We start from the raw sequence: 115,343 nt of genomic DNA, 5'->3' as shown, positions 1-115,343 counted from the left end.
CGTCAGGATCATCTTTTACGCCAGATGCATCATTTGCGGTGATAGGAAAACCTCCCAGAAGCCCAATATGAATAACTGTACCCCACAATCATTCAAAGTATAATATATAAGCATGCAATATATAAGAGTGCCGAACCATTCGAATCAAGACATCAAAAACAGGAAGCTAAAACTCATCTACTTCTCAAGCCGACCTCATTATCGATATCTTCTGCGATCTTTTCCAGCTCATCGAATATCCTTTCAGAATCTTTTCTCATCTCGCAGACCGCGGCTTTAAGGCTTCCACCACGAAGATACAGCATCTTTTTTCTTCGATATACAAGACCAGAACCTATAAGATTGCGAAGGTGATGATTCACCCGGGATAAATTAATACCCAGAGAGCGTGCAAGCATTTCAGACGTAACTCCTTCATCATGAGACAGATTTGAAAGCAGGTCCATGACTATCTTTTTGGAAATATTCTCGACATCCCTGCCAGAGGAAAGCCCAAAGCTATCGCAAAACCAGTGAATATCTTTCTCGAGATCTTTTTCCACAGGTTTTTCAATATTGATAAGAATGATCTGATGAGCCATCAATTATACTTTGATGTTCAAAGCATATATACCTTATTGTTTTTGTGGATATGATTTCCATAAAATTAATATGAATGATATAATATCGAGATTAATCCCCATATTATGCAAAACGCTTAAATAGTAGAACAGACAATTTGAAGTGTTGAATCATGCAGTTCACAAAAATACCCGATTGTGACCTGGAAATACAATTATGCCATCAAGTAAGCAAGGGGAGTATGCTTCAAGATGCAATTGGGTCATTGTTGAGTACGCGCATGTAATCCATATATTGATCACATGAAGTAGAACAAACCATTACATGACCATAACATAAGGAGGTTCAAATGGATCTAAACCGTTTTACACAGAAAGCACAGGAAGCTGTCCAGAAATCATTCACCATTTCTGCAAGGTACTATAACCAGCAGACAGATTGTGAACATCTGTTCCTTGCATTAATGGAACAGGATAGCGGCCTTGTACCTACACTTCTCAACAATATGGGCACGGACACACAAACGATCGTCCAAAAGCTAGAGGAGCATTTGTCCGGATTGCCACAGGTATCAGGCCCGGGAAGTGAGCAGGCGTACGTAAGCCAGTCATATAACAGGGTACTCGATACTGCTGACAAGGAAGCCCGCTCCATGAACGATGAATATGTCAGCGTTGAACACCTGCTCATAGCATTACTAAAAGAAAAAGGAAGTCCCAGCTATCGCATACTTGGAGAAGCGGGGATCACACTTGAAGCCACTTTACAGGCAATAAAAGAACTAAGGGGGAATCGACGCATTACAAGTGAAAATCCCGAAGACACCATGGAACCGCTCAAGAAATACGGAATTGACTTTACCGAACTTGCTGCACAGGGAAAGCTTGACCCTGTGATCGGAAGGGACCAGGAGATCAGACACACCATAGAGATCCTTTCCAGGCGCAGGAAGAACAACCCCGTCCTTATCGGAGAAGCCGGAGTCGGAAAGACCGCAATTGTAGAAGGACTTGCATTGCGTATCGCAAAACGAGATGTTCCCGATGCCATGAAAGATAAGAAGATAATCGCACTTGACATGGGTTCACTGATCGCAGGAGCAAAGTTTCGGGGAGAGTTCGAGGAACGTCTCAAGGCAGTCCTAAAGGAAGTTGCGGAATCCGAAGGACAGATCATCCTCTTTATCGATGAACTCCACACCATTGTGGGTGCGGGTGCCACAGAGGGCGCCATGGATGCAGGGAATCTGCTAAAACCCATGCTTGCAAGAGGGGAACTACACTGTATTGGTGCTACGACCCTTGATGAGTATCGCAAGTACATTGAAAAGGATGCGGCTCTTGAGAGGCGATTCCTGCCTGTACTGGTGGACCAGCCGGATGTAGAGAACACCATCTCCATCCTGAGAGGACTGAAAGAGAGATATGAGGTCCACCACGGAGTGAGGCTAAAGGATACAGCACTCGTGGCAGCAGCGGTTCTCAGCGACCGATACATCTCGGACAGGTTCCTGCCGGACAAGGCCATCGATCTTGTGGATGAAGCAGCTGCAAAGGTCAGGACATCCATAGACAGCAAGCCACCGGAGCTTGACGAAGCCGACAGAAAGATCCTGCAACTGGAGATCGAGCGGGAAGCACTTAAGAAAGAGAAGGATGCGGTTTCAAAGGAGAGGCTGGCAGACCTTGAGAAAGAGCTGGCAGATATCCGTGCCGAGTCCGATGCAATGCGTGCAAAATGGCAGGGTGAAAAGGATATCATCGCAAACCTGAGCTCTTTGAAACAGCAAATAGAAGAGATCAAGATCCAGCTTGAGCTGGCAGAGAACAGCGGTGACTTTGAACAGGCATCAAAGCTGAAATACGGTACACTGGCACCTCTTGAGCACCAGTATAATGAGGAGGAAGCAAAGCTTCAGGAGCAGCAGGAGGAGATGCTTCTCAAAGAAGAGGTTGGCGAAGAGGAGATTGCACAGGTGGTCAGCCAGTGGACAAACATCCCGATCACGAAGCTCATGGAAGGAGAACGTGAGAAGCTTATCCACCTGGAAGACAAGCTCCATGAGAGATTGGTCGGACAGGATGAAACAGTAAAAGCTGTCTCCGACGCTGTCATCCGTGCCTATGCCGGCATCAAGGACCCCAAGAGACCAATAGGAAGTTTCATTTTCCTCGGACCTACCGGTGTGGGTAAGACAGAACTCGCCAAAGCACTGGCAACTGAGCTCTTCGATGATGAGAACAACATGATCCGCATCGACATGTCCGAATACATGGAAAAGCACACCGTATCAAGGCTGATCGGTGCGCCGCCGGGCTACATAGGCCATGAGGAAGGAGGGCAGCTTACCGAAGCAGTACGCAGGAGACCATATTCCGTGGTCCTGTTCGATGAGATCGAAAAGGCCCACCATGATGTGTTCAATGTTATGCTCCAGATACTTGATGACGGACGCCTGACAGATTCACACGGAAGGACTGTAAACTTCAAGAACACGTTGATCATCATGACATCGAACATCTGCGTGGACTACGCCATCTCAAAGCTCGAGAAGGGGGAAGACTACGCCAGCATGCAGGAGATGGCACAGAACGAGCTGACCAAACACTTCAGACCGGAGTTCATCAACCGTATCGATGAACTTGCAATCTTCAGGCCGCTGACAAAGGACCAGATTGTGCAGATAGTGGACATCAAGGTTGCAGACCTTGTCCACAGGCTCAAGGAGAAGAGGATCAGCCTTGAGCTCACCGATGCTGCAAAGCATTATCTTGGAGATGCAGGATACAGCGAGTCTTTCGGAGCACGACCACTTAAACGTGTCATTCAGAACGAGGTCGAGACAGCAGTTGCAAAACTGATCGTTGAAGGTAAAGCTCCCGAAGGCTGCACGATCGTTGTGGATGCGAACGAACGTGGCATAACTGTTGAAGTGGCCAGTCAGGCTGAAGAATAAGACATTAAAAGGGGGGCTTAAAGCCCCTACCCCTATTTTAGATTCCTACTCAAGCCCCATTAGTCCTCATAATACTTTCTTGGAACCCTCATAATAGGAGACTCAAGATAAAGTAATAGAAGCAGGAACATTGCTGTTGAGAATATTGGAAGATATGCAGGCAATACAATGTAAGATGCTATGGGTAAAATGAATACGATAGCTACAAAAGCCATTGCTTTTGGCCCCCTCAACTTAGGATAAGGATACTCACTTACCATAAGCAAAGAGAGCAACAGCATAATTGCGATAACTCCGTAGAAATGGACGTACCTGTCTGCCATGAGCAGATAGGAAGCGATCACTACAGCAGCTGCGGTTATAGGCAGGCCTTCAAAATCAGGGATGGTTTTCTGTTTTGTGTTGAACCTTGCAAGTCGTATAATTCCACAGAACAGATAGAAGCATGCCCCAATGGCCATTAGGTAAGGATGAGAATAACCATAGATAAAATATAAGGCAGCTGCAGGTGCAACACCAAAGGAGATAGCATCTGCAAGGGAATCCAGATACTCACCGATAGCACTGTTAGGCATCCGACGTGCCAGAAAACCATCCATGCCATCAGCAATAGCTGCGAAAAGGATGAGTATGAAAGCAAGGTCAGCATGCCCGGAGCATGCACTGAAGATCGCCATCATACCAAAAAGGGCATTCCCAAGTGTCATAAGATCCGGGACCCGGAGGGTTTTGAACATCATTGTTTTTCCCTCTTGAATCCTTTTTCTTTTGCGATCATGGTTTCCCCTGCATGCACACGGTCACCGACCTTGCACGATATCTCAAAATCAGATGGAATGGTCACATCGACCCGGGAACCAAAGCGTATCATTCCGATCTTTTGTCCACTGGCCACCTTGTCCCCCACCTTCAAATATGACACTATCCTACGAACCAGAACTCCAGCTATCTGAGTAACTTCCACATCCCCGTGGCTGCTTTCAATAACTGTGATCGTACGCTCGTTCCTTTCAGAATCCTTATTGAACGCTGGTATATGCCCGCCTTTTATATGAGTTATGCCCCGGATGGTTCCGGAGATAGGGGCACGGTTTACATGAACATTATGAACGTTCATGAATACGCAGACCTTGCCATTGCTGATATCTATTACTTTACCATCAGCAGCAGAGAACAGACAATGGTCACATATCTTTGTTGTCCTTTCAGGGTCCCTGAAGAACCATACTATAAAGAGAAAGAGAGCAAGACCAAGATATGACAGGTAACGAAGTAATTCAAGACCTGTAAAATTGGATGCTATTGTGCTCGCCAGAGCTAACAGGCCCACAACAGCGACCCATGAAGTCGAATCTTTAGCTAACATTTCTGAAGTCCTTAGCTTTTCCGCAATATGTCCCTGATCTGCCGGGTTGTCATTTGCCACAACCCATCGATCATGTCAAGAAGTTCAGGCAATATTCGCATCACAACATAAGCGATCACAAAGAGTGCAATGGCTGAACCGATCTTTGCGACCACATGATGGGCGATCTCAAAACTTTCAGCTCCGAACCACTGGTCCCCATAAGCCACTATCACAAAGGCATCCCTGACGATGTTCAACATATATATTACGGGCACAGATACCATGAAAGCTGACATGAGCCTTTTGAAAGGCGCATTGATGGAGATAATCAGTCCTGTGAACAGGGCAATACTTTCGATGGCAGTACAGGCAAGTATGATCTGTACGGTGTAACCATTATAGGTAATCATGTGCCATGTAGACTCCACATTGTAACCCAGAAGTCCAAGCAAACCAGCTGTAGCATTGGTCACATTGGATATGATCCACTGATTCAGGGAAAGAATGTTCGCGAAAGGGAAGTAGAACAATGAGCCTATTGCCGTTGCGCTCGTAACCATCAGAATGATATTGGTATCCTGAGAAAGTCCTGATTCTGAAGGTCCCTTGTACTCACGTATCATACTATGTGCCATGAAAAGGCAGAAGGCAGCAATTGCCAGGGTAAGAACTACATTGAAATAGTCACTAATCTCAATATAATGTAACGGCTGGTATGCCCAATGGAGAGAAAAGAATATCCACCCTACACCACCTGTGAGGAACTTTATTCCCCTTGTTGCAGGTATGATCGAGGATAATATCATCAGGGCAACTGCAATCCATAGTACGTTTTCTATCATTATCAAACACCTTTATCACAGGTATCATATATAGTATCTTGCTAAATGTATTAAGGTTTTGTTCAAATGACAGTTCCCACCACCCCTCTGCTCACAGTTGATGCCGTAATCATCTTAAATGGTAAGATTATACTGATAAAAAGAAAGAATCCCCCTTTCAAAAACGGATTTGCACTACCGGGTGGTTTCGTGGAGATAGGCGAGACGACCGAATCTGCGGCAATTAGGGAAGCATATGAAGAGACCGGACTATCTATCGATCTTGTCAAATTGATAGGAGTGTATTCAGAGCCTTCGCGAGATCCAAGAGGACATACTGTATCAGTATGTTACCTTGCGATAGGCCACGGCGAACCAAAAGCCGCCACTGACGCAGCTGAAGTAGCCTCATTCGACATAAAGGAGCTACCGGATATAGCTTTTGACCACCGAAAAATGATTGACGACGCAGGAGATGATATTAATGGAATTCTGTCCAAAATGTAAGAGCATGATGTTCCCTATCGAAGGGTCATTAAAATGTAAAAAATGTGGGTACGAAAAAGATAAAGAAACAAACCCTGAACTGGTATCAAGATCAAACCGTGAAGAAAGAGAGGTCACAGTACTTGAAGGCGATATTGATGAAGGACTCCCCACAACTACAGCAAGATGCCCAGAATGTGAAAACAACGTCGCATACTGGTGGCTAAGACAGCTAAGATCTGCGGATGAATCTGAGACCAGGTTCTTCAAGTGTACCAAATGCAGCTTCACATGGCGTGAATACGACTGAAGACATATGTGCGAAGAACAGTGAAAGCATATATACTGTAAATGATATAAAGAAGTTGAAATCGAAACTATTTGGCGGAGAAACAACATGTTCAAGGCGACAATTGATGCATATCTTCTAAAAGATTCAGTCGAAACATTATCTGTACTCGTAGATGAAGCAAGATTCAGGATATCACCGGAAGGAATCGCGGTTCGGGCAGTAGATCCTGCAAACGTTGCAATGGTCAGTTTTGACCTGGCAACTGATGCATTTGATGATTTCAGTGCAGATGACTGCGAATTGGGATTGGACCTGTCAAGAGTAAGTGATATACTTGCAGTTGCAGACAGGGATGACAAGGTTCAGATGGAACTTGATGAAGATACAAAGAAACTGAAGATCCAGATCGGAGGTTTCTCATACACCCTCTCATTACTTGACCCGTCAACCATTCGTGCAGAGCCAAGGATCCCACAGCTCGAGCTTCCAGCAGAGATCGTCCTCAACGGCAAGGACCTCCAGAAGGCTGTCAAAGCTGCAGAGAAGATAAGTGACCACATGTTACTTGGCGTTGAAGGAGAAAATTTCTTCATGGAAGCTGAAGGCGATACTGACCGTGTGAAACTCACAATGTCACGCGACCAGCTGATTGACATCAAAGCAAATGACACACGTTCACTGTTCTCATTGGACTACCTGTCAGACATAATCAAACCCGCTTCAAAATCCAATGAAGTTACACTACACCTTGGAAAGGACTTCCCGATAAAGATCAATTTCTCCATTGCTAATGGAGCCGGCACTATCGGATATCTCCTGGCACCAAGGATCGAATCTGACTAAAATGGACAGCAGAGATCTCGCCTTATATCCTTTTGTATCCGAGGCATCCGAGTATGTCGGTGGCCTCGGTTTTTCACCAGAGAAACTCTTATCCTCCCGCGCACTTGACTCTGCCCGCATGAGGGGAAAGGAACGTGTTATACAATCGCTTACAGGTGAGATCGAAAAACCGTCACCTTCAGCTTCGGAAGAGGGAAAGATCCTCACCGAACTTTTGTCATACCCTTTTGCAAGGATACTGGTATCCTGTATCGATGACCAGTTCCTGATAAGAAAATATGCACTTGCCGAAGCAAAAGCTGCATACAGGCTTCTTAAGACGCAGCAACCGGAGTTCCTACAGGAACTTGGCATTGATTTCCATATCAATGCAGAGACCTACGAGAATGTGGAGTCCCATGATATCCTTTTTGACCTTCATTTTACAGATTACATCAAACTTGCAACTACCTTAAAGGACCTGAACTGGAAACTGGTCAACAGGAAAATGAAAGCAGGCCATGTCAGGATCAGCAAGGAAGAATTTGCCCGCCTGCTGCAGGAAGCCATACGTTCACGCATACAGAATGCCCTTCCACTTTCAATTCCTGAGGAGATCAGCAAGGCATGCACCCCATACCTTGCAGATATCAACGAAACCCTTGAGGAGAAAAAATCCGACTTTGGAGTTGGGGAGTTCCAGAAAGTGGAAAGTGAACTGTTCCCCCCATGTATCGTGCAGGCTATTGCAAATGTCAGGGCAGGAGTGAATCTTGCCCATTCAATGAGATTTGCAATGACATCGTTCCTGTTGAACATCGGAATGACCGTGGACGAGGTCGTAGCCATGTTCAATGTATCTCCTGACTTTGACGAGGAGAAAACAAGATACCAGATCCAGCATATTGCCGGCTCATCAGGAACATCTTACAAACCACCATCCTGCAATACAATGCGCACGTACGGTAACTGCTATAATCCGGATGAGATCTGCAAGAACACAAAGCATCCTTTAAACTATTACAGCAGAAGGATGTGGCTCAAGAACAAAATGGAAAAAGAAAGAGAAAAGAAGGCTTGAAGGCCCTCCTTTTAAACTTCGACCAGTCACTATTAGTTTTCAGTTACTACTGGCATCAGACTCTATTGGCCTTCAGTTCCCAGTGAATATCAGATCATATTGAGTATCAGATTCTACCTACACCAGCAATAACTTCTGTTTTCCCATTACTTTATTTTCGACCATATTTGCGGCACTGTTCCACAAAACTGTCCACAGGGAAAGAACCCGGATGTGCGTGCATATAACTTGCCAGAGAATTGTGCTCTGTGATACCATCCTTGCCATTCATGATACCTTTTCCACGTGACATTTCATAGATAAGCCTTGAATCACTGTCACATTCTGTGAGAGAGTAGTGGAACTCATGTCCCCTGACAGGTCCGTTTATGAACTTACCCTTTGCAACACCTTCAGTGTATCCCAGTGCCTGAAGTCTCTTTGTAAGGATAGTCTCTGCAGGGAAAAGGTCTGCCATCTTGTAAACAACGTCCTCGATCTCATAGGAACTGCAAAGGTATTGTAGTCCTCCGCATTCACCGTAGATAGGCATGCCGTCTGCTGAGAAGTCTTTGAGCTTTTTGGTCGTCCTTGATTTTTCAAGCTCAGCAATGTTAAGCTCAGGATATCCACCACCAAAGTACATACCATCCACTTCAGGAATGTCGCCATCAAGCGGACTGAAGAACTCTATCTTTGCACCACATTTACGGAACATGTCGAACATTTCTTCATAATAGAAACAGAATGCATCATCACGGGCAACACCAATTGTGACCTCAGACATATTACCAACACATCGGTCATCTTCTACCTCAGGCTTCTTTGGCTCGGAAGCAAGGGAGAGGATCTCATCGATATCAACATTCTCCTCAATGAACTCTGCAAGCTTACCAACATCATAGTCCTGTTCAGAAGCCATGTGCAGGCCAAGATGCCTTGAAGGTACCTTTATATCGTTGTTCCTTGGAACAGTTCCCACAACAGGAATGTCGGGAAGAACATCTTTGATCATCTGGGCATGTCGGGGGCTACCCACCCTGTTAAGGATAACACCGGCAATGTTCACATCTTTGTCGAACTCGGTGAATCCTTTGACTATGGCAGCTGCACTTCTTGACATGCCGTGCACATTCACTACCAGAATAACAGGGATACCAAGAGACTTGGCAACATGGGCTGAGCTGGCGATCTCCGTTGAATTCATACCATCGTAAAGACCCATTACGCCTTCGATGACAGAGATATCAGCATCCTTGTAGCTGTTATCAACAGTTCTGCGAACACCATCAACACCCATCATGAATGTATCAAGATTTCTTGAAGATCTGCCGCATATAGCAGTGTGATGAGTAGGATCTATGTAATCAGGACCAACCTTGTAGGGCTGTACTTTCATATTCCTTTTCGTAAGGGCGGCCATAACACCCATTGCCACGGTGGTTTTGCCTACACCGCTATGTGTTCCTGCAATTAGGACCGATCGTTTCATGTCACTAATTGAGTTGGTTTTATATATATCCATTACTATTCCTGTTCATAACATAATCCATTCTAGTGTATACGAACATGAAAACTTCAAATGATCTTCTTACAGACAAGTTCGGACGAACGGTCAAAAGTCTTCGGATATCACTTACCAACCGCTGTAACCTTGACTGCATCTATTGCCACAGTGAAGGAGATGAAGGCAGCAGAAATGAGATGACGGTTGGAATGATCTCAGACATAGTGACAACTGCAGCAAAGTTCGGCGTCAATAAGGTCAAGTTCTCAGGTGGTGAACCTCTTGTCAGGAAAGATTTCGAGGAGATACTCAGAGCATTGCCGGAACTAAAGGACGTTTCAGTAACAACCAACGGCGTTCTCCTGAAAGACCGGGCATACGCTCTTAAAGAAGCAGGCCTGGACCGCGTCAATGTAAGTCTTGACACCCTTGATCCGGAAAAATATGCCTACATCACACATGGAAAACCGGAAAACCTGAATGATGTCCTCGAAGGGATAAATGCAGCCATAGATGCTGGCCTTACCCCCGTGAAGATCAACATGGTCCTCCTCAAGGGCATAAATGAGAATGAGATAGATGAGATGCTGGATTTCGTTCGAACTCACAAGGGAGACCTCGTGTTGCAAATTATACAGGTCATGGACTTCAGGGAAGGTGCACAATACAACCTCGATGCTGAAGAGATCGAGAAAGATCTTGAAAGGCGTGCAGATACCACAAGGATGCGCAAAATGCATCACCGTAAAAGCTATATTATCGACGGGGCAGAAGTTGAGTTCGTACGACCTATTGACAATGCAGAATTCTGTGCTAATTGCAACAGGCTCAGGATAACTGCGGATGGTAAGCTAAAACCCTGCCTTCTTGTCAATGATAATCTTATAGACTTCTCAAATGCTGATCCCGAAGACCTTCCAGAGCTCCTGAGAGCATCCATCGAACGTAGAATTCCTTTTTACAGGGACTCTAAAGAAAGAAGGATCATTGAGAAAAAAACAATCATTGGAGATCAATAAAATGGAAGTAGAACTTACAGTAGACGGTAATGATATCGAGATCAACCATTTCGTACAGAAGATACTTGGAGCAATGGCAAGTTCTTCTGTGGAGACCCTTCACGGTGTCGATGAGAACTGGAAAAACCTCACCATAAAAATTAAAAAATAAATATAATTATTTTCATCTGGCCATAGGTATCAAAACATCAGACCAGATGTTCTATATCCGAGAAATTGATCGGAGATGTAGCATCCAGCGAGATCGGTGTCACGGATATATGACCGTTCTCAATGGCGTTGACGTCAGTTCCCTCTTCTGCTTCATGGATCAGGTCACCTGTGATCCAGTAATATGACGTCCCCCGGGGATCATGCCGCTCTTCCACATCAGTGTCGAAGAACTTACGTGCAAGCCTTGTAATTTCCACTTCACAATCATCTTCTGCAAAATGTGGGATGTTGATGTTCAAAAGGTCCACATTCTCAGGAAGACCATCCTTCAACACTTTTTTTGCCACCCTGTTTACAAACTTCACTCCCACATCGAAGTCATGCTGGAAATCCCTGAGATCATCGAACTTAAGGCATTCTTCCTTTACCTGGATGGAAGCGGCAATGGCAGGAACACCATAACTTGCCCCTTCGAGTGCAGCACCAATGGTGCCGGATGTTGTGATAGTATCAGTACTTATGTTCTCCCCGATATTGAAGCCTGAAAGGATAAGATCAGGCAATTCCTTCATGATAGTAAATATTCCAAGTATTACAGAATCCGTAGGAGTACCACCTACTGCATTTACTTCTATGCCATCTATGATTGTACGATTAATGCGCAGTGGTTCAAATATGGATATAGAACGCCCCACACCACTTTGCTGCATAGCAGGTGCTGAAACGGTAACATCACCCAGATCGGAGACACTTCTATAGGCTGCCCTGATACCGGCAGCGTAGACACCGTCATCATTGGTGAGAAGTATTCGTGTTGACATTGTTGCTTTCTTTGTTCTCTGTAGTATTATAGTTAATGGAACAAAAAGATAAAAAGAAAAAGGAGTTGTGGAATGCGAACTTCAGAAAATAGACATGGACCAATGACAATAGAAAGGCCTTATTCAAAGAAAGGAATTAAATTGGTAACTGTTCAGATCCTACTTCTGACCTTACCTTGTTGTAGGTAACATTAAAGCGGTCACCAATGGATCCTGCAAACTGTCCACCATTGACCTCAAGTTCCATATCAGGTACAGATTCACCCATCTCAGGATCATCAAGTATCGGGTCACAAAGATATATCTGCAGATCCCCGGATTTATCCAGGAAAACGGATGGGCGAACACCTGTAGCATCATATTCTTCTATTGCGCCTCTAAAGACCAGTGACATATATTTGACTGCCTGCATTGTGATCATCTTTTCCTAACGTACAATACATAGTTTCTATGGACATGCATATATCCAGCATGTCCATGATTTTTGCAGAAATGAAGAAAATATGGACACATCGGAAAAAACAAAATTAAAAATACGTCTAATAAAAGGACCAAACGACACAATGTATCATTAAGAAACAAAGGAGTGAAGCAGGTAGTGACACATGATTGTGCTCAAAATGAGATATTTATTTAAACTATTGAACGATACGTGGTAGAACACATTATACGTACTACATATATTGCATACAGCATGATTACAAAATAACACTTACAGTTGGAATCATTATGCTTGAAGATGAATATCAAATCGATTTTTTCTCTGATAACGGATTTATCAGAAAACAGTGTCCTAAATGTGGAAAATACTTCTGGACACGAGACCAGGACAGGTCAACATGCGGAGATGCACCATGCGACCCTTATTCATTCATAGGCAATCCCGTATTCAAGAAAAAGATGGAACTTGCCGACATGCGGGAGTTCTACCTTAAATTTTTTGAGGAACAGGATCACACCCGTATTGACAGATACCCGGTCATTGCCAGATGGAGAGACGACATTTACCTGACAATTGCATCAATTGCCGACTTCCAGCCATTTGTAACATCCGGACAGGTACCACCACCGGCAAACCCACTCACAATTTCCCAGCCATGCATCAGGCTTTCTGACCTCGATGCTGTGGGAAGAAGTGGCAGGCACCTTACCACTTTTGAAATGATGGCACACCATGCCTTCAACAATCAGAAGAAAGAGATATACTGGAAAGACCACACCCTTGAACTGTGTGATGGGCTTCTCAACTCTCTTGGTGCAGACCCAATGGCCGTCACATACAAAGAAGAACCATGGGCAGGCGGTGGAAATGCAGGACCGTGTGTGGAGACACTTATCGGCGGACTTGAGGTTGCAACTCTTGTGTTTATGGACCTGAAGCAGGACAAAAAGGGAGACATAAACATCAAGGGAGACCAGTATTCCAAGATGGATAATTACATCGTGGATACCGGATATGGCCTTGAGAGGTTCGTGTGGGCATCAAAGGGTTCACCTACCATCTATGATGCAGTCTTCCCCGGCATTGTGAACGAGCTAATGGGACTTGCAGGTATCGAGCATGAGCTTGAGAATGAAGAGTACACCAATATCCTTTCACAGAATGCACGCCTGGCAGGGCTCATGGATGTCAGTGAAAAAGCAAACCTGTTCGAATTGAGGAAACAGGTCGCATCCAGCATCGGAACTACCGTGGAAAAACTCAGCTCCATAATGGAACCTGTGGAAAGCGTCTACGCAATCACAGATCACACAAGATGCCTCACATTCATGCTCGGTGACGGTGGCATACCATCAAATGTCAAGGCAGGATACCTTGCAAGACTTGTTATACGCAGAACACTCAGGATGATGAAAGACCTTGACATCAAGATCCCCATCTCTGAGATCGTGCAGATGCATATCGACAACCTGCCGGAATATCCTGAATTCCAGGAGAACTTCGATGTCATAGAGGATATTCTGATCCACGAGGAACGCAAGTTCGCGGACACACTTGACCGTGGCAGGAGAATGATGGAGAAGTCTGCAAAGCACTATAAAAAGAGTGGAGAAAAGATCCCTCTTGAGACCATAATCGACATGTATGACAGTCAGGGAATCCCACCAGAGATCTCAAAGTCTGTTGCATCAGAGGTCGGCGTGGAGGTAGACCTTCCGGACAATTTCTATTCACTGGTAGCAGATAAGCACAGCAAGTCCGAAGAGAAAGAAGAAAAGGTCATTCCTTTTGCAGACAGGATCGCAAAGTTGCCAAAGACAAAGCGCCTGTTCTATGACGAGCCCAACAGGATGGAGTTCGAAGGTGTTGTCCTTGACATATTTGAGAAGCATATCGTACTTGATAATACTCTACTCTACCCGGAGGGTGGCGGACAGCCAGCTGATCACGGAACATTGACCGTTGAGGATGTTGTACTTAATGTGGTGGACACCCAGATATACAACGGAGTGGTGGTCCATACCATTGATAATATCGAGGATGAACTGCACATAAGGAAAGGCGACCTTGTGGTCGGCAGGGTTGATGAAGAACGCCGTATGGCACATGCAAGACATCACACTGCGACCCACATAATCAATGATGCTGCAAGGGATGTCCTTGGAAGCCATATCTGGCAGGCAGGTGCCCAGAAGTTCAGGGACAGGGCGCGCCTTGACCTTTCACACTACAAACGTATCACACAGGAAGAGCTGGACCAGATCGAGCTGATCGCAAACCGCACCGTCATGGAGAACAAACGTGTGCTTAGTGACTGGATGGACAGGACAGAGGCAGAACAGAAATACGGATTCCGCCTTTACCAGGGTGGCGTACCCCCAGGAAAGATGATACGCGTCATGAAGGTAGGCAATGACATCGAGGCATGTGCAGGTACCCACTGTACGAACACAGGACTTGTGGGCCCAATCAAGATACTGAAGACAGAACGCATACAGGACGGTGTCGAACGTCTGGAATATGCTGCGGGAGAAGCTGCTATCAAAGCAATGCAGGATCTCGAAACACTTGTGCGCGATTCATCCGAAACACTGCGCGTATCAGCAGAACAACTGCCATCTACCATCGAGAGGTTCTTTGATGAATGGAAGGACCTCAAGAAAGAGAACACAAAGCTCAAAGATGAGCTTGCTCATGTAAGGGTAAGCCAGCTGATCACAGACGCTGAGACCATCAACGGCATCAGGGTGATCGCAAAGGCGGTCACGCATGCAGATAGTGATGAACTCACAAAAACAGCCGGTGAACTGACACAGGAGAATGATGTCGTTGCTGTGCTGATAAGCGAGATGGACGGTGTTAAGATCGTGGCAGCAGCTGGCGATGAAGCTGTTAAGAACGGCGTCAACGTTGGCTTGATCGTCAAAGAGATGTCCGCAATTGTCGGCGGCGGTGGCGGAGGACGTCCTAACATGGCCCGCGGTGGAGGAACTGACCCATCAAACATGACCGGCGCTCTGGATCGCGGCATTGAGCTGTTAAAAGAACAGCTCGAATGACCGGGAATTGAACTTAAACAAAAAGGAGTTCTTTTGCGGCACTGCCAAAAAAGAGCACCTTTTAATAATGTTCAAGCACTGATCAGAACTTACTATTTGAAGCAGATCTTCTGCTATTCTTTACTTTTTTACTCTTTTTTTACATTCGTTATCCTAAAACCTGATAATTATGCCATGTGATCAGAAAATACAGGTATGACCACATTAAAAAATACCATTTGATTTGAAAAGATTAATATTAGAAAAAAAACAATAGAATGTACTGAAATTGTGAGGGTAAGATGTCTGCAGAAGAAACTGATGAGATCATGGGCACGCTTTGTAAGGAACTAACCACAAAGAATGCATTATTGTTAGCACCGATCAATGTGTTCAGTGAAAGGATGATCTATCATTACACGCATTCTGCAATGAAGTTTGATCCTTCGCGCAACATTGTATGGCTTTGCCTTAAGACCTCCAGGAAACATGTTCTTGAAAAATTTGAAGAATACGGTCTTGAAGTCGATGAGTTTATGGAAAGAATGTGGTTCATTGATACAGAGGGGCCTGGCAAGAACGACCCTAATACATTTTATTGCAATTCTGTGACAGATTACATAAAGATCGGTTCACATACATCAAAGATATTTGGTCAAAAGCCCGGATCTATCCTCGTCCTTGACGACCTTACAGTACTTTCCAAGGACAACCTGCAGATAGTAGAGAATTTTATTAAATTCCTTGAACGAAATGTTCGTGAAAATCAGGGCAGTATCATCTCCATGCTTGGAAAAGGCGCCCTTCCGGCTGAGACCGAAGGCCTGATGCGATCTTTCTTTGAAGTGATCATTGATATTACGGAACAGGGTAAATTGCATACAGACATCGGAATGAACATTCTTGATGCCCGCTATACCATCGTTGATGGAAAGATCGACCTGAGCTACAGTCAGAAAAAGATGCAAAAGGAAAGACTGAAGATCCTCGTCGTGGACGACGAACCAGATATTCCTGAACTGATCAGACTCTCACTTGCCACAGAACCCTACGATTTCCTGATAGCATATAGCGGAGAAGAAGCTGTAAAGAAAGCCATCGAGGAAGTTCCCGACCTGATCCTGCTGGATATCATGATGCCGGACATGGATGGATATGAGGTCGTAGAGAAACTCAAGCAGAACAGCGATGCTCAGGATATTGCAGTCATAATGGTCTCTGCAAAGACAGAGGTAGAGGACAAGCTCAAAGGTATGCAGCTTGGAATCGATGACTACATCTCAAAACCATTTGATAAAAGGGAGATCAATGCCCGTATCAAGATGGTCATGAAAAGGTTTGGCTGGGAACCAAAAGAAACAGATTCCAACTAAAACCTTCTTTTTTTATTATTTAGCTTTTTTATACGAACTCATACAGAGTTTTACCATAGTTCCAACCAGATATTTTAAATAATCTAAAACCTCTCAATCTAACAAAATATGCGATAACTGTTTGAAAATCATCGGAGTGTTTTAATGGCGATTCCTAAAGAATACGATTCTAATGAAATTGAAGTAAAATGGCAGGACACCTGGGATATGTCTATGTATCATTTTGACTGGAAGGATGAAAGCCGTCCACAGTACATAATAGATACACCACCACCATACCCTACAGGAAATTTCCACATCGGGAATTCACTCAACTGGTGTTACATCGATTTCGTTGCACGATATAAGAGAATGCAGGGATTCAATGTAATGTTCCCACAGGGTTGGGACTGTCACGGCCTACCTACCGAAGTAAAGGTAGAGGAGATCCACGGCATTACCAAGAACCAGATACCACGTACTGAGTTCAGAAAACTATGCGAGGAGATGACAGTCGGCAACATCGAGAAGATGCGCGCCACAATGCTTCGCCTCGGATTCTCCACTGACTGGAGCAATGAGTTCATCACAATGGACCCTGACTACTATGTCAAAACCCAGAGATCCTTTGTCAAGATGAAGGAAATGGGACGCTTATACCAATCAGAGCACCCTGTGAACTGGTGTCCAAGATGTGAAACAGCTATTGCTTTTGCTGAAGTCGAATACGATGCAAGGGACACAAAACTGAACTTCCTGCACTTCGACAAACTGGAGATAGCAACCACAAGACCTGAACTGCTTGCAGCATGTGTTGCAGTTGCCATCAATCCTGATGACGAAAGATACAATGAGAATATCGGACAGACCGTGAAAGTACCATTGTTCGGCCACGATGTAAAGGTCATCGGGGACAAGGATGTAGATCCGGCATTTGGTACAGGTGTTGTCATGATCTGTACCTTTGGTGACAAGCAGGATGTCAGATGGTGGGTAGAGCATGACCTTCCACTGAGGAAAGCCATTGACAAGAACGGTCTCATAACAGAGATCGCAGGCAAGTATGCAGGTATGACAATTCCTGAATGCAAGGCAGCGATCATTGAAGACCTCAAAAAGGAAGGATACCTCTATGACCAGAAAACACTCGACCAGAATGTCGGTATGTGCTGGAGATGCAAGACCCCTATTGAGATCCTTTCCGAGCGCCAGTGGTTCGTAAAGATCGACAATGAGGATATACTCAAAACCGCCGATGAGATCGAGTGGCTGCCTGAGTATATGAAGGTCAGGCTCCTGAACTGGACAGGGACCATGGAATGGGACTGGTGTATCTCACGCCAGAGGATATTTGCAACACCAATACCTGTCTGGTACTGTAAGAAATGTGGAGAGGTCATGGTGGCAGAAGAAGAATGGTTACCAATGGACCCTACACAGGAACAGCCACCTGTAGCATGTAAATGTGGTTCCACTGACTTCGAAGCAGAAGAAGATGTACTTGACACCTGGATGGACTCTTCCCTCACAGCCCTGCACGTAGCAGGCTGGTTAAGCGACAAGGAGATGAGAAACCCAACACAGCTGCGTCCACAGGGACACGACATCATACGCACATGGGCATTCTACAGCATCCTGCGCTCAAAGGCACTGACAGGCGAGAGACCCTGGGATTCCATACTTGTCAACGGAATGGTACTTGGAGAAGATGGTCACAAGATGAGCAAGTCACTTGGAAACATCATCTCACCGGAAGAAGTAATTGCAAAGTACAGTGCTGATTCATTCAGGCAATGGGCTGCCGTGGGTGGTTCCACCGGATCAGATGTAATGTTCAGGTGGAAGGATGTCGTATCAGCATCACGATTCTTTACAAAGATGTGGAGCATCTACCGGTTCTCTATGTCACACCTTGAGGAGAACCTTTCCGACATCGTGAACACTAAACCTGAAGACCTTGCGATCATTGACAAATGGCTTCTGAGCAACCTCAACAAGCTTATCGTGTCAGTAACCGAAAGTCTTGATGCATATCAGTTCGATGAGGCTTACAAGTCCATCAGGGGATTTGCATGGGAGATCCTTGCAGACAACTATATTGAGCTTGTCAAATCCAGACTATACGGAGATGACGAAAATGCCCGTAAAGCTGCACAATACACGCTTTACCAGGCTATCGATGCTCTCTCACGCATGCTTGCACCTTTCGCACCATTCTTTGCTGAAGAGATGTACTCAAGGATTGGAGAAGGAAGCGTACACGCACAGGCCTGGCCGGAAGTTGATGAGTCACTCATCAGTGAATCCATAGAGAAGGACGGAGAGCTCATCAAGGAGATTGCAAGCAATGTCAGAAGGTACAAGTCCGAGTCAGGCATGGCACTAAATGCCCCTCTTGAGAAAATAGAGGTATACGGCACACTTGGAGACGCCTCCGACCTCATAGGCGTGACGAACTCAACCGTAGAGATCATCGAAGGCGAACCTGACTTTGAGCATGTTCCTGTGAACATCAAGCCGAACATGGGAATCATTGGTCCAAAATTCAGGAAGCAGGCAGGAGCAATCATCAAGACCCTCACATCAATGGATCCTGTGGAAGTTGCCGATATCGCTTCAAAGGGCAACATCAACATAACAGTTGATGGTGAGGACATTGAACTTGAGCCTGAAAGTGTTGTAATTGAGAAAGAGGTAATCTCTGCCGGCAGGGCTGTGGATGTTCTTGATGTCAATGGTACTGTCGTAGTGATAGTCCGCTGACCAAAACAGTTATTTTTGCCCCCGCTCTAGTTTTATATAACTAAAAGCGGGGGTTTTTTATGGTTAATAAAGAGTACAACAGGATATTGATAGCTACCGACGGTTCTGAGAATGCAGAGAAAGCTGCAAGGTCAGGAGTGAAGATAGCAGCTTTGAGCGGTGCTAAGGTACTTGCACTTTATGTTGTTGAGATGGAGACCGCAGGCGTTACTCCTGAAGCCGTCCACAGGGACTACGTCGCATCAATGAAAATGGCGGTCACCGAACACATGACCAGGGAACAGTGGCATGAATTTGCCCGGGTGGCAGATGAGATGTGGAAGACCGAAAGGCACAAGCACCTCGAAGAGAAAGGCAATGCTGTTACATCCTATGTAGAAGACCTTTGCAAAGAGCTTGGCGCAGAGTTCGAACCACGCGTAGAGGAGGGACATCCTGCAAACGTTATTCTTGATGTTGCAGAGAAAGAGAACGTGGACCTTTTGGTCATCGGGACACTTGGAAAGACCGCGGACGGCAGGTTCAGGCTTGGAAGTGTTGCGGAAAAGGTGATAAGGAATTCACCGACAGAACTTCTGGTCGTCAGGTAAAGGATCAAGTGATCTTTGAGATAAATATGACCTTAGATAGGATCATAGATACAAGGTCAGATTAAGATAAAAATATCAAAAAGGAAGAAGGAGACGTTAAGCCTCCAGAACTGCAAGACGGTCTGCGATTTCCAGGGCGATACTTGCAACTTCTATTGCATCCCTTCCCAGAACACGGACCATTGGTTCTTTTCCCATACCGCCCGCATCAGAGATAATGGCGGGAACCCTGCCATAGGAATCGATTGCATAGGTCACACCCCAATCCATGGTATGGGTGTGTTCCGGCTCTTCTGCACGACTAAAAGAGGACATTGTAAGTCCCATATCCTCACAGACAGCAAGCACGTTCCCTGAATAACTTATGTTGACCGATGCACGGATCTCCGGATCGAACTCCATTGCTGCAAGAACTATCCTTGCAACATGGCTGCTTGCACCAAAGCTGACACAACCCACCACCTTTGGCCTGCCCTGAAGCCTGACGATCCTGCCATTGACAGCAGCAACATCAGATACCTTCCTTGCGTGCGGCAGGGCCATTGCTATGTTACAACCCACTTCTGCGACAAGCCTGGAGAAATTGGGACTGTCCTCAAGCATCCTAACTGCTTTTTCGGTATTATTTAGCACATTATCCTTTGTTGCCATCATCTGAAGATAGCCCATCTGATTCACAGGTGATACACCCTTACCGATATTTTTGCTCAGAAGGATGCTGTATTCAACGAATTCCTTTGCAGCTATGGCAGCATCTACAATAGAGTAGCCTCTTGCGAGATAAGCCGTAAGTGCTGAGGAGTAAGTGCATCCTGAGCCATGGGTACCACCTTCAATGAACCTTCCGGGCACCTCTGCAAAAAGATCACTTTCAGATTCGTAGACCAGGTCCACTGCATCAGAATGCCCTCCTGTGATCACTACATTATTTACCCCGAGAGCAGCGATGGCCTTTGCCGCTTCTTTTGCATCCTCACGTGAATTTATGGTGATGCCGGAAAGGACCTGTGCCTCACCGATGTTGGGAGTTATGGCATAGCTAAGGGGCAGCAGATCTTCTTTCAGGACGGAAACGGCATCTTCCTTCAGAAGATCCCCGCCAGCCTCTGCGGCCATTACAGGGTCCACGATGATATGAAGACCATATTCTTTCACACTTTTTGCCACTGACCTGACAATGTCAGCGGATGAGAGCATGCCTGACTTTGCCCACCTGACGTCCATATCAGTGCATACAGCTTCGATCTGATCAGATACCACTGAAGGAGGAAGATCATATGCACCCTTCACGCCTGTGGTGTTCTGTGACGTTACTGAGGTTATGGCACATGTCCCGTGCACATTAAGTGACCCAAATGTCTTGATGTCGGCCTCTATACCTGCCCCACCACCGGAATCAGACCCGGCGATGGTCAATACTACGGGAGTTACATCCATCTCATCCATGTTCTTACCTTCCATTATCATGAAGTTCATGATTGAACTTGTTAAATAAAAACCAAGTGGTTACATCGGAACGATCTGCTAAGATCATTAAAGAAATATCCCAACATAGACCGATCTTCGACAGGTTTATATAGAGTATTTGCAACAATGGAGATTCTAATCAAGAACTAAATCAAGAACTAAAACCTTTATTAAGTTCGGAAATAACATAGCTTATCAAAATCATATAATGCATTAGGGGCGATTAATAATGGGAAACAGACCTCTGGATATATTGAACGATGCTTTGAACACATCTGTCATTGTCAGGCTAAAAGGCACAAGAGAATTTAGAGGTGTACTTCAGGGATATGACGTACACATGAACCTTGTACTTGAAGAGGCAGAAGAATTAAGTGACGGCGAAGTAGTACGCAAGATCGGTGGCGTTGTTATCAGAGGAGATAACGTTGTCTACGTGTCTCCGTAACCTATAAGAATAATAGGTGCATCAGGGATAAACCCACCAATATAATTACAGCTAACAACAGTTGAGATATACTGGAACATATTACATTATAGTACATTATAGATTTACAAAAGGTGATTAAGAGATGTCAAAAGGTACTCCATCAATGGGTAAGAGGCAAAAACGCACACATGCTAAATGCAGACGCTGTGGAAGCGTTTCACTCAACATCCATACAAAACAGTGCACATCATGCGGTTTCGGAAAAACATCACGCATGAGAAGCTACCAGTGGCAGAGAAAGTGCAAATACTAAAAAGGACTTATTCTCGATCGGAGCATAAATGAAAGAAGAATGCGGCGTTGTCGGGGTGTTGATGCATGACGCTGATGCACAGACGAAACCCGCTTCACTTCAGATATACTATGCTCTCTATGCCTTACAGCATAGAGGACAGGAATCTACCGGAATTACGGTCAAATGCGGAAAGACCGTCAAGTCCATTAAAGGCATGGGTCTTGTCCCGGAAGTTTATGCCAAAGAGGATCTTCTGAAACTCAAAGGTAACATTGGTGTCGGCCATGTCCGATACTCAACTACCGGCGACTCAAAGATCGAGAACTGTCAGCCATTAATGGTCAATTACAAGAGTGGTAACGTTGCCATTGCACACAACGGCAATCTTGTGAACGGCCATGAACTTCGGGATGAACTTGAATCCGAAGGTCGAATCTTTATTACTAATTCTGATACAGAGGTCATAGCACACCTTCTTGTTAAGGAACTGCTAAAACATGATCCTGTGCAATCTATCAAAGCAGTGATGTCAAGACTTAAGGGATCATACTCCCTTGCCCTGATGATCGACGACAGGCTATTTGCTGCCCGTGACCCCCTGGGATTCAAACCATTATGCATAGGGGAGATAAGCGGCGGATATGTTGTTGCATCAGAGAGTGTGGCTATTGACACGCTCAACGGCAAACTTACAAGGGATGTAAAACCCGGCGAAGTTGTAGAGATCACAGACAATGGCTTTGAAAGCCACCAGATGTTCAACGAAAAGAACGCTGCACATTGTGTTTTTGAGTATATATATTTTGCAAGACCTGATTCCATTATTGACGGACAGCTTGTTTACAAGGTTCGTGAAAAGATCGGAAGGGAACTTGCACGCGAGCATCCTGTAGAAGCCGACATGGTATCCCCCGTACCCGACTCAGGAATCACATCCGCCATCGGATATTCCGAAGAGTCCGGCATCGACTATCGGGAAGGCCTGATGAAGAACCGATATATCGGACGCACATTCATCCTGCCCGGACAGGCAATGCGGGAAACAGCAGTACGTCTTAAGATGAACACTATTTCCGAGAACCTCAAGGACAGAAAGGTAATTCTTATCGATGACAGCATCGTACGTGGAACTACCTCACGCCGCATCATTGAAATGGTACGCAACGCCGGTGCAAAAGAGATACATGCAAGGATCGGAAGTCCTGCGATCATTGCCCCATGCTACCTTGGAATTGATATGGCCTCAAGGGACGAGCTTATAGCTGCAAAAAAACCAGTTGAAATGGTCAAAGATGCTATAATCGCAGATTCACTTGGATACCTGAGCATCGACGGTCTTGTCAAGGCGATCGGTATTGACAGGAGTGAACTCTGCCTTGGATGCCTCACTGAAATTTACCCGGTAGAGATCCCCGGTGAAAAGTGCCACCGCAAGCAACTCAAACTTAATGAATTCAAGAACGAGAATTAATCCATATTCTCTCTTTTTTGTACATATACAGTTGTAAGAGTCTCTATTCTTATCCAGAGGTATCCCATTATAATACCAAGAACAGCACCAGCCATCACATCTGATGGATAATGGACCCCTGCAAACACACGGCTAATAGCCATAATTAGAGCACCAGTCCACAAAAGGAAACTGTACCTCCCTGCCATTGAGTGCAGAAACATTGCTGCTGCAAATGCCATGCCTGAGTGAATACTTGGCATTGAATATCCTGATGCTTCTACAACAAACCGTACGTCCTCAGGCCTTGGGACCGTTAGCCAGGATTTTAGAACAGTAGCAGTAATCCACACAGATAATATCACCAGACCAAAATACACTGCTTTTCTCTTTGAGCCGGAAAGGTAAAGATATGATCCTATTAGTATCCACAAAGTACCTTCACCCATAGCAGAAAGGAACACCATAAGAGGATCCAGTGCCGGATATGAGTTCAGCATCTGAACTATCTGGACCTCCAGGGATGAGAACGACATAAATAATTGTAGGAACTGTATAGGATAAACATTTTTGCAATAGAGGTTCCCAAGCATGTCCAATGGTAAAAAATGGCATTTCTGGATCGACAGAGGCGGTACGTTCACTGATGTTGTCGCCATGAGACCGGATGGAAGGATCATTACACAAAAATTGCTCTCAGAAGACCCGGAGCACTATGAAGATGCAGCCATACAGGGCATACGCCGAACACTCGGGCTATCAAAGGATGATGAACTTCCCACAGAGAAGATAGAGTGCATCAAGATGGGAACCACCGTAGGAACGAATGCACTTCTAGAAAGGAAAGGCGAACCATCTGCACTTGTGATAACCAAAGGCTTCAGGGATGCACTGCGGATCGGTTACCAGAACCGTCCGGAGATCTTCGCACTGGACATCAAACTGCCTGAAGTTCTCTATGAGCAGGTGATCGAAGTGGAAGAAAGGTTCAATTCCGTAGGTGAAGAACTGATCGTGCCTGATGAAGAAAAGATCAGAAGGGATCTCGAAGTCGTCTATACTAACGGGATACGTTCGCTTGCAGTTGTGCTCATGCACTCATACAGATACCCTGACCATGAACTGACCATTGAGAGAATTGCAAAGGAAATCGGTTTTAACAGCATCTCCCTTTCCCACAACGTCAGTCCACTGATAAAGATCGTGGGTCGCGGGGAGACCACCATGGTCGATACTTACCTCTCGCCCGTCCTGCAGCGATATGTGGACAGGATACTTTCGGTCCTGCAGGCAGAGGGGAATAATACAAAATTGCTGTTCATGCAGTCCAATGGCGGACTGACCGATGCAATGTCCTTTAGGGGGAAGGACAGTATCCTTTCGGGACCTGCAGGAGGGATAGTTGGGGCTGCCAGAGTCTCGGAGATGGCAGGATTTGAAAAGATCATCGGTTTCGACATGGGAGGGACATCCACCGATGTTGCACATTACAAAGGAGAATATGAGCGTTCCTTTGAGAACGAGGTCGCGGGAATACACCTCTATTCACCAATGATGAACATCCATACAGTTGCAGCCGGAGGAGGTTCTATCCTGCATTTTGAGGAAGGAAGATATCAGGTTGGTCCTGATTCTGCAGGCTCCGATCCCGGGCCTTCCTGTTACAGACGCGGAGGTCCGCTGACAGTTACAGACTGCAATGTGATGCTATCCAGGATTCACCCCGAGTTCTTCCCCAATGTTTTCGGGGAATCCGGAAAAATGCAAATGGATGCTGATGTGGTACGCTCTCATTTTTCCGAACTGGCATCGAAAATATCTGCAGACACAGGAGAGAAGACAACACCTGAACAGGTTGCCGAAGGTTTCCTGACCGTTGCCGTGGAGAACATGGCAAATGCGATCAAGAAGATCTCAACGCAGAGGGGCTATGACCTGAAGGATTACACATTGTGCTGTTTCGGCGGTGCAGGTGCCCAGCATGCATGTCTTGTTGCAGATTCCCTAGGGATGTCACGTGTTTTCATACATCCCCATGCCGGAGTATTATCAGCGTATGGAATGGGGCTTGCAGACCAGAGGATAATCCTTGAGAGATCCGTGGAGGAAGAGCTTACTGATAAAGCGATCAATGAAATTCGAAAATTGTTCGAAGAACTGGAGAACAATGGCTCTGCTGAAATGAAAGAACAGGGAGTTCCGGAAGAAAATATTATCCTCGAACGTAAGGTCCATGTGAAATATGGGGGCACTGACACATCCCTTGAGATCGGCTTTGGAAAGATCGAAACGATCGTAGAAAACTTCCTTGAAACTCACAAAGATCAGTTCGGTTTTGTGATGGAAGACCGCAACCTTGTAATTTCCAGCATTTCACTGGAGATCATTGGACTAAATGAGATCCCGGAAGAGAACATCATTAACGAAGTAGCAGAAGGCGAATGTTCCCATGAAACAACCGTTGAGATGTACGCATACGGAGAATACCACCAGACACCGGTATTCATAAGAAAATGCCTGAAACCCGGGCATGTGGTGAAAGGGGCTGCACTCATTATTGAAGATACGACCACCATTGTTGTGGAGCCTTCATGGAAAGCAAAGATCACGCCGCAGGACCACATTGTACTAACTCGCACAAAACCACCGGCAGAACACGTTGCTATTGGCACTGATGCTGACCCTGTAATGCTAGAAGTTTTCAACAACCGCTTCATGTCCATTGCCGAGCAGATGGGGTACCGTTTACAAAAAACCGCACATTCGGTCAATATAAAGGAACGTCTGGACTTTTCCTGTGCTGTTTTCGACAACAAAGGAAACCTTATAGCAAACGCCCCCCACATCCCGGTTCACCTGGGATCAATGGAGGGATCGGTCAAGGCAATGATCCGATCCACTAAAGGAAAAATGGAAGCAGGTAATGCCTACATGCTCAATTCCCCATATGCCGGAGGCACCCATCTTCCGGATATTACTGCGATCTCACCTGTTTTTTGCGGAACAGAAGAAGTAAAATTCTATCTGGCATCCCGTGGCCATCATGCGGACATAGGAGGGTTGACACCCGGGTCCATGCCACCAAAGAGCAGGAAAATATACGAAGAGGGGATCCTGATAGAGAATTTCAAACTGATGGACAAGGGAGCATTCCAGGAAGCAGAGACCCTGAAACTATTGATATCGAACGACCACCCATCACGCAATCCTCAACAGAATATCGCAGACCTCAAAGCCCAGGTGGCTGCCAATGAGAAAGGGATACAACAGCTTGAGAAAATGGTGGAAAAATATTCACTCGAAACTGTCAGTTCCTATATGCAGCATGTACAGGACAATGCCGAAGAAGCTGTCAGAAAGGTGATTGAAGTACTGCATGACGGCAGTTTTACCTACACACTTGATGACGGCAGCCAGATATGTGCCAATATTACCATCGACCATGAGAAACGCTCTGCATGCATCGATCTTACCGGCACCTCGCCACAGCAGGAGAGTAACTTCAATGCACCTGCCTCAATTTGCAGGGCTGCTGTGCTCTATGTTTTCCGCACCCTCGTAAAAGAGAACATCCCGCTGAACGCAGGATGCATGAAACCACTTAAGATCATCATACCACAGGAGTGCCTTTTGAATCCATCATATCCTGCTGCAGTGGTGGCAGGAAATGTCGAGACCTCACAGTACATTGTCGATTCCCTCTATGCTTCATTAGGAGTAATGGCAGCATCACAGGGGACAATGAACAATTTCACCTTCGGTAACCACGAATACCAGTATTATGAGACCATCTGCGGAGGTTCGGGAGCAGGAGATGGCTTTAACGGGACCGATGCTGTGCAGACACATATGACCAACTCCCGAATTACCGACCCGGAAGTACTTGAACTGCGTTTCCCTGTACTACTTGAGGAGTTCTCCATAAGGGAAGGAAGCGGAGGAAAAGGTCGATACAATGGGGGCAACGGCGTGGTCCGCAAGGTACGCTTCCTTGAAAAAATGAAAGCAGCAATCCTTTCTTCACACAGGAAATACCCCCCTTTTGGGATGAGCGGTGCGGATGGAGGCAAATGCGGCAGGAACATGGTAATCAGAAAGAGCGGAGAATGCGAGGAGATCGAAGGGACTGCTCAGATCGATATGTATGAGGACGATGTCTTTGTGGTGGAGACACCTGGCGGCGGCGGGTTCGGGAAGGCTGAATGAGGAGTAAGCTGTCAGGTTGTTGGGAAAAGAAAAATAATTGAATTAAGCAAGCCTGTTTATGTTGGTGAGAGGGATGATACTGATCTGCTGAGGAAGAAGAATATTGACATGCCTTATACTGAATGGAAGAAAATAGGATTTTCTAGGAGTACATTGCACTACATGAAACAGAATGCTAAAGCTGATAATCCATTACCTTGAATGCTCATGTGAGGGAGAGGCTGGAAGAATGGAATCAATTAATATAAGGAATTAAGAATCGATTCCCGGTAGATATGTTTTCTGTTTAAAACATAAAAAAGATTTAAAAAAATGGGGAATTAATGTTCCATTCCAGATATACGAAATGAGAATTTATTCCTCCACAGAGGGCGTTTCTATCTCAACTATGTCGGCATCCATAGCATTTTTCCTGACAGACTCAATACCGTTCATGCAACCTGCTTTGGTCGAATATCCCTGACCGGTTGCTATAATCTCTCCATTCTTTGCTTTGAGCCTGAACCTGTATTTCCCACTCTTGTCAGTAAATATCTCAAACTTTGACATATTCTCACCTTCTCTGCAAAATTATTTGCTTACACTGTGTTAACAGCAGCAAAACTAATTTTCCACTTCCATTAAATTCTTGTGCGGTGATGACTTAAATACTTTTTGTGTGGAAATTTTGGGAAAAAAACATAGTTACTTTTTAGATGTTCGAATAACGATTGTGCAATTAATTAACACCACCCCGTACAAAAAAATCAAGTTACCTATATCCCCACATTATTGTGCGAAGGGCACGATTCGAACTAAGGGATAATTTAAAAAAATATATGGATGGTATTTATACAACTTGCCTATCCACCACTTGCTACAAGAGATGAAAACTCCGAACTCCCTAAGCCAATATTAGAAAAACTCCGCCAGTGTTTTCTGTCCCCTGCTTTCCTGGAGATTCCCCACGCGCACACCAATACGCCTGATATTAAGCGTACTGCTATCCAGCAGTTCACGCATGATCTGGTAGGATGCCTCCCTGAGCATTGATTTATCTGCAACAGGATGATTTAGAGTGTGGCTTTTGGTGACGGTCTTGAAGTTCGAATAAATAACAGTTACTGTAACAGATCTGAAAGATACACTTCGTGTCTGTACCTTTCCGAACACATCGTCCACAAGATCGTCAAGAAGGGATAACACAAGATCGCTCTTGCGAGTATCATGTGTCAGCGAGGCCATCCTGCCGATCTGGTCAGAAGCAGTTTTCTCTTTCACCGGACTTTCATCAACACCAGATGCAGCCATTTTAAGCCAGGTCCCCCGGGTCTTTCCGAAAGCTCCGATCAGCTCCTGCACATCCCATCCTGCAAGATCCTTCACGGTCTCAATGCCCATTTCAGCCAGTTTATCTTCTGTGACATTTCCTATACCCCAGAGCTTTGATACAGGCATATCCATCAGGAAACCCTCAACATCTTCAGGCCGAATCAGAGTGACACCATCCGGTTTCTGCCGGGAGGAGGCCATCTTGGCAATGATCTTGTTAGGTCCGATGCCTACCGAACATGTAAGATCCTCCAGCTTTTTTACATCCGCTTTGATCTGTGTTGCGATCTCCTCTGCCACATCGAAATCACCACCTGACCTCTGAGTGATCTCTATGAAAGCCTCATCGATACTTATCTTCTCAAAAAGCTCGCCATCACCATCTGCATATGACCTCAGTATTTCCATTATACGGCCCGATACTTCAGTATAGAACTCTTTTCGGACCGGCAGGTAGACAGCATCCGGGTTTATGGATTTTGCAAGCCTGCATGGCATGGCAGAATGAATGCCAGCTTCCCTTGCAATATAGTTACAGGTGCTGACAGCCCCTCCCTCTTCACCCCTGTTGGAATACATGCAGACAACAACTGCCTTGTCCCTGATGGAAGGATCCTCGCGCTCTTCGATGGCAGCGTAGAAGTAGTCCATATCGACATGAAGGATAACTCGTGACATTGTAAAGAGCTAGTATGTATGAAGTTGGTTTTAAGGATTTGGCAAGTGAGGTGAAAGTAAAGAGAAAAGGAACCTCTACCCCATAGATGAGAACTTCCATGAACTTGAAGTGCTCATGGAAACTCTCCTGAATTTTCATATTTAGGTCATCAGCGAATTGTTGCCAAACAGCATTAAGTCGTTACTGAACTATCACACTTGCATTCTTATCGAATGGATTCGTCCTCATTGCAAGTGAGAACAGGAACGGATAATTGACTTTCTGATACTGCATGTACTCCAGCCACTCACGTGCTAATAAACTGTAAACCCTTTTGATGTCACCTGAAAGATGCATCTTGTCAGAATCCGGAAGAGATGAAAGGTCTTCCCTGTAATCCAATTCCTCTGTCATGTGGAATACAGCCCTGAGGAGCTCGGTGAAGGGGTCATGCTCGAACATTATCGGGTTCTGTAATAGAGATGCCATGTACGCTCTTTTGCTGACCAGCAACGAAGAGAATGAGAACAGATCGATCTTTCTCGCATCGACATTGTAATCATAATTCTTAAGGAAGACGTCAAGATTTGAGAAGTCGCTTTCAGACCATAGATCCTTTATGACAAAATTCTCCCTAACCTTGTCAAGATCCGGATCAGCATCAGAAATAACTGTAAGAAGGTTGGTACCAACCTCACTGAAAAAGCTTCCAATTATCATGTTCAGTTTTTCCACCTGGTGTTTTTTCTCGATACGCTCAAGGAAGTGGTGGATGATCAAAGAGGCAATCAGAACTTCCATTGGTACAAAGGCTATCCTACCTACAAGATAGATCGAGATATGGTGCATATCATGAAATATTAGGTAATGTATCAGGTGGAGGATAGCCGATACCAGAACAAGGCCAAATCCAAACATTAAATATTTTGAACGGATATTCATCTTAATTACTCCCAACAATATTTTTATTCGATCCTTGAAGGACACAGATCTGCAACAACACAAATTCCACACTTCGGCTTTTTTGCATCGCATACCCGACGTCCGTGAAGGATAAGTGTCATTGAAAGATCATCCCATTCAGCCTGATCTCCAAGTTTCATAAGATCCTGTTCGATCTTCTTCGGGTCAGTATTCTCAGTAAGTCCAAGCTTGCCGGAGACCCTTTTCACATGGGTGTCCACGGCAATGCCTTCAACTTTGCCAAACCCCCTCGCAAGAACGATGTTGGCAGTCTTCCTTGCAACTCCGGGGAGAGAGGTCAGGTCTTCCATGCTATCCGGAACCTTGCCTTCAAAATCAGAGATTATCAACTGTGATGACCTTTTGATGTTCTTAGATTTTGCCCGATAGAACCCGGTGGAATATATCTCCTTTTCAAGATCATTGATATCAGCTGCAGCAAGAGACCCTGCGTCAGGATACTTGCTGAAAAGCTCAGCTGTAACCCTGTTCACCTGCGCATCTGTGCACTGTGCTGAAAGGATAGTCGCGATCAGGAGCTCGAATTCGTTGGTGTAATCCAGCTCAGGTTGCGGATCAGGATATTCATTTTTAAGTATAGACCATATCTGGTCGAAGTTCTCTGTATTGTCCATTGTGATCCTCACAGCTATTTTGTTAGCACAATACAAAACGTTTTCCTGAAATGAAATGAATTGAATTGGATCAAGAGTTGAGCTAATAAGTGACTCAACAATTGAATTAAGGAAAGTATCCTGCAACAGACATACAGAAAGAACCATTGAAATAAATATACTTTAAGAGCCTATAGAGAATAATATGGATTTTCTGAACCTGTTCAGTGCCGAAACTGATATTCTCAGTATTCTCAGGAACATCGATAGCTTTGTCTGGGGACCACCATTGCTGCTCTTCCTTGTGGGAACAGGAGTATACCTCACGCTTAGCCTCGGTTTCATACAGGTCTTCAGGTTACCTCTGGCATTGCGTTATGTGATAAGCCCAGAGCCTTCAGACAACGATAATGCTGGAGATATTTCCAGCTTCGCAGCCCTGACAACGGCCCTTGCAGCTACAATTGGAACAGGGAACATCGTGGGTGTTGCCACTGCCATCAAGGCAGGAGGACCTGGCGCTCTTTTCTGGATGTGGCTGGCGGCGTTCTTCGGAATGGCAACAAAATATGCCGAATGCATGCTTGCAGTGAAGTACAGGACCGTCGATGAGAATGGACAGATGGCAGGCGGACCCATGCACTACATAACTAACGGCCTTTCGGACAAGTTCTATAGCAGACCACTTGCAGTCTTCTTCGCCTTTTGTGGCATTGGTGTCGCATTCTTCGGGATAGGTATCTTCCCACAGGTCAATGCGATCGCTGATTCAGCAGCTATAACACTCAATGTCCCCCCATTCTACACTGCAGTTGTAATTACTGTACTTGTGGCCATGGTAACGATCGGTGGTATCCGAAGCATATCGAAGGTCGCACAGGTAGTAGTTCCATTCATGGCAATAGCCTATGTCCTGGGATGTCTGCTCATAATAGCCACAAATGCCAGCGCACTACCTTCAACGATTTCACTGATCATTAATTCCGCTTTCACACCGACAGCTGCAGCAGGTGGCTTCCTCGGTTCCACCATGATCCTCGCGGTCCAGATGGGAATCGCAAGAGGAGTGTTCTCCAATGAGTCGGGACTTGGAAGTGCACCAATAGCAGCAGCAGCAGCCCGGATAAAGGAGCCTGCCAAACAGGGCCTCATTTCCATGACAGGGACATTCTTCGACACAATAATCCTCTGTACAATGACGGGGATCGTCCTTGTAATGACAGGATCCTGGACAAGTGAATACGAAGGTGCTTACATGACCAGCTATGCATTTTCCACAGGTCTTGAAAGCATCGGGATCTACATTGTCGGAATAGGACTGATGTTCTTTGCATTTACGACCATACTTGGCTGGAACTACTACGGAGAAAGATGTGTGGAATTCCTTGTGGGTGTCCGGGGTATCATGCCCTACAGGATCATCTACATCGCACTTGTAGGAGGCGGAGTCTACCTTACACTTGATACCATCTGGATCCTTGCAGACATCGTCAACGGACTTATGGTGATCCCGAACCTGATAGCTATCCTGGCATTACGCAAGATAATATCTCATGAGACCAGAAAATACTTTGATGGGCTTAAAGAGGAAAAAGACAGCTATTGAGCTAAATGTCTGAATTGGAGACAATTCGGGCAGGAAAAACAGGAAAGTAACAGGTATACAAGACCAGGAACGATAAAAAATAAAATAGAATAAAATAAAAAGAAATGAGATTCGGGTTTACTGTAACCCGAATTTCTCAATGTTCTTGTCAGCGAGCGCCTGGATCTGTTTAATGAAATCGTCTCCGCCTTCCTTTGTGAAAAGGTGCTTGAAACGGCGCTGCATCTTGAGATAATCTTCGACTGGTTTTGGATTCTTGACCTTCTTGACCTTGGTGATCTCACCATCTTCCATTTCATATAGTGGCCAGAGACATGTCTCTACTGCCATCTTTGCGACCTCTACGGTCTTGGAAGTATCGAATCCCCATCCTGTTGTACATGGCGAATGTGCATGCACGTAGGTAGGACCTTCTACATCGACTGCTGTCTTGACCTTCCTGATCATATCCTTTGGATATCCGATGGAAGTTGTAGCAACGTATGGTGAACCATGTGCAGCCATGATAGCAGGCATGTTCTTCTTTGGACGGATGTTACCGAAAGATACTGTACCGGATGGACTGGTTGTGGTAGATGCAGCAAATGGTGTTGCACCACTTCTCTGCACACCGGTGTTCATGTATGCTTCGTTGTCGATACAGACGAATGTGAAATCGTGTCCACGCTCGAATGCACCGGATACGGAGCGCATACCGATATCAAGGGTTGCACCGTCACCGCCCATTGCAATGATCTTTGTATTTCCCATCTCGCCCTTTGCCTTGAGAGCAGCTTCAATTCCTGATGCGACTGCTGCGTTGTTCTCAAAAAGGGAGTGGATAAATGGAACATCCCATGAAGATTCAGGATATGGAGTGGTCATAACTTCAAGACATCCGGTAGGACTTACAACAATACAGTCCTCGCCGGCAGCCATGAGTGTGAACTTTGCAGCCATTGCATCACAGCAACCTGCGCATCCCCTGTGTCCTGGTGCTAAAAGTGATTTCATAACAACTCCTCCTTCAGGTCAGTAAACTGACTTTCGACACTGATACCTGAATCGATTACTTTCTTTGCCTCATCGATGATGTTCTCGATGGTCTCTACAGGAATGTCACGACCTCCATGACCGATCATGAAGCCGATCACAGGAACATCGATCTTTGTGTTGTACAGGCTCGCCTTGGTCTCTGTGAAGAGTGCTCCTTCGTTAAGACCGATAGAAATGTTCTTGTCAAGTGCAACAACGACCTTTGCATCCTTGATGACGTTCTTGATAGCCTCTACAGGGAACGGACGGAAGGACCTTACCTTCAAAAGACCGACCTTGACGCCATTTGCCCGGAGCTTGTCAACGACATCCTTGATGGTACCTACAATTGAACCCATTGCCATGAGGATGATATCTGCATCATCTGTCTCATACGTGTCAATAAGACCACCGTAGTACCTTCCAAAGAGGTCATAGAACTCGTCTGCAGCATCTTCGATCGTTTTCAATGCCTTGTTCATTGCCTGCTGCTGCAGGAATCTGAACTCAGTGTAAGAGTTTGGATCTGCGAATGCACCGAAGGTCTTTGGGTTCTTCGGGTCGAGCTTGAACTCAGGCTCGAATGGTGGCAGGTATTCTGCTACAAGGTCATCGTCAAGAAGTACAACAGGTTCGTAGACGTGGGACAGGATGAAACCGTCCATACAGGTCATTACCGGAAGCAGGACATCAGGGTCCTCAGCGATCTTGAATGCCTGTGCAGTCATATCGGAAACTTCCTGTGTATCTTCTGCATAGAGCTGGATCCAGCCGGTGTCTCTCTGGGAGATGGAATCCTGCTGGTCATTCCAGATGTTAATTGGTGCACTGACTGCCCTGTTAGCAACGGTCATTACAACAGGTAATCTCATACCTGAAACGTTGAAAAGGACCTCATGCATGAGTTCAAGACCCTGGGAAGTTGTTGCAGAGTAGCTTCTTGCGCCTGCTGCGGATGAACCGACCAATGCGGAAAGAGCAGAGAACTCTGATTCTACCATGATGTATTCACAGTTTGGGATTTCACCGTCAGCCATGAACTGTGAAAGATCTTCCACAATATGTGTCTGAGGGGTGATAGGATATGCTGAGATAACATTTGGTCTGCAGGATTTTACAGCGCTTGCAACTGCATATGAACCCTCGACGACGACCATGTCCTTCTTGTCTTTCTCAAAATCACGCTTCATTATTTCTCCTCCAGAACCATTTCAATAGCGTCCTTTGGACATTCGTTAGCACAAATACCGCATCCTTTACAGAAGTCATAGTTGAACTCAAAGAAACCATCGTCCCTTGGATCGATCGAAGCGTCCGGACATAAGAGTTCACAGAGCTTGCATTTAATGCATTTGTCATAATCATAGACAGGTTTGAATGTTCTCCATCCTCCGGTCTTGTTAACAAGAGTGGAACCTGGAGCACAGACTCCTCCTGGTGGGATTGTCATAATTTAAGCCTCCATCATCATATCGTAGGCTTTCTGGATAGCCTCTGCGTTCTTCTCACCGACCTTGCCGGGGAAGCGCTCCATAACAGCTTCCTTGATGGATGCAGGGTCGATAAGACCGGATGCACCTGCGAAAGCACCTAAGAGAACAGTGTTCACAATAGGCCTTCCAATAATATCAAGGGCGATCTTTGTAGCGTTGACCGTCATGATCTTAGCATTGGTGTCAAGGTCGAAGTGTTCCGGATCAAAATCACTGTTAATAAGAATGATTCCGTCGTCCTTTGCACCACTTGCGATACTGACTACTTCGAGGAGTGTTGGGTCCTGGACAATAACATAGTCCGGCTCGTATACCTGAGCCCTGAGTCTGATAGGATCATCACTAATCCTTGTAAATGCCTGAACCGGTGCACCACGGCGTTCCACACCAAAAGCCGGGAATGCCTGGCTGAACTTACCATCAGCAAAAGCTGCAACAGCCAGCAGCTCGGCAGCAGTGACAGAACCCTGTCCGCCTCTACCGTGTATTCTTATTTCTTTCATGTGTATTCTCCGTAAGACAATAAGTTATAATTATTCGATAATGAACAGCTACCACATTCGTTTTGGATAAGGTCCAATAGTATTCGGAATGTATCGCCAAAAGGCATGAACCTTTAGGCCGTAGTTGTTTTTCACACACATTGACTGCCAAAAATATATATCGCAGTCTAAATGCAATGTTTAATTGTGTACAATCCTAATTACTATTTAGTCTTTCGGTAAATCGATGAAAAAAATCAACCCGAAAATAGAAGAATATGTTTAAAAAACGACATCATGAGGCAGTCATGATATTTAATGCTCATATGTACAAAATGTTATTCAGAATCATTCCCGCACATATTGCGAATGCATTCCACAAGAGAAACATGGGAAACGGCATTACCCATCTCCATACGCATACGCCTGCTATCTTTTAAGCCCCTTGTGAACCACTGTGAATGTGCCTTCATGTTCACATGTGATATCAGGTCAAACTTTTCCAGCAATTCAATGTATTCAAGCAGATCATCCCTGCGTTGTCCACAGCAAGTTCCAATGACCTCACCGTCCTCAAGGTAACGGGATATTCGATAGAAAACATGAGGATCCCCCATAGCTGCCCTCCCGACCATCAACCCGTCACATCCGGTATATTCCAGAATACGTTTTGCAGACTCGCCATCTTTTACATCACCATTGGCAATAACCGGAATTGAGAGTTCCTCTTTGATACGCTTTGCATAACTATGGTCTGCAAACCCCTGATAGCCCTGTTCCCTTGTACGTCCATGGACAGTGATCGCACAGACACCAGCCTTTTCCAGCCGGGTAGCAATATCAAGAGTTTCATCCACGCTTTCAAGAATACGTATCTTTGCAGTTACCGGCGTGTTCACGTTCTCACAAAGATCACTGAAGATCTCACTCACAATTTCAGGTGAGCGAAGTAGTGCGGAACCACACCCGGCACTTGTGATGGTAGGTGATGGACATCCCAGGTTAATGTCAATTACCACCGGCTCGAACATTTCCTCAATAGCAAGTGCTGCAGAGGTTATCGTTTCCGGACAGTGACCAAATAACTGCACTCCAAAAGGACGCTCTTCCTCACAGGTCATCCCCCGAAGGAAAGACTTCTCATTACCATGTACAACTGCATCTGAACTTATCATTTCAGTAAATGTCAGGGACGCGCCATATCTTTTGCACATCAGCCTGAAGGCCAGATTCGTCACATCCGCCATAGGTGCAAGCAAAAGGTTACCAGTAAGATCCACGCCGCCCAGTCTCATATTAAGCTCAACTCACACAAAGACATACTGATATATAAAATCAAAACCTTGATAATCCCGTTCACCATACCTATAATATACACTAATTAATGTAATGAACATTATAATTCCAATATATTATTACTTTAAACCACAACAGGGTCACAAAATATGAAGATCATAGCTTTTGTAGGAATGCCGGCAGCAGGCAAATCCGTAGCATCAGATGTTGTAAAGGAAGAAAATATCGATGTTGTAAACATGGGAGATGTTATACGCGACGAGGTCAAAGCAAGAGGGCTCGACCCCACAGATGCCAACACCGGCGGCGTGGCAAATGACCTGCGAGACAAGGAAGGCATGGATGCTGTTGCAAAGCGTTGTGTTCCAAAGATAGAGGCTTTAGGAAAAGACCTTGTCGTTGTGGATGGTGTACGCGGAATAGCAGAGGTCACATTTTTCAAGGAGCATTTCGGAGACGATTTTACACTGGTCTTCATCGATGCACCTCTGGAAACACGCTTTGAGAGGGTCACGAACCGTGGCAGAAGCGATGATATGACCGATATCGAAGCATTGAAGATAAGAGATGAACGGGAACTTGGATGGGGACTTGCAGAAGCCATCAAAGTGGCAGACATAACTGTCGATAACACCGACACCATCGATGCATTCAGGAATACTATCAATGAAATACTGGAGAACGCATGATCGAAGTAAAGATAAGAACTGCCGTCAATCCCACAGAAGATAAGGAACTTGTGGAGAAGGCAGTCATGAACATGTTCCCGCTTATAGAGATAGAAACAGTAACTACCGACGAAGGTGATTTCATCGAAGGTACCGGTGATATCGAGAGCCTCAGGAACATCCATGACCTGTTCAGGAGAGAACTTATCATTGATACTGCCCGCACCAGACTGGAAGCAGGCAGTTACAGGAATCCGACAAGAAGCAGATTCCTCATTAACAAGCAGGTAGCAACAATAGGTAAATTGAATTTAGCTACCCAGGATGAAACCCTCGGATCCATACACGTTGATATAACGACAGATACCGCGGAAGAGATGGAAATCCTCATCGAGTGGTTAGCACCACCAACAGAGGAAGGAATCCCACTCTTTGAACCTGAAATGCCAAAGCTATAAAACCCCCGGAAGTGAGACAGCATGGACGTCAGCAGATTAAGTTTCTCATCAAATGCAGTCCTCGAGGAACCCTTCCCATGGGTCTATGAACTTGAGGACATAGGTTTTACAGGCTGGGAGATGGTACAGGAAGGTACCCAGTGTCTTAGCGAAGAAAATCTGCCAAAGATCAGGGAAGTACTTGAGACCACAAATCTTGTGCTTACCATGCACATGCCATTCTCAGACATGAACCTGGCAGGCCTCAATCGAGGCATACACAGAGAAGTGCTCAGGCAAATGAAGAACTACATCTCCCTGGCATCCGGACTTGTGGAAGTTGCAGTCGTGCACCCGGGATACCTTTCACCATACGGAAAGAAGGTACCTGAACGTGCATGGGATACGAACGTCCGTTCAATCCAGGAACTATGTGATACTGCTGAAGAATATGGCATCTCCATTGCTGTGGAAAATATGCCCGATTTCCCGATGATATTTGGAAGAGAACCTGATGAAATATTAAGGATACTGGACGATGTTGACCGTGACAACGTCGCAATGACCCTGGACGTGGGACATGCGAACACAACAGGACACCTCGAGGGATTCCTTGAAAAATGCAGGGACAGAATATTGCATGTACACCTTCATGACAACATGGGCAAGAGGGATGAGCATCTCCCCGCAGGCAGGGGTTCTGTCAACTGGGAAGCTGTGAAAAAAGGATTATCCGATTACAAGGGCAGGCTCGTCACCGAGATGAGCAGCCTGGAAGAAGGAAGAGAAAGTCTGAATTTCCTAAAAGGGCTTTGAGACTGGGCCTTTTTCTTGTTTTTTAAATCTCTATTTTCGATCCCCGCTTAGTTCGGCCTAGATGAGTTCGCTTTAAAAAGCCATCAGAGACTTTCCTGATCCAACCTTCCGTGCCTCCGATCAATATTGTCCATCATGTCAAGCATCTTGCGGATGGCGGTTCTTATAGCATCGGACTGACTGACAAACTTCTTATCATTACCCACATGTGCGTTCAGGTCGTCAAGAAGTTCCTGTGGAATATCAACACTTACTTTTGGCATTGTTCTCACCTAAAGATGGAAATTAGTATGCAACACTATACAGTGGCATAGGTTATCAATATGATATGTAAGACATCATAAGCATTACAGTAGTTAATTATTCAATAATTATTCCGAAAAAAGATATGAATTGAAAGCGGGCCGGAAGGGATTTGAACCCTCGGCCGATGGATTAAGAGTCCATCGCTCTGCCTGACTAAGCTACCGGCCCAATTCTATTGAAGCTGGCTCTCATAGGTATTTTCATGATATATAGGTTTCGGAAGAAAGAGGATATCAAAACCCCCGGACCTGCAACATATTTGGTCACTTATACCTTTTACACAGATAAACAAGTATCAGGAATACAAGAAGCTGAGATCCCATGAGAAACTTTTGTAAACCAGATATCAACAGCGATATGGAACAGTAAATGATCACATTGACAGTAGAAGTATAGATTTAAAGATAGATTGAAAAGTAGAATGAAATATAGAATTAGATCTCATAAAAGCGGGCCGGAAGGGATTTGAACCCTCGGCCGATGGATTAAGAGTCCATCGCTCTGCCTGACTAAGCTACCGGCCCAACGCATATGTGAGTAGTTGCTCCCATACGTATTAGCCCTATATATACGTATCGCAAGAGAGGGAATCTACTCCCTCAAATGCTTTTTTCAGACATGCTTTACAACACACTTTGAAAGCCCTATGACCTCTACAACATCGCTGTTGTCAGGACTTTGAATTATCATTTGTCCTTTCTTGAGATATGGAATACGCTTTTCATACTCTTTTTTGACCTTCATTGCACTAATTGCGGCATCGTTGGAAAGGTTCAGGATCACACGACTGTTGACCTGCTTGAACACTGTTTCATCTATATCCTGAGGGTCCTGCGTGATAAGGAACAGACCCAGGCCTTCCTTACGGCCCTGGCGGGCTGCATCCGCGAACTTGGAGATGATGCGCTTAGAGTGTTCTCCTGCACCCTTTGCAAGATACCTGTGTGCTTCATCCAGCACAAGGATGATCGGCGTTTCCTTGACCAGTGCATCACCGGACGTGTTCAACTTGTTGTCCACAACGATGGTCATGAGAGTAAGTGTGATAAGATCCCGTATCCTGGTGTTCGAGATGTACTCAGTAGGGAACACGCAGATCTGCCCTGCTTTGAAGATATCAGCAAGCATTTCGGTTATAGGTGTTGCAGGCTGGTCGAAGACCCTTCTGAAAGCCTGATTCCTGACCTTCCTTACAATTCCATCATAGGATGCTTCGTGGATCTTGCCGTTATCAACATAAGTGCCCCTCACGCCTGCGTCATCGATGTGCTCCATAAAGCCGTTGTACGTATGTTTTCCAGGTCTTTTGAAGTAGTCCTCAAGCAGAAGTTCAAGGGCTATACCCTGAAGCTCAGTAAGTCCTGCTGCAGCGATCAGCCAGGAGTTGCTCCTGACCATCTCGAAAGGTATTGTAAATTCAGCCTGTTCGGCACGTGACCTGCCATTGTAGTTTTGCCCATCCACATTTGCCACAAAGGTCTTTGTGGAAGGGACACCACCAAACTTCACGCTCTCTGAGTTCATATCATGTTCATCAGAAGAAACAAGATCAGGATTATCCTCCAGAAGCTGGGAATACTCATCCTGAGGATCCATTATCACCAGACACGGGTTCTTGTTCTTTTTTACACCATCCCCGTTGTCACGCACCTGATATCTGTTACCCTCGCTCATGAACTGGCGCAGGATGTTCTTTGTGAGGAAGGTCTTACCGGTACCGGTACTACCACAGACCAGCATATGCCTGAATATTAACGGGTCGCCCATGGAATAATCATTCCTCAAATAGTAAGGCACGGTCGGTGGTGATGCATGTGTCCGCACTAGTTCACCACCTACACTCAGATGACCAAGGAAGATACCTTCGCGAGGGATGTTAAGCCCGGTCTGGATCTTCAGTTTTTCAGTTACCGGTAATATAGGTGTGTTGGGTCTTGGGATACGGTCTGCCATACGACGCACAAGGGAGGATTCGTCCCCGGGTACATGCTCATACAGGATACAGATCGGATCAAGGTAGGCAAGGAACTTGTAATCCAGCTCTGCTGTGGTGTTGCTCCTGAGCATCCTGCGTGAATGTATCTCGGTAGCATCATCCACTTCGAACTGCTGCTGGTACTGGAGCTTCCATATACGTGCAAAGAGGTGTTCGTTCTCATAAGGTACTATCACATATGTGCCCAGGCGTACCTGTGACCTGTGATCCGTAGTTATGTAGCCTGCGATCCTCGATCCGGATTCGGTGACCTCAAGAGGATCAAACCCTGTCGTTATGATACCAAAGGCGTTGTCCGCATCACCGGTATTCAGATCGAACGAAGCCCCAACATCATACTCCTCGAATTCAGGGGCTTTTGCAGTAGCCCTGTTTTCCGAAATTAGCTTCGTAGCATCTTCATCACTAAGATCACTTTCTGAAGCATAGGCCAATAAGTCTGTATCATTGATCATCTATTGATTCACCCCATCTCACATCATTGTAAATAGTATCGATCTTCTGTCCTTTGAACATGCCTTTGATCAGCTTTTTTTCCGAGATCCTTATCTTCGCAAGGGAATCTGCCTTTGAAAGCGTCATAGGGATGCCGTTCACAGCAATATCGTGCAGAACTTTCCTGGTGATCTGGTCCCGCATCTGCTCATCCTTTGTTATCCCATAAGGAGATTCTATCTTGAAAAGAACATCAATGGAAGGAACAAAGATCATGAAAAATGTGATGGCATAGTCCTCTTTGGGAAACTCATGCTTAAGGTCCATATCCAGCACAAGGGAAGTGCTGTCCATCATATTCTCATAGAACTGATTGGGTTGCAGGAACCAGTTGGTATAGGTTATCCATCTGCTACCTTTTCCTTCGTCCTTTCCCGGAGAGAGCACATTCTTGAAGAACTGCGAGTCCCTCAGCCAGGGAAGATCGCCCATAGAATATTTTTTCCGGAGAGTTATCATTGTCTGCATGTCCTCCGGGTTCTTCACAAAGCCGATAAGAGGCCTTCTGTTAGCAATGTGATGGTCCATGATATCCACATAGTTCTGCAGGATACGTTTCGCATTGTCGTCATCCCTTATCTGCACTTCATCGGATTCCACAACCATCCAGTACATCAACTGTTTTGGATAAATAGGACCATCCATTATGAAAAAGCCATCTTCATCGAATTTTTCCATGAGCCATAGTATGTGTTCTGATTCTGACAGGTACAGTGCAATGTTGTGAACCATCCGGTCAACCCTTTTCTTGAGCAGTCCGGGCCTTATCTTTACAATAGATGCGCGACCTTCATTTTCATCAAAGTACTCCCAATCCCCTGTGTCAAGAACCATGCCTGTACCGGGAGAATATGTTGACATGACCATGGTCCATTTTGAATGAAGATCGATATCTGTAGGTGTTGAAGCAATACTACAATGACAAAGGTCCACATACAACCCACTGTTGAACGATATCGGATTGGTACTACCACTATCACAGGAATAGGTCTTCTCAAAGGGGTCTTTTGCAAGAGACATCTGATCGATGTCAACTTTTGCACGGAAAAGTTTACCGAGTGCCTTGAGGACGACCTTACCTTCAAATTCCAGCTCACTGAGAAGTTCAAAAAGCTCAGGTGCCTTTTCCGGATCATCGTCCTCCGATAAACTATCGATACGGGATACCATACTGGAAATGGCTTTAATGTGAACCGGCTCAAGGGTCATGTGAAACAAATGTACAGGAACATAGATATATCTGTTTATTTTTTATATTCAATTGCTCAATTTGTTGGCTTGAAACAACCAGTCTTCACACATCATAAGTTCCGTAAACTTTAACTATAAACATTACATCTAAAGGAAACCTATAACATTGTATTTATCAGGTCACAAATATCCACATTTGTGCCAATTACAAATATAATAGATATCAGAGGCCATCGGGGCCTTAAAATTAATATTAACATAAAATCATAACGAGGATTGATAATGGGTAAAACAGGCAGCATTGAATGGGTAAAGGTCAAAGGAAGAAAGGGAAGGGTCATCAAAGTGCAGAAAGCTTTTGGAGCTAAGGCACACCCAGGACCTGCACAGAGATTCACCTCAGGCGGCGCAAAGAGGCGTTTCCTTAAGAGATCACCAAAAGCTATTGTAAGCTAAGTATCTCTTTTTCAGGACTGAAAGATCAGTCCTTTATTAAGATTGGTCTCTTTGAAAGAGACCGACTATCTTTTTTTGAATTGAATGAACCATCGGCATGTTAACCGGATAGCTGATGCTTTTACAGCAAATAGTTTAGTCGTAAGCAGTTAACAAGCATACTCAGTGATAACTGGAAATTAGGTCAGGAAAAACCAGTTATCAGTAAACTATATATAGAACTACAAACATGTAAAAACGACCTGAGACACAGGTAGTTACATTGATCTATGTTTAATATAGGAGGTTAAAATATATGGCAGGACAGATGTCAGGACAGCCTATCTTCATTTTAAGAGAAGGTAGCCAGAGAACTAGAGGCAGGGATGCCCAGAGCAACAACATCATGGCAGCAAAGGCAGTTGCTGAAGCAGTAAGAACAACCCTTGGTCCAAAAGGTATGGACAAGATGCTTGTAGACTCCCTTGGAGATGTAGTTATCACAAACGATGGTGCAACCATCCTCAAAGAGATGGACATTGAGCACCCAGCTGCAAAGATGATCGTCGAAGTCGCAAAGACACAGGACGATGAAGTTGGAGATGGTACAACATCTGCAGCTGTCGTTGCAGGCGAACTCCTCAAGAAAGCAGAAGAGATGATCGAGCAGGACGTCCACCCAACCATAATCGCAGCAGGTTACAGGATGGCCTCCAAAAAAGCAGGAGAGATCCTCAAGACACTTTCAAAGCATGTCACATGCGACAACAAGGAAATGCTTACCAAGATCTCTGACACCGCAATGACCGGTAAAGGCGCAGAAGCATCAAAGGAAGTACTTTCCAAGATCGCTGTAGACGCGATCACAAGCATCGTCGACCAGGACGGCGGAAACAAGGTCGAGATCGAGAACGTAAAGATCGAGAAGAAGGTCGGCGGACGTATCGACGACTCCGAGCTCATCGAAGGTATGATCCTTGATAAGGAAAGAGTACACGCTAACATGCCAAAGAAGGTAGAAGGCGCAAAGATCGCACTCCTCAACACTGCTATCGAACTTAAGGAAACAGAAGTCGATGCAGAGATCTCCATCACATCCCCTGACCAGCTCCAGTCATTCCTCGACCAGGAAGAAGCAATGCTCAGAAACCTTGTGAACAGCATTACCGAAAGTGGTGCAAATGTCGTATTCTGTCAGAAGGGTATCGATGACATGGCACAGCACTTCCTTGCAAAGGCAGGTCTCTTTGCAGTCAGGCGTGTCAAGAAGAGCGACATGGAAAAACTTGTCCGCTCCACAGGTGCAAAACTTGTCACCAACATCGAAGAGATGAACGCAGACGATCTTGGACAGGCAGAACTTGTCGAAGAGAGAAAGATCGGTGGCGACAACATGGTATTCATTACCGGCTGTGTCAATCCAAAGTCCGTGTCAATCCTCCTCCGTGGCGGTACAGAGCACGTGATCGACAACATCGAGAGAGCACTCGAAGATGCACTCCGCGTAGTCGCTGTTGCAATCGAAGATGAAGAGCTCGTCGCTGGTGGCGGAGCACCTGAAGTAGAGGTTGCACTCAGACTCAACGAGTACGCAGCAACACTCAGCGGTAGGGAACAGCTCGCAGTCAAGGCATTCGCAGAAGCACTCGAGATCGTCCCAAGGACACTTGCAGAGAACGCAGGACTTGACCCAATAGACATGCTTGTTGAACTGCGCTCACACCACGAGAAAGGCATAAAGACCGCTGGTCTTAACGTCTACACCGGCACTGTCATCGACATGTGGGAGAACGGCGTTGTTGAGCCTCTCAGGGTAAAGACCCAGGCGATCAACTCAGCAGCTGAAGCATCAGTCATGATCCTCAGGATCGACGACATCATTGCATCAACCAGAGCACCACCAATGCCAGAAGGCGGTATGGGCGGTATGGGTGGCGGAATGCCTCCAATGATGTAAATTCAAAAAATACTAAACATAAGGGCGCATTTTGCGCCCAACAATTCTTTTTATAAATACAAATTCTCACTTACTATTTCTCATAAAATAATTACCCATATTTTTTGGAGAGCAAAAGCTACACAGCCCTGGCCATCAACAAAATATCAGATAAGTTATTGACCGACCTCTAATTCGATGCCGATCGGACAGTGGTCAGAACCCATAACATCCGGCAGTATGTAAGCTGAAGTTATCCGATTTTTCAGGCTCTCGCTTGCAAAGAAGTAATCTATTCGCCAGCCAACATTACGGTCCCTTGCACGCGTCTTCTGGTCCCACCAGCTGTATTGTCCTGCCTCCTGATTGAACATCCGGAAAGTGTCAACATAGCCCCGGTCCAGGAAAATATCGATCCATGCCCTCTCCTGAGGAAGGAAACCTGATGACTTCTCATTCTGTTTGGGTCGTGCAAGATCGATCTCTTTGTGAGCGGTGTTCACATCACCACATACAATAACATTCCTGCCTTCATCCTTGAATCCGTCTGCACGTTCCATAAATGCATCATAGAAGTCCATCTTGTACTGGAGCCTTTCATCAGAGGCCTTCCCATTAGGGAAATATATGTTAAAAAGAACGAAATCCTCAAATTCTGCGATCAAAGTCCTGCCTTCCACATCAAAGCGCTTCTCACCGAGACCATATTCAACATTTACCGGAGGAAGTTTCGTATAGACCGCAACACCACTGTAACCTTTGCGTTCTGCCGAAAAGAAATGAGGAATGTAGCCATCAATATGTCGCAGATTCGTAGGAAGCTGCCTTTCTTGTGCTTTGATCTCCTGAAGACAGAGTATATCAGGTTGAGATTCAGCCACCCATTCCAGAAAACCTTTCTTCACCATGGACCTTAAACCATTCACATTCCATGACATAATATTGATAGAACCCATTTTAATCATCCTCATTTTCAGGCGATGCCCGAGAAGGTCTTGCCAGCATGACCTCGGTGGATTTGATGATTGCAAACAGCTCATCCCCTTCCTTTACATCGAGTCTGTCAACAGCCTCTGCCGTTACAATGGATGTAAGAATTGCAGGATCCACTTCGATCTTCACCTTAGAGACAATGTCACCTTTCTCAACTTCGACCACCCTTCCGATCAATTTATTGCGGGCAGACAGTTTGAAGGCAATGTTCTCCCATGAGGTGTCATCACCAACCGTTTCATCAATGTATGTACGACTTGCCTCGTATTCATCGATCAGTTGTTTACCATACTCAGTCAGGAAAGTACCCTGGCCCTTTCCACCCCTGACAGTGTAAACGACCTCCTGGTCCCCCCGTTCATTCATTTTCTTCAGGATAAGCCAGGCATGTTTGTAAGACATCCCGAGTTTTTTACATGCTTTACTTAAAGAACGTTCCTCATCAATGGCTTTGAGCAAATTAACCTTGCCAGCACCGATTATATGCTTCCCATCTTCTGTAAGCCATACTTTAGTTCTTGTCTCCAACGTCCTACCCCCTTCATTCAAGGCACTTGAGAATATCTTCCGGCTGGTATCTTGGTTTCACGATACGCGTACGACCACGAGTACCTTTGCCGGAAAAATCAGTGCTAACATAGCGTGCATCATTGAGCTTGTTGACCATATCATAGAAACGAGTGTATCCAAGACCGGTCTGTTCATGGAAAAGCTTGTAGAGCTCACCGGTCTGGCATTCCCTTTGCTTTGCGATAAGCTCGAGAAGTGTTCGCTCATCGGGTGTAAGGGACATAATACTCCTTCCAAGATGCAATAAACGGGAATTTTCATACGCACTTTCCACATCTTCAATAGATATTGTCCTGCTGGCTCGCCTTTCGGCATTCAGGCCCGAACGTTTCAGAAGATCTATGCCCACCCGGAGGTCACCGGTCATATCAACGTATCCCACAATAGCATCCTTTACTTCATCCGATACGACATTAGGGAAGAATGCAAGATCGATCCTTCTGCCAAGGATATCCTGAAGCTCATCATACGCATACCTTGGGAAAGCGACCTCTTCCGGCAGGAACACCGAGTTCACCTTCGGGTCGAACTGGTAAAGCTTTCCGGTATCACTCACGATAGCGATCACACCAACCTTTGCTCCCGGGAACTGTTCGTGGGCCCTGAGCATGGAATACATGACATCGTCAGCATTTCCTTCATGATAAAGATAATTGATATCATCAAGGCAGACAACCAGCGTCTTCTCATTTTCTACAAGGAAGTTCATTACCTTTTCAAAAAGTTTCCTGAATGCAACTCCTGATGCAGGAGGAGATACTTTGAAAAGCGCCTTGTAGACCCTCGCAATAACAGCAAACTTCGTGGAGTCCATCTGGCAGTTCACTTTTACGAAAACCACATTTTCCGAGTGTTTTTTCATCTCCCCGAAAACCTTCATGACCGTCGTTGTCTTTCCGGTACCCGGTGGTCCACTAAGAAGGCTGTTGATAGGACGCATTCCCCGAAGAGCAGGGCGCAAACTGTACATAAGGGATTGCATCTGTGTTTCACGGTGCGAGAAATGATCAGGAAGATGGTCCAGTTCAAGAACACTACCATCCCTGAAAATGGTCTCGTCCCACATCAGCATATCCTTATCCATATACAGCATCTCCTCAATAAATTCTAATACAATAATTGTGAAAATACATAATAGCCTTTTGCTTATGGAACCTCCATTGTTATTTTTTAAAAAAAAGTGGAGCGGGATATGCAATTAAAAAAACGTTTTTAAACACATGGGAATAAATATAAAAGCATTGTGGGAATTGCTTATATATAAGCTAACATATGAGGAGATACGATGTTATGACATGCAGAGGAAGACCAAAAAGCCCCAGAAGGGTCAAATGCAACCCGGAAGGATTCTATTTTAAGCCACGTGGAGTTGCACTTTCGGAGCTTGAGGTAGTCTCCGTTGCAGTGGAAGAGCTGGAAGCATTAAGGCTTGTGGATTACGAAGGACTCCAGCAGCAGGAAGCAGCAACACAGATGGGGATCTCAAGGCGTGCATTCTGGGAAGATCTTAAGAGTGCAAGAAAGAAGATAGCCTTTGCATTGACCACAGGAAAGGCAATAGAGATCAAGGGCGGAAACTATGTCAGCATCACAGACCAGAACGAAGAGAACTGAACTCTGGTAACTCAAAAATAATCACAGGAGATTTAAAATGGCATCCAATATTCAATCACCGGAAAGTCTGCTTAACGCAAAGCCAGAAGAACCAAAGCTCGTAACCAATCTTAGAGGTATAAAGAAGAAGATAATGGTCATGAGCGGAAAAGGCGGCGTGGGAAAAAGCACAGTCTCCGCCAACCTTGCTGCCACACTTGCTGACCGCGGATACAAGGTAGGTCTTCTTGACAGCGACATACACGGACCCACAATCCCGACCATGTTCGGAGTTGAAGGTCAGAAACCAACTGTAGGAGAAAAAGGCATTGTTCCTGTAAAGGTCAGCGATAACCTGAAGGTCATGTCCGTAGGACTTCTCCTCGATAGCGATGATTCCCCGGTGATCTGGAGAGGACCTGCTAAGATGAGTGCCATCAAACAATTCCTCGAAGAGGTTGACTGGGGCGTGCTGGACTATCTTATCATCGACCTGCCTCCCGGAACAGGAGACGAACCGCTGAGCATTGCACAGCTCATTGGAAACCTCGATGGTGCTGTCGTTGTCACAACGCCACAGGACGTTGCACTTACAAGTGTCAGGAAGTCACTCAACTTCGCAAACATGATCGAAGTTCCTGTTATTGGAATGGTCGAGAACATGAGCGGTATAATCTGCCCACACTGCGATGAGATAATACACGTATTCGGATCAGGCGGAGTATCAAAGGCAGCAGAGGACTTCGGGGTGAATGTGCTTGGAACATTACCTATCGAAACAGAAGTTGCAGCCACAAGTGACAGTGGAAAGGTCCATGAAGATATCAAAGGCGATTCCGAATGGTATAAGACCTTCAATAAGATCGTTGACGCTGTCGAAGAGTTCGTAAAATAATCACCTCAAGAGGACATTGGCAAGAGATGGTGAAACAACCGTCCCCGATGTCCCCTCACCCTTTTTTATACATTGAACCCACTGCCCGGGCACTATGTTTGATAGCTGGCCTAACTTTTGTTCAGTCCTTCTAAATAGATATTTAAATCTTGACTTCCAAATATTTAGCTATGAGTGGGAGTGGAGATAAAGATGAGATCGATCGTCTTGATTTTAAAAGTACCAATGAACTAATCGATGATGTCCTGTATGACAAGAACTGGCTGATAAGAGAAAATGCCAACACACGACTTAGTCCTTCTGTCATTGACATGCACATTTCATCTCAGCTCAAGAAAATATACGCACTTGAAAAGCTATACTCTAAGGATGTTGCCAATGCACACATTAAGGGTACCATACACATACACGACCTGAGCGATCCATTCAAGCCTTACTGCAATGGTATTGATGGCAGGATATTCCTCATGGACGGACTGAAATTCCCGGACTCCAGAAGTGCTCCTGCAAAACAATTCAATGCAGCCATGTTCCATGCGATGTCATTCATGCTGCATTCCCAGCAGTTCTTCGCAGGAGCCCAGGCTATTGATATGTTCAACTGGCTACTTGCACCGCATCTTCACTATTCGGATATCGATGAAGAGGAACTTCTCCAGATAGTACAGGGATTCATGTTCCAGATGAACCAGTCCAACCGTATCGGTGCACAGAGTGCATTCACAAACATCGGACTTCGTATCAATTGCCCTTCGTCACTTGCAAATGAACCTGCGGTCTATGATGGTAAGTTCATTGACAGGACATACTCGGAATTTGAAGAAGAGGCACGCGCTATCTACAGCGCATTTATGGAGATCGCAGCAAATGGTGATGCTGACGGACTTCCATTCACATTCCCGCTGATCACTACAGCCATAACAAAAGACCTTGACCTTGAAGACCCCTTATGGAAAAAAACGATGTATGCCACGTCTTCCACAGGCGCTCCATATTTCCTGAACCTGACCACAGATTATCTTGAAGAGAACACTGTACAGGCCATGTGCTGCCGCCTTCTTGCAAGACATTCCGGAGGAGTGTGGACAGCTGGCGGAATGGGAAGTGGTTCCAACAAGATAGTAACTGTGAACCTGCCAGGAGTTGCACTTGATTCAGACAGGACAAAAAGAGCAGATGGGATGGAGAGGATCGTAAATGTAGATAGGTTCTTTGAACGGCTGGATGAAGTTCTGGAAATAACAAGGAAAGCTCTGCTCGAAGGACAGGAGATAGTCAGAAGGTCATTATATGAATGGAAGATACTACCCTGGCTTTTGCAAAGAACTGAAAATGACCTCCCTTATTTCGATCCTGATTCGCGGCATCTGACCTTTGGAGTGGTCGGACTTAATGAATGCCTGCTGAACATCACAGGAGAAGGTCTGATAGAGCAACATGAGATGGGAATGAAGATAATTCGCCACATGCTTGCAAAGATAGAGACATACTCAAGGGAAGACGGAATTGAATACACGTTCGAACAGACCCCTGCAGAGAGCACCGCACACAGGCTTGCTATGCTTGACAGGTCCTCCTTCGATGAAAAAGCACACATGCAGGGAAGCAGTCATGATGCATATTACACAAATTCCACACATGTACCTTACAGCTCAAAGATATCCCTGGCAGAGAAGATAAAGATAGAATCAGAGTTCCACCCATATTTTACCGGAGGAACTATCAGCCATATCTGGATGGGAGAAAGTTTTCCCGACCCAGAAGGAATGAGCGAACTGATAAAGAAGCTCTCCGAAACGAAACTTGCATACTTCTGCTTCTCGCCTGACTTCTCTGTCTGTGAGAACAGGCATGTTTCCCGCGGAATGAACCTTGTATGTCCCATTTGCAATAAACCTGCAATAGATCATGTATCAAGGGTTACAGGTTATTTCGGACACGTGAAACAATGGAACCCGGGAAAACAGAAAGAGTACGAAGAACGGCATCGATACAACCTTCATGGTAAAAACACTAAATAATGATGTCAACGTCATCTATCGCATGGAAGATGCAATAGACAGAGCATTTACATGGATATACAAGCAGAATCCATCCAGTGCAAAGGAACTATCACGCCTTGTAACTGCATGTGAACTCTGGAATGTTGAAAATGACTATTCTTCCCGGCTGATGCAACTCAGGAGCGGAACCAACTGGAACGATTCAGTAAGGGAAACAGCAAGAGCCTGTTCCGCGCTTGCATCATCAGACCCCGGATCACCAGACATTGATCTTGAAGATAGCTCACAATGGCTTACCTCCAGAAAGGAAAGCAACAGCTCGTGGGAAAATGATGTTTACGATACCACTTACGCATTAATGGCCCTGGCAGACATGGGCATCCACGACCCAGATGGCTGCAGGTGGCTTGTGGAGAACTATAACGAGAAATGGGAACACGTGGGAACGACATCACTTATCATTACTGCCCTGATCGAACAGGATCATCTGATTGAAGAAGACCTTTTTGCCGATTTCATCAACGAGCATGCAGAATGGATACTATCAGAGAGGAACGAAGACGGTGGCTGGAAGTTCATCTCCACAAGCAATCTCGTGATCCAGGCATTATCGACCGCGGGGTATAAAGAAGAGCTTGAAGCGTCTAAAAAGTGGCTCCTATCCAGACAGAATGCTAACGGATCATGGGGGAAAAGTGAAGGAGACGTTACAGCAACTGCACTTTCACTTATCACATTAGGATCTTTAAAGAATGATAGAATATATTAACAAAAAGACAGATTAATAAAGCAGCTGATAGGACATATATTGCAGGACAGGACCGATCCGCCTTTAAGATCATGGATGTGGAACATAAAATGGATAAATTTGTCAAATACCACGCAGATACAAATACTTACATTATTCGCAGGAAAGCATTTTTCGAAGATAGTGTCAGGCTCGATGGGAATGTGATCATCGGTTCAGGCGCGAACTTCTGGAAAGACCTCGAGGTAAGTGGTTCACTTGAACTTGGCAAGGCATCCCTTGTCAAAGGAAATATCAAAGCATCTGATGCCCTGATAAGCACACGCTGCGAGATAGGAGGAAATGTTGATGTTGCACACAACCTTACAATGCTTGACAATGTAAAGGTCACTGGTCATGCAATATGTGGCAATGAGATGTCCATACGACCGGGATGTGAGATCACTTTTGCAAAAGCAGATACCGCCCTTGAACTCATCGGAAAAGTAGACATTAAAGAAATAGAATCCGGAACAAAGCTTATTGTTCGTTCCGACATGTAAAATGGAAAGCTCACATTCTTTGCATCAGTCACGTCTTTCTTCTGCCAGCATCCTGAGAAGCTGGTGACGCAATTCATTTGCTTCAGAACTTGTCCTGTCACGAGGTCGTGGTAGATCCACATTTATGACCTTTTTGATCTTGCCCGGCCTTGCAGTCATAACAACGATCTTGTCTGCAAGGAATACAGCCTCATCCACACTGTGAGTAACAAACACAATAGTGATCTGATTTTTGGCCCATACATCGAGAAGTTCGTTCTGCAAGGTATTCCTGGTCTGTGCATCCAGTGCACCAAACGGCTCGTCCATAAGAAGTACCTTGGGCTCATTTGCAAGAGCACGTGCAATTGCAACTCTTTGACGCATTCCACCTGAGAGTTCATATGGATAGCTGTTCCTGAACTGCTCAAGACCAACGAGTTTCAGGTATTTTTCCGCCCTCTCAAGAGACTCACCTTTGCTCATCCCCTGCATCTGCGGACCGAATGTTATGTTCTGGATAACCGTACTCCAGGGGAACAATGAATACTCCTGAAATACCATACCTCTCTTGGAATCAGGAACTGTGATCTTTTCACCGTCAAGGGTTATCTCACCGGAATCCGGGAACTCAAGCCCGGCAATGGTCCTCAGAAGTGTTGTCTTTCCACAACCGGAAGGTCCGATGAAACAAACGAATTCTTTGTCCTTGATCTCAAGGTTCACATTATCAAGTGCAAGTGTATCTTCACTATTTTCCTTTTCAAATGCCAGTGAAACATCGGATACTTTTACTTCACCCATTATACCACGACCCCTTCACGCCATTTAAGCAGACGCCCATCCACATACCACCTGAACATCCTGTCGATCAGAAGACCCAGGAAACCGAGGATCAACATGTAAACAAGTACAAAGTCCATCTGGTGCAGGTAATAGTGCCACCATATCTTGTAACCAAGACCACTGCTGCTCACTCCGAACATTTCCGCAGCTACAAGACACATCCATCCAACTCCCATCGCTATGCGAATACCAGCCGCAATTGAAGGCAACGCTGATGGGAAAGCGACATGGCGGATAAGAGATCCGCTTTTCATGCAACCAAGGACTTTTGCAGCTTCCACATAGACCTTTGGAACGCTTTTGAAACCATCAAAAGTATTGATGATAATCGGGAAAACAGCGCCTACAAATACTACAAATCCTGCGGAAATGTGTGTAAGCCCGAACCATATGATAGCAAAAGGTATCCATGCAAGAGGTGGAATAGGCCTTATAATTTCAATGATGGGGTCTAAAGCACGATTTACAGTCTTGAACCAGCCCATTGAGATACCTATGGGTATCCCTATGACCAAAGCTGAAACAATACCAATTCCGAAATGCAACAGACTTATAGCAAGGTCAGTGAACAATGCTCCGCTTTCTATAGTCTTAAAAAAAGCAAATAGAACATCAGTAAAGCTCGGAAGCTTGAATGGATTAGCAACAATATAGTCAGCCACCAGTTGCCACACAATGATAGTAATAGCAAGAGAAAGTAGTTCTATACCCCTGCCTGAAATTCTTTTTGTGCTGTCTTTACTCATGTTGCCTCCGGATGACTGAGGGAATTAACCCTCAGATCCGGCAATATATATTTTGTTCATTAATGTATGTTTCTATTTAGTCTTCAGACACAGCTTCATAGAAGCTCACATCAAACATGTCTTCTGCTGTAAGCTCTGCATTAATGAATCCAAGTTCATACTGTATGTTTGCATATTCAACTGTTGAATCAACAAGCGGACGTGGATCTGCAGACCATACGCCATCCCACTCCTCAAGGGATTCAAGGACTATCTCCTGATCAGCGGTAAGCTTGGTACCATATGTTTCTGCAGCTTCTTCAAGATTTGCAGAATCATATTCTACAGCCTTAATGTGTGTCATGACTATCTGTTCGACCATTTCAGGGTTGTTCCTGATAAGGTCACCACTTACAACCAGTACACAGCATGGGTGATCCGGCATGATCTCACCTGATGCAACGACAGAGCGACCATTTCCTTCTGCTTCAATGAAAGTTGGAGAAGGATGTGGAAGGAATACACCATCTACCTGGCCTGCTGCAATAGCTGCTTTAGCAGGTCCCGGTCCCATAGCCTTTATTTCAAGATCATTAACAGGATCAAGGCCATTCTCAATAAGCCAGTTCCTCAAGAGTGTATCCTGAATGGTTCCTGGCGGAAATGTCGCAATGGTCAATCCTTTGAGATCTTCAGGACTTTCATAAGGAAACTCAGGTCTAAGTACAAGATCGGAACCCTGTGTGTTGACTGCTGCAACGATCTTGGCATCCAGACCGGTAGCAAGTGCAGAGATAACAGGAGCTGCGCCCACGTAAGCAACATCAAGCTCACCTGCGAGCATTGCCTGCATCTCAGGAGCACCGGTTGGGAACTCGAACTCGTTCACTTCCTCAACACCAAATGGTGCAAGGTCTTCAGCCCACCAGCCTTTCTCCATAGCGGTCATGTGGGAGATCTGGTGTGTACTTGGCTGATAGCCAATATTGATCTCTGTGATCGCGGCATCTTCTTCAGGTGCAGAAGTACACCCGGAGAGGAATACAGCTGCAACCAGCATAATAGAAATGAATGCAATTGTTGTGATTTTCAAATAAAAACCTCCTGACGAATTATGATATTAATCTTAGTAACATTGTATTTCGTCTAAATGTTCTATTTATATCTTACCACATATGCCCTCATTATGTCCTAAAAGTATTAATACGAAGTGAAATATATCCTTTATGGAAATTGGATTGTAGCGGAGGAGTGAATATTAGCGTTGCGAATAAAGTGATTGATGCTGCTTTTGAATCGGATGAGGCTTTTCAGAACACGCTTTTGAAAGTCATAAAAGAAGACCTTGAACTCACAGCAATAGAGTTCTCAGAATATGCAAATATTCCCCCAAGCACGCTTTATAAGCTGATGTCAGGAAACAGGGAACCGAACATGAGGACACTTCGCCAGATAGTGAAGACTATCCGAACGATAGAAGGTTCCGAAAAAGGAGATTTCATTGCAGTCATAGCTGCACGTCCTGTTCTGGACACCATAAATGAAACAAAGAGAAAGATCTCCGGCAACCTTTGTACGATCAGAGAATACTCCGCCACATCAATGGAAGAAGCCATCATTGCTGCCGTGCGTGCCGAAAGGGAAGGTGCTAAAGCACTTGTGTGTGCACCTATCGTCAGCACAACTGTTGAAAAGATAATTCGCATACCTGTTGCAACCATCATGCCAAAGAACAGTCTTATAGAGGCTATCGAAACAGTAGCACGTAAGATCGAATGAGTGATCTTACACTATTTCTTATTTTATTTAAAGATCATTGGTTTTGACCATTCGACCAGCCATAGGTCTCCAAATATAGAATAAATCAGCATAGACATAATAAAAATAAAGTAAAAAAGAAAAGAGATGCTGACAGCCATATCCTGCCAGCAGCTTATCGGACCAGTTGGTCCAAATTAAATTATTCCTTACCTCTTGAAAGCAGGTTGGATATCTTCTCAGAAAGTGCAGCCATTGCCTCACTTGCCTTTGGACCTGCAGTCTCAACTGTCCAGCCACCTGCTGTGAAGAGATATGCTGCACCACCAAGGACTGCTACCGCCAAACCACCAAGCAGGTAAACTATTGTACCCACACCTTCAACTACTTCGAGGGTTGCAGTCATTCCTCCAACCTTCACAAGATAGCTGCCAGGTTCTCCGGCAGTGTAATCGAAAGTCACTTCTGTGGATTCATTGATACCAAGAGTGATCTCCTGGAAATCTGTCACATTATCGTTGACATTCAATTCAAGTGAGTAACTGCCTTCAGCATTACCATTGTTCACAGCATTCAATGTGATCTCCACGTCCTTGCCGGACTTGACCTCAATTGGATCAAGTACAAGATCACTGAATTCGAACTTTGCCTGCATTTCCTTAACCTCGATGTTCAGTTCGGCATCCAGGAAACCGGACTTTTCAGCAACGATTTTGTGCATACCAGGCTCAGTAATAACATCTGTTACAATACCATCACTACCAGTCTGCCCGATGGTCTTACCATCAAGGGAAATTCTGACATCCTCCATTGGATCTCCACCAATAGCTTTCACGATGGTGAATGTTACAAGGTTACCTCCATAGATGACCTCAGGAGTGACTTCAATGCTCATCTTCCTGCTCAGGTCGTCAGGTGATATTACCTCGACTTCAGCAGTTCCGGTAGCATAGCCATCTTTCTCAGCAGTTATATCGTAGGTGCCATCAGAAACGAACTCATATTCCACTATACCTTCATCATCGGTGGTACCAAGGATAAGGCTTCCTGCTTTGACGGTTGCATCACTGACAAGAGAACCACGTGATGTTACAGTTATGACTAACTCATCGCCTTCTACAGCAACTTCAGGATCAACCTCAACATCAAGAGCCTCATCCGGTTCAACGGTTACCTCGACGAATGGGTAGTAGCGAAGAGTATTGGAGTCTGCAACCTTGAACTGGATATCACCCATGATCTCGACCTCATCACCATCAGAAAGCGTGATTTCATCTTCGTTTTCCATTTCAATGATATCATCCTCAATGTTAGAAACTTCCATTTCACCAAAGTCATCACCCTCTTCGATCTCAAGATAATCTTCGGAGATCTGGAAGATACCTTCGACAAAGACAGCTGTTGACTCACGGCCACTGAAGATCTCATCGAAATTGATGACAATTATAGGCACATCTTCGGCATCACCCATATCTTTGTCATAAATGTAAGGAGTTCCGGAAGACAGAATGTCCTCATCTACCTCATCGCCATCCTGTGACAGCTTGACATAGACTCTGTCACCATTTATATCGACTTCAATAATTTCCAGTGCATATCCCTCTTCCAGAATTAAAGAGGAACCACCATAAACAGACTTCTTGTCATCGTCATCGATCAGGACCTTGGAAAGCATACCTTCTTCCATCAGGCTAACTTCATCGAAACCAGATTCAAAGGCATCATCAGGATAACCGGCAAAATATTTCTCTGCCATGAAACCAATGACCTCATATTCACCCCATGAACCATATTCAAATGAAACATTGTCCGGTCTTGTTGTATAGGTCAGGTTGCCTTCCTCAATATCGTTTCCGTTAAGACCAAGCACTTCAAGTGATTCGGTACCTATACCTTCATCGATATTGTAGTAGAAGCCTTCAAAGTTCAGAGGGGTCCATTTGAAAACATCATCCACTACAACAGTACCTCTGAGTTCATAGGTTCCGGGTTCAGACATGTCCACAAATGGTGCAAATCTCAAAGTGCCACTATCAGCGACAATGAACTTCAATTTGCCCATGATATCAACAATGTCACCTTTGTCAAGAGAAATGTCCCTATCATTCTCCATTGTGATAGAATTAGGTCCAATGTCATCTATTGTCATGTCTCCAAAGTCATCGCCTTCATCGATCTCCAGATAATCATCGGAGATTTGGAAAATACCTTTAATAATTATAGCTGTAGATTCCCTCCCACTGAAGATCTCATCGAAGTAAACAGCAATTATAGGTACATTATCAACATCATCAAGATCTTTATCATATACGTATGTGGAACCTGAAGAAAGAATATCTTCATCGATCTCATCGCCATCCTTTGATAACTTGACATAGACACGATCACCGTTTATGTCGACCTCAACAATATTCAGAACATACCCTTCTTCAAGGACAAGGCCTGCACCCGAATAAACAGTATCCTTGTCATCAGTATCTATCAGGACCTTTGAAAGCATACCTTCTTCCATCAGGTTAACTTCATCAAACCCAGGTCCAAAGGCATTGTCAGGATAACCGGCAAAGTACTTCTCTGCCATGAAACCAATGACATTATACTGACCCCATATGCCATTATTCTCAAAGTCCGTATCGAAAGCACTTGTTTCATATGTGAGATCACCATCGTCAATTTTCCTGCCAATGTTCTCCATAGTCATTGATTCGGAGCCTTTACCCGTATCAAGATCATAATAGAAGCCGGAATAGCTCAGATAATTCCAAGTGTATTTGTCTTTAGATTGGATACCTTCTTCCCAGATACGATCACCTGAATAGAAATTTGCCACTTGTACAGTTACTGTTGAAGAATCGGTGTCAATTTGATTACTACCATCAGATGCCTCGAAATAATACTCATGGTCACCGAGATCCAACGATGAGGTGTTGTAAGAATACAGTATACCATCTTCAGGGTCATTATCATCCATTTTGGTCATATCATGGTCGGTGCCCTCAATATAGACCTTTACATAATCTGCTGGATCGTTATCAGAATCAACATATGTCACATTGAAAAAGAACGTAGAACCTTCGGATTCATCTGGAACTCCGCTAACACTTTCATCCTCAAGTGTGGGTTCGTGATCTGTTGATAATGTTGAAAATGAGAAAGAACCATAGGTTATCTCAGAAGAATTTGGATTTCTGGTAGCGAAGCTGTAATCATAGTTATCTTCCGGGAAAGTATCGTTGTAGTAATATACAACTCCTCCTACATAATCTGTTGAAGAATCAAGAGGATCCATGTCATGAGGTGTTCCCTCAATTACAACTCTCACATAAGTAGGAGCTTCATCCTCAGCATCTGAATAAGTGATCCTGAAAGAAAACTCTGTTGAAGGAGTTCCTGAGTCTGATGGCAAAAGATCTTCATCACTCAATACAGGATTAGCATTGGAAGTAGGATCAACGGTCCAGTCCCATGAAAATGGAACAGATTCACTTCCATTGGTTGCTATTGCAGTTACGTTGTAAGTACCTGCAGGAGCAGTATTGTTAGTGTAAGAAGCAAAAGTCACGTCAGAATCTGTTTCTGATCCAAGAACAACTCCATCAATAAGCCATTCTACAGTAGCAATTCTATTGGTAGTTATGTTGAATATCTGAGAATCCCCCTGCTGAGTTGATACTGAAGAAGAAAGAGGATTATGATCAGTAATATCCAAAGGTTCTGAAATTATCAATGTATCAGGATAAGCACCAGTAACTACATCAGTTCCGTTAGCTGCGTCATAGCTAAATGGATATGAACCTGCAGCAAGTGGCCCAATGGTAACAGCATACTCTTTCCCATCGCCACTCGTAGTATGATCGTCTGAATCAACAGCACTCATAAAATGCTCAGTACCGTCCAAAATTAATTTCACATAATCTGCGGAATCATTCTCAGTATCTGTGAAAGTAATTCTATATTCTAAAGTATCAGAAGTCGATCCTGTAGTGGGACTCACTGGATTGTCCAGTGATGTGGCAGCCATCGCCACCCCACAACTCATCCCAACGATGAGCAAACTCATTAATAATAATTTTAAACCTTTATTCATAGTTTAGTTCTCCAAATATTATATGATTATATGTTATCAAATCTTCCTAAATGCACATAACCTTTTCGATATATCGAAACTTCTGCATCCTCTCTGTTTATCATAGTTATTAAAGTGTCATCAGTAACTTCGCCTACAACATTTAAATAACAAACGGATTTAGCGGCTTCCACCATCGAAGGTGATACCGTGAAAAGCAACTCGAAATCTCCGCCTGTGTAAAGGGCAAGTTCAAGGGCATCATCTTCACCGACAAGAGAACAGACCTCATCATCTATCGGGAGCTGGCCCTCATATATCCTGAATCCAATGCCGTTTGAATCCATGAGATCGTAAAGAGACATTGCAAGGCCATCGCTTGTATCCATCATAGAAGTAACCGCACCGGTCTTTGCAAGCTTTTGACCCTCATCTGTCCGGGGAACCGGCTCAAGTAATGTGTTCAGAAGTTCATCGCTGACATCAAGGTCATGCTGTATCGCCAGTAGTGCAGCACCTGCCGAACCTGCGTTTCCTGTAACACAGACAAGGTCGCCTGGCTTCGCCCCGGTTCTTCTTAAAAGGTGTTCTTTTTTTACCATCCCCAGAGCAGTTCCTGTGATGGTCAGCTCGTCGTGGAGATCGATGTCACCACCGATGACCGATGTATCACAGAACTTTGCACAGGCATCCATGCCACGGGAAATATCTTCAGCATCTCCAAGCTGCATATCTTTCGTAACTCCCAGAGCAGAAAGGAAACCCATAGGTTTTGCACCCATGGAGGCCACATCGCTCAGGTTGACAGCAGCAGACATCCAGCCGATCTGCCAAGGGGTCATAGCAGCAGGAAAATCAGTCTTCAGATGAAGCATGTCCGTTGTGATGACCATGCAATCCTCATCCGAGATATCCAGGACAGCACAATCATCCTTTCCTGCGCCTGCCATGATGGAGCCACATTCATCCTGGCTGAAGATACCGCATAGTCTGGAAACAAGTTTGCGTTCAGCTATGTCGGAAATAAGATCAGACCTATCCATGGGATACCTTATAGTTTTAATATTTATTAGCAATGTGGTTAAAAAGAAGGGAAAAGAAAGAATTATCGCCATACCCTTCTCTTAACAAAAATAGCTGCACTGCCGACAATGGTCACGAATATCAATATTGGAAGAGCGATTCCAATAAAGATGATGATACCATTGACGCTGGCTATGAAACCACGCACTGAATCGGACAGAGCATCACGAAGTCCCCATGAATGAGTAATGTTGCGAGGCTCGGAGACACTTACAGATATGGTAGAGAAATCGATCCTGTCGTTAAGATAATTGAGCCTTCCTGTGAGGCTTTCGATCTCACCGCGAACACGACCAAGTTCTTTTTCCACTTCAAGAACCTCTTCCACGGTGGTAGCCATATCAAGGATCTCCTGAAGACGTTGTTCCTGCTTCTCCATGTTCGACAGGCGTGCCTCCACATCGATATATTCCTCAGTTACATCGACACCGCTGGTGCTCCTGGAGGTCACCTTCCCGAGAGCTTCGATCCTGTCAAGTACAGTATCATGATCAGCTGCCGGAACACGTATGGTGATGTATCCGGACATGCTTTCACTGTCCCCGTAGTAAGTATCATAGACAGATGAAGAGGAAACATAGCCATCATATTCAAATGCTATATTGCCAATTGAATCAACTGCTTCCGGAGCATCCTTTACTTCAAGGGAAACATCAGAAGTAGTTATCACCTTGCGTGTTATGCTGCTTCCTGTGGATTCCCCGCTGTCCGCTACATTTAAAGAGCTGTCATCAGAATCATACCAGGCCTCATCTGCACTCAGTTCGGCCATCTTGTTCCCAAAGGAAAAGCTTTCTTCCTGTGGTGCATACTGAGTATTGCTGTCAGTTGACATGCATCCTGCTGCAATAACGCAGGTGAGCAGGAAAATAAATAGTAATGGATATGTTCGCTTCATGTTGCTATGCTCCTATAACATTATAAATAAAGCTATAACGCGAACATATAAAGTTTTTACTTAAACTTCAGATTGATTCGAAGTTAACCTGTTCGTTGCCACCTTCTTTTGTCCTGACCCATACATTGTCGACAAACTCATGGGCACGTCTGGCAAGTTCCAGCATCTCATCGCGGGAAAAGGGTGTAATGTCACGCAGGTCCTCCCTCATTGAGTGAGCTGGCTGACCCTGCTGGATCACATAAGGAACATTCGAAATTGAAATATACGGAACAATAGAACTTGCGATCGCTGCGATGTCATCAGGATCACCCACAAAACCACGTATTGCAGTGGTGCGCAGTTCATATTCCACTTCCCTGTCAGTTACAATGGATATTGTCTGCTTTACCTTTTCCACAACTTCAGCAGGATCAGGAACAATAGCATCATCACCAAAACCGATGGCTTTGCCATACATCACAGGATCGTCCAGTGGAGCCTTGACATCAATAAAGAACTTGTCAACAAGACGGCCATCGATCAGTTCATCAACCACTTCCGGATAGTAACCGTTCGTATGGATACCCACAAGCAACCCTTTTTTCTTTGCATAGGCAGCCAGATGCATTACCGCTTTCTTTTGCACAAGCGGTTCACCGCCTGAAAACACGACGCTACTCACAAAGAGTGAGGAAGAATCGATCTTATTCTCAAGTTCCTTTGTATCCACCATATCAGAACCTGTAAGGATCTCGTAGTTCTGGCAATAGGGACACCTGTAAGGACAGCTACGTAAAAAAAGAACGACTGACGCCTTTCCGTGCCAGTCAACGGTTGATATGGGGATGATCTCCCCAAAATTCACTTTCATCAGATACCAGACATCCGGCACATCAGATCATATCAGCTGAAGCGTAACGCTTACGGTCTTCCAGCTCCTGTCTCTTTGCAGCATTCCAGCCACCAACAGCCTGAATGTATCCGGTGACCCTTGAAAGCTGTTCAACGTGATCTGAACCACAGTTCTCACAGGTATCCTTGAGGCCTGCCATCATATGATAGTCATCCATACAAACGGTCATATCCTTGGTGAATGCAAAGTATCCCACCTGGGTGTTCCTTGCAATGTTCATTGCAAAATCCTTCAGGCCCTTTGCATCAGGTGAACCCTCACCCATCCAGATGTGCATGATATCTCCACCATCAACGATAGGGAAGAACACATGTTCGATGTTGATCCTGTCAACTAGAGAAATATCGGCCCCAGGTGGTACGTGAGTACCGTTAGTATAATAGACCGGCAGGTCGTGAGTTTTCTTTATACCATCTACTGCTGCCTTGACATCGCCTTTTGCAACGGTGAGTACCTTTTCACTGTATTCCTCATGCAGCATATCTGAGACTGCGAACCTCTGGCCGGTAGTCTCTGCAGGAGTCCTTGCAAGAGCGATCTCCATACCATATTTCTCCGAAAGTTCTCTTCCATACATCTCCATCTCTGTCATGGCACGAATAGCAACCTTGAAAGCTGCCTTTGATTGATGCATCTGGGAACCTGTGTGGTACTGGACCATCTCATTAAGGCCTACAACACCGATGGTGAAGACCAGCGAATCAATATCCACCGCAATTGCACCTTTCTTACCGCTTATTGGGTCCTTTGGCTGCTGTGTTGCAAATGGCATCCTGCCATTGTCAATGATAGGTGTCATCCACTTGACCTTTGTCTGGAACACTTCCATTGCCTCATCCATGAGGTGCTTCAGGTGAGCGAACAGTTTCTGGTCATCACCATCTGCCTCATATGCAGCCCTTGGACAGTTCAATGAAACTACCTGCCAGGAACCCATTGAGAAATGTTTTCCGTCCCTGAAGTACATCTTATCCTCGAACTCAGCATCATCTTCCGGAGTTGCTGAGAACTGGTATGCACAACACTGGTAACAGGATATGCCCTCACCTGCTCCCCTGTATTCAGGAAGCTGGTTGTCAAAGTACGGAGTTCCGTATTTTGCGGTCAGTTCAAAGGTCATGGTGTACAGTTCATCATAGGTAGGAAGGTCCGGATTTGCACGGTTGAACATCTCATCCTCTGTCATGAAATCAGGCTCAATGGAGATCTCCGGCTTAGGGAAGTTGAATGGTTTTCCCCAGTAGTCGCCTTCCAGCATAACGTTCATAAGTGCCTTGAATCCAAGTCTTACTTCACGCTCATAGTCACCATAGACACGCCTGTCAGTATCATTGCTACCATCCCAGACACGACCCTTGTAGACCACAGGCTTGTCCTTCCACATCTTCGGGACACCTGGAGATAACTGTACTGAAGAGAACACAAGCTGACCACCACGAGCCACCATCATCTGTGTCATCTCATAGACGAACATCTGCATGAGCTGCTCGATCTCTTTGTATGATTTACCTTCGAAATATGGAGCACAGAAGGTAAGGAAATTGTAGAATCCCTGTCCGCCTGCAAAGTTGGTCTGGGCACTTCCAAGAGCCTTGACAGCATGCAGCATTGCAACTTCTGCTTTCATGGAAGGTCCTGCTACGCTTGCCTTTGCACCGGAACCATCAGGCATCAATCCATAATAGAAGAAATATCTCAGATCCCAGTCCTGGCAGAAAGCACGAGTACCAAAATATTCAAGGTCATGAATGTGCAGGTCACCGTTCAGGTGAAGATCTGCAACCTTTGGCGGGAGCAACAGAAGGTACTGTTCCTTTGAGATCTTGTCAGCTTTTTTCTTGTGGGAAGTTTCAGCGTTTTCCTGCAGGTTGGCATTCTCATTTGCCTCAAAGCCTGATCCCTGGTCGATCTCACATGCATCGAAAACAGGAGAGCCCACCCTTGTGGAGACATTACGCCATTCAAGATGTCCGCGCTCCAGCAGGATCATATTTACAAGTTCCCTGATAAGCGGACCTGAGAGGAACTTTATGTTCATACTGCGGATACGCTTCTCTGTTTCCCTGGCAATATCATGAGCTTCATCTTTTGTGATGGAATCGATACCATGATACCACTCGCTCAGCGCAGTTTCCTTCAGTAACTGGTTCACCACGATATTGCGGTCCCAGTTCACCATATGACCATCGGTTGTTCTAACCTTTGGCATTGTTGAGATAAACTGACCGTCAAGTGTCTGCTGCATGGACTGCGGTTCGGTGAGAGGCATCATGTCAGCTCCCAGCTTATCTGCATCCTGATTCTGTTCCTTTGTACCCACTTCTATTTCCCCTTCGGGATCATCGATAAGCTTTGTATTAGATGACAAATGATCACTTCCCTTATAATATATCTTTTAGTGAATCGAGGTTCACGCCTTCGCTGTTAAAGAGCTCATCATATGTCAGGAAATCATCATCTATCTGTAGCACCGGAGCTGTAACTGTGAACACACCGTTAACACGTAACTCTGTCAATGATTCGGGAGTTGACATGTCAGCCTCAGTGAAAGCCACATCGTTTGCTTTTAATACCTTCTTCAGCTGCACACATTTCGGGCATGTTTCCGTTGTATAGATAATAACACCAGGCATATTTCTTCCATCCATTTGATCTTTAAACATAAGCAAGAGACCCAACACACAAACCCCCCATAGCAACTGAAAATTTATAATCGCATCCAGTAGCCCCGGTATAATGCGGGAAAGACCTCTATATGAGTAAACCACTAGTATGGAGTTCTCAGTTAATAATGCTTTTTACACCTACAACTGAATAACAACGTAACATAGTAGATAACAAATGTGGTAACAAATCCTATAATCCATTATTATTATAATGACATGTACCAAACCATGTTTGTTATCAGTACTGGTACTAAATGGGTAAGACTAACTGGAACAACCAGATAAATGACCTTTGCCAAAAGATGTATATCATAAATTCCATAATACCAGATACATCCCACAAGCAGAGGTGTAGAAAATAAACAAACAGCTAGCATCAGGCTGCCATCCCATAGATGAACTTCTGGGAGGCGGATTCGAAGCAGGAGTAGTTACTCAGATATTCGGAGAAGCCGGCAGTGGTAAAACGAACATATGCCTCCAGCTTGCTGTTGAATGTGTTAAGAAGGGGAAGAAAGCGATCTTCATTGACACAGAAGGAATCTCTGCCGACAGGTTCAGGCAAATAGCCGGAGAAAATGCCAAAGAGATCGCACAGGACATCATCATCTTCGAACCCCATAATTTTGAAGAACAGTATTCTGCAGTAAGGGAAACTGAGAAAATAAGCACAGAGAATGTCGGTCTTATTATAGTGGACTCTGCGACTGCATACTACCGGTTAGAACTGGACGATGATGATTCAAGTATCAGGACAAGAAGAGAGCTATCGAACCAGATAGGATTCCTTCATAGCCTTGCACGTAAGCGTGGCATCGTGGTGGTAATAACCAACCAGGTATACTCAGATATCAATACCAATACGCTCAAACCAATAGGAGGCAGCGGTCTTGAACACATATCCAAGACGATCGTCCAGCTTGAAAGAACAGGCACCGGCACACGCCGTGCAAAGCTCTGGAAACATAGATCCCGTCCCGAAGGTACCACCTGCGAATTCACAATAACCGCAGATGGTGTCAGGTAACTTCTTTTTTTAGATCAATGCCGTAGTTACATTCTGGCAATGGTAATGTAACCAGTGTGTCCGACCCTTGAAGTTGAAGGACGTGTGCCGCGGTCTGAGAAGGACATAGCACGCTCAATACATTCAATCGTCCTTACTTCGAAGAAATCAGCTTCATCTATTGCTTTTCTTATCTGTGAGGTCTGCTCAAGGAACGGAGAATAAGTAACAAGGAAACCACCCGGAGCCAGTATAGAAGGAACATGAGGTACAACACTTGCTGAATCAATTGTATCAAGGATCACTGCATTGAACTTCTCGTCAAGCTCTCCGGCCTCATCAACGATATTACCACAGCGAACCTCCACATTTTCCAAACCTGCACGGCGGATATTCTCACGAGCCACATCAACGAAGTCCTCCCTTATCTCAAAGCTCAGTACCCTCTTTGCAATGGAACCCAGATACATTGCAAGAATACCAGACCCGGTTCCCGCATCGAGCACAACGTCGTTCTTGTTAATGCCGGTGTATCCCAGTATCATACCAATATCCTTGGGCATGATAGGTGCGCCAGTGCGCTTTGCATGTCTGAAGAAATCCGGCATCCTTGGAAGCTGAATCACGAACTCCTGACCCATGTGGGAAACCACAGTATCGCCAGCATCTTTTTCCAGAAGCTCTGACATCTCGATCATACCAAAGTCCGTGTGGAACTTTTCATCAGATACTGATGTAATGAATTCCCTTATCTTTCCTCTGTGGCTGGTCTTTAACAGCACTACTTCACCTAATTTCATCTATTTGCACCTGATGTCCTTTTTTTCCTGTCCCTTTGGTACCTTGCCAGAGGAATTGTCACAATATCGCGAGGTATTGAATGTTTGTTCATTGTAAGATACTCGGTCATCATCCCGAACTCACGCCCATAGGAATCAACGATCGAAGCAGCATACTGCACACCTGCATCGGTGAATGCATACTCATAACGCTGCCTGAAGCGTCCGTCCTTCTCAAAGTAGCGCAGGTCCTCGTCCACAATACCCATGGCGACCAGCAGCTGAATGTCCTCATAGACCTTGTTGCTGTAAGGGAAACCGTATCTTGTGTGGAAATCATAGTCGAACAGGTATTTTAACCTGCTGTCCTCCTTGAAGAATGCTACATTCCGATACAGCCATGTAATGTTCCTGATACGTGGAATTGAGATGAAGCCGTCCTTTTCCACCTCGAAAAGCTTGTGGATAGCATAAAGAAGAAGAATCAGACCTTCGATCGGCAGGTACTGGTCACCCCTTATAAAATTCAGCAACCTCGGGGAGAGGTCATCAACAAGATCACGCATCTTTTCTTGTGCGGAGGCCAATTCTGAACCTATAGCTGCATCCGGATGAGTGAAAGCCGTAAGGGACATCTGCCTGGATATAGCACGCACCAGTCCATTGGCAAGAGCCGATTCATCATAGAAGAAATTCTCATGACCACCTGCGATCACCATTGCACTCTTTGGAACACCTGTTGCAATGCTAAGGTCCACAAGCACATCACCTAATTCCTTCTCAAGCCCCTTCTCCAGCATCTTTGTTGCCACACCGTGTTGTGCGATCGTGGAAAGTGCCATCCTTGTTCCGGGAGAGAGCGTCTTTTGATTGAACCTCGCCACAGGAGTATATATCCTGCCATCACGGATATCGCTCAACAGCTTCCTTGCAGCCTCATCGCCATTCCTGCTTATCAGATTGAGCAGGTCAGCATCATTATAACTTGTAAAGAACTCTGCCACCATTTCAGCAACTGCCCCATCCCCAAGTTCTCCCCTCAGTTTTAACAAAGTGTTTTCCAGGGCATTCAGAAGCATCACCCTCACAGACTGTGTGAGAGGGTGATGTATGATAGCAGTGTAGTGATGGGAGCGGGCAATAAGCATGGATTCTACTGCTGCAAGTGTCAGTTCCTCACCGAAACTTCCAGCCTCAGGATCACCAAGGACCACATTATCTCCCCTGATACAGAGACATTGTATGATCTGATCAAGATCGATGAGCCCCAGCGATACACCTGTATGATATGAATCCCTTAGCAAAAAGTCGATCCTGTCTGCATCGATATCACCGGACATTAATTGTGAAAGATACGGTTTTTCAATGGAAACGTCACCTGTGGCAATCTTTGATACCTCGGAAAAGAAATCATAAGGGTCCCGACCAAGCTCATGAGATACAAATCTTGAAATAACAGACGTTCCCGGCAGGACCTTTGAAACGATATGTTTTGTAAAAGCCTCATGAGTAAGGAAGCCTTTGCCATTAACTTTCGGCCTAATCTCAGGATCTCTTTTGAGGATACTTTCCACAGCGTGGGAAAAAGCAGAATGACCAATATCATGAAGAAGGCCTGCAAGCCTGAGTTTCAGTACAGACTCGTCCTCAAGTTCAAGATAATTACCTAAAAGAGATGCTGTGTGCATGGTACCAACGCTGTGCTCAAAGCGTGTATGATTAGCACCTGGAAATACGACATCTGCAAGCCCTAGTTGCTGTATGCCCCGAAGTCTCTGGAACTGTGGAGTATCGATCAGAAGCTGTTCTAATTCGGATAAAATGATAGTTCCGTGAACAGGGTCATGGAACACCCTGGGTTTTGTCATTAGACAATAATATGAAAAGACCATATATAAAAAGAATGTCGGGACTATCCAAAAAAAATTCATTAATTGGAAGATTACCGGAAGAACAAATTGAATACTTTTTTATCCGGAAGTGCCATTAGAGGTCATGAAGTGGTCCACATGAGAACAATAGACTGGAATGATGAAGCCAAAAGTATCACATTGGTAGACCAGACATACCTGCCAAAAGAGCTCAAGATCATTGAATGCGATAACCTTGCTTCAATTTGTGAGGCAATAAGGTCACTGAGGGTAAGGGGTGCTCCTGCACTCGCAGCAGCTGGCGGGTTTGGAATGGCACTTGCAGTAACCCTCAGCAGTGCAACATCCATGGAAATGTTGCTCAAGGACCTGAAGGTCGCTGGTGACACACTCAAAGCAACACGGCCTACAGCGATAAATCTTGCATGGGCTGTTAACAGGATTCTAAAAGCAACAGAAGATGCCTATGACCTTGACAGCATACAGGACATTGTGATATCCGAAGCACTTAGAATTGCAGATGATGATGTGAAGATCAATAAAGCCATCGGAAAGCACGGCCACAGGCTGCTTGAAGACGGTGACAGGGTCATGACACACTGCAATGCCGGCAGGATGGCATGTGTGGACTGGGGCACAGCACTGGGAGTTATCAGATCTGCAGTGGAAAAGGGAAAAGAGATAGAGGTCATTGCCTGTGAGACACGGCCGTTGAACCAGGGTGGGCGTATCACCACATGGGAACTTATGCAGGACAACATCCCGGTCACGCTTATCACAGACTCCATGTCCGGCCATGTGATGAAGAACGGCATGGTTGACAAAGTAATAGTGGGTGCAGACAGGATCACACAGGACGTTGTCTTCAACAAGATCGGAACTTACACACACTCAGTGCTTGCAAGGGAACATGAGATCCCATTCTTTGTTGCAGCACCTGTTTCCACATTCGACCCTAACGGATGGGAAGAGACGGTAAAGATCGAAGAGAGGGATGGAGATGAACTTCGCTACATGGGCGGCGAACAGATAGCTCCGGCGAATGTAAGGGTTTACAATCCGGCATTTGATGCCACCCCTATGGAGAATATTACTGCTATTGTTACTGAAAATGGAATATTCCAGCCACCATTCCTGCTGGATGAAGTAATAATGTAAGCAAACTAACAGCCACAAAGTTTAAAAATTTAAAAAACAATCGGAGAGATTATGGCTAAACAAAAATCTGGCGGAAGCGGACTTATGTCATCCGCGGGTCTTATGAGATATTATGATGCAGATAAAAGAGCAATTCACCTGCAGCCAAAGACAGTTATGGTCTTTGGGGCACTCTGTGGAATTGTTATTCTTGCATTAAGTGCAGGTTTTGGCCTCTGGCCATAACCTAATTCACACTTTTTAGTTTGATTTTTTATATAAGATCAGAACAGCTTTAGAAGCAGCTTTTTTACCCTTAGCCATAGTGTTTACATTAAACTTAGTTTATCATTTAGCTTAACTTCAGTTAGTTAAAGTCCACCTAGTTAAACTTAACTTAAATAAACTATACCTAATCTAACTTAACGTAAGACTACTAATTTAAAAACTGATAAAAAATGTCGGATAAAAGGATGATCCGACTTTAGCCACCACGTGCTTCTTTAATTGCTTTTGCGATCTTTCTAGCAACCATGGTCTTTGGCTCTTCATTATCAACCAGTATACGACCACTTCCTTCCCACCAGGAGCGAGGATATTTTTTTTCGGTCTCTACCTCAGGGTTCAGGTTCAGCTTCTCAGCTGCTTTTGAGAGTTCTCTGAGATCGGGTTTCTCCACAGAACTTTTCCTGGAGATGATCCTGCCACCTTTTCTGGACCTGGACCTGTCCAGGTTTGCCGGCCAGATAACCAGTTTCCCTTTGTCACGCATCATCATGTGGCATAGATTGGAACTCATATAATTTAAACTTGGTCAAATGTCACACCTCAAAAATATAAAATAGTGTCAGAACCCATAGGAAAGCAATTGTAAAAAGGAGATATCAAATGGCATTTTTCGGTACAAACGGAGTAAGGGGCATTGCCAATGAATACATCACACCACAGCTTGCAATAGATGTTGCAAAAAGCCTTGGGACCTATATGGGCTCAAAGGGAATAATCGCTGTAGGACGTGACACAAGAATATCAGGAGATATGCTAAAATCTGCAGCTATCGCAGGAGCACTTTCCACAGGAGTTACGGTCATAGACATAGGCACCGCGCCAATTCCTGCAATACAATACTATGTAAGAGACCATGCTGATGCAGGTATCGGAGTTACCGCATCCCACAATCCCAGAGAATACAACGGGATAAAGCTGGTTGCAGGGGATGGAAGCGAATTCTCACGCGAAGGAGAAAAAGTTGTAGAAAAGATCTACATGTCAAAGGAGTTCTCTACCGCAAACTGGGACAAGACAGGCAACTTCCACATAGACAACAATGCCAACGAATACTACATCAACGGCGTCATAAATTCAGTGAATGCTGAAAATATAAGAGAAAAGAAATTCAAGGTCGTTGTGGATACCGGCTGCGGCGCCGGCTCCCTCACATTACCATTCCTACTCAGGAGACTTGGGTGCGAGGTCATCACACTTAATGCACAAATCGATGGAACATTCCCATGGCGCAACCCAGAGCCTACACCTGATGTCCTGACAGAGCTTGCAGACATCGTGAAGAGCAGAGGTGCAGACATGGGTGTCGCACAGGACGGAGATGCTGACAGGGCAGTTTTCTTCGATGAGAACGGAGATTTCATTGATGAAGAGATCCTCCTTTCCATGATGGCAAAATACATCCTGGTAAATAATAAGGGACCTATCGTTACACCGGTAAGTTCCTCCCAGAGAATGCTGGACGTTGCTGAGGAAGCAGAGGTCGAACTTCACTGGACAGCCGTCGGGTCCATCAATGTGGCAAGAAAAATGATGGAAACAGGCGCAGTCTTTGGAGGAGAGGGTAATGGCGGACTTATCTTCCCGGAGCACCAGTATTGCCGTGACGGCGCCATGGCAGCTGCAAAACTGCTTGAGATAATGGCATCCGGAAAAACATTATCAGACCTTGTGAAAAGTGTCCCTGAATATTTCAATTCCAAGACGAAGATCCGCTGCACCGAACTTCAGGCAGCCATGGAGAGCATAAAGGAACACGTTATGGGTGGAAAATACGAAGTTGATACCACCGATGGTGTCAAGGTCTGGCACGAGGACGGCTGGTTGCTTATCAGACCATCAGGAACCGAACCCATAATACGCATATTCGCAGAAGCAAAAACAAAAGGAAGAGCTGAAGAGCTCATGAACGAAGGTGTGAAACTAGTAGAAAAGTGCAAGGCCTGATAATCAGGCCTTCCCCCTTGATTCGCCACAAACAATACCTGTGGCGATCATATGAGCAATACGCAAGGGTTCGGGAATGTTACCCCTTGTGGAAGACAAACGTACTATCTCACATGCCAGGCAAGCTTCAATGCCTGCACACTGAATGAAAACAGGATTTGAGGGGTCCTTTGATATTGCCCTGATGACCCGACCTGCGCGCATCATCATCTGTAACCGCTTATCGGCATCCGGCAGATGACACAGTGCGCTTTTTATTTTTTCAAAATCCGGAACCTCACGCATAAGGACAATAACAGGGATGCCGGTTTCCTCGTTCAGCTTTACGATGTCCACCGGATTGAAACCAGCGTAGGTGACACCATCCAGCATAATGACCCTTATCTGGTCATAATGCTTGCTGGAAGTAACCATTTCTACGATCCTGTCGGTAGCGTCCATCCCATCCCGGGTGACCTCAGAACGCATTACCCCATCCATCCACTGCCCTCCCCGGAAGAAAGCACCGACTATCAATATATTGTCACGAATCAGTGCAGAATCATCGATGCCGAGTATTCTTATCTCCGGTTTGATATGAAAAGCCAAGCTCACACGACCGATCTGAAAGTGTTATGAGAACATCTGCAATGACTGGTCAGTTATGACATCCGGTGATGACATGACCTTTTCCACAGCTTCGATCAGGTTAGACATACTGATACTGTCATTGTTCTGGCGAACCGCGAACATACCTGCCTCCATGACAATAGCTCCGATGTCAGCACCACTTGCACCTTCAGTTAGTTTGGCAAGTTTCTCATGGTCAACGTTGCCATCAATTGAAAGCAAGTCAGTATGGATGCGGAATATGGTCTCACGACCGACCTGATCAGGAAGAGGGATCTCGATAACACGGTCGAACCTTCCCGGGCGGACTATTGCCGGATCAAGTACGTCCGGACGGTTGGTTGCGGCTATTATGCGAATGTCACCTCTGTTGTCAAAACCATCCATCTCGGCAAGCAGCTGCATGAGAGTTCGCTGCACCTCACGATCTGCACCGTTTGTGTCATTCAAACGCGTAGCAGCAATGGCATCCAGCTCATCGATAAATATGATAGCAGGTGCTTTCTTTCTTGCCATCTCGAAGATATCACGCACAAGTTTTGCACCATCACCTATGTATTTCTGCACAAGTTCAGAACCTACCACTCTTATGAAAGTAGCATGCGTCCTGTGTGCCACAGCTTTGGCGAGTAGCGTTTTCCCGGTTCCGGGAGGACCATAAAGCATTACCCCTTTAGGAGGGGAGATGCCTATGCGCACAAAGGATTCCGGTCTTGTTAAAGGAAGCTCCACAGATTCACTGATCTCCCGTATCTGGTCATCGAGACCACCTATCTGGGAATAATCTACCTCCTGAGAGTCGATAACTTCCATAGCAGATACAACAGGTTCATCTGATTCGGGAATAACCTCAACAACGGCTAATGTCTGCTGATTCAAAGCTACCCTGACACCGGGAACCAGAACATCCCTATCAAGTTCCAGAGAAGCCTTTACAAGAAATTGTGGACCGGTGCTGCTTCTGATAAGAACCTTATCATCATCAAAAACATCAACCACATTCGCAACTACCAGAGGCACGGATTTCAACTGATCCAGTTCCGTTTGAAGCCTCTGAGACTCACGCTCATACTTGAGCTTCTGGGATTCCATAAAGCGCTTTTCAGACTCCATTTGCCCACATTGCTCTTTCAGGAGCGTGTTGCGAGACTCCAGCTGCTTCATTCGATCCAGCAGATATTTAGAAAAGTCCTCGTCGTTTCCGGAAACGAGATCTCCGGCATTATTACCAATACTATGGAAGCCGTAGTTATCGTTTCTTGGCTCATCATCTATTGTTTCACTCATAGTCCCGAATAATATTTAAGTAGAGACGATATATAGCCCTTTCGTAAAGAGCAATGCAAAGAGCCTTTAAGAGATGATACCAGATGCAATGCGAAATATGTGGCACAGAGATCAAAGGACAGGCAGTAGACGTCACAATTGATGGAAGCCAGCTTAAAGTGTGCAGCAAATGCTCACAGTATGGAACTGCAGTAAAAGCTCGATCACCCGTGTCCAGGAAGATATCACCAGTATCTCCCCAAATAAGAAGAGATGTCCCAAAAAGGACTGGACAAAGACGCGATCCTTTTGCAGAACTTAACGATGAACTTGTTGATGAATACGACAAGCTCATACGCGATGCCCGTGAAAAAAGAGGATGGAGCCAGGAAGTGCTTGCCGCAAAAGTAAAGGAAAAGGCATCACTTATCAAGAAGATCGAACGAGCAGAGATCGTCCCCGAAGATTCTGTAAGGAAGAAGATCGAAAAAACACTTAATATCCACCTTACAGAACGCCTTGGTGAAGGGGAATGGAATGCTGATCGCCTGAACAAAGGTACTACCCTTGGCGATATTGTGACCATCAAGAGAAAATAAAAAAGCAGACTATGGCCATTTACCAATGGCCTTTTTTTATATAAACGGACTAAGCATCAAATATTTCTAATCAGGAAAAGGAAAAAATATGCACCTTACAGACAAGAAGATCGGATTCATAGGCACAGGAAAAATGGGAGAATCCCTCATAAGAGGTATCCTTGGAGCACACAGCGACATCAGCATCTATGCAAGTGATGTCTACGAACCTGCCCTGGAGAAACTTAATAATGAACTTGGCATCAGCGTTTCCACAGATAATGCCCATACCATCGCGAACTCCGACATTGTCGTTCTTGCAATTAAACCACAGATACTTAAAGACATACTTGCACGGATAAAAGATAACATCACATCCGACAAGCTCGTAATATCAATTGCTGCCGGCGTTCCTCTTGCAGCTATAGAAGATGAGTTGAACAGCGATGCAAGGGTCATACGAGTAATGCCAAATATCGCTGCAACAGTCGCTGAAGCTGCATCTGCAATATGTACAGGAAGCAATGCAACCAAAGAGGATGCAGAGGTCGCACTCGATATATTCAGATCCCTTGGAAGTGCCATCGAAGTCCCGGAAAAGCTCATGGACGCAGTCACAGGACTTTCAGGCAGTGGCCCTGCATACATATTCCCTGTTATTGAAGCAATGGCAGACGGTGCAGTCTATGAAGGACTTGACCGTGCAAGCGCTATTACACTTGCAGCACAGACAGTTCTTGGTGCCGCAAAGATGGTCCTTGAGACAGGAATGCATCCTGGAGAGCTTAAGGACATGGTAACATCCCCTGCAGGAACCACGATCCGAGGAATACACACTCTCGAAGAGAGTGGGATCAGGGCTGCTTTCATGAATGCAGTAATTGAGTCATCCACAAGGTCAAAGGAGCTAGGTAAGTAAAGATTACTTTCCTTTGAAGTTATAAAATAATAAAATAAAGAACAATATCCAAAGATTGATATATCTTTATGACCCTATTTATTTTATTAAACTTCAATAAAGTTTATGTGGGGACAAAAAATGAAATCTTTTGCGGTGATTCGGGCAGAGGACCCGAATAAAATAAAAATAGCTTTGCACGATCTTGAACACTATGGAAGTATGAAGTTTGGATCAAATCCAAAAAGGATCGAACCATCATATGCAGATCAGCTTCTTGTAAGCGTTTCGGGAGTACCATTAAAAGCAAAATGTAATTCTGCTGCTTTGGTGGAACTTGATACCAACGCAGGCGCTGCAATCAGTAAGTTGAGGAAGATACATCCTCCGGCACATGTTGTTATCGTCAGTCCAAGACATGATGCTTTTGAGGAACTCGCAGACAGTTCCGAGCTCTACCCTGAATTTGACAGGGCATTCGAAATATAATAGCGGCCATCACAGCCGTATTTTTCTTTTTTTAGTTCATTTTCACATAACTTGCCTTGTAATTTCAAGTATATTTTTAAAATTGTAAAATACAGAAGTAGTTAAAGCACTATACTTAGAAATAAACAATAAAAGGTCAAGAATAAAATGATAGTATGAAGATTGTATTAATACTGCATTTATGACAGATTGCCCAGGTCAATTATGGGATGATCATAGGACAGACCTTAAGACAGATCATAGACTAAATTATAAGATTTCTTAAACGAATTTAAAGATAATTAGTAGATGAACTTCAAGTAATAATTTATAGAATCGTAAAAGAGAATGGGGCCGGGACCGAGAGTCGAACTCGGATCGTAGCCTCCACAGGGCTACAGGATAACCGCTACCCTACCCCGGCATGGTAATAGGGTGCTTCACAGCGAAGCACCTTATACTAGTACTTTTGTTAGATAAACTTTTTCCTCAAAATGAAGAAAGAGGGCTTATTTGAGCCTTTCAATAATAAGCTCAGCCACTTGTTTACCGGAAATAAGCATTCCACCGAATACCGGACCCATACGTGGTGCACCTGCTACGGCATTGGCTGCCATCCCATCAACATACAGGTTTGGATATACTTCCTTTGTCGTTTCCACAAGCATGCGCTCTCCAACGTCTGCCCACATTGGCTTCTCACCGATGACACCAAGATCTCCAAGCTTTGCACCAGGGACCTTGCGCTGCACAGTATTACAGACAGCGGCTTCATGACCGGTACCATCGACCACGACCTTGGCACGTATTGCCAGAGGGTCAACATGAAGTCTTCCGATCTCCACTGCAGTCCAGTTGATGACAAGTCCACATACCTCATCATTGTCCCTGATCATGACATCTTCAACATTCACAAGGTTGAAGATCTCAGTACCTGCAGTTGTTGCACCACTTATGAGCTTACCAACGGACTCAACGGAATTGGCTATGTAATAACCTTCCTCATATTCATGATAGGTAATATCAAAATCATCCAGAATATGGCGTGCTTCTTCCTGAACAACGATACGTGGGAACATCATTCCGCCAGCCCACATGCCACCACCCACGGACAGCTTCTTCTCGTAGATCACTGTTTTTAAGCCTGCTTCTGCAAGATACTTTGCAGCTACAAGATTTGCAGGCCCTCCACCTACAAGTGCAACATCCACTTCTGTGTAATCAAGGAATACCTTAGAGAACTCGTCTATAATCGCTCTTGAAATTGTGACCTCATCAAGTTTCATATTACTGCCTCGTGATAATTAAAATCCAAAGGGTCATTGGATACATATATCTTAAACTTATTGGAACCGGCAAACACCGCTATACAAAAAGGATAAAACTGAATGAAAAGGATAAATCAAAAAGAATAGAGAATAAAGATCATGCCTTTTTTAAAGTGACCCAGAACATGCTGCCTTCCCCATTCGGATTGTCAGCAACACCGACCTTACCGCCATGCAAGTCAACGACCCTCTTAACAATAGCAAGTCCTAATCCCGTACCTTTTATGTTGCCTTTATCCAGCCTCTTAAAGCGTTCAAAGACCAGTTCCTTATCCTCATCAAGGATACCAAAGCCCTGGTCCATGACCGTTACCTTCCAGTCCCCACCAAGATCCTCAATTTCCACAGTGATACAGGTATCCTCAGGACTGTACTTTATTGCATTTGACAGTAAGTTTACAAAGACCTGCTCGATCATCGGATCGACAAGTGCAGGATAAGAGCCTTTAAGAGACATATGTAGGTTCATCCTGTTTTCATTCAACTGCGACTCAAGGGTGTGCGTAACATTGTTCAGGATCTCACCAAGGTCCATAACATTGAGCCTTACCTTAGATACTGACTCGATCTTTGCGAACGTAGCAGCACTCTCGATCATAGTGATAAGTTTTTTATTCGTACGCTCGATCGCCTTAAGCATACGCAAATCACCATCTTCAAACTTACTTCTTTTGAGAAGAATATCAGTGAAACCTTTTACAGCACCTGCAGGGTTCATTAGATCATGCCGGATAATGTCAATAAAAAGATCCTTCAGTTCATTGGAATGTTCCAGCTGATTTGCATAATCTTTCAATGCAACTTCTGTTTTTTTGCGTTCTGTGATATCTTCACCGGAACTTAAGATACCTGAAATATTACCATTCACATCCATGAGAAGGGAATTATGCCAGCTTATTATCCGCCCCTCACCTTCAGCAGTGATTATGGAATTCTCAGAGTATTCAAATTCGTCAATTTCACCATTTAGCAAACTGGAGAATATCTTCTTCGTATGATCGGATTCTTCTGGAGGCAGGAATGAATCGAACCAATTCTTTCCAATGACATCCTCTTCATCCCTCTCAAGGATCTCACAACCCTTCCTATTGACAAGCGTCACATTCTGGTTCTTGTCAAGTACCAGAAGAATGACACCTGCAACATCAAGATATTTCTGTGCCTCGTCGCGCTGGGAGATGAGACTATTATGCAGTTGCCTGATCTTTATAAGGGACTTGACCCTTGTCTCAAGCTCAAGCCTGTCAACTGGTTTTGAAAGAAAATCGTCCGCACCTGCTTCTATACTTTTTATTTTATCATCTTTACCTGAAAGCGCAGTTACCATAACAACAGGCAGGAACTGATAAAGAGGATCCTCCTTCAGGGTTGTACATACATCAAACCCACTTACATCAGGCATCATGACGTCGAGAAGAACCAGATCGACATTTTCAGTCCTCGCCTTTTCAAGTCCCTCTGCACCACCATAAGCAGAGATTACCTCATAATCCCCGGAAAGATAGATCTCCATTAGCTCCACATTCAAAGGTTCATCATCGACGACCAGTATTTTTGGAACTGAACTTTCATTCATAGTTACACCAAAAATAACTCCGTTAAGCAGATCCCTTTAGATAATCAGCTATTTGATCCTTGAATTCAGGCACATTGATGGGTTTGGAAATATACCCAGTACACCCGGCATTCAGGAACTTACACCCATCGCCAGTCATTGAATGGGCCGTAAGGGCCACCACAGGTATATCTGCAGTTTCCATATCATTCTTAAGATGCTCAAGCACCTCGAGTCCATCCATGCGAGGAAGCTGCATATCCAATAAAATAAGATCATAATTGCCCTTTTTAACTTCACTAAGAGCTTGCGCACCATCTACTGCCTGCCCAACCTTATAACCCCATGATTCCAGCAGAACCACAGTCAGTTCCATATTCATAGGATTATCCTCCACAACCAAAATTTGTTCCATAATTATCACTTTTGAACGATCGTTATTTAAAATTGGTAGCTCTCTTTAAATTTTATCAGGAACACCTGCGTACCGCCATATTAAGGAAAACACACCAACAAACCTGACATCATGCACCCATTCTGGCATACTATAAAACATCTTTATAGAACTATCACTTTTTGCATATAATATATCACAGGTCAATATATAATAATTATCCCGTTAAGATCATATACAGAAATGTAATTAGTTGCCTCATTCTAAGATTAGTAATATATCCACCATTCGAGCTCCAGATGAAATATAGAGGAGGAGCTTTCAGGAAATAGATTAAATCAGATCGTTTACTAATACCCTCATCGTAAGACGAAAAAGAGTTGATAAAATAGTCAGATCTGCCCAGAAGACAACACTAAATAGAAATAGGGAAGAAAACATCGAAACATCCGACTCCACTGCAGACATAGTCATACTAAAACCCAAGGGGTACCCACTTAGCAGTATGCTTGATGAATATCCAGAGATAGAAGACCCTGATATCTTCGAACAATATGCAAGAAAACAGTGGAAGGGATTTCTGGCACGCAAGGGAGAATACCTTTTTGACCACAGAATGTACCCCGACTTTGCTTACAAGATCCTCGATGTGGAACCGCCCGAATCGGTCATTGGAATGGAAACCACCATAGTTGTCAATGAGGATGATAAGGTCCCTATTACACCCGAGTTTGCGACAAGGATCACATTTGAAGATGTTATCGGCCAGACGACTGCCCGTAGGAAATGTAAACTTATCGAGCGTTTTCTCGAAGATGCGGACAGATTTGGTAAATGGGCGCCCCGAAACGTACTGTTCTATGGCCCATCCGGAACTGGCAAGACAATGCTCGCAAAAGCTCTTGCCAACAAAACAGAGGTACCGCTGTTGCCTATAAAGGCTACACAGCTTATCGGAGAATTTGTAGGAGAAGGTGCCCGCCAGATACACCAGCTTTATGATAGGGCTGAAGAGATGCAGCCATGCATAATCTTCATTGACGAACTGGATGCCATTGCACTGGACAGGAAATTCCAGGAACTAAGAGGAGATGTGGCAGAGATCGTGAACGCACTGCTTACCGAAATGGATGGGATCGTGGAGCGCAAGGGAGTTTGCACCATAGGAGCAACGAACCGTATCGATAGCCTTGATTCTGCCGTAAGGAGCCGATTTGAGGAAGAGATCGAGTTCATGTTACCCGATGAGCAGGACCGCCATATGATAATTGAACAGAACATAAGCACATTCCCACTTCCTGCCAAAGAGATTGACCTGCAAAGGGTCGCAAAGCTTACAGCAGGACTTTCAGGAAGGGATATTGTAGAAAAAGTTCTAAAGAATGCATTGCATCAGGCGATCATAGATGACCGGGAAGAGGTCACACAGGAACTTTTTGAGAATGCAATTTCCAAACTGGTTAAAAAAGAAGACACTGGTACTTTGAATAGACTTTATATATGAAAAATGAAAGCTTAATCCTAATAAATTAAACGTGATATTATGACCACCATCAAAGAAAATGACAGGTTCGAATGCAAAGTAGTGAACATTATTGACAACCTGAAACAGTGGAAAGGAGTTACCGTCGAAGATGTGAATTCCGGAGGCAGAGTATACTTTGCGAAGGTCAAGGCAGAAGGCTTCAACGTAAACATTGGAGATTCACTTTTCATAGGCGTAAAGGAGCTGCCTTATGGATTAGAGGAAATGTCCATGGAAGTTCACCTCTATGATGAAGACGATAACGAGCTTGACTGGACCATATTATGATAATGATCCAGCAACCTACCTTTTTTATTTGTTAATTAAATTATAACTTAATTTGCTGTTTGGCCCATTAAACCTGCCACTAACTCATTGATACGCATAATAAGCAATTCATTCATTCATTCATTCATTCATTCATTCATCGATCCACTTGATCTTGTAAGTGTGACTAAGACCCTTTTCACCAGGAACCTCTATTTCAGCAACCTTGTGCTTAATCAACGTATCCACACAACCCTGATAGAACAGATCAACAGGGCCTTGCCACTCCCTGCGTATTGAATCCATATCGAAAAAGCGGAGTATATTAACCACCCCCAATAGACTACCATACTCAGAATTCGAAGGCAACATCTCTGGCATCAGATCGAAGACAGGTTCAGTACTAAGCTCGAACCATTCATGATTAATAATAATATTCCACAGGTCTGCGGAATTCTCCTGTGCATATAATGCCTCTATTGCATAATTCATATTGATGCCCAGTTTCTTTTCCACAGAGACTTTACGAGGAACAAGGTCCTTTTTACGAGTCTGATCATAACGAAAAGTTTCAGGGTATCGAAACATCTGGCCAAGTTTCATCTTTTCAGAAATGATACTGTTAATATCATGCTCCACTTGTTTTGGCCTTGCAAAATTAAGTGCTATGGCCTGGTCAATACGGTTCAAAGGTATTTCATGATCATCTTGCGCAAGCCGTACTGCAGTATTACAGACCTTAGTAGTAATTTTATCGATGCCCCGGGACATCAGGACATCCTCGCCCTTCAGGGAAGCTATCTTCATTATCACATCATTGAACTCACTTATGTGATAGGGATCAATTACCTCTTTTCCACCTAGATTATGAGACTTGCAAGTATGTCGTTCATCTGACATGGCACCACCAACCATTACAAGTAATAGTTTGGGTGCCTGAACTTAAAAGAGTTGTGTAATGCAGAAAATAAAAGGAATCGAAGCTTATTCATCCCTTATAGGGAACTTCGATGGACATCAGGTCTTCTGCAATTATAACATCTTCAAATATTGCTTTTGCATCGTTCAGCAAAGGAGAAACATCATCTGAATACCTTGAACTGACATGTGTCAGCACCAGTTTCTTTACACCCGCCCTCTTTGCCAGTGCTGCAGCCTCACCTGCGGTGGAATGTTTTGCTTCCTTTGCCCATTCGAGCTTTTCGTCAGCAAGCGTTCCATCATGTATTAAAAGGTCAGCATCCTCACTCGCTTCCAGGATATCCCTGCAGGGTCTCGTATCACCGCTGTATATAATAGTCCTTCCTGGCCGGGATTCACCCACCACATCTTCGGAACTTATGACCTTGCCATCAACCTCCACATCCTCCCCTTTATGGAGTTTTGAAAAGAGAGGTCCTATCGGAACACCAAGTTCCATAGCTTTTTTCCGGTCGAACTTTCCCGGCCTCGGATCTTCCACCAGGGCATACCCAATGCTACGTACGTTGTGATCTGTCTGTAAAGCAACGACAGAATAACCATCCCGCTTTACAACATCACCGCGCTCCATTCTGACAGCCTTTATCTCGAACTTCAGCTTGTAGTAGCCAAGAGCCGAAAGCAACTTTACGAACTCTTCCACCCATTCAGGACCATATATGGTGAGTGGTTCGGTCCTCCCCTGGAAGGACATGGTCTGTACAAGACCGGGTATGCCGAGAATATGATCTGCATGGAAATGCGTGATAAATATAGAGGAGAGGTTCATCATCCCTGTCTTTGCACGCATCATCTGCTGCTGAGCACCTTCCCCACAGTCGAACATGATAAGTTCCCCGTCCCTGTTGACCATGATCGCGGAAGGATTGCGGTTCTTAGTGGGTAAAGAACCACCGGTACCTAAAAATGTTACAAGAAGCATGTATTAATGATTATGCGATAAAATTATTTATCTTTTATCACATTTGAACCCATTAATAGATACTTGCTGATAGATAACTTGCGACAGATCAGAGCGGCTCGAAAAGTTCATATAGAATCCTATTAGTAAAGGAAGTCCATTAACCGATTATATATGATAGAAATTCATATCACTATTAATTAATAAGAGGATAAATTTATGCAATTTCAGGGAAGATCAAAAAGGAAATACACAGGAGCAAAGATCAAATCATCACGCGGCAAGAGGAAATACGAACTCGGGCGTGAACCTGCAGAAACACATGTTGCTGACACAAAGAGGAAGAACATCTCAACACGTGGCGGAAACAGAAAGGTAAGGCTCCTGCAGAGCAACACTGCAAACGTCACAAACCCTGCAGATGGAAAGACAGTTGTTTCAGCTATCGAAACAGTTGTTGACAACACTGCAAACGAGCACTACATCAGACGTAACACCATCACAAAGGGCTCAGTAATCAAGACCGCAGCTGGCAATGCTATTGTCACAAGCCGCCCTGGACAGGATGGCGTGGTCAACGCAGTATTGATCGAGTAATATTACTTGATCAACTTTTTTTAAACCCAGGATGTTTCAGGTATGGATGAGCAAACACGCAACATACTGGAGATCCTTGAAGAAGACGCAAGGATCGTACCAGAAGAGATCGCATCACTCACCGGCATGACCGTTGAGGAAGTGAGCCAGAAGATAGAGTATCTTGAGAAAGCGAAGATCATTCGCAAATACAAGACCATCATCGACTGGGAACTGGCAGGCGAGAACTATGTTTATGCCATAATTGAGCTTAAGGTTCAACTGGAACGCAAACTGGGATATCAGGCAATTGCCGAGAGGCTTTACAAGTTCCCGGAAGTACGCTCAGTAAGACTACTTTCCGGAGAACATGACATTTCAATTACAGTGCGCGGCAATTCCATGAAACAGGTCGCATTCTTCGTAGCGGAGAAGATCGCGACATTGGACCAGGTCCAGAGCACTGCCACCCACTTTGTTCTGAAAACCTACAAGGAAAATGGGCTGATTCTGGATGAGCCAGATCAGGTCAAGAGACTTGCAGTCTCCCCATAATACTTTTTTATTCTGACCTGCTTTCCCCATTCATAATGGAGGCATCTATCTTGAGAACACAATGTAACCCCTCCCGGTTTGTATCGAACAGTATGCAAAAAGTACCCCCATCGGGTATTCGAAAGTTCTTCGACATGGCGTCAGACAGCGAAGACGTCATATCCCTTGGAGTTGGAGAACCTGATTATGTGACACCATGGCACATAAGGGAAGCGTGCATACACTCAATCGAACATGGGGAAACATCATACACCTCTAACTATGGCCTTATGGAGCTTCGTGAAGAGATCTCAAGGTCATACACAAAAAGGCACAATGTATACTATGACCCAAACGACGAGATACTTGTCACCACAGGTGTAAGTGAAGCACTTGACCTTGCGATACGGGCAATCACAAATCCTGGTGATGAGATCATCGTAGTACAGCCATCATATGTGGCTTACGTGCCCTCCATAATATTCGCAGGCGGAGTTCCTGTTACCATTGGTGCAAAAGGAGTGAATGATTTCAGTATCACAGCCGAAGAGATAGAAGCTGCTATTACGAACAAAACAAAAGCAGTCATCATAAACTATCCCAATAATCCTACCGGCGCCACAATGGACAGAGATGAACTGGAAGCCATTGCAGATGTCATTGTAGAACATGATATTATGATGATATCAGATGACGTCTACGAGAGACTTACCTACGAGGGAAAGCATACATGTTTTTCAGCCCTTGAAGGAATGCGTGACCGGACCATCATGCTGAACGGATTCTCAAAGGCATATGCAATGACAGGATTCAGGATGGCATATGCAATGGCAGCCCCGGAGATCATCAATTCGATGATGCTGATCCACCAGTATTCCATGCTCTGCGCCCCAATAACAGCACAGGTTGGTGCTATCGAAGCACTTCGCAACGGAGAGGAAGAAGTTAGCAAAATGGTCCGGGAGTACGACAGGCGCAGGAAGCTCATCGTTGGAGGATTGAACGATATAGGACTGGATTGCTTCAACCCAAAAGGAGCATTCTATGCATTCCCATCCATCAAGAGCACAGGGCTGACATCTGACGAATTTGCAGAAAGGCTGCTTCAAGAGCAGAACGTTGTTACAATCCCAGGAGATATCTTCGGAGATACCGGAGCAGGATTCCTTCGCTGTGCCTATGCAGCATCAAGGGAAGATATCAAGGAAGCTATTGACAGGATAGGCACATTTGTAGACGGATTATGATAGCCTTATTTTGCGTGTACCATGAAGTCGATTGACTTCATGTTGTAGACGTTAGCTTCATTTTATTTTTCAATCACCCCAATTTACAACACGACAAGCTTGGTTGAACCGTGTTATATAAAAATTGTATTTACTTATTAATAAAATGTTTTATGAAATGCTGTTACAATTGCCATCAGCTTGATTCATATTCCAATTCTCACACATAACCATACCAATTCTTTTTGGAAAATGTTTGTAAAAATCTCTTGTGAAATATGCATTACTTTCACATTGCATACTTTACTTTTATATACAACATTGTCATTTTCTTTGACGGGGAATTAACATCGTACAATATAGTGTTGCTAAAGATGAAGATGGGATATTTTGGCACATAGCCAGTGTTCCATTAACAAACAGACCAAAGTTCACATGTCCTGAATGCGATTCAACCATGATTTCAGCAAAGGGAAATAAAAATGAACATCACTTCAGGCATCTTGTCAAAGTTGACCATGTCAGCGAAACCCCACTACATCAGGACACAAAATGGTTATTCTATCAAAAAATAAAAGATTGCCTTGACAAAAATACCTCATTCCCATTGGTTTTTGAGTGTCCCGATTATGGGAAGGAATACACTCGAATTGCATATGGTATACCGGAATCTACCTCACAAAAGACCAAATATTCTCCCCACCTTCGTAAGAATCCATTCACTGAACAAAGAGAATTCACTCATAATGTGGTTAATGGAGCTTCACGAATTGAAGTAGAAAAAGCGGTGGATGGCTTCATTCCAGACCTATCATTGTATGATGAAGCAGGTAATGTAGTAACAGCAATCGAAATTGTTCACAAACATGAAGACTCCGAGGAAAAGAGTGAATACTATTTGCAAAATGGAATTGATGTAATCTATATAAACGTAGATAATGAAGACGATTTGCTCGATTATCATAAAGGCAAATATTCAAAAATAACATTCAGCCTGTACCGCAATGGTTGCAACGTGCACGTCCTTACAACTTCAAGGATGCTAATGGAAAATTTGCATTTACGTGAAAAGATTTTTCAAGCTGATTTAAATGCCGCTTTATATTCTTTGTTTTCAGAACTTGACAGATGCAATGAAAGAACCGTATTCGAAAAAATAGAGCTGAAACGTCGCCTTGCTCGGCAAAAAGAAGATGAAATCAAAAGACAACAAGAGCAGAAAAGGCAGATAAGACTTGCAGAAGAACAAAAGCGACTTAAAGAAGAACGCTTGTTGAGAGAAGAAGAACAAAAGCGGCTTCGAACAGAATATCAATTGAGAGATGAACAGAGAACAACTGAAATAGAAGCTAAAAAACAGAAACTACTGGCTTTGGGAACAAAAGGCATTTGCTTTGATTGTGGAAACGAAGGTCACAACATTTCAGTAATACCTGTTACAGAAATTGATTCACGATTTGAAATTAGCATCTATCGTTGTGCTAAATGTTACAGCAAATATGTTTTCGGAAAATCTGATGATAAATTGAAAAGAGCCATCAGTGAGATTGTATCGAATTAATTCATATGAGTTCCACTTTCTGTACAATAAATTAATAGGTGACATATAGCATGGATAATTTTTCACATTCAGCACTTGAGAATCTTTCAAAAATAATTGGTGACAAGTACACTGGTTCTGAAATTACTGAATTCTTTCACAAGATTGGATATAATGATATTCAACATGATGGAACAACGAAATGGCGATTTGTGTATGATAGATTAAAAGATATACAGAACACAAATGGCTATTTTGCAATTGCAAAAGTGATTGAACAGCTTTGCAGTCCTGAAGAATTTATCCAGGATAAAGATGGTTTTTCCAGATTATTGGAGCAGGTCAATGAAATACTAAGTTATTACAAACTAAGAGTTAACGATAATGGGAAAATTATTAAAGATTCAAGCATTGAACCTAAACTGCAATCAAAGGTCACAGAAGATGCTAAATTATTCAATTCTCGACATTATCATCCTGAAATAAAAAAGCATGCATTTAAGCTCTTTAATGAAGGGCGATATTTTCACGCCGTCTTTGAATGTTGTAAAGCATTTGATAAATATGTCAGTGAAAAAGCTGATACTGATAAACATGGTTCCAAATTAATGACTGAGGCTCTTTCACTTAAGGGATGCCTGAAGCTCAATGCACAACAAACAGAAACAGAACGTAATGAACAACAGGGATTAATGCATCTTTGTGCTGGACTCATGAGTGCAATACGAAATCCGCAAGGTCATGAACCAGAGCTTCACTGGAAAATGACGCGTGAAGATGCATTGGATGTTCTTAGTTTAATGAGTTATCTATATCGTCAAATTGAATCTACAGTTGTCTTTCAGAAGGGAGATATATGAGTCCCACAATTGACTCGAAATAATGATATTCTATTGATGTACTATCTCTGCCTATAAGGGAGCTTCAAATTGTCACTAACAAAATCGTTGAACAACAGGGAACGAGGATATGAGTTTTCTGCTACTGAATATGATTTAATTTTCGAAAATGAAGATATTGGTTTTGTCAGATATGATAAAAGAAGCCGTAGACGATTTTATCTCGACCCATCGCCTTTTCTCAAAACTCCTAAAAACGAAGTATATGTGATAGAAAATGGAGATTTTCCAAAAGAAGGGGAATGTGTAAAGGTTGCTTCATATGAATCTGAACATAAAGTACTCGGAACAAGAACATCTTTTAGAAAACTGAATGTCAAATATGTCAGTCGTTGGGACAAAATAAGTCCAAACAAATTTATCCATAGGGAATCGCTTGACCCTGAAGAGTATATTGAATATTTCAAGATTCCATTCATGCATACTGAAGATTACATTGAACCACTTTCATTTTGTCTTGCTCTCTGTACAATGTCGTCACCAGTAATCGGTTCTAATGGAAAGGGCGGAATTGATTCTGCTGTTCTCACAGCTAAGAAAAAACATTGGAATGAGTTCAAACGGTTGATGCAAGTGATACCACCTGATTTTAAAAAGACTAAATCAGAGTACTATTTTAACCAATTAGATACAGAAAAAAAACTAAATCCGTCCAGAAGCAAAGAAGTGAACCTTTCAGTAAGTAATCCTAAAGAACTTTCTGTCCATGTTCCAATGGCATTAGTAGAAGAAATTGAGTTTAAAAAACCATTACAATATAAAGAAACTCTTTATTATGAAGCTCCATTAATGCGTGCAAAAATGTTAGATGCTTTGCTTTTCGAACCTGAAATATCTGAAAAGACAAATAAGCACGTAAGAGATAAAATCTATGAAGTAAGGGATGCTTTTGTTGCTGCAAATGCTGTTAATTACAGTCAAGACATTGGCACTACTCCTTCTAAAATAAGCTCTGCTTTTGCGAGATTAAAATTTAAAGATAAAGTAGCACCAGAATATGTTGATGAATGTGTAGATTTATGGATGGATATGTTTCACTATTCATCAAGAATTGATATTCCAAACCTATCACGTTCTGGAAAAGATAAATTATCAGCAGAAGCCCAAAGAGCATATGATGAACTTAAAGATACTTTTGGCACAAGGGTATCGTTTTCTATTGCTGAAGTTCCAAAACATGTGACCATCGACCACTGGCTTATTGAATACGCTATAGATGAACTTAAAAGAAAAGGTGCAGCCTATTCGCCAACAAATGATGTAGTGGAAATATTAGATTATTGAAGGTGACATAATTGGATAGAGATATTTTCATAAATAAGATTGAAGGTTACACTTATTTTGAACTTGTATCGGAATATAATTTTCTGAACACAAAGAAGATGCATCTGGAAGATAATATTGACTATCTAAAAGAAAATAGTTTTGTGGAAGAACTGTCAGCAGCATTAGATGCTATGAGAAAAATTGATGATAATCTGGCTGTAATAAAAGATAGGTTATAATTTAATATTTTTGTTTATGTACCCCTTTATCGAAGTATTATTTTATACAGAGCTGATAACCCTTGTCGAAGTTTAACCCCTTCATCGAAGTATTATTCATATATATACTTTAAATAGACCTCCATCGAAGTATTCATTTTGTATATAAATGAACAGACCCCTTCATCGAAGTTTATCAATGACACCCCTTTGTCGAAGTATTATTTTTTATGAAGTCAATGTTTTGGAGAAAGTGTGAAGTTCCAATTAAATAGTTCTGGTTTATTTCATTGAAATTTTTGTGCATGCATCAACATATTTTCGATAAAATCTTATAGCATGTAGATACTTCATCAACAAAATAGAAGGTGTGCTATAAAATGATTAATCCAGACAAACCAATTAAATCAAGTGATGATGATGCTCTTGGAAGGAAAGGTGTTGCTAAGGCATTAGGTGATGCATTATTAGTAGACTCAAGCAAAGAATGTCATGTAATAGGTATTTATGGAAAATGGGGGTCTGGAAAAACATCATTTATCAACATGGCTTTGGAACACGTTGAAGAAAAAGCATCAAATTTAGATAATAACGAAAAACCAATTATCATAAATTTTAATCCTTGGAATTTTTCGAATCAAAATCAATTGATAGAGCAGTTTTTTAAGCAATTATCGAATACTTTTGAGAAAGTAGATTATAGTGTTTTGTTGAAAACTGCTGGGAAATTGCTGAGAACATATTCAAAAATCATTTCACCATTATCATATGTTCCAGGAATTAGTGCATTTGCATCAATTACTTCAACAGCATCAGAAGCTGTTGCTGATGGTACTGATGCTGCGAGTAATTATCTTGAAAAGGGTTTAGAAGAAACAAAAGAGGAAATCTCCAAAAATTTACGTGAACTTGATGCTCGCATAATTGTTGTGATTGATGATATTGACCGGTTGAATAAGGTTGAAATTAGACAAATATTCCAACTTGTTAAGTCTATAGCTGATTTTCCAAACACTACATATATTCTAACTTTTGATAGAGAAGTTGTTGCAAAAGCTCTGGTAGCTGAACAATGTGGGAATGGAAATCAATATCTGGAAAAAATAATACAGGTTCCTTTTGAATTACCAGACTATTCAATGCAGGAATATGAAACACTGTTATTTGAGCAACTTGATAAGATTATTAAAAGTAATCCACACGTTGATTTTGACAGAGTATATTGGGGCAATGTCTATCATAGTGGTTTCAAATACTTCTTTAAAAATATAAGAGATATAAACCGATATATTAACGTTTTAACCTTTAATTATGAAATAATAAAAGAAGAAGTAAATGTCATTGATTTCATTGCAATAACTGCAATTCAGGTATTTTTACCGGAAGTTTATCACGGAATTAAATCTAACAAACATGTTTTTGCGGGTATAATGCTGCGTCAAGCCGAATCACAAAGAGATGTGCATAAGCGAATCTGTGATGAAATAATTGAGGAAACTGATGATGAGTCTAAAAAGTTCCTGAAAGAATATATGACAGTATTATTCCCAAAAATTACTTCTCTCTATGAAATTCATAGTCATGATGGCAGTTTTTTGGATAGATGGAGAAAGAATCGCCGTGTATGCAGTGATGATGTTTTTGATAGATATTTCAAGTTTGCTCTATCAGAAGGAAAGTTATCACAGTCTGAAATAAATACGCTTTGCAATACAGATGATGTTGCCGAAATTTCCAAATTCATTGAAGAAATCATCGAAGATAATAAGCTTTTAGATTTCCTCAAGGTATTCCCCGATTACACTGACAAAATACCTGCTGATAACATTGAAAGCTTAGTTAATGCAATTATGGAAGTTGGCGATTCATTCCCTGAAGATGAATCTATATTTTATGGGACTTCGTTGAAGATTCATTGGATTATTTCTTCACTACTTGAGCAAATTGAAACTCAAGAAGAACGATTTAATATTTTAGAAAGGAGCATCAATAATACACATAATAGTCTATACACATTTGTATGGGAAATTGATTTACAAAACGAAAAACATGGCAAGTATGACTATAAAGAACCTGATATTCCTGAAGAACAACAACTGATAAATTTAGAACAACTTCAAAGGTTGGAAAAGTTAGCTTGTGATAAAATTCGAAGATGGGCAGAAAATGGAACTTTAATAGAATCCACTCACATATATACTATTCTTATCCTGTGGAAACAATGGAATAGTGATTATCCACATGAAGAGTTCATGCAAAACATAGTTTCAAATGACGTTGCATTGCCAAAGCTAATAGCAAGCATGATGACAAAGAGCTATAGCCATACTATTACAAATTATTTATCGGAAGTTACCGATAAGATTAATGTTGATGCATTGAAAGAAATTACAGGGCTGGATAATATAAAAGAAAGGATAATACTGATAAAAGAATCTTCAAATTATATCCTTTTAAATAAGAAAGAAAAACATGCTCTTGAAGTTTGCTTGGAAGAAATTGGAAAAATGAGCAAACCAACACCCGATTATGAAGAGTGATAATTTCATTCTTCATTATTTCAAAACCATTGTTCGAAGTATTCCCCATCCCATCAGATATTTCATATTTGTGTACTGGAAATGAATGAGAACTGATTTTCATTTTTTAAGCTTATGAATGTTTCTTTTGCACTTTCGTGAAGGGGTCGTTTTCATAAAAGTGCAAAATCCCACAAGGAACATTATACTTGGAATTCAAAATACAAATAATATCAAATGTATTTTATATGTTAAAGCCATACTTCAGATGGAAATTAATGTCAACACAAAAAATATCAGAATATCCAAATTGGAAATATCTAGCATCAATAGTTCTTTTTGCATTGATTGTGTCCCATCCACTTTTCGCGTATTCTGTTACTGAAAATGATAAGATTGAATCTCAAATGATGGATGAATCTGTGATTATTATCAACCAGTCAGCTAACAATTCTGAAAAAGCTGAGATGATAATTCAGTGGGAACAAGAACAATTTAATTTCCCTGCTGCTAATCATTTTAATTCAAACAATTACCGCTATTACCTGCGAGATTACATTCCCCTACCTGGCTATTATCTGTATATTAATAGAGCCAATTGTGGAGAACTTGCCCTTGTTTTTGAATATATGGCGAATATAACAAGTGTACCATACAGGCAAATTGTAACCGAAGACATGTTAAATCCAGTATCAATGAGAAGAAACAATCATCGTTTCTCCGAAGTTCAGTTAGAAAATGACAGTTGGATGATTGCTGATGTTGGTTTTAATCTGTATCCACCAAAAAGCAGCAAGTATGAATTTACCGAGAATAGAGGATATCTGGTAGGACATGTCGCTATTAAGAACGATGATGGAACCTTCACTGACTGCACACCTTCATATGTAAAAAACACCAGCAAAATAATTGTTAATGCAAAAAGAGATGGTATTCCATCAAGTAATGCTGACATTGAAGTTGAACTGCTGTATAATGATACAAAAAAACCTGTAATTGGTAATAATATTAAGTATAAAACTGATGAGCAGGGGACATTGGAGCTGAATTTAGGTTCCTACGACGAATGTAGTTATGTTGTTACTGTGAAGGATGGATTCTATAAGAACAGCACCACATTTGTTCCAAATGAAGACGTAAGTTCCATAGAAATTGAAGTGGACAAGTGGAATATTGATAGTGCAGTTATTGTTGTTTTATTCCTTGTTTCAATTGTAATGTATTCTTCATTGAAATTTGGCAACTTCATAGGGGAAATGCTGGTAAAAAAAAGAAAGCAATGATTAATCTTTCATTTACACTAAAGTAGAAAATGTGAATATTTAGTGTTTAGCATTTAGATGACGTTTTCTCCCTTCTTCAGTATGAAATGCCTTATTGCATATACAACAATAGAATGTTTTCCTCTTCTTCTTCTTTTCTTTTACATTTTCATTATCTTTCTCTTTTTTATTAGTAGAATCTAAGGATACTTGAAACTCTGGTGATACTTCAAATGATTTACAAATAGCATTAGATTTGACCTTTGCTTCCTTCAATGAACACAATTCATAATCAAAACTAGTATAATAAGAACAACTTTTACAACTATAGGTACGGTCATCGAGGTAAGACCTAATTTGTCCAATCCCAATTGTGTATAAACCTTTACTTAAATTATATTTTAAAACACCATAAGGAATGTTTTTCATTTTGCTATAAACTGTAGTTGCAGCTGGTGGTTCCCAATCATCATAAATAGGAATTTCAGAGATGCCAATATCCTTTGATATTGGTTTATCGAGTTTTGTTTTCTTTTTTTCAGAAAGGATGGTGCCAACATCAATTTGTTTTTTTGATTTTGAGTCTGTAACAACCTTCTGAAGCTGAAGTAAACTATGACATTTGTTACAAAACAAATTCGTATCTGGATATTTTATTTCACATTTGTTGCATATCTTCATTTTTAACTACACACACCAATTTTAGTTATATGTAAATTAAATTACTGATGGGTTATAATATTATTATTGTATATATTATTTCTGAAAATATTTTCAAATTTAAAGAGAGCGATTTCATGGAACAAATTATCAAATTTATGCACAAATTCTTGGGTGATGATTCCGAATTCACAGATAAAGAATTGGAAACATACAAGCTTGCACTTACTCACAGCAGCAACGGTTCATTAGTAAATCACAATCAGAGACTTGCATTTATAGGTGATTCTGTCCTTCGTTTGATAATCCGTGAACATCTCTATGAACAACATCCTGATTGGGCAAAAGGTCAGCTCTCTGATAAGGCAAAAGGCACAGAAACAAAACTTGGCATTGAACAGGATGAGAACTTTGCACCAATTGCCATAGAATTAAAAGTTCTCGAATATATGGACATTCAGAATCAAACATTTGAAGTGGATGACATAACACCTAATGCTGAAGCATTTGAAGCCCTATTCGGTGCTGTTTATCTTACAAGGGGTCTTGGTGAAGCAAAGCGTCTGGCAAAAATGTACGTTTTAAAGGAATGAGGTGGCATCATGGGACAAACGCCTGAAACTGGTCAAGCAGGGAATAATTTTGGACATCGTATGGGGGAACATGTTGCAAAACGTTTGGGTACACAGTTGTTAGAGACGGGAACCGGAAGTAATGAAGCAATATATGATGGAGAAAGGGTCATTCTGAAATCTGCTCATAAAAATACATCTTCCATCGGAGTTACCATTAACGTACTTGAGACCGTTCAAGCAATCATTGCAACATTTGAGGATAAAAACAAATCATCGCAAAATCTTCATCACTACACAATCTATAGAGTTTCTTTCAATTGGTACAAGGAACATATGAAACCATCAAGAGCCAATGAAAGAGCTTCACGTACTACAATGATGGTTACTCGTAGTTCCATTCGCAAGGAAGGAAAGGTTATTGGCGAATTTGAGTGTGATTTTTAATTTTACAGTGAGGATGACATGAAATCATTAAAAACTTGGGGTGGAATAAGCAATTTTAAATATGAAGGTTCAGTTGCGGATGGGACTACCATTTACTATGGTAAGAAACCTGGAATCATTAAAGTATCTTCTGAGCAATTTTCTCAATTGCTTCATCATTTTAAAGGCAAATCTGTAAACATTGGAACTTCAAGAGACAAAGCCCCTAAAGGCAGTGTCGGTAAATGGTTGCAAGAAAATGTCACAAAAACTGCAATCGCATCATATGTTGGTGCCATATTGGTTGATGAAGAATATGCTGCCAAAGGAAGCAAGAGAGGGACTATCGAATTTATTATCCAATAACTACTGAGATTTAAAAGAAGGAAATGATATGAAAATTGGCAAAATTGAAACAGTACCACTCAGAGATATGTGGGAAAATGAAGCATCAAAATTTACACCATGGCTTGCCGATAACATTGACATTCTTGGTGATGCAGTTGGAATGCGTCTTTCTTTTGATTCAAGAGAAAAAAAGATGGGGTCTGTAGAAAACCTATTAAAATCGCTATCTATAGGTTGAAAATGACAAATATATTCAGTAACGGAAAGTACTTCTTGAATTATTATATTTCTTAATTTGTGCTTGGATATTGAGGATTTCTACAGAGCCAAGATATCAAAAAGGATAAATATGAAATTATGAATAAAAGTAGATGAATCTAATGAGCGAAGAAAAAAAAGATGAAATGTTGCCCGATATACTTGGAGCCTATCCAGTTGGATACGTTCCCGATGGGGCATTGCAGCGAGGAGCACTGTATCGGATAGAAAACAATGGTATTCGGATGTATCCCCCTGGTACATCGGCATACCATCAGGGAAAAGCAAGGAAACGTTGGGAAGCAGAACGGATGGAGATATATGAAGAGCATAAGTTCGAGTGGCTTACTGCGTTTTTATCAGATACAAAATTGCCAGACATCAACGATTTGTTGAAGTTTAATCATCACCCTGCCAGCCATTCCACATATAAACAAGCTTGGTTATGGGTGTATGATAAATTTGAACATGACAAGGAAATCAAAAATAAAGCGAAATCTGAAAGGAATGTTGATTCCGTTTGGTATTTGTTTAGGGAAACGTACAAACGTCATTTTCCGTAACGATAACTCAATTTTCACATTAAATATTTGCAAACTAATCAGCAGCTGCTATTTGCAAGGACAGAATTCTTGCCGCCAGATAAGTGTAGATATTGCCTCTGACTGTGTCCACTGTACGAAATGTCCTTGAGCTATAGACGGTTTATCAGCACCACCACATCTTGTATATAAGATTCTGGAAGAAGGTTCATTTATTGATGATAAAGACGTTCAAAAAATGTGGGCAGGTCTTTTAGCTTCGAGTTGTACACCAGATGGAAAGGATGAGAGCAATCTGATATACATCGATTTATTGTCGAAATTGACCTCTTCTGAGGTTGCCTTAGTTAATTATCTATTTAATCACACAAAGAAAGGTTGGGAAAAGGACAGTTTGATTTACGCGTATAGTATTGACATTGATATGAATATTTTACAAACAATTTCTGGATTTGAAGATGTGCATGTGCAAGAAACAGACCGTATAATACGCCATTTGGAATCGCTTGGGTTAGTAACATTTACTAGTGTGAATGATACTTCTATGGCTAATCTTGATTATGATGGTTCTTTTTCTATTACGTTGACACCTACTACGTTATGTTTAAACATGTATGTAAAGTGTCAAGGCTCATCAGGTTATCCAGTTGAATATTGGCGTGAAGAGCTACCTCCGACTCCTTCACTTGATGGGTATTTTTGAACGGACTATGGGAAATGAATGATATATAAGATTATCACAAAAATCCTTTCAAATTCATTTTTTCAACCCCATTAATATTTCAAATACTTCCTTTCTTTCTTGCCAATACCATAAATTCTACTTTTTATTACAGAGGAAATGATATGTGCATATAATTTCATTTTTCACGTTTAATGCTATTGTTTTAGACTTCATTTCCTCTGTAAAATGAAGCGTTACCAGAATTGTCCATTCTGCACTTTCACAAAGGTGGTCTACAATCTGCACTTTCGCGAAGGGGTATATGTCATAAAAGTGCAAAACAACAACACTCCATTTTTCTAATCCATTTTGCACTTTCGTGAAGGGGTCGTTTTCATAAAAGTGCAAAATCCCACAAGGCATATATCAACAAAAATTAATGCTTCATTATAATGCCAGAAGATATTGAAGAACGTGTTATGGTAGATGAACCTGAAGATGATGATGAATACATTTTCACACCAGTGCTATATGGTGGTGGTAAGGTCAGGTACATCAAGGAAAACAGGAAAGAGCATAAAGAGAAACTTCAAAAATCAATCAAAGAGATTTATGAGGAACACAAGTAGCTTTTTGATTGCTTGGCAAAGGTTTGATTGTGACCGTATATTATACAATTCCTAATGTTAAGAATGTAAATTAATTGGAGTGAACATAATGGTACTGAAGACATTTGATGTGGATGAAGCCATATATGAATAGTTTTCTACCTTCTGTGAATCTCACAAAATAAATATGGATGAACAAATACAATTATTCATGGAAAGTATGATTGAAAAACCAGCAAAAAAGGAATTTTTAGAAAGACTCAATGAGATTAGAAAAGGAAATTTCATTCATATCGGTGATATGGATGATTTTGCTGAACTATATGGATTGGAATGATGAAATATTCATAAAGTACCATTCATTTTACAGAGGAAATGGTATGTGGCTATAATCTTATTTTTTACGTTTACTGCAATGCATTTAGACTTCATTTCCTCTGTAAAATGAAGTGTTGCAAATAAACATATTATTGCATTTGGTAGATTCATGTGAAATATAGTTTTTACTTCCGATGCAAAAGCATTTACACCTTCATTAAATTAAGAAATCGTTCCATTGATACCTATTATTAGAATTGACACACATTTTTATATTATCCCATAAGATAACGAAACCACACACACCATTTCCGAAGGAGAACTAAAATTTCATAATAAGTGAGAATAATATTCGAAAAAATAGAATATATAACCTTGAACAGTATGTCAAGGATATATATTTTGTTTGGATAAGGTTTTCTACAGAGCCACCTTTTTAACGAAGCCCAGTACCACGACATGCCCAGCATTTTTCTTGTACTGTTTTTCTTAGACCGCAACTATAAGCAGTTGTTTCTTGCCAATTCCAATTGTTCGCCTTAAATTTGAAAGTATGTGTGTCGCCAGGACCTATGTATGATACCTGTTGACCTTCGAACAACGATTTGGTTTCATACCATGTTGTATCCCCATATTCAGACACTACTTCATCATACCCTACTTCAAAATCCACTTCAAACATTCCCCCAACAGGGTCTAGATTTGTCACAATTATTATATATCCATCATCAGTTTCCTCTACGTCCATCTCATGATTGAAAGAGAATATTTCTGTAGGGAAAGGGTCCAAACCAGAACCATCACATTCAATACAAAATCTATCCACATTTGAATTTGAATTTGAATTCCCAGTGCAACCCGCAAATAAAATCGTGACAAGAAGTATTGCTATAATAAATATTTTCGTGTTCATTAAATCACTCAATTACATTTACTGTTTCTCTTTCATTGCATAAGCAATTTTAAGGTGCCTACTCAATGATGCAGAAATCCCACACATGTATAATACAGCTTGTACATATTAATCAATACTATATATTTTTTTTTAAAAACTTCAAAGTAATGTGGATTGTGTTGATGCGTTATTTATATCTCTATTGCAAGTAATACATTCCTATTAATTTTAAATAAAATATAAAAATTATTTGAAGTAGGTGAGATATTGATATTTGTGCAAAGAATGGGATTTTGGCACTTCTCGATTTTAAATATGTTCATACATATTAATAAATCTCAATAGTTCCCATCCCAACATTGCCACATACATAGCCAATGGAGTATCATCACTGTTTTTAACGCCATGCATCCGGTTGTATTCTCCCCGTTTCTATCAAATGTTCAATATTATCAGCATATTCCTTTTGAGATTGCAATGTTATAGTTTCAAAATCATTACCATGAACATTAAATCTTATTACATATTCACGTTCTCGACCATCTAACAAAATATAACTTTCATATCCATTATCTATTTGAGATTTAGTAAGGCGTTTAAGAGCCTTCAAATGCTTATTGACGGCAGTAGCAGATGACACCGCCATAACGGCAATATCGCCCTTATTTAGTGTTAATCTATCAACAATTGTTTGTTTTTCAGTAGTATATGGAAAATAATATTTTAATTTCTTATAACACAAATAACTGCACCGTTCACCCAAATTATCTTTAATCAAAAGCGTTCTATTAAGGGATTCGTCTGTAGGAATCTTAGATTTCCCAACAGATTTTGCCTTGTTTCCTCCAGCAGGTTTTTTATTACTACCAGGAACAATAACAAGTTTCCGTTTTTTTTCATCAATAATATCCTGCTTTTCTTCATCAGAAATAATGCCATCTTTTAATTCAGAAATCTTCATATAAGCTGATTCTAAGGAGTTTTCAATGTCACTGACATAATCATCCATATTATCATATTTCTTTCCATACAGCTCATTCTCATCAGCCTCATGACAAGTTATGGAACGACCATCAGCCACATGTTTATCCAAATCAAAAACATTCGATTTAATCCCACCAACTTCATTCCGCAATGAAGAAACAGTACTTTGCAACGAAGAATTGCTACTCTGCAATGAAGCATTTTGAGATTTAATGTTATTATATTCATCCCGCATAGCTTCACCAAGATAGGATTCAATGTCAATGCCACCAACAACGGATTGTGCAAACCGAACCATTGCATCATCATCCATATCCTGAACAATGCGTTTAAGGGAATCAAATGTTATTTTATCAACACGACTTTTCAACTTAGCAAAATAAGTATCTAATTCAAATGTAGGCTTTTCAGCATGAAATTTCCCAGTTTCCGTTATGTAATAACGGTAATTCATTCGAGTTCCGCTTTTATCAATGTAGCCTTTCGTACAAAGATTACTAAGACCTTTTTTGAAGGAAGGATAATTATCCCATTTTGAGCGTTTATATAACTCTGGAAGTTTTAAACCATTATTTTCAAGCACGGTATTAAGAATTGCATATTTCAAGGAACAATCAAATCGACGTTTTATCGTTTGCTCTGACTGCTTTTTACCTGTTTTAGTTACCACAGGTTCAACAAGTTCGCAATTGTCAACTATATGGTCTTTCATAGCCAACGCAAAATCCTCAATAATTTCATTTTGAACCATCAGTTACCACTATAATAGTAACTGCATATAAATATTATTAATAGTAATAATATATTTTCTGGTGTTTGGCAACATTTTGTAAAAAAGGAACATAGCACCGTTTTATTATCTATAATAATAAAATAGAAATGGTGCGAACAAACTGCCATTTCCATAATTAAGGTCAAACATACATTATAAAAAATCAAAGATTTCTGTGTAGTTCAAAGAATTCTACCATTTTACTGTTTAAAAAAGACTTTTATTTTGACAGTTGTTTTTGTGGCTTTAGCATATAAAGGGCAGTACTATAAATAACCCTAAATATAGTACTATAATTAGAACTATGTTAATGTGAGTGATTTTATGAAAAAGAAGAGTTATACTATTCAGGAAGATAAGGCAACAGGAAGGAATACGATTACGATTCCGTCAATGATAATGTCCTTGAAGGGATGGAAAAAGGGAACGAAGCTGGAATTTAAAGAAAACATGGGGACTATATACCTGGAAGAGGTCAAGGATTGAAAGATGAAGTTGAAAGGAAGGTGATGATAGTACAACCTTAACCTTCCTGCATCCATAGACTCATCTGTTCAGGATGAATATGTCATATCACATTTCATGCCATCTCTTTTCTATATTCGCTAAAATGAGTTTTCCTGCGTAGATAGTATGAATACGTAGAATCATCGATAAAATCCTGTAAAGGTATGGGTGGATTCACCATATCGCTAATTTTTCCCGCAAGCATCTCCCTCAAATCTACTGCACGCAACAAGTCCTTTATATCCGATATGGTCAGCTGACCTTCAAATATATCATCGCATTCATCGATAGTATATGGTTTGGGGAATATTTTCTCCAGCTTTTCCATTATGAAAAGATGGGGTGGTAACAGAGATTGTTCATGAAAATCCTCCCAGAAAGTATCATGAGTTATCTTGTCGTAATAATGGTAGTTATAAACACCCTTTACCAAGTCATATCTTAGCGCATCCATTTTAGCTTTGTGCAATTGTATCTGTTCAACTATCATTTTGTTTTTTTCATCCCAATGCTTGTGTAAAGCTTCATCATAATTTATCGTCATTATAATCAATTTTCCAAATTTTCAATTCTTTAATTTTTAATTTTAACAACTTCATGCAAGAAGTACGAATGTCTGAGGATTTCAAGGCTATCGCTATTAGTTGCTCTTGCCATCCTACAGAAGGGAAATATCCCATGATATGGAAATATTCATTCCCAGTCAGGATATCTCAACAGAAATAGCATAGTTTTTGAATATATAAGATTGATTGTTATTGTTACATGAAGGAAGATTTTACCAAATCTAATAGAAAATGGCACTCATTTCCCACATTTAACGCCGCATTTGACAAATTCACACATATTTACTATAAAGAAATTGTCAATTTCACTCTTGTTTGTAATATGTGAAAATGGTGTTGTATCCAAGGCTCAGTCGCTGATAAGGAATGGCTTTCAAAAGCTCATATTCAATTGAAATTAAACTTTTATGAGCAATAGGGTGTATGGTATGTTTCATGCTATGAAAGCTGTTATGTGGCTTCTATTTACATACAGACTTTTTTAATATTGTTTAGAAATCCAACCTAATATGAACACCAGCTATTCCAAAATATAATATATTATATGTGAAAATAGCACCTTTACCCGATGCGTTTTTTAATTTTGCCATTTCATTTTTTTGTCCAAAATCGCTATATTTCCTTCAAAAAAAACGCATCTAGTACAACTGTGTAAAACTGTCTAAAGGTGAGTAAAATATACCTTTGTACCCTATGTATCTTTTACTCACCTTTACACAGTTGTACCCGATAGTGGAAAAATTAAAAAAATTAAAAAAAATGACGAAAAATAAAAGAAAATTTGCATCGATACTCTGACTGATAGCGATTGCAATTTCAAAAATGTGCAATTTTTTATTTATGCGTCCACTGATAGCGAAGATAAGTAAAATTATGATATCAACTTGATAATTCAACTAAAAATAAATGATAGTGGAAATCTAACACCATGTTTACCGAACAAAGGAACCATTCATAATTCCTTTGTTACAAAAAAAAGAAAAGTGTCAAAATTCCATTTTAATTGAAAGCTCCCTTTCAAGCTGTTTAGGTAAGTTCTTACCAAACCAATAAATTTGTGTGTCATATTGCAATGGTCTTACCCTGTGAACTGAATTGTAAATAGCTCCAAACCAATGTGATTCAAACATTTCACGCAATTTTTCATCAATTGGAAGCATACTTGTTCCACTATCATCGAAAACAAGTTCAGGCATTGGTTCATCACCATACAAAGCTTCCCATTGTTCTTCATACCATCCTTCAGGCGGCATTGGGGTTCCAAGTACAATCAATATGTCATAATGTGCAAATTTGTTAACTCCACCACTACCATGCCACCAAAATGCATCGAGACCAAGATACTTGTACATTTTGTTAGGGTCTGCATGTTCATCATCTGTAATTAAGTGCTTGTAGGTTAATATACAGATTTTTTTATCTGGATGACGTTGTTTGTTGTTATATTTGATTTTATTTATTTTTTGTATTGCTTTTTTCACATCTTTATTAATATAAGATTTGTAATACCCATTCTTCTTTTCTTTCATTATGATAAGACTATTTTTGTTTGTCTCATCTGTGTAATGATAGATTGTTTTGTGTTTATATCGTGGGAACATTTTCTGGAATTTTTCAATTTCTTTGATGAATGATTCACAGGTGAATTGCAATTTTGTATCAGTGAATATGATTTCACCGTCAAACCCCATTTGTTTGAACATAATCAGTTCATGCCATGACATTGAAAGTGAAGATATATCCAAATTTTCTAATTTTTTATTACTATTTTTAATAGATTTATCGACTTTTTCTGAAAGTTTATTGACTATTTCTAAATCATTTTTCAACTTTGTTTCAAGCGCAATATTTCTTATTTCTCCTTCCTTTTTGCGCTCTTCAAACATTTCTACTGTAATTAATCCAAATTCAAGTTCATATTTTGAACCTTCAACCAATCGATTATTACACGCCATTTCATTAGTGCAATTATCAATCAGTCGTGTTTTCCTTTTTTCATGATTTTGCTTGCTTCCTTCCAACATTTGCTTTAAATACATTTCTTCTTCATACTTTTCTTCAAGTTTGGCTTTCTTAAATGCAAAAAACATTCCAATTTGGCTAAATTTAATTTTGATTAGTGAATTGATGAATTGTCTGTCACTTTTGCTTTTATTCAATTCACACATCATTTTATTGTAATTGAAGATTGCTTCATCAAGTTCTTCGGCATCATGTAATAATTGTTCACCATCTTCACATATTATGTTTTTTACAGTCCTTCCAAAAACTGTTTCAGAAATTTGTTTTTTTAATTTTCTGTCCAATACATCAAAAACTTCTGTTTTTTTATATGAAAAACGGGGTCTTCCATTTGAATTAATGCCTTCATCAATGAACACTTTTTCAAAATCATTGAAATTAAAAATTCTCGTGTAATTTATAGGTGCTAAGACCGTTTTGCAGATTTCACCGTTTTCACCTCTTATATCTTGCCATTGCCGCCTGTATTTGCATTCTTCATTAAAACAATCCACACGTATACAAATATTTGCAGGTGGGACTTCATTATCATACAATTTTAAAACTCTCTTATATTCAGGATGCTGTTCATCTTGAAGAATTTCACAACTTCTTTTGAATCCTTCGAGGATATCAGATTCAACTTCAGGGTTTTTTTCATTGATGCGGTTATATGTTTCCTGTATCAATTGATGATTATCTCCAAGGTAGAGATATTTTTTATCAGGGTTTGATGCAATTTCATCTACAACCATTTCAGTTTTCCCAGTCCCAGGTTGACAACCGTAAAGATGATTTATACAGGTTGGATTTTCATCATGTGTCAGTACTACAAAATTTTTATCAACTGTTTCTGAAATCATGAAATCATCTCCATTCCTTTACCAAGGTGCATGGTCAACTATGGTGTTCTACGGGCTACAACTGAAATGGCACAAGGAAATGTAATACTGTGTGCTATCTTGTGGAAAAATACATTCATGAAATGGTTATTCTCAATACCAAATTTTTCATAATGAGTATTCATTGGAATTACTCCTTATTAAATTCTGAAACGGAAAGCAATTCCCAAAAACCATAACCAACAGAAATATATACAGTAGGAACTATGTTCGAATGGTTACGAACAATATTCCATCTACAATGTATAGATGAATGTTATTGGTGAGGATTTAAGGGATTCTCGCCATCCTTTTCATTTCAGGCTATGTCTCCTATTGCAGCTTCAGCAAGGACACACTTCTGATGTACCGGACTTCTTCTCCATATTGAGAGAAGGTTCAAGTTCTTTACTAAATTCTTTTCGAAATTTTTCGATATCATATACTACACCTGTAGCATCACAAAAAAGCCGGACATTATATGGAAACGCTTTAATAAGGTCTCATCATAAATCCCATTTGCTGAATGGGGAAATTTTGCAGAGATAAGCTCAATTTCCAATATATAAGTCGATGGCGTGTGTAAGAACATGCCTTCGGCTATTTGTAACGCTGTTTTATAATATTTCGTATTCAAAACCTGCATTCAGGAATTCAGTAATATACCTACTCCTTGAAATGAGTCCTCTGCTTTCATCGATGTTTTTGAGCACATCGGTTCTGATTGTCAGACTAATTCTTGTAGTTTCTTTGGTCATACTGATTCTCCCTGTAAACAGGCTTGCGCTGAATACTGTGAATACAAAATTAAAATGCTAATATATAAGATTGAGTGTGTTGTCAGCCGATTCTTCTTTTATGACATCAACATCATACAATATCAATCAAAAATTGTTCTCAGCTTGTCCTCAAATTCGATATCTCTGTTTTTCTTTAATTTGAAAGTGAATCCACAACTGGGACATTGAACCTTTACCCGATTTGGTTTTGGATTGAAAACTTTATCGTAAACCTTCTTTCTATCGTCAATAGCAAACTGTAGATATATTGCTGTAGTACCTAAATTTGAATGTCCAAGTTGTTGCTGCAAAGTTCTTATGTCCATACCGTTCTGGATGCAAAAAATTGCATGCCCATGTCTGAACTTGTGAGCAGAAATCCAAGGTAAACCTATCTTTTTTCCAATCCTTGATATGAAAGCTTTAGTGCCTTCAGTATTTGTGTTAATGATTTTATCATTCGATTTTAAGGAATATTTTTCAATGTGCACCTTTATCAAATTCAATGTTTCTTCATCAATAACTACTGTTCTTGGCTTCAGTTCTTTGGATTTTACATTCTTTCCATAAATTGCAATCAAACGGTCTTCGAACAGAACATCTTTCACACGGATTCCATGATGTGCCTTTAAGACATGAGTTCGGAAATATTTGCATTCGCTATCAATACAAGCACTATCATCCCCAACCTTACCCCATTTAGGACACATACGTTTTTTCTGGTCAAATGGTGGATACATGCACTTTGTGACAAGTCCACCTGGTGTTCCAACAATTTCAGATATTCTCGCCCCAGTAAAGAATAAAAGTCTAATTAACAACTGATAAGAACCTCTCATCACTTTCTTCAATCTCCCATTATTCTCAAAATCCTTGGCAGCTTTCTCCATTTTCAAATAATCATCATACTTCACATACTCACTTAGATTTCTCATTGGATTTGAAGGCATAATTTCACCTCATAGATATTGTAAGGCGATTAAAACCCAAAATAAAGCATTAACTACCTTTAATAGACAAAATAAAGCATTAAATTCCTTATCACAGCACAGGTTGGTGCTATCGAAGCACTTCGCAACGGAGAGGAAGAAGTTAGCAAAATGGTCCGGGAGTACGACAGGCGCAGGAAGCTCATCGTTGGAGGATTGAACGATATAGGACTGGATTGCTTCAACCCAAAAGGAGCATTCTATGCATTCCCATCCATCAAGAGCACAGGGCTGACATCTGACGAATTTGCAGAAAGGCTGCTTCAAGAGCAGAACGTTGTAACAATTCCAGGAGATATCTTCGGCGATACCGGAGCAGGATTCCTTCGCTGTGCCTATGCAGCATCAAGGGAAGATATTAAGGAAGCTATTGACAGAATAGGCATATTTGTAGACGGATTATGAAAATAATCCATCTTTTTTAAATATTATAAGAAAAACAGTTGGATCATTTAGTCCCAAGGAGCTCTTTATCAATATTCTCGACCAGGCCACTGACCTTCTCATACCACTGGTCGATATTTTCCTTGAGCATTTCCTTGACCCTCTTAGGATCAACAGCCACATATTCATAAAAATAGCCACCAATATCGATGGTCTTGGTCTCACGATAGACAAGTCCACATGATATCAGGTTCTGTAATGAGCGGTATGCAGTACTTCGTTCCCTGTTGAGATGTTCACCCAGACTTTCAGCAGTCATAGGTCCATTGGCAAGTAAGCATTTGTAGGCATCCATATCAAGTGCTTTTAAGCCTAAGATACACTTTGCCACATCGTCACATTCACAGTTAGCCCTTAACATTTCCCGAATTGATGCTGTCATTATTCACCACTTATTATTTACTGATACTTAGAAAGCACTCTTGTACAGTTTATACAAAACCATAATATTCACGTCGTTAATTATATATATAGTTTATCAGAATCCTCACACCTTGACAACCATAATTCCTGAAAATGAACGTTCAAGTGAACCACTGGACACAGAGCGACTGATATACCACCCCGATATGATACGTGCAAATGAGTGGGTACTTACGGAATACCAGCCCCCCACGAAGGATTTTTGCATTTTTGTACCCTGTGCCATGAGGAAGCCATATCACACCAGCCCCTCACACAAGATGTATGACCGCATTATCTTCGGCATACTCGAACAAGAGGATGCACATGTTGTAGTATTTGGCACCTGCGGAATCACGCCACGGGAGATAGATAACGAATACCCTTTCACTGATTATAAGTTCATGATGGGGAAGTGCAATGTCGCCAAGATAAAACGTGATTTCATCAAGATGGAAAGTGAGAGACTTGCAAAGTATCTGGAAAGAACACGCGATAACTACAAGCATCGAATTGCATATTGCATCGGCGACTTCAGGACGGCCATGGAAAAGGCAGTTGAAATGACCAACATTGACGTTGTCATTGTGCCTGACAGGAAGACGATGGAAGAGGTTGCTAACCCGAATAAGCGCTTTAAGTATGGAAGCCTCAGCCAGCGCCAGTATCTTCAGGACTTTTCAGACTCCATCACAAGTATACTGAATATCCCGGAACGTACCGTGGGAGTTCATGATGACCACTCAACTAACGATATGGACTGGTATCTTTTGTAAATACTTCCAGTAAATAAAGCAGACCACATGTGTAAATAATTAATAAATGTAAGTAAATAATTAAAGTGGTAATGCAAACAAAAAACAGCTGAATTATACTTAAAGTAAAAAAGGAAGGTACCTGAGAAGCACCTTTTCATTTATACGTTAATATCATTTCTCAAGATATGGCGACTGAGCAAGTACAGCCATACCACTATCAGAAATATTGAGCACCCTAACCTCGTTGATGGTGCCTGAACCTCTGAGCTTCATTACATAAATGGTACGCTGGAGGTTGCTTCCTATGATCTCGCGACCAAGTTTGACAACAGCATCTGCACCATATTCAACCATCTCATCCAGTCCGAACATAACACCAACGGTTACAAGAGCTGTAACATCACGTTTCCTGAAGATACCAAAGATATCATCGATCAATGTGCGCAGCTTGTAGTTGGACTCAATTGCGAGGAACATTGCTTCAATGGAATCGATGAACACACGATCAGGTTTTGTTTCCTCGATCTTGCTTTCCACCAGTTTCTTGAAGCTCTTGATAAGCTCTGTCGGAGCGATCTCCACACTCTTCTGGAGACGAAGGCTTGGGTCTGTGATGTCTACAAATACCAGTTTGCCTTCTGCGACCATGGAATCGAGATCCCATCCGAAGGATGCTTGCATTTCACGTACGAGAGATTTAGATTCCTCAGATGTGATGATGCACATCACGGTTTCGCCTTTTTCAATACCTTCCATCAGGAATTGGGTTCCAAAGATAGTTTTACCTGTACCGGACTTTCCGGAGACAACATTAGCAGTCCCTTTGAAAAATCCCCCACGTAACATTTCATCCAATCCACGAATTCCCGTGCTAACCCTTTCTTGAATTACTTCATCAGCCATCTTTACACCTGATAATATAGTTAGATCATGTCGATATTTTTAAAATAGAATCATGAGATCCTGACAGACATAATGAATACTTTTTCCCACTACTCATATAGACAAGCACCCATTAGTATCTGTGTTATCTATACCAGTATGCCTTGTTATGATATAAAAAATGATTTATTTCCACACAGATGATCAGAATTGAACCATCAATTCGACCATCGATCCAGCAATCAGTTCAAGCCTCAACACCGACATCCTCCTCCCTTACGATCTCAAGGAAAATATCACGATACATCAATTTCTCTATCGTTCGGGCAACATATCCACGGTGCTGATGTTTTTGAATATCTTCATTAAGGCGCATATCCGAATCGACCTGCACCCTTATAAGGCACAGCCTGAACTGTTCTGCATCCTTGATCTCCATCATATAGAACTTTTCCAGAAGGAAGGGGAGAAGGTATGGGTCATCTATTGCCTCACAAAGAAGAAGTTGCTCTTCAGGAATATTGTGAATATCAGTACCAGCAGCGACATTCCCCGTAACCAGCCTTACTGTTTGCATGGAATATTTTTTATCATCCAGAATTGCGAATTCAACCATATTTAATCTCCTTGAATATTAAAGATCATCTATTTTTAAGAATATCTTTACAGCGTTTCAGATCTTCCGCCGTATTTATGTTCAAAGCGATCTCAGGGTCTTCAAGCATATAATTATGATATTTCTGCTCCTCATTGATATGTTTTCCATCAAGAATATTGATCCCAGCAGGCACAATTAGCTTCCCACTCCAATTGAAGACCGTGTCCGGCCTTATCCCCACCTCACTGCAAAGAGAAAGAGGGATAAAAACTGACATGGATTCTTCCGCACATTCTTCATAAGCATCAATAATAGAATCCAATAATTCCGGCGTCACAAGAGGAAGGTCAGACATTATTATCATCACAGGACCCTTTATACCTGAACTCTCCACGGCATAGACCATATCCCCTACATAGTTGTCACCTGCCGTATTGATCTCCTGTATATGGTCACCATATTTCTCCCTCACAAGCTCTTCAGTAGCGGGCGTTGAAGGAGACACTGCTACGAATATGCGTTCGATGTGTGAAGACTTTTCCAGAGAATCGATAACGTAACTTATAAGAGGTTTACCAAGAAGTTCGACACATGGTTTTTCACCCATTCCAAGTCGAAGCCCCTGCCCGCCTGCCATTATAACAGCGTCCAAAGCAATCCTCCATTTCCATTATTGATAGCGATCACCATGAGAGTTATTGCGATCAGTACAATGATACGTGCGATCTCGTTTGCAGTTCCGATACAATCCCCGTTCACACCTTTGAAATGGCGGTTGGATATGTTAATTATAACAAATGCGGAAATTATGGCTGCCAGATATCCGATAATACCAATGGAACCGAAAGCCAGTACGCTTGCTACAATACCAAGTATGAAGGATACTACATATCTCGGGAAGGTCGTGCTGTTGATTATCATGGAACCAAGCCCTTCATGGATGGGTTTTCCAAATGCAGCAACCGTAAGCATCGCCTGCTTGGCACCGATCTCGGCCACAAGCAACGAGACTGCAAGCATTAACGCAGCATTATCAGAGAAGAATATGAGTTCAGCCTGAAGAGCAGAAATTGACGCATACAGAGCAAGCAATGCAAGAACTGCATAACCCACTCCCCCGATACCGAGGGCAACATCCTTGAGAGCTTTTATCTTCTTTTCAAGTGAACCGTGAGCAGTAGCCCCATCACCGAAATCTCCCAGGCCATCAAGATGGTTCAACCCCATAAGATAGTAGATAAATACCATGATAAGAATTGCACTGATCTGGTCCGGCATCACAGTCTCAGTAATAAAAGCAAAGACCCCGATCATAAGACCCAGGACCACACCTGCGAATGTCTGTAGATAGCTACGCTTTACCAGCTCATCAAACCCTTCCATCGTCATACCCACAGGTATAGTGGAAAGGAAACCAAAACTTGTCTTAAGAGCAAGCAAAAAATTGTTCATGCTGCTATCACACCACTTACATCTTTATTTTTACGTGACTTTTTTTCATTTTCAGCAGCTTCAGCCATACCCCTTGTATACATATTCGCGGAAACCCCGCCAATAAGACCACCGATGACATCGTCCATGAACGGACCTAACTTAGAGAGGATGCCGGGTTTTTGTTTGTCGAAACGCACGAACTCGAACATGCCTTTATCACCACTGATATACTTGGCAATGCTCATTCCGATTACCTCATCTGCGATGATGAATGTAAGGTCTTTCTCATAAGAACTCTTACTTATATTTGGCAGCTTACCTTTCTCACCATCCCTTTCCAGAAGGATGCCGGAATAGATCAGAAGGCAAAGGTTGGCATCAGATATGGCGATATCAAACTCCTTCCTGAAACGCTCTTCTGCGATCTCCCGAGTCTCCAGACCGGGATGCGGAGCATAAAGCTCAAGAGCAGTATCCACAAGCATCTTCACGGTTATACCTTCCTCCTCCAGTATATCGATGATATCGGAGGTGATCTCACCTTCCAGCTCTTTTGGCTGGTCCTTTTTCAGGTCCTGAGAGTCTATATCTGAAAGTTTCATAATGATCACTCACATGGTATGATTAGATGTAGTTGATTATAACTGAAATTATATAGATTAACACTGCAAACGAGATCACTGCAAGTATCGAGGCTGCAGCAATTACCAACGATGCTTGTTTTATATCTTCTGCCACAGGCATGGAAAAGTCCTTACCGATCACATAGGTATTCGGCTTCTCCAGACGCACACCGAGCACACCGGCCACAGAAGCCATCGGATAACCGGAATTTGGCGAAGAGCATGAACGACAGTCACTGGTAGCACACTTTATCGCACCACCATGGTCAAGTTTCTTCCCTTGCGAGACCATTCCCGCAAGGACAGATCCAAGAGTTATGTAAATAACACAGATACGTGCAGGGATCCAGTTGAGGACATCATCAGTCTTTGCCGAGAAGTATCCAAGGTCCCTGTGTTTCTCATCCATGTAGCCCACCATTGAATCGAGGGTGCTCACTGCCTTGAACGCGTATGCCCCTATCAGACCATAAGGCCCAAGGATCGCATAATAGAACAGAGGGCTTAAAATGCCATCCACGAAATTCTCCGAGCAGGTCTCAATCACAGAGGAAGATACCTGACCTTCGCTTAGCTGCGAAGTGTCCCTGCTGACGTACATGGACAACTTCTGACGTGCAGAAGGAAGATCACCTTTTACTAACTCAGTATTGACCTCGATACCAGCCTCTATAAGGCGGCGTATGGCAAAGGTGGACTTGAGGAAATAAGCTTCGATGAGAAGTACCACAAAGCCAGGCAGTATAGAGAGATTTGCAACCAGAAGTACAGCGTATCCGATCGATGATGCGAACAATATAACGACAAGGGCGAACAGCACACCATAAAGCTTCCTGTGTGTGGCAGGGGCTGATCTTTTGAAGAAACCGATCAGATTGCCTATCCAGACCACCGGATGCAGAGCTGTTGGAGGTTCTCCTATTAACAGATCAAATGCAGTTGCAAGAAGAAGTACCGATATGAGATGGTCAGTACCAGGAAGGAATGGTTCGATCATAGAAGAGGCTCCACGACCTTAGTCCATGCTTTTTTCAGTTTATCATCCATCTGACCTTCGCCGGAGAGTTCATTGAGGATCTTTTCCACAACATCCTTTTGATGAACCACAACACAGTCCTCACAGCTCCAGACCTTGCCGCCACTTGAGCGGTCTACCCATTTGCCCCCGGTTCGTTCATCCTCACACTTGTAGAATGGACAGAAACAGAATGTACAATCCTGACCAGGGAAATGATGACATGGATAGTACGGGCAATCAGTATTCGGACCCTGTGGCTTTGCATCCCCGCTTTCAAGCATACAGATAAGATCGGATCTTGCACTCTCTCGTGCTTTTTCAACGACAACCTTTCCGATAGCTCGTGAAAGCCGATCAGTCTCTTCCTTAGGCCTGACAGCTATCCTGACGTAATCCTTGCCCATGAACGGGAAGGAACTGCAATCCCTGATAAGCACCCCATGGGAAGCAAGACGTTCGGTCAGTTCGGTCGAATCAAATGAAGAATTGCTTATGTCTACAAGAATGTAATTGATCGTTGTATCTATCGGGATGAACTTGCGTATCCTTGAGATACGTTCTATGAGATATTCCCGGTCCTTCTTTATGGCTTCACGGGACTGAACAAGATAAGGACTGTTACATCCACCTTCCATGTTCATCAATGCAACACCGATCTCCTCAGGGATAGAACCAAGGTTCCAGGAAAGCCTTGAAGTATTAAGTGCTTCTGCCATTCTTTTTGAAGCTACACCAAAACCAATGCGGACCCCGGGAATTGCAAAATCCTTGGTCAACGAGCGAAGTATGAATAGATGATCATTGTCATCGACCATATCAGCAATGCTCTGGGACGGATCATCGGCAAGTTCAATGAAAGCCTCATCAACGAAAAGAAGGGTGTGATTCAGTTCGCACCTTCTCGCAAGGTCAAGAAGATCTTCCCTCTTACGTAATTTACCGGATGGGTTATTTGGATTGCACACAAAGAGGAGCTTTGCACTTTCAAGGATCTCATCCGAAAGTCCCATGACCTCCTCCTGCTTTATGTAGCGTACATCTGCCCCGGCAACTTTGCATTGCTGCTCATATTCTGCGAAAGTGGGGTGAGGTATGAGAACAATATCACCACGCTCCAGAACTGCTTCTGCTACGAGCCTTATGATCTCGCAGGAACCATTGCCCGGAACGATATTATCAACAGAAAGTCCGTTTCCAAGGAAATTTACCGCTGCAGAACGATATTCCAGATAGCGATTATCCGGATACTGGGCAAATCTCTGCGCTGCCCGCTCCATGACATCATCGAGGTCAAGACCGCCCGAAGGATGATCAAAGGGACTTCCCAGAGGATTGAGGCTGGCGCTCAGGTCCAGCATATCCGATTCAGGAATACCATAACGGTCAGCCATCTCACGAATAAGGCCTCCGTGAGCGGGACAGGCTAGTTCTACAACATGATCTTTAAGGGGGATTTGTTTTTTGTGCGACACGCTTATCGAATAATGTAAAGAACAGCAAATATATTAAGTTATTCAATTTAGGTTTCTTTAAAGGAATATGAGATTGAATTAAAACAGATGCTGCAACCAACAAATTTCTGAAGTAAAACAAGGAAAATAAAGAGAAAGCTAATCAGTTTGGTTTGATTCAACCACAACAAGCATTCATCTCAACAACATTTCCTCACATTTGTGAAGACTTTCCACCGAATCGACACTGATAGCAACCTCAGGAATAGCAACAAGGTAATCAGTATCTTTTTGTTCTACATCTATAGTTACTGAATCAAGGATATTTATCCCCACAGGTACAAGCATTTCACCCTTTTTATTGAAAACGGTACCCGGCCTCAACCCAAGTTCACGATACAGACCAATGGGAGCGTAGACAGACATGGCAGGGAAACCAACTTTATCATAGGCTTTTACCATCATATCAATATGTTCCGATGTTACCAGCGGGAGATCCGGCATCAACACCATCACGGGACCGGCGATCCCGGAATCCTTTACGGCATTTACCATATCACCCACATAATTGTCACCCGAGGTCCTGAGAATTGAAACCCTGTCCCGATAAGTTTCTTTCACACATTGTTCAGTGTCCGGAGAATAAGGGGACACCTGAACAAATACCCGGTCGATATGCATTGAACCAAGAAGTGAATCAAGAAGATAATTGATAAGTGGCCTATCCATGAGCATGACACATGCTTTCTCCTCCATACCCAACCTCTGCGTCAGGCCACCTGCCATAATGATAGCATCCATTTAAATTCTCCAGATTACAGAAGATCGGAAAACACGCCCAAATTTAGAGCCTGAAAAACCGATCAAAGATTGGGAACCATTATTTTATCCCAGGCTACTTTCAGGTTATCCTCGGTCTCAATGTCACGCATGAGGATCTTCAGAACATCCTGTACAATTTCTTTTCTGTGGATTATAGTACAACCCTCACAACTCCAGACCTTGCTGCCAGTGGTACTTTCTATCCAGCTACCCCCTGTGCGAGGATCCTCACATGGATAGAACGGACAGAAACAGAAAGTACAGTCCTGACATTGGAAGTGGCATGGATAGTATTCACAGGTATTTCTGGATGCAGGTTCACCGGATGCTGCACACTCAATGGTCTGCTTTAATTTCTCCTCGGCATAATCCTTTCCGGATTCGGTCAGAACATCCCCAATCGCCCGGATCAGATGATCGGTCTCGTCCCGGGTGCGAACTGCGATCCTT

117 protein-coding genes, 3 tRNA genes and 1 pseudogene (2 of these 121 only partly in view) are annotated in these 115,343 nt (G+C 42.8%); 56 read left to right on the top strand and 65 right to left on the bottom strand.

The annotated features are described in order from the left end of the window. Positions 1-88 carry the 5' end (the start) of a sensor histidine kinase gene (locus LI82_RS12400; protein ID WP_052402716.1) on the bottom strand. Its footprint begins 1,151 nt before the window's first position, so only the first 88 of its 1,239 coding nucleotides appear in the window; its start codon is at positions 86-88; its stop codon lies off the left edge, out of view. A gap of 85 nt (positions 89-173) precedes the next feature. Then, positions 174-581, bottom strand: coding sequence for a winged helix-turn-helix transcriptional regulator (locus LI82_RS04380; protein ID WP_048193705.1), 408 nt, complete (start codon positions 579-581; stop codon positions 174-176). Between the two features lie 329 nt (positions 582-910). Between LI82_RS04380 and clpB the strand changes: the two genes are divergently transcribed. Next, positions 911-3,517 carry an ATP-dependent chaperone ClpB gene (clpB, locus tag LI82_RS04375; RefSeq protein ID WP_048193704.1) on the top strand — a complete coding sequence of 869 codons (2,607 nt, stop codon included), beginning with the start codon at positions 911-913 and terminating at the stop codon, positions 3,515-3,517. A gap of 59 nt (positions 3,518-3,576) precedes the next feature. On the opposite strand, the gene LI82_RS04370 is transcribed toward clpB, so the two are convergent. Genes LI82_RS04370 through artA form a run of 3 tightly spaced genes read right to left on the bottom strand, consistent with a single transcriptional unit; the run spans position 3,577 to position 5,707 of the window. Continuing rightward, positions 3,577-4,257, bottom strand: a complete 681-nt coding sequence (locus tag LI82_RS04370) for an archaetidylserine synthase (RefSeq protein WP_048193703.1) — start codon at positions 4,255-4,257, stop codon at positions 3,577-3,579. Further along, positions 4,254-4,883: a phosphatidylserine decarboxylase gene (locus LI82_RS04365; RefSeq protein ID WP_048193702.1), complete on the bottom strand. Its 630-nt coding sequence runs from the start codon at positions 4,881-4,883 to the stop codon at positions 4,254-4,256. The genes LI82_RS04370 and LI82_RS04365 overlap by 4 nt, the downstream gene beginning before the upstream one ends. An 11-nt stretch (positions 4,884-4,894) precedes the next feature. Next, positions 4,895-5,707 (bottom strand): archaeosortase A, encoded by an 813-nt coding sequence (gene artA, locus LI82_RS04360; RefSeq protein ID WP_048193701.1) that lies wholly within the window; start codon positions 5,705-5,707, stop codon positions 4,895-4,897. 66 nt (positions 5,708-5,773) lie between these two features. On the opposite strand from artA, the gene LI82_RS04355 reads away from it, so the two are divergent. The 4 genes from LI82_RS04355 to priL all read left to right on the top strand — a co-directional run bounded on the left by LI82_RS04355 (position 5,774) and on the right by priL (position 8,367). Continuing rightward, entirely contained in the window at positions 5,774-6,193 is a 420-nt protein-coding gene (locus tag LI82_RS04355; protein WP_048193700.1) for an NUDIX domain-containing protein, read from the top strand. After that, on the top strand, positions 6,171-6,482 hold the full coding sequence (locus LI82_RS04350) for a transcription factor S (RefSeq protein WP_048193699.1): 312 nt from the start codon (positions 6,171-6,173) through the stop codon (positions 6,480-6,482). The genes LI82_RS04355 and LI82_RS04350 overlap by 23 nt, the downstream gene beginning before the upstream one ends. 87 nt (positions 6,483-6,569) lie before the next feature. Further along, on the top strand, positions 6,570-7,307 hold the full coding sequence (pcn, locus tag LI82_RS04345; protein ID WP_048193698.1) for a proliferating cell nuclear antigen (pcna): 738 nt from the start codon (positions 6,570-6,572) through the stop codon (positions 7,305-7,307). A 1-nt stretch (position 7,308) separates the two neighbouring features. Beyond that, positions 7,309-8,367, top strand: coding sequence for a DNA primase regulatory subunit PriL (gene priL / locus LI82_RS04340; RefSeq protein WP_048193697.1), 1,059 nt, complete (start codon positions 7,309-7,311; stop codon positions 8,365-8,367). A gap of 151 nt (positions 8,368-8,518) precedes the next feature. Here the strand turns inward: priL and LI82_RS04335 are convergent, their stop codons facing one another. Continuing rightward, positions 8,519-9,838 carry a cobyrinate a,c-diamide synthase gene (locus LI82_RS04335; protein WP_048193862.1) on the bottom strand — a complete coding sequence of 440 codons (1,320 nt, stop codon included), beginning with the start codon at positions 9,836-9,838 and terminating at the stop codon, positions 8,519-8,521. A 77-nt stretch (positions 9,839-9,915) separates the two neighbouring features. Between LI82_RS04335 and moaA the strand changes: the two genes are divergently transcribed. Together moaA and LI82_RS13190 are read left to right on the top strand one after the other, a co-directional pair. Continuing rightward, positions 9,916-10,872 (top strand): GTP 3',8-cyclase MoaA, encoded by a 957-nt coding sequence (gene moaA / locus LI82_RS04330; RefSeq protein WP_048193696.1) that lies wholly within the window; start codon positions 9,916-9,918, stop codon positions 10,870-10,872. Between the two features lies 1 nt (position 10,873). Then, positions 10,874-11,023, top strand: coding sequence for a hypothetical protein (locus LI82_RS13190; RefSeq protein ID WP_167879783.1), 150 nt, complete (start codon positions 10,874-10,876; stop codon positions 11,021-11,023). A gap of 37 nt (positions 11,024-11,060) precedes the next feature. Here the strand turns inward: LI82_RS13190 and surE are convergent, their stop codons facing one another. After that, a complete protein-coding gene (gene surE / locus LI82_RS04325) occupies positions 11,061-11,846 on the bottom strand; it encodes a 5'/3'-nucleotidase SurE (protein WP_048193695.1) in 786 nt (261 codons plus the stop codon). Between the two features lie 136 nt (positions 11,847-11,982). After that, positions 11,983-12,258, bottom strand: a complete 276-nt coding sequence (locus LI82_RS04320; RefSeq protein ID WP_048193861.1) for a hypothetical protein — start codon at positions 12,256-12,258, stop codon at positions 11,983-11,985. Between the two features lie 317 nt (positions 12,259-12,575). Between LI82_RS04320 and alaS the strand changes: the two genes are divergently transcribed. The 4 genes from alaS to LI82_RS04300 all read left to right on the top strand — a co-directional run bounded on the left by alaS (position 12,576) and on the right by LI82_RS04300 (position 20,031). Continuing rightward, entirely contained in the window at positions 12,576-15,347 is a 2,772-nt protein-coding gene (gene alaS / locus LI82_RS04315; protein ID WP_048193694.1) for an alanine--tRNA ligase, read from the top strand. A gap of 281 nt (positions 15,348-15,628) precedes the next feature. Then, on the top strand, positions 15,629-16,699 hold the full coding sequence (locus LI82_RS04310; protein WP_048193693.1) for a response regulator transcription factor: 1,071 nt from the start codon (positions 15,629-15,631) through the stop codon (positions 16,697-16,699). A gap of 144 nt (positions 16,700-16,843) precedes the next feature. Next, complete coding sequence (locus LI82_RS04305; RefSeq protein ID WP_048193692.1) at positions 16,844-19,441, top strand: valine--tRNA ligase; 2,598 nt, start codon at positions 16,844-16,846, stop codon at positions 19,439-19,441. 59 nt (positions 19,442-19,500) lie between these two features. Next, entirely contained in the window at positions 19,501-20,031 is a 531-nt protein-coding gene (locus tag LI82_RS04300) for a universal stress protein (protein ID WP_048193691.1), read from the top strand. A 96-nt stretch (positions 20,032-20,127) separates the two neighbouring features. On the opposite strand, the gene thiD is transcribed toward LI82_RS04300, so the two are convergent. Next, positions 20,128-21,498 carry a bifunctional hydroxymethylpyrimidine kinase/phosphomethylpyrimidine kinase gene (thiD, locus tag LI82_RS04295; RefSeq protein ID WP_081955727.1) on the bottom strand — a complete coding sequence of 457 codons (1,371 nt, stop codon included), beginning with the start codon at positions 21,496-21,498 and terminating at the stop codon, positions 20,128-20,130. A gap of 229 nt (positions 21,499-21,727) precedes the next feature. Here thiD and LI82_RS04290 point away from each other — a divergent pair, with 229 nt between their 5' ends. The 3 genes from LI82_RS04290 to purF all read left to right on the top strand — a co-directional run bounded on the left by LI82_RS04290 (position 21,728) and on the right by purF (position 23,694). Then, positions 21,728-21,946, top strand: coding sequence for an LSm family protein (locus LI82_RS04290; protein WP_048193690.1), 219 nt, complete (start codon positions 21,728-21,730; stop codon positions 21,944-21,946). 124 nt (positions 21,947-22,070) lie between these two features. After that, positions 22,071-22,241, top strand: a complete 171-nt coding sequence (locus tag LI82_RS12700; protein WP_081955726.1) for a 50S ribosomal protein L37e — start codon at positions 22,071-22,073, stop codon at positions 22,239-22,241. Between the two features lie 28 nt (positions 22,242-22,269). Beyond that, positions 22,270-23,694, top strand: coding sequence for an amidophosphoribosyltransferase (gene purF / locus LI82_RS04285; protein WP_048193689.1), 1,425 nt, complete (start codon positions 22,270-22,272; stop codon positions 23,692-23,694). Here purF and LI82_RS04280 read toward each other — a convergent pair. Continuing rightward, a complete protein-coding gene (locus LI82_RS04280; protein WP_160174938.1) occupies positions 23,691-24,209 on the bottom strand; it encodes a phosphatase PAP2 family protein in 519 nt (172 codons plus the stop codon). The two genes, purF and LI82_RS04280, sit on opposite strands and share 4 nt — an antisense overlap. A gap of 55 nt (positions 24,210-24,264) precedes the next feature. Here LI82_RS04280 and LI82_RS04275 point away from each other — a divergent pair, with 55 nt between their 5' ends. Then, a complete protein-coding gene (locus LI82_RS04275) occupies positions 24,265-27,879 on the top strand; it encodes a hydantoinase B/oxoprolinase family protein (RefSeq protein WP_048193687.1) in 3,615 nt (1,204 codons plus the stop codon). Between the two features lie 354 nt (positions 27,880-28,233). Here LI82_RS04275 and LI82_RS04270 read toward each other — a convergent pair whose 3' ends face one another. The 4 genes from LI82_RS04270 to nth form a co-directional block, all read right to left on the bottom strand. Further along, the gene (locus LI82_RS04270; RefSeq protein ID WP_048193686.1) at positions 28,234-28,428 is read right to left on the bottom strand and encodes a YegP family protein; all 195 of its coding nucleotides are present in this window, start codon (positions 28,426-28,428) and stop codon (positions 28,234-28,236) included. A gap of 345 nt (positions 28,429-28,773) precedes the next feature. Next, positions 28,774-29,868, bottom strand: coding sequence for a DNA polymerase IV (gene dinB / locus LI82_RS04265; RefSeq protein ID WP_048193685.1), 1,095 nt, complete (start codon positions 29,866-29,868; stop codon positions 28,774-28,776). Between the two features lie 181 nt (positions 29,869-30,049). Beyond that, positions 30,050-30,766 carry a hypothetical protein gene (locus tag LI82_RS04260; protein ID WP_236622658.1) on the bottom strand — a complete coding sequence of 239 codons (717 nt, stop codon included), beginning with the start codon at positions 30,764-30,766 and terminating at the stop codon, positions 30,050-30,052. A 47-nt stretch (positions 30,767-30,813) separates the two neighbouring features. Then, positions 30,814-31,446: an endonuclease III gene (nth, locus tag LI82_RS04255; RefSeq protein WP_048193683.1), complete on the bottom strand. Its 633-nt coding sequence runs from the start codon at positions 31,444-31,446 to the stop codon at positions 30,814-30,816. A gap of 184 nt (positions 31,447-31,630) precedes the next feature. On the opposite strand from nth, the gene LI82_RS04250 reads away from it, so the two are divergent. Then, the gene (locus tag LI82_RS04250; RefSeq protein ID WP_048193682.1) at positions 31,631-33,031 is read left to right on the top strand and encodes an alanine/glycine:cation symporter family protein; all 1,401 of its coding nucleotides are present in this window, start codon (positions 31,631-31,633) and stop codon (positions 33,029-33,031) included. 117 nt (positions 33,032-33,148) lie between these two features. On the opposite strand, the gene porB is transcribed toward LI82_RS04250, so the two are convergent. From porB to LI82_RS04225, 5 genes are all read right to left on the bottom strand, one after another. Further along, positions 33,149-34,024 (bottom strand): pyruvate synthase subunit PorB, encoded by an 876-nt coding sequence (gene porB / locus LI82_RS04245; protein ID WP_048193681.1) that lies wholly within the window; start codon positions 34,022-34,024, stop codon positions 33,149-33,151. Then, positions 34,021-35,235, bottom strand: a complete 1,215-nt coding sequence (gene porA, locus LI82_RS04240; protein WP_048193680.1) for a pyruvate synthase subunit PorA — start codon at positions 35,233-35,235, stop codon at positions 34,021-34,023. The genes porB and porA overlap by 4 nt, the downstream gene beginning before the upstream one ends. Further along, positions 35,235-35,495 (bottom strand): pyruvate synthase subunit PorD, encoded by a 261-nt coding sequence (gene porD / locus LI82_RS04235; protein WP_048193679.1) that lies wholly within the window; start codon positions 35,493-35,495, stop codon positions 35,235-35,237. The genes porA and porD overlap by 1 nt, the downstream gene beginning before the upstream one ends. 3 nt (positions 35,496-35,498) lie before the next feature. Next, complete coding sequence (locus LI82_RS04230) at positions 35,499-36,041, bottom strand: pyruvate ferredoxin oxidoreductase subunit gamma (protein WP_048193678.1); 543 nt, start codon at positions 36,039-36,041, stop codon at positions 35,499-35,501. A 317-nt stretch (positions 36,042-36,358) separates the two neighbouring features. Further along, the gene (locus LI82_RS04225; protein ID WP_048193677.1) at positions 36,359-37,315 is read right to left on the bottom strand and encodes a tRNA dihydrouridine synthase; all 957 of its coding nucleotides are present in this window, start codon (positions 37,313-37,315) and stop codon (positions 36,359-36,361) included. A 150-nt stretch (positions 37,316-37,465) separates the two neighbouring features. Between LI82_RS04225 and LI82_RS04220 the strand changes: the two genes are divergently transcribed. The 3 genes from LI82_RS04220 to LI82_RS04210 are packed head-to-tail and all read left to right on the top strand — an operon-like array spanning position 37,466 to position 39,237. After that, positions 37,466-38,005, top strand: a complete 540-nt coding sequence (locus tag LI82_RS04220) for a dephospho-CoA kinase (protein WP_048193676.1) — start codon at positions 37,466-37,468, stop codon at positions 38,003-38,005. Then, entirely contained in the window at positions 38,002-38,442 is a 441-nt protein-coding gene (locus LI82_RS04215) for an RNA-binding domain-containing protein (RefSeq protein WP_048193675.1), read from the top strand. The genes LI82_RS04220 and LI82_RS04215 overlap by 4 nt, the downstream gene beginning before the upstream one ends. 21 nt (positions 38,443-38,463) lie before the next feature. Further along, positions 38,464-39,237 (top strand): sugar phosphate isomerase/epimerase family protein, encoded by a 774-nt coding sequence (locus LI82_RS04210; protein WP_048193674.1) that lies wholly within the window; start codon positions 38,464-38,466, stop codon positions 39,235-39,237. Positions 39,238-39,320: 83 nt separating this feature from the next. Here the strand turns inward: LI82_RS04210 and LI82_RS04205 are convergent, their stop codons facing one another. From LI82_RS04205 to LI82_RS04185, 5 genes are all read right to left on the bottom strand, one after another. Further along, positions 39,321-39,500 carry a ribbon-helix-helix domain-containing protein gene (locus LI82_RS04205; RefSeq protein ID WP_048193673.1) on the bottom strand — a complete coding sequence of 60 codons (180 nt, stop codon included), beginning with the start codon at positions 39,498-39,500 and terminating at the stop codon, positions 39,321-39,323. Positions 39,501-39,637: 137 nt separating this feature from the next. Then, positions 39,638-39,711: transfer RNA gene (locus LI82_RS04200), tRNA-Lys, on the bottom strand. Positions 39,712-39,993: 282 nt separating this feature from the next. Beyond that, a tRNA-Lys gene (locus tag LI82_RS04195) sits at positions 39,994-40,067 on the bottom strand. Between the two features lie 88 nt (positions 40,068-40,155). Further along, entirely contained in the window at positions 40,156-41,994 is a 1,839-nt protein-coding gene (locus LI82_RS04190; protein WP_048193672.1) for an ATP-binding protein, read from the bottom strand. After that, positions 41,984-43,243 (bottom strand): DNA double-strand break repair nuclease NurA, encoded by a 1,260-nt coding sequence (locus LI82_RS04185; protein WP_048193671.1) that lies wholly within the window; start codon positions 43,241-43,243, stop codon positions 41,984-41,986. The genes LI82_RS04190 and LI82_RS04185 overlap by 11 nt, the downstream gene beginning before the upstream one ends. Before the next feature lie 264 nt (positions 43,244-43,507). On the opposite strand from LI82_RS04185, the gene LI82_RS13020 reads away from it, so the two are divergent. Then, positions 43,508-43,681 carry a DUF5350 domain-containing protein gene (locus LI82_RS13020; RefSeq protein ID WP_160174937.1) on the top strand — a complete coding sequence of 58 codons (174 nt, stop codon included), beginning with the start codon at positions 43,508-43,510 and terminating at the stop codon, positions 43,679-43,681. Positions 43,682-43,976: 295 nt separating this feature from the next. After that, positions 43,977-45,617 carry a thermosome subunit alpha gene (gene thsA, locus LI82_RS04180; protein ID WP_201770296.1) on the top strand — a complete coding sequence of 547 codons (1,641 nt, stop codon included), beginning with the start codon at positions 43,977-43,979 and terminating at the stop codon, positions 45,615-45,617. A gap of 155 nt (positions 45,618-45,772) precedes the next feature. Here the strand turns inward: thsA and LI82_RS04175 are convergent, their stop codons facing one another. The 3 genes from LI82_RS04175 to LI82_RS04165 are packed head-to-tail and all read right to left on the bottom strand — an operon-like array spanning position 45,773 to position 48,243. Beyond that, complete coding sequence (locus LI82_RS04175; RefSeq protein ID WP_048193670.1) at positions 45,773-46,552, bottom strand: exodeoxyribonuclease III; 780 nt, start codon at positions 46,550-46,552, stop codon at positions 45,773-45,775. A 1-nt stretch (position 46,553) separates the two neighbouring features. Then, positions 46,554-47,117, bottom strand: coding sequence for a molybdenum-dependent transcriptional regulator (locus tag LI82_RS04170; protein ID WP_048193669.1), 564 nt, complete (start codon positions 47,115-47,117; stop codon positions 46,554-46,556). Positions 47,118-47,130: 13 nt separating this feature from the next. Beyond that, entirely contained in the window at positions 47,131-48,243 is a 1,113-nt protein-coding gene (locus tag LI82_RS04165; protein WP_048193668.1) for an ORC1-type DNA replication protein, read from the bottom strand. Positions 48,244-48,449: 206 nt separating this feature from the next. Between LI82_RS04165 and LI82_RS04160 the strand changes: the two genes are divergently transcribed. The 5 genes from LI82_RS04160 (at position 48,450) to LI82_RS04140 (ending at position 52,940) form a co-directional block, all read left to right on the top strand. Then, the gene (locus LI82_RS04160; protein WP_048193667.1) at positions 48,450-48,773 is read left to right on the top strand and encodes a DUF134 domain-containing protein; all 324 of its coding nucleotides are present in this window, start codon (positions 48,450-48,452) and stop codon (positions 48,771-48,773) included. Positions 48,774-48,810: 37 nt separating this feature from the next. Next, positions 48,811-49,647: an Mrp/NBP35 family ATP-binding protein gene (locus LI82_RS04155; protein WP_048193666.1), complete on the top strand. Its 837-nt coding sequence runs from the start codon at positions 48,811-48,813 to the stop codon at positions 49,645-49,647. Between the two features lie 170 nt (positions 49,648-49,817). Next, a complete protein-coding gene (nrdD, locus tag LI82_RS04150; protein ID WP_048193665.1) occupies positions 49,818-51,668 on the top strand; it encodes an anaerobic ribonucleoside-triphosphate reductase in 1,851 nt (616 codons plus the stop codon). Beyond that, entirely contained in the window at positions 51,649-52,419 is a 771-nt protein-coding gene (locus LI82_RS04145) for a prenyltransferase/squalene oxidase repeat-containing protein (RefSeq protein WP_048193664.1), read from the top strand. The genes nrdD (LI82_RS04150) and LI82_RS04145 overlap by 20 nt, the downstream gene beginning before the upstream one ends. Positions 52,420-52,508: 89 nt before the next feature. Further along, positions 52,509-52,940 (top strand): polymer-forming cytoskeletal protein, encoded by a 432-nt coding sequence (locus LI82_RS04140; RefSeq protein ID WP_048193663.1) that lies wholly within the window; start codon positions 52,509-52,511, stop codon positions 52,938-52,940. A 24-nt stretch (positions 52,941-52,964) separates the two neighbouring features. Here LI82_RS04140 and LI82_RS04135 read toward each other — a convergent pair whose 3' ends face one another. The 3 genes from LI82_RS04135 to LI82_RS04125 form a co-directional block, all read right to left on the bottom strand. Then, positions 52,965-53,723: an ABC transporter ATP-binding protein gene (locus LI82_RS04135; protein WP_048193662.1), complete on the bottom strand. Its 759-nt coding sequence runs from the start codon at positions 53,721-53,723 to the stop codon at positions 52,965-52,967. Beyond that, on the bottom strand, positions 53,723-54,511 hold the full coding sequence (locus LI82_RS04130) for an ABC transporter permease (protein ID WP_048193661.1): 789 nt from the start codon (positions 54,509-54,511) through the stop codon (positions 53,723-53,725). Before LI82_RS04130 ends, LI82_RS04135 begins: the two co-directional genes overlap by 1 nt. A gap of 76 nt (positions 54,512-54,587) precedes the next feature. Further along, a complete protein-coding gene (locus LI82_RS04125) occupies positions 54,588-55,583 on the bottom strand; it encodes an ABC transporter substrate-binding protein (protein WP_236622657.1) in 996 nt (331 codons plus the stop codon). Between the two features lie 164 nt (positions 55,584-55,747). On the opposite strand from LI82_RS04125, the gene LI82_RS04120 reads away from it, so the two are divergent. Beyond that, positions 55,748-56,269, top strand: coding sequence for a helix-turn-helix domain-containing protein (locus tag LI82_RS04120; protein WP_048193857.1), 522 nt, complete (start codon positions 55,748-55,750; stop codon positions 56,267-56,269). Positions 56,270-56,450: 181 nt separating this feature from the next. On the opposite strand, the gene LI82_RS04115 is transcribed toward LI82_RS04120, so the two are convergent. From LI82_RS04115 to LI82_RS04090, 6 genes are all read right to left on the bottom strand, one after another. Beyond that, positions 56,451-60,335, bottom strand: coding sequence for an S-layer protein domain-containing protein (locus LI82_RS04115; RefSeq protein ID WP_048193660.1), 3,885 nt, complete (start codon positions 60,333-60,335; stop codon positions 56,451-56,453). A 26-nt stretch (positions 60,336-60,361) separates the two neighbouring features. Then, positions 60,362-61,357 (bottom strand): thiamine-phosphate kinase, encoded by a 996-nt coding sequence (gene thiL, locus LI82_RS04110; RefSeq protein ID WP_048193659.1) that lies wholly within the window; start codon positions 61,355-61,357, stop codon positions 60,362-60,364. Positions 61,358-61,419: 62 nt separating this feature from the next. Further along, a complete protein-coding gene (locus tag LI82_RS04105) occupies positions 61,420-62,295 on the bottom strand; it encodes a DUF4349 domain-containing protein (RefSeq protein ID WP_048193658.1) in 876 nt (291 codons plus the stop codon). Positions 62,296-62,362: 67 nt separating this feature from the next. Continuing rightward, positions 62,363-63,148, bottom strand: a complete 786-nt coding sequence (locus tag LI82_RS04100) for an anaerobic ribonucleoside-triphosphate reductase activating protein (protein ID WP_048193856.1) — start codon at positions 63,146-63,148, stop codon at positions 62,363-62,365. A 22-nt stretch (positions 63,149-63,170) separates the two neighbouring features. After that, positions 63,171-65,462, bottom strand: a complete 2,292-nt coding sequence (gene nrdD, locus LI82_RS04095) for an anaerobic ribonucleoside-triphosphate reductase (protein ID WP_081955739.1) — start codon at positions 65,460-65,462, stop codon at positions 63,171-63,173. 109 nt (positions 65,463-65,571) lie between these two features. After that, on the bottom strand, positions 65,572-65,823 hold the full coding sequence (locus LI82_RS04090) for a glutaredoxin family protein (RefSeq protein WP_048193657.1): 252 nt from the start codon (positions 65,821-65,823) through the stop codon (positions 65,572-65,574). Positions 65,824-66,214: 391 nt separating this feature from the next. Here LI82_RS04090 and radB point away from each other — a divergent pair, with 391 nt between their 5' ends. After that, positions 66,215-66,883, top strand: coding sequence for a DNA repair and recombination protein RadB (radB, locus tag LI82_RS04085; protein WP_048193656.1), 669 nt, complete (start codon positions 66,215-66,217; stop codon positions 66,881-66,883). Positions 66,884-66,909: 26 nt separating this feature from the next. Here the strand turns inward: radB and LI82_RS04080 are convergent, their stop codons facing one another. Beyond that, complete coding sequence (locus tag LI82_RS04080; RefSeq protein ID WP_048193655.1) at positions 66,910-67,662, bottom strand: tRNA (adenine-N1)-methyltransferase; 753 nt, start codon at positions 67,660-67,662, stop codon at positions 66,910-66,912. Beyond that, positions 67,659-69,509, bottom strand: coding sequence for an HD domain-containing protein (locus LI82_RS04075; protein ID WP_048193654.1), 1,851 nt, complete (start codon positions 69,507-69,509; stop codon positions 67,659-67,661). The genes LI82_RS04080 and LI82_RS04075 overlap by 4 nt, the downstream gene beginning before the upstream one ends. A gap of 141 nt (positions 69,510-69,650) precedes the next feature. On the opposite strand from LI82_RS04075, the gene LI82_RS04070 reads away from it, so the two are divergent. Further along, positions 69,651-70,670, top strand: coding sequence for an S-methyl-5-thioribose-1-phosphate isomerase (locus LI82_RS04070; RefSeq protein ID WP_048193653.1), 1,020 nt, complete (start codon positions 69,651-69,653; stop codon positions 70,668-70,670). Positions 70,671-70,721: 51 nt separating this feature from the next. Further along, the gene (locus tag LI82_RS04065; RefSeq protein ID WP_048193652.1) at positions 70,722-70,895 is read left to right on the top strand and encodes a preprotein translocase subunit Sec61beta; all 174 of its coding nucleotides are present in this window, start codon (positions 70,722-70,724) and stop codon (positions 70,893-70,895) included. 238 nt (positions 70,896-71,133) lie between these two features. Here the strand turns inward: LI82_RS04065 and LI82_RS04060 are convergent, their stop codons facing one another. Beyond that, positions 71,134-71,448: a signal recognition particle protein Srp19 gene (locus tag LI82_RS04060; RefSeq protein WP_236622656.1), complete on the bottom strand. Its 315-nt coding sequence runs from the start codon at positions 71,446-71,448 to the stop codon at positions 71,134-71,136. Between the two features lie 89 nt (positions 71,449-71,537). Between LI82_RS04060 and glmM the strand changes: the two genes are divergently transcribed. Next, positions 71,538-72,881, top strand: coding sequence for a phosphoglucosamine mutase (gene glmM, locus LI82_RS04055; protein ID WP_048193651.1), 1,344 nt, complete (start codon positions 71,538-71,540; stop codon positions 72,879-72,881). Positions 72,882-72,884: 3 nt separating this feature from the next. On the opposite strand, the gene LI82_RS04050 is transcribed toward glmM, so the two are convergent. Further along, the gene (locus LI82_RS04050) at positions 72,885-73,475 is read right to left on the bottom strand and encodes an endonuclease dU (RefSeq protein ID WP_048193650.1); all 591 of its coding nucleotides are present in this window, start codon (positions 73,473-73,475) and stop codon (positions 72,885-72,887) included. Between the two features lie 18 nt (positions 73,476-73,493). Further along, positions 73,494-74,777: a proteasome-activating nucleotidase gene (locus LI82_RS04045; protein WP_052402714.1), complete on the bottom strand. Its 1,284-nt coding sequence runs from the start codon at positions 74,775-74,777 to the stop codon at positions 73,494-73,496. Between the two features lie 83 nt (positions 74,778-74,860). Here LI82_RS04045 and LI82_RS04040 point away from each other — a divergent pair, with 83 nt between their 5' ends. The 3 genes from LI82_RS04040 (at position 74,861) to LI82_RS04030 (ending at position 76,721) form a co-directional block, all read left to right on the top strand. Further along, positions 74,861-75,355, top strand: a complete 495-nt coding sequence (locus tag LI82_RS04040) for a multiprotein bridging factor aMBF1 (protein WP_048193649.1) — start codon at positions 74,861-74,863, stop codon at positions 75,353-75,355. Between the two features lie 88 nt (positions 75,356-75,443). Next, positions 75,444-76,253 (top strand): pyrroline-5-carboxylate reductase, encoded by an 810-nt coding sequence (proC, locus tag LI82_RS04035; RefSeq protein WP_048193648.1) that lies wholly within the window; start codon positions 75,444-75,446, stop codon positions 76,251-76,253. A 120-nt stretch (positions 76,254-76,373) separates the two neighbouring features. Further along, positions 76,374-76,721: a DUF356 domain-containing protein gene (locus LI82_RS04030; RefSeq protein WP_048193647.1), complete on the top strand. Its 348-nt coding sequence runs from the start codon at positions 76,374-76,376 to the stop codon at positions 76,719-76,721. Between the two features lie 328 nt (positions 76,722-77,049). Here LI82_RS04030 and LI82_RS04025 read toward each other — a convergent pair. The 4 genes from LI82_RS04025 to LI82_RS04010 all read right to left on the bottom strand — a co-directional run bounded on the left by LI82_RS04025 (position 77,050) and on the right by LI82_RS04010 (position 79,998). Continuing rightward, positions 77,050-77,124 (bottom strand) — tRNA-His (locus LI82_RS04025). An 85-nt stretch (positions 77,125-77,209) separates the two neighbouring features. Beyond that, positions 77,210-77,986 carry a sulfide-dependent adenosine diphosphate thiazole synthase gene (locus tag LI82_RS04020; RefSeq protein WP_048193646.1) on the bottom strand — a complete coding sequence of 259 codons (777 nt, stop codon included), beginning with the start codon at positions 77,984-77,986 and terminating at the stop codon, positions 77,210-77,212. 139 nt (positions 77,987-78,125) lie between these two features. Next, on the bottom strand, positions 78,126-79,604 hold the full coding sequence (locus LI82_RS04015) for a response regulator (protein WP_048193645.1): 1,479 nt from the start codon (positions 79,602-79,604) through the stop codon (positions 78,126-78,128). Between the two features lie 22 nt (positions 79,605-79,626). Beyond that, a complete protein-coding gene (locus LI82_RS04010) occupies positions 79,627-79,998 on the bottom strand; it encodes a response regulator (RefSeq protein ID WP_048193644.1) in 372 nt (123 codons plus the stop codon). Between the two features lie 367 nt (positions 79,999-80,365). Here LI82_RS04010 and LI82_RS04005 point away from each other — a divergent pair, with 367 nt between their 5' ends. After that, positions 80,366-81,481, top strand: a complete 1,116-nt coding sequence (locus tag LI82_RS04005) for an AAA family ATPase (protein WP_048193643.1) — start codon at positions 80,366-80,368, stop codon at positions 81,479-81,481. A 39-nt stretch (positions 81,482-81,520) separates the two neighbouring features. After that, the gene (locus LI82_RS04000; protein WP_048193642.1) at positions 81,521-81,790 is read left to right on the top strand and encodes a hypothetical protein; all 270 of its coding nucleotides are present in this window, start codon (positions 81,521-81,523) and stop codon (positions 81,788-81,790) included. Between the two features lie 132 nt (positions 81,791-81,922). On the opposite strand, the gene LI82_RS03995 is transcribed toward LI82_RS04000, so the two are convergent. Beyond that, positions 81,923-82,669 (bottom strand): hypothetical protein, encoded by a 747-nt coding sequence (locus tag LI82_RS03995; RefSeq protein ID WP_048193641.1) that lies wholly within the window; start codon positions 82,667-82,669, stop codon positions 81,923-81,925. Between the two features lie 88 nt (positions 82,670-82,757). Further along, on the bottom strand, positions 82,758-83,672 hold the full coding sequence (locus LI82_RS03990; RefSeq protein WP_048193640.1) for a ribonuclease Z: 915 nt from the start codon (positions 83,670-83,672) through the stop codon (positions 82,758-82,760). 198 nt (positions 83,673-83,870) lie between these two features. Between LI82_RS03990 and LI82_RS03985 the strand changes: the two genes are divergently transcribed. From LI82_RS03985 to LI82_RS03945, 9 genes are all read left to right on the top strand, one after another. After that, positions 83,871-84,248, top strand: a complete 378-nt coding sequence (locus tag LI82_RS03985) for a 30S ribosomal protein S8e (RefSeq protein ID WP_048193639.1) — start codon at positions 83,871-83,873, stop codon at positions 84,246-84,248. Positions 84,249-84,290: 42 nt separating this feature from the next. Further along, positions 84,291-84,782: an Lrp/AsnC family transcriptional regulator gene (locus LI82_RS03980; RefSeq protein ID WP_048193638.1), complete on the top strand. Its 492-nt coding sequence runs from the start codon at positions 84,291-84,293 to the stop codon at positions 84,780-84,782. Positions 84,783-84,832: 50 nt separating this feature from the next. Further along, entirely contained in the window at positions 84,833-86,008 is a 1,176-nt protein-coding gene (locus LI82_RS03975; RefSeq protein WP_048193637.1) for an aminotransferase class I/II-fold pyridoxal phosphate-dependent enzyme, read from the top strand. A gap of 436 nt (positions 86,009-86,444) precedes the next feature. Beyond that, positions 86,445-87,548, top strand: coding sequence for a hypothetical protein (locus tag LI82_RS03970; protein WP_048193636.1), 1,104 nt, complete (start codon positions 86,445-86,447; stop codon positions 87,546-87,548). A gap of 50 nt (positions 87,549-87,598) precedes the next feature. Then, positions 87,599-88,387 carry a TIGR02391 family protein gene (locus tag LI82_RS12395; protein ID WP_052402713.1) on the top strand — a complete coding sequence of 263 codons (789 nt, stop codon included), beginning with the start codon at positions 87,599-87,601 and terminating at the stop codon, positions 88,385-88,387. 69 nt (positions 88,388-88,456) lie between these two features. After that, positions 88,457-89,710: a hypothetical protein gene (locus LI82_RS03960; RefSeq protein ID WP_048193635.1), complete on the top strand. Its 1,254-nt coding sequence runs from the start codon at positions 88,457-88,459 to the stop codon at positions 89,708-89,710. Positions 89,711-89,721: 11 nt separating this feature from the next. Then, a complete protein-coding gene (locus LI82_RS03955) occupies positions 89,722-89,931 on the top strand; it encodes a hypothetical protein (protein WP_048193634.1) in 210 nt (69 codons plus the stop codon). Positions 89,932-90,290: 359 nt separating this feature from the next. Next, positions 90,291-92,450 carry a KAP family P-loop NTPase fold protein gene (locus LI82_RS12390; protein WP_052402711.1) on the top strand — a complete coding sequence of 720 codons (2,160 nt, stop codon included), beginning with the start codon at positions 90,291-90,293 and terminating at the stop codon, positions 92,448-92,450. 257 nt (positions 92,451-92,707) lie between these two features. After that, entirely contained in the window at positions 92,708-93,712 is a 1,005-nt protein-coding gene (locus LI82_RS03945) for a hypothetical protein (RefSeq protein WP_135607231.1), read from the top strand. Positions 93,713-93,751: 39 nt separating this feature from the next. Here the strand turns inward: LI82_RS03945 and LI82_RS03940 are convergent, their stop codons facing one another. Continuing rightward, entirely contained in the window at positions 93,752-94,372 is a 621-nt protein-coding gene (locus tag LI82_RS03940) for a hypothetical protein (RefSeq protein WP_048193632.1), read from the bottom strand. Between the two features lie 47 nt (positions 94,373-94,419). On the opposite strand from LI82_RS03940, the gene LI82_RS03935 reads away from it, so the two are divergent. The 8 genes from LI82_RS03935 to LI82_RS12695 all read left to right on the top strand — a co-directional run bounded on the left by LI82_RS03935 (position 94,420) and on the right by LI82_RS12695 (position 98,106). Continuing rightward, on the top strand, positions 94,420-94,944 hold the full coding sequence (locus LI82_RS03935) for a ribonuclease III domain-containing protein (protein ID WP_081955724.1): 525 nt from the start codon (positions 94,420-94,422) through the stop codon (positions 94,942-94,944). A gap of 9 nt (positions 94,945-94,953) precedes the next feature. Next, a complete protein-coding gene (locus tag LI82_RS03930) occupies positions 94,954-95,370 on the top strand; it encodes a hypothetical protein (protein ID WP_048193631.1) in 417 nt (138 codons plus the stop codon). 18 nt (positions 95,371-95,388) lie between these two features. Next, positions 95,389-95,715, top strand: a complete 327-nt coding sequence (locus LI82_RS03925) for a hypothetical protein (RefSeq protein ID WP_048193630.1) — start codon at positions 95,389-95,391, stop codon at positions 95,713-95,715. Between the two features lie 28 nt (positions 95,716-95,743). Further along, the gene (locus tag LI82_RS03920; RefSeq protein ID WP_048193629.1) at positions 95,744-95,935 is read left to right on the top strand and encodes a hypothetical protein; all 192 of its coding nucleotides are present in this window, start codon (positions 95,744-95,746) and stop codon (positions 95,933-95,935) included. 142 nt (positions 95,936-96,077) lie between these two features. Further along, a complete protein-coding gene (locus LI82_RS03915) occupies positions 96,078-96,518 on the top strand; it encodes a hypothetical protein (protein ID WP_135607230.1) in 441 nt (146 codons plus the stop codon). 133 nt (positions 96,519-96,651) lie between these two features. Further along, the gene (locus LI82_RS03910; RefSeq protein ID WP_081955723.1) at positions 96,652-97,200 is read left to right on the top strand and encodes an Abi-alpha family protein; all 549 of its coding nucleotides are present in this window, start codon (positions 96,652-96,654) and stop codon (positions 97,198-97,200) included. Between the two features lie 413 nt (positions 97,201-97,613). Then, the gene (locus LI82_RS13015; RefSeq protein WP_160174936.1) at positions 97,614-97,790 is read left to right on the top strand and encodes a hypothetical protein; all 177 of its coding nucleotides are present in this window, start codon (positions 97,614-97,616) and stop codon (positions 97,788-97,790) included. Positions 97,791-97,956: 166 nt separating this feature from the next. Next, positions 97,957-98,106 carry a hypothetical protein gene (locus tag LI82_RS12695; protein ID WP_201770295.1) on the top strand — a complete coding sequence of 50 codons (150 nt, stop codon included), beginning with the start codon at positions 97,957-97,959 and terminating at the stop codon, positions 98,104-98,106. Between the two features lie 417 nt (positions 98,107-98,523). Here LI82_RS12695 and LI82_RS03900 read toward each other — a convergent pair whose 3' ends face one another. Both LI82_RS03900 and LI82_RS03895 read right to left on the bottom strand, forming a co-directional pair. Continuing rightward, entirely contained in the window at positions 98,524-99,000 is a 477-nt protein-coding gene (locus tag LI82_RS03900) for a hypothetical protein (protein ID WP_048193625.1), read from the bottom strand. A 379-nt stretch (positions 99,001-99,379) separates the two neighbouring features. Further along, the gene (locus LI82_RS03895; protein ID WP_048193624.1) at positions 99,380-100,717 is read right to left on the bottom strand and encodes a hypothetical protein; all 1,338 of its coding nucleotides are present in this window, start codon (positions 100,715-100,717) and stop codon (positions 99,380-99,382) included. A 345-nt stretch (positions 100,718-101,062) separates the two neighbouring features. Between LI82_RS03895 and LI82_RS13010 the strand changes: the two genes are divergently transcribed. After that, positions 101,063-101,224, top strand: a complete 162-nt coding sequence (locus tag LI82_RS13010; protein ID WP_160174935.1) for a hypothetical protein — start codon at positions 101,063-101,065, stop codon at positions 101,222-101,224. Between the two features lie 94 nt (positions 101,225-101,318). Here LI82_RS13010 and LI82_RS03890 read toward each other — a convergent pair whose 3' ends face one another. The 5 genes from LI82_RS03890 to LI82_RS03875 all read right to left on the bottom strand — a co-directional run bounded on the left by LI82_RS03890 (position 101,319) and on the right by LI82_RS03875 (position 106,422). Next, positions 101,319-101,789, bottom strand: a complete 471-nt coding sequence (locus LI82_RS03890) for a hypothetical protein (RefSeq protein ID WP_048193623.1) — start codon at positions 101,787-101,789, stop codon at positions 101,319-101,321. 1,008 nt (positions 101,790-102,797) lie between these two features. Continuing rightward, positions 102,798-104,675, bottom strand: coding sequence for a hypothetical protein (locus tag LI82_RS03880; protein WP_048193621.1), 1,878 nt, complete (start codon positions 104,673-104,675; stop codon positions 102,798-102,800). Positions 104,676-105,012: 337 nt separating this feature from the next. Beyond that, on the bottom strand, positions 105,013-105,135 hold the full coding sequence (locus tag LI82_RS13545; protein WP_269078508.1) for a hypothetical protein: 123 nt from the start codon (positions 105,133-105,135) through the stop codon (positions 105,013-105,015). 175 nt (positions 105,136-105,310) lie between these two features. Continuing rightward, positions 105,311-105,451: a hypothetical protein gene (locus tag LI82_RS13005; protein ID WP_160174934.1), complete on the bottom strand. Its 141-nt coding sequence runs from the start codon at positions 105,449-105,451 to the stop codon at positions 105,311-105,313. 122 nt (positions 105,452-105,573) lie between these two features. Beyond that, complete coding sequence (locus LI82_RS03875) at positions 105,574-106,422, bottom strand: tyrosine-type recombinase/integrase (protein ID WP_048193620.1); 849 nt, start codon at positions 106,420-106,422, stop codon at positions 105,574-105,576. A gap of 90 nt (positions 106,423-106,512) precedes the next feature. Here LI82_RS03875 and LI82_RS03870 point away from each other — a divergent pair. Continuing rightward, a pseudogene (locus LI82_RS03870) lies at positions 106,513-106,866 on the top strand (aminotransferase class I/II-fold pyridoxal phosphate-dependent enzyme); the annotation flags it as partial. 43 nt (positions 106,867-106,909) lie between these two features. Here LI82_RS03870 and LI82_RS03865 read toward each other — a convergent pair. Continuing rightward, positions 106,910-107,287 carry a helix-turn-helix domain-containing protein gene (locus tag LI82_RS03865; protein WP_048193618.1) on the bottom strand — a complete coding sequence of 126 codons (378 nt, stop codon included), beginning with the start codon at positions 107,285-107,287 and terminating at the stop codon, positions 106,910-106,912. A gap of 112 nt (positions 107,288-107,399) precedes the next feature. On the opposite strand from LI82_RS03865, the gene LI82_RS03860 reads away from it, so the two are divergent. After that, positions 107,400-108,083, top strand: coding sequence for a DUF5591 domain-containing protein (locus LI82_RS03860; protein WP_048193617.1), 684 nt, complete (start codon positions 107,400-107,402; stop codon positions 108,081-108,083). 153 nt (positions 108,084-108,236) lie between these two features. On the opposite strand, the gene LI82_RS03855 is transcribed toward LI82_RS03860, so the two are convergent. From LI82_RS03855 to cobD (LI82_RS03815), 9 genes are all read right to left on the bottom strand, one after another. Continuing rightward, on the bottom strand, positions 108,237-108,968 hold the full coding sequence (locus LI82_RS03855; protein ID WP_048193616.1) for an RAD55 family ATPase: 732 nt from the start codon (positions 108,966-108,968) through the stop codon (positions 108,237-108,239). Between the two features lie 226 nt (positions 108,969-109,194). Beyond that, positions 109,195-109,563 (bottom strand): hypothetical protein, encoded by a 369-nt coding sequence (locus LI82_RS03850; RefSeq protein ID WP_048193615.1) that lies wholly within the window; start codon positions 109,561-109,563, stop codon positions 109,195-109,197. A gap of 25 nt (positions 109,564-109,588) precedes the next feature. Beyond that, complete coding sequence (locus tag LI82_RS03845; protein ID WP_048193614.1) at positions 109,589-110,197, bottom strand: NTP transferase domain-containing protein; 609 nt, start codon at positions 110,195-110,197, stop codon at positions 109,589-109,591. Then, the gene (gene cobS / locus LI82_RS03840; RefSeq protein ID WP_048193613.1) at positions 110,182-110,997 is read right to left on the bottom strand and encodes an adenosylcobinamide-GDP ribazoletransferase; all 816 of its coding nucleotides are present in this window, start codon (positions 110,995-110,997) and stop codon (positions 110,182-110,184) included. Before cobS ends, LI82_RS03845 begins: the two co-directional genes overlap by 16 nt. After that, a complete protein-coding gene (gene cobZ / locus LI82_RS03835; protein WP_048193612.1) occupies positions 110,994-111,581 on the bottom strand; it encodes an alpha-ribazole phosphatase CobZ in 588 nt (195 codons plus the stop codon). The genes cobS and cobZ overlap by 4 nt, the downstream gene beginning before the upstream one ends. Before the next feature lie 22 nt (positions 111,582-111,603). Continuing rightward, entirely contained in the window at positions 111,604-112,599 is a 996-nt protein-coding gene (locus tag LI82_RS03830) for a cobalamin biosynthesis protein (RefSeq protein WP_048193611.1), read from the bottom strand. Further along, on the bottom strand, positions 112,596-114,092 hold the full coding sequence (gene cobD, locus LI82_RS03825; RefSeq protein WP_048193610.1) for a threonine-phosphate decarboxylase CobD: 1,497 nt from the start codon (positions 114,090-114,092) through the stop codon (positions 112,596-112,598). Before cobD (LI82_RS03825) ends, LI82_RS03830 begins: the two co-directional genes overlap by 4 nt. A 174-nt stretch (positions 114,093-114,266) precedes the next feature. Then, on the bottom strand, positions 114,267-114,872 hold the full coding sequence (locus LI82_RS03820; RefSeq protein ID WP_048193609.1) for an NTP transferase domain-containing protein: 606 nt from the start codon (positions 114,870-114,872) through the stop codon (positions 114,267-114,269). A gap of 62 nt (positions 114,873-114,934) precedes the next feature. Further along, a protein-coding gene (cobD, locus tag LI82_RS03815) for a threonine-phosphate decarboxylase CobD (protein WP_201770294.1) crosses the window boundary here: on the bottom strand, positions 114,935-115,343 show its 3' end. The gene runs 1,088 nt beyond the window's last position; only the last 409 of its 1,497 coding nucleotides appear in the window; the start codon falls outside the window, past its right edge — the gene reads right to left on this strand; it ends in the stop codon at positions 114,935-114,937.

The sequence above is a fragment of the Methanococcoides methylutens genome, assembly GCF_000765475.1.
Taxonomy (GTDB): Archaea; Halobacteriota; Methanosarcinia; order Methanosarcinales; family Methanosarcinaceae; genus Methanococcoides; species Methanococcoides methylutens.
This window is presented reverse-complemented; position numbering and strand designations above follow the sequence as displayed.

Coding starts and splice junctions, on each gene's coding strand:
- LI82_RS04380 (WP_048193705.1), bottom strand. CDS start 581: ATGGCTCATCAGATCATTCTTATCAATATTGAAAAACCTGTGGAAAAA.
- clpB (WP_048193704.1), top strand. CDS start 911: ATGGATCTAAACCGTTTTACACAGAAAGCACAGGAAGCTGTCCAGAAA.
- LI82_RS04370 (WP_048193703.1), bottom strand. CDS start 4,257: ATGATGTTCAAAACCCTCCGGGTCCCGGATCTTATGACACTTGGGAAT.
- LI82_RS04365 (WP_048193702.1), bottom strand. CDS start 4,883: ATGTTAGCTAAAGATTCGACTTCATGGGTCGCTGTTGTGGGCCTGTTA.
- artA (WP_048193701.1), bottom strand. CDS start 5,707: ATGATAGAAAACGTACTATGGATTGCAGTTGCCCTGATGATATTATCC.
- LI82_RS04355 (WP_048193700.1), top strand. CDS start 5,774: ATGACAGTTCCCACCACCCCTCTGCTCACAGTTGATGCCGTAATCATC.
- LI82_RS04350 (WP_048193699.1), top strand. CDS start 6,171: ATGGAATTCTGTCCAAAATGTAAGAGCATGATGTTCCCTATCGAAGGG.
- pcn (WP_048193698.1), top strand. CDS start 6,570: ATGTTCAAGGCGACAATTGATGCATATCTTCTAAAAGATTCAGTCGAA.
- priL (WP_048193697.1), top strand. CDS start 7,309: ATGGACAGCAGAGATCTCGCCTTATATCCTTTTGTATCCGAGGCATCC.
- LI82_RS04335 (WP_048193862.1), bottom strand. CDS start 9,838: ATGAAACGATCGGTCCTAATTGCAGGAACACATAGCGGTGTAGGCAAA.
- moaA (WP_048193696.1), top strand. CDS start 9,916: ATGAAAACTTCAAATGATCTTCTTACAGACAAGTTCGGACGAACGGTC.
- LI82_RS13190 (WP_167879783.1), top strand. CDS start 10,874: ATGGAAGTAGAACTTACAGTAGACGGTAATGATATCGAGATCAACCAT.
- surE (WP_048193695.1), bottom strand. CDS start 11,846: ATGTCAACACGAATACTTCTCACCAATGATGACGGTGTCTACGCTGCC.
- LI82_RS04320 (WP_048193861.1), bottom strand. CDS start 12,258: ATGCAGGCAGTCAAATATATGTCACTGGTCTTTAGAGGCGCAATAGAA.
- alaS (WP_048193694.1), top strand. CDS start 12,576: ATGCTTGAAGATGAATATCAAATCGATTTTTTCTCTGATAACGGATTT.
- LI82_RS04310 (WP_048193693.1), top strand. CDS start 15,629: ATGTCTGCAGAAGAAACTGATGAGATCATGGGCACGCTTTGTAAGGAA.
- LI82_RS04305 (WP_048193692.1), top strand. CDS start 16,844: ATGGCGATTCCTAAAGAATACGATTCTAATGAAATTGAAGTAAAATGG.
- LI82_RS04300 (WP_048193691.1), top strand. CDS start 19,501: ATGGTTAATAAAGAGTACAACAGGATATTGATAGCTACCGACGGTTCT.
- thiD (WP_081955727.1), bottom strand. CDS start 21,498: ATGATAATGGAAGGTAAGAACATGGATGAGATGGATGTAACTCCCGTA.
- LI82_RS04290 (WP_048193690.1), top strand. CDS start 21,728: ATGGGAAACAGACCTCTGGATATATTGAACGATGCTTTGAACACATCT.
- LI82_RS12700 (WP_081955726.1), top strand. CDS start 22,071: ATGTCAAAAGGTACTCCATCAATGGGTAAGAGGCAAAAACGCACACAT.
- purF (WP_048193689.1), top strand. CDS start 22,270: ATGAAAGAAGAATGCGGCGTTGTCGGGGTGTTGATGCATGACGCTGAT.
- LI82_RS04280 (WP_160174938.1), bottom strand. CDS start 24,209: ATGTCGTTCTCATCCCTGGAGGTCCAGATAGTTCAGATGCTGAACTCA.
- LI82_RS04275 (WP_048193687.1), top strand. CDS start 24,265: ATGTCCAATGGTAAAAAATGGCATTTCTGGATCGACAGAGGCGGTACG.
- LI82_RS04270 (WP_048193686.1), bottom strand. CDS start 28,428: ATGTCAAAGTTTGAGATATTTACTGACAAGAGTGGGAAATACAGGTTC.
- dinB (WP_048193685.1), bottom strand. CDS start 29,868: ATGTCACGAGTTATCCTTCATGTCGATATGGACTACTTCTACGCTGCC.
- LI82_RS04260 (WP_236622658.1), bottom strand. CDS start 30,766: ATGTTTGGATTTGGCCTTGTTCTGGTATCGGCTATCCTCCACCTGATA.
- nth (WP_048193683.1), bottom strand. CDS start 31,446: ATGGACAATACAGAGAACTTCGACCAGATATGGTCTATACTTAAAAAT.
- LI82_RS04250 (WP_048193682.1), top strand. CDS start 31,631: ATGGATTTTCTGAACCTGTTCAGTGCCGAAACTGATATTCTCAGTATT.
- porB (WP_048193681.1), bottom strand. CDS start 34,024: ATGAAATCACTTTTAGCACCAGGACACAGGGGATGCGCAGGTTGCTGT.
- porA (WP_048193680.1), bottom strand. CDS start 35,235: ATGAAGCGTGATTTTGAGAAAGACAAGAAGGACATGGTCGTCGTCGAG.
- porD (WP_048193679.1), bottom strand. CDS start 35,495: ATGACAATCCCACCAGGAGGAGTCTGTGCTCCAGGTTCCACTCTTGTT.
- LI82_RS04230 (WP_048193678.1), bottom strand. CDS start 36,041: ATGAAAGAAATAAGAATACACGGTAGAGGCGGACAGGGTTCTGTCACT.
- LI82_RS04225 (WP_048193677.1), bottom strand. CDS start 37,315: ATGAGACTGGGCGGCGTGGATCTTACTGGTAACCTTTTGCTTGCACCT.
- LI82_RS04220 (WP_048193676.1), top strand. CDS start 37,466: ATGAAGATCATAGCTTTTGTAGGAATGCCGGCAGCAGGCAAATCCGTA.
- LI82_RS04215 (WP_048193675.1), top strand. CDS start 38,002: ATGATCGAAGTAAAGATAAGAACTGCCGTCAATCCCACAGAAGATAAG.
- LI82_RS04210 (WP_048193674.1), top strand. CDS start 38,464: ATGGACGTCAGCAGATTAAGTTTCTCATCAAATGCAGTCCTCGAGGAA.
- LI82_RS04205 (WP_048193673.1), bottom strand. CDS start 39,500: ATGCCAAAAGTAAGTGTTGATATTCCACAGGAACTTCTTGACGACCTG.
- LI82_RS04190 (WP_048193672.1), bottom strand. CDS start 41,994: ATGATCAATGATACAGACTTATTGGCCTATGCTTCAGAAAGTGATCTT.
- LI82_RS04185 (WP_048193671.1), bottom strand. CDS start 43,243: ATGACCCTTGAGCCGGTTCACATTAAAGCCATTTCCAGTATGGTATCC.
- LI82_RS13020 (WP_160174937.1), top strand. CDS start 43,508: ATGGGTAAAACAGGCAGCATTGAATGGGTAAAGGTCAAAGGAAGAAAG.
- thsA (WP_201770296.1), top strand. CDS start 43,977: ATGGCAGGACAGATGTCAGGACAGCCTATCTTCATTTTAAGAGAAGGT.
- LI82_RS04175 (WP_048193670.1), bottom strand. CDS start 46,552: ATGGGTTCTATCAATATTATGTCATGGAATGTGAATGGTTTAAGGTCC.
- LI82_RS04165 (WP_048193668.1), bottom strand. CDS start 48,243: ATGGATAAGGATATGCTGATGTGGGACGAGACCATTTTCAGGGATGGT.
- LI82_RS04160 (WP_048193667.1), top strand. CDS start 48,450: ATGACATGCAGAGGAAGACCAAAAAGCCCCAGAAGGGTCAAATGCAAC.
- LI82_RS04155 (WP_048193666.1), top strand. CDS start 48,811: ATGGCATCCAATATTCAATCACCGGAAAGTCTGCTTAACGCAAAGCCA.
- nrdD (WP_048193665.1), top strand. CDS start 49,818: ATGAGTGGGAGTGGAGATAAAGATGAGATCGATCGTCTTGATTTTAAA.
- LI82_RS04145 (WP_048193664.1), top strand. CDS start 51,649: ATGGTAAAAACACTAAATAATGATGTCAACGTCATCTATCGCATGGAA.
- LI82_RS04140 (WP_048193663.1), top strand. CDS start 52,509: ATGGATAAATTTGTCAAATACCACGCAGATACAAATACTTACATTATT.
- LI82_RS04135 (WP_048193662.1), bottom strand. CDS start 53,723: ATGGGTGAAGTAAAAGTATCCGATGTTTCACTGGCATTTGAAAAGGAA.
- LI82_RS04130 (WP_048193661.1), bottom strand. CDS start 54,511: ATGAGTAAAGACAGCACAAAAAGAATTTCAGGCAGGGGTATAGAACTA.
- LI82_RS04115 (WP_048193660.1), bottom strand. CDS start 60,335: ATGAATAAAGGTTTAAAATTATTATTAATGAGTTTGCTCATCGTTGGG.
- thiL (WP_048193659.1), bottom strand. CDS start 61,357: ATGGATAGGTCTGATCTTATTTCCGACATAGCTGAACGCAAACTTGTT.
- LI82_RS04105 (WP_048193658.1), bottom strand. CDS start 62,295: ATGAAGCGAACATATCCATTACTATTTATTTTCCTGCTCACCTGCGTT.
- LI82_RS04100 (WP_048193856.1), bottom strand. CDS start 63,148: ATGAAAGTGAATTTTGGGGAGATCATCCCCATATCAACCGTTGACTGG.
- nrdD (WP_081955739.1), bottom strand. CDS start 65,462: ATGATGCCTCTCACCGAACCGCAGTCCATGCAGCAGACACTTGACGGT.
- LI82_RS04090 (WP_048193657.1), bottom strand. CDS start 65,823: ATGCCTGGTGTTATTATCTATACAACGGAAACATGCCCGAAATGTGTG.
- LI82_RS04080 (WP_048193655.1), bottom strand. CDS start 67,662: ATGAAATTAGGTGAAGTAGTGCTGTTAAAGACCAGCCACAGAGGAAAG.
- LI82_RS04075 (WP_048193654.1), bottom strand. CDS start 69,509: ATGACAAAACCCAGGGTGTTCCATGACCCTGTTCACGGAACTATCATT.
- LI82_RS04070 (WP_048193653.1), top strand. CDS start 69,651: ATGAGAACAATAGACTGGAATGATGAAGCCAAAAGTATCACATTGGTA.
- LI82_RS04065 (WP_048193652.1), top strand. CDS start 70,722: ATGGCTAAACAAAAATCTGGCGGAAGCGGACTTATGTCATCCGCGGGT.
- LI82_RS04060 (WP_236622656.1), bottom strand. CDS start 71,448: ATGAGTTCCAATCTATGCCACATGATGATGCGTGACAAAGGGAAACTG.
- glmM (WP_048193651.1), top strand. CDS start 71,538: ATGGCATTTTTCGGTACAAACGGAGTAAGGGGCATTGCCAATGAATAC.
- LI82_RS04045 (WP_052402714.1), bottom strand. CDS start 74,777: ATGAGTGAAACAATAGATGATGAGCCAAGAAACGATAACTACGGCTTC.
- LI82_RS04040 (WP_048193649.1), top strand. CDS start 74,861: ATGCAATGCGAAATATGTGGCACAGAGATCAAAGGACAGGCAGTAGAC.
- proC (WP_048193648.1), top strand. CDS start 75,444: ATGCACCTTACAGACAAGAAGATCGGATTCATAGGCACAGGAAAAATG.
- LI82_RS04030 (WP_048193647.1), top strand. CDS start 76,374: ATGAAATCTTTTGCGGTGATTCGGGCAGAGGACCCGAATAAAATAAAA.
- LI82_RS04020 (WP_048193646.1), bottom strand. CDS start 77,986: ATGAAACTTGATGAGGTCACAATTTCAAGAGCGATTATAGACGAGTTC.
- LI82_RS04015 (WP_048193645.1), bottom strand. CDS start 79,604: ATGAATGAAAGTTCAGTTCCAAAAATACTGGTCGTCGATGATGAACCT.
- LI82_RS04010 (WP_048193644.1), bottom strand. CDS start 79,998: ATGGAACAAATTTTGGTTGTGGAGGATAATCCTATGAATATGGAACTG.
- LI82_RS04000 (WP_048193642.1), top strand. CDS start 81,521: ATGACCACCATCAAAGAAAATGACAGGTTCGAATGCAAAGTAGTGAAC.
- LI82_RS03995 (WP_048193641.1), bottom strand. CDS start 82,669: ATGTCAGATGAACGACATACTTGCAAGTCTCATAATCTAGGTGGAAAA.
- LI82_RS03990 (WP_048193640.1), bottom strand. CDS start 83,672: ATGCTTCTTGTAACATTTTTAGGTACCGGTGGTTCTTTACCCACTAAG.
- LI82_RS03985 (WP_048193639.1), top strand. CDS start 83,871: ATGCAATTTCAGGGAAGATCAAAAAGGAAATACACAGGAGCAAAGATC.
- LI82_RS03980 (WP_048193638.1), top strand. CDS start 84,291: ATGGATGAGCAAACACGCAACATACTGGAGATCCTTGAAGAAGACGCA.
- LI82_RS03970 (WP_048193636.1), top strand. CDS start 86,445: ATGATTTCAGCAAAGGGAAATAAAAATGAACATCACTTCAGGCATCTT.
- LI82_RS12395 (WP_052402713.1), top strand. CDS start 87,599: ATGGATAATTTTTCACATTCAGCACTTGAGAATCTTTCAAAAATAATT.
- LI82_RS12390 (WP_052402711.1), top strand. CDS start 90,291: ATGATTAATCCAGACAAACCAATTAAATCAAGTGATGATGATGCTCTT.
- LI82_RS03945 (WP_135607231.1), top strand. CDS start 92,708: ATGTCAACACAAAAAATATCAGAATATCCAAATTGGAAATATCTAGCA.
- LI82_RS03940 (WP_048193632.1), bottom strand. CDS start 94,372: ATGAAGATATGCAACAAATGTGAAATAAAATATCCAGATACGAATTTG.
- LI82_RS03935 (WP_081955724.1), top strand. CDS start 94,420: ATGGGTTATAATATTATTATTGTATATATTATTTCTGAAAATATTTTC.
- LI82_RS03930 (WP_048193631.1), top strand. CDS start 94,954: ATGGGACAAACGCCTGAAACTGGTCAAGCAGGGAATAATTTTGGACAT.
- LI82_RS03925 (WP_048193630.1), top strand. CDS start 95,389: ATGAAATCATTAAAAACTTGGGGTGGAATAAGCAATTTTAAATATGAA.
- LI82_RS03920 (WP_048193629.1), top strand. CDS start 95,744: ATGAAAATTGGCAAAATTGAAACAGTACCACTCAGAGATATGTGGGAA.
- LI82_RS03915 (WP_135607230.1), top strand. CDS start 96,078: ATGAGCGAAGAAAAAAAAGATGAAATGTTGCCCGATATACTTGGAGCC.
- LI82_RS13015 (WP_160174936.1), top strand. CDS start 97,614: ATGCCAGAAGATATTGAAGAACGTGTTATGGTAGATGAACCTGAAGAT.
- LI82_RS12695 (WP_201770295.1), top strand. CDS start 97,957: ATGGATGAACAAATACAATTATTCATGGAAAGTATGATTGAAAAACCA.
- LI82_RS03900 (WP_048193625.1), bottom strand. CDS start 99,000: ATGAACACGAAAATATTTATTATAGCAATACTTCTTGTCACGATTTTA.
- LI82_RS03895 (WP_048193624.1), bottom strand. CDS start 100,717: ATGGTTCAAAATGAAATTATTGAGGATTTTGCGTTGGCTATGAAAGAC.
- LI82_RS13010 (WP_160174935.1), top strand. CDS start 101,063: ATGAAAAAGAAGAGTTATACTATTCAGGAAGATAAGGCAACAGGAAGG.
- LI82_RS03890 (WP_048193623.1), bottom strand. CDS start 101,789: ATGACGATAAATTATGATGAAGCTTTACACAAGCATTGGGATGAAAAA.
- LI82_RS03880 (WP_048193621.1), bottom strand. CDS start 104,675: ATGATTTCAGAAACAGTTGATAAAAATTTTGTAGTACTGACACATGAT.
- LI82_RS13545 (WP_269078508.1), bottom strand. CDS start 105,135: ATGATATCGAAAAATTTCGAAAAGAATTTAGTAAAGAACTTGAACCTT.
- LI82_RS13005 (WP_160174934.1), bottom strand. CDS start 105,451: ATGACCAAAGAAACTACAAGAATTAGTCTGACAATCAGAACCGATGTG.
- LI82_RS03875 (WP_048193620.1), bottom strand. CDS start 106,422: ATGCCTTCAAATCCAATGAGAAATCTAAGTGAGTATGTGAAGTATGAT.
- LI82_RS03865 (WP_048193618.1), bottom strand. CDS start 107,287: ATGACAGCATCAATTCGGGAAATGTTAAGGGCTAACTGTGAATGTGAC.
- LI82_RS03855 (WP_048193616.1), bottom strand. CDS start 108,968: ATGGCTGATGAAGTAATTCAAGAAAGGGTTAGCACGGGAATTCGTGGA.
- LI82_RS03850 (WP_048193615.1), bottom strand. CDS start 109,563: ATGGTTGAATTCGCAATTCTGGATGATAAAAAATATTCCATGCAAACA.
- cobS (WP_048193613.1), bottom strand. CDS start 110,997: ATGAACAATTTTTTGCTTGCTCTTAAGACAAGTTTTGGTTTCCTTTCC.
- cobZ (WP_048193612.1), bottom strand. CDS start 111,581: ATGAAACTTTCAGATATAGACTCTCAGGACCTGAAAAAGGACCAGCCA.
- LI82_RS03830 (WP_048193611.1), bottom strand. CDS start 112,599: ATGATCGAACCATTCCTTCCTGGTACTGACCATCTCATATCGGTACTT.
- LI82_RS03820 (WP_048193609.1), bottom strand. CDS start 114,872: ATGGATGCTATCATTATGGCAGGTGGCCTGACGCAGAGGTTGGGTATG.